Genomic DNA, 113,430 nt, shown 5'->3' with positions numbered 1-113,430 from the left:
GCGGAGAAGACCGCGCCCATCCGCCGTGCCTCGCGCATGTTCGTGGTCGGCGCGGCGCTGTCGGTGCCGATCTTCACCGTCGTGGTGCGCAAGGCTTATGGCCTCGGCGCGCAGGGGATGGCGGGCGGATCGCTTCATGCTGGGCCGTTCACCGTTGCCTGGCCGACCGGCGAGTTCGGCGGCATGGGGCTCGAAGGGGCGGTGCGGCTCGGCTACCGCAAGGAGCTGGAGGCGATCGAGGACGCCGAGACACGAGAGGCGCGTTATCAGGAGCTTGTCGCCCATTCCTACGAGCGCGGCAAAGCTGTGTCGGTGGCGCAGTTCCTGGAGATCGATGCGGTGATCGACCCGGCGGACACGCGCGCCTGGCTGCTGCGCGGGCTCGCCTCGACGCCGGCGCGCCGGTCTGGCCGCTATGTCGATACGTGGTGATGGGGGGATATGATGATCGAACTGTATCACTGCGCCGACGCGCGCAGCTTCCGCGCGCTGTGGGCGCTGGAGGAGCTTGGGCTGGAGTATAAGCTCCACCTGTTACCGTTCCCGCCGCGGGTGCGCGAGCCCTTGTACCTCGACGTCAATCCGCTCGGCACCATCCCGCTGCTGGTGGATGGCGAAACGCGGATGACGGAATCGGCCGCGATTGTTCAGTATCTCGCCACCCGTGCGGGGCCGAACGAACTGGTGGTGGCGCCCGACTCGCCCGACTATGGCGCGTGGCTGAACTGGCTGCACTTCGGCGAGGCGACGCTGACCTTCCCGCAGACGCTGGTTCTGCGGTATCGCATGCTGGAGCCGCCGGAGCGGCGCCTGCCGCAGGCGGCGGACGATTATGCACAGTGGTTTCACTCACGGCTGCGGCATGTGGAGCGGGCGCTGGGCGACCGCGAATATATGGTCGGCGGACGCTTCACGGCTGCCGACATTTCTGTCGGTTACGCCCTGCTCCTCGCCAAGAGCCTGAAGATCGACAATGGCTTTCCGCCGCAGGTGGCGGCCTATTGGGAGCGGCTGAAGGCGCGCGACGGGTTCGCGCGGGCGAAGGAGGCGCAGAAGGCGGGGGCGGCGCCGTTCTGAAGGGGCGCCGACGGCGATGAAGCGAACGGGGCGGCTAGCGGGACGCCAGCTTTCGCAGGGCGCGTTCCAGGCGATCGGGCTCCTGCGCGCCGTTGATGACGAATTCGCGGTCGATCACCATGGTGGGGACGGAGGCGATGCCTTCTGACCGCCATTCGATCTCGTCATCGGCGACCTCGGCCGCAAATTCGCCGCGGGCGAGGACCTGGAGCGCCATTTGCCTGTCCAAACCTGCGTCAGCGGCGGCATCGGCCAGCACCTGATGGTCCGAGATTGCACGCCCTTGGTCGAAATATGCACGCAGGAGCGCATGTTTGAGCGCCAATTGCCGGCCCTCGCGCCGTGCCCAATGAAGCAGGCGATGCGCGTCGAACGTATCGTAGAGCCGGTCTGGCCGGCCAGCCATCGACACGCCGGCAGCCTCCGCCGCCGCCCGCACGCCCCCGCCGCGGCTGCGCGCCTGATCGGGCGTGATGCCATATTTGCGGGCGATATTGTCGGCGGCGAGCTCGCCCTCCGGCGGCAGGCCGGGGTTTAGCTGAAGCGGATGGAAGACGAGGTCGACTGAAACCTCGTCCCCAAGGTTGGTGAGGGCGCGTTCGAGGTTGGCGAGGCCGATCAGGCACCAGGGGCAGACGACGTCGGAGACGAAGTCGATGCGGAGCGTGCGGCCGCTCATCGCGCGACGCTTTCGATCGCGTCGACGATCTCGGGGATGACCTCGACGGGCACGTTGTGGCCCATGCCGCGAACCTCGACCAGCCGCGCGCCGGGAATGCTGGCGGCGGTATCGCGACCGCCGTCGATCGGCACCAGCGAATCATCACTGCCGTGGATGACGACCGTCGGCGCGGTGATCGCTTTCAGCCGCTGGCGACGGTCCCCGTCGGCGACGATCGCGGCCAGCTGCCGCGCGAAGCCATCGGGGTAGTTCGAGCGCTGGATCGTTTCGCGGGCGCGGGCCTCCAGCACGTCGGGTGCGACGGGAAAGGCGGGGCCGGCGAGCACCTGCGACGCGCGGACGCCATGGGCGACGAGCGCCTCGAGATCGTCCGTCTTCGGGTGGTTGACGAGGACGTCCATCGCTTCCCGCGAGGCGCGCGAGAGCCTGGGGTTGCCGGTGGTGGACATGATCGAGGTGAGCGACAGGGTGCGATCGGGATAGGTGGCGGCAAAGATCTGCGCGATCATCCCGCCCATCGATCCGCCGACGATATGCGCCTTCTCGATCCCCAGCGCATCGAGCAGGCCGGCGGCGTCCGCGGCCATGTCGCCGAGCGTGTACGGCATCCGCGGGCGCAGGCGTAGCAGGCGCTGAAGCACGAGCATGCCGACGCGGGGCGGGCGGGCGTGATCGAGCTTCGTCGAGAGACCGACATCGCGATTGTCGTAGCGCACGACGTGGAAGCCGCGTTCGACCAGCGCCTCGACGAACGGGAGCGGCCAGAGCGTCAGCTGCGCGCCGAGGCCCATGATGAGGAGGATGGTGGGATCGGCGGGGTTGCCGAACGACTCATATTCCAGCTCGATGCCGTTCGCGCGCGCCTTCATGGCCTCTCCTTCAGGCGGTGATGATCGCGCCAGCCTCCACCCGAAGCGGCCATGGCGTCAAGGCAGTGCCGGGGCAGGGGCCGCCAAGGCACGCGCCGCTCTCGATATCGAACAGCGCGCCGTGCCAGCTGCACGCGATGCGATCCGCGGCGACATAATCGTCGAGCTTCTGCGCGAGCGGCAGGCCCATGTGCGGGCAGCGATCGACATAGCCGAACACCTGATCGCCGCGCCGAACCGCGAAACCGTGGAAGCGGCCGGCGCGCATCTCGATCACGAAGCTGCGCGCGGCGCCGTCCGCGATCTGATCGAGCGGGCCGAGCGCGATGCCGGCCGGCGTGGCGGTGAGACGCTCGGTCAGGGCAGCTTCGCCTTGGGGAAGTCGGCCCAGCAGGCGTCGTAATCGGGCTGGGCATGCTCCAGCGCGAACTTGGTGGGGCGATAGGGCCAGCAGCTTTCCAGCATGAAGGCCATGGTGCCGCCGATCTTGTGCGGCTTCAGATCGGCGTTGGACGCGGCGTCCCACGTCGCCTTGTCGGGCCCGTGGCCGCTCAGCAGATTGTGGAGTGACAGGCCGCCGGGGCGGAAACCTTCCGCCTTGGCGTCATAGGCGCCGGTGATGAGGCCCATCGCCTCGGACATGATGTTGCGGTGGAACCAGGGGGGGCGGAACGTGTCCTCCGCCACCATCCAGCGCGGCGGGAAGATCACGAAATCGGCGTTGGCTCGGCCCGGCACGTCGCTGGGCGAGGTCAGCACGGTGAAGATCGACGGATCGGGATGGTCGAAGCTGACGGTGTTGATGGCGTTGAAATGCGCCAGATCATAGCGCCACGGCGCGAGATTGCCGTGCCAGGCGACGACATCGAGCGGGGAGTGATGCAGCTCCGTGCGCCACAGGCTGCCGAGATACTTCTGGATCACCTCGATACGTTCGTCGCGATCCTCGAACCAGGCGTTCGGCGTTTCGAAATCGCGCGGATTGGCGAGGCCATTGGCACCGATCGGACCGAGATCGGGCAGGCGGAACATGGCGCCATGGTTTTCCAGCGCATAGCCGCGCGCGGAGCCGTCCGGTAGCAGCGCGCGGAAGCGCACGCCGCGCGGCACCAGCGCGATCTGGCCCGGAGCGATGTCGATCCGGCCAAGCTCCGTCAAGAGCGCCAGCCGGCCTTCCTGCGGCACGAACAGCAATTCGCCGTCGGCATCGACGAAGACGCGGTTCTCCATGTCGCGATCGGCGGCGTAGAGGTGGATCGCGACGCCTTCGAGATCGGCGGGGTCGCGATTGGCAAGCATCGTCGTCATGCCGTCGATGAGGTCGACGTCGGTGTCACCGGCGTCCGGATCCCAGCGCAGGCGATTGGGCGCGAGTGGTTCCTTGACGGTGCCGGGCGCGAAGCGTGCAGCGCCTTCGTAGCGCGTAAAGGGCGGATGCTCGGCGGAAGGGCGCAGGCGATACAGCCAGGAGCGACGGTTCTCGTGGCGCGGCGCGGTGAACGCGGTGCCGGAGAGCTGCTCCGCGTAGAGGCCGAAGGGCGGCTTCTGCGGCGAGTTGCGGCCGATGGGGAGGGCGCCCGACACGGCCTCGGTCGCGACGTGATTGCCGAAGCCGGGAGTGTAGGCTGGGGTGGCAGTGTCGGTCGGCATCCTCACCTCGGGCTGGTTCTGTTTCGGGTAGTCAGGGGTGGTGCATCTGGTGGCTCGCCGGCGCGTCAGACGCGGCAAAGCCGCGCCTTGTGCGCCGGCTTTGTCGCGCTGGCCGGTGGGGCTCGAGCGCCGCCGCGCTCGCATTCGGCCGATGCTTACGCATCGACCTTGATCACGCCCCGACGGATCTGATCTAACTCGATGCTTTCGAACAGCGCCTGGAAGTTGCCGTTGCCGAAGCCTTCGTTGCCCTTGCGCTGGATGATCTCGAAGAAGATCGGGCCGAACATGTTCTCGGTGAAGATCTGCAGCAGGATGCCCTCGTTATTCTCGACCGAGCCGTCGATCAGGATGCGGTTCTTACGGAGCCGCTCGAGGTCCTCGCCGTGGCCGGGCACGCGCTTGTCGACCAATTCGTAATAGGTCTCGATCGTGTCCTGCAGCTTCACGCCGCGGGCGCGCAGGCGCTCGACCGTGTCGTAGATGTCGTCCGTGGTCAGTGCGAGGTGCTGAATGCCTTCGCCCTGATATTCGCGGATGAATTCCTCGATCTGCGAATTGTCGTCCTGGCTTTCGTTCAGCGGGATGCGGATCGCCTTGTCCGGTGCGATCATCGCCTGGCTGAACAGGCCGGTCGCCTTGCCCTTGATGTCGAAATACTTCTGCTCCTCGAAGTTGAAGAGCGTGCGGTAGAACTGGCTCCACACCTGCATCTGGCCGCGGCGAACGTTGTGGGTGAGGTGATCGAGGAGGTCGAGCCCGACGTTGTTCTTTGCCTCGGCCTCGCGCCAGCCGGCGAACTCGGCCCAATTTTCATACAGGTCGATGCCGTCCTGGATGAAATAAAGGTAGGATCCGCCGATCCCCATGATGACGGTGTCGTCTTCCTCGGTCGGCTTGCCGCCGTTGGCGAGCGCCCATTCGAGCGCCTTCTTCGGATCGGCGACGCGGAACGCCATCGCGCTGGCGGAGGCGCCATGCTCGTTGCGGAACTGCTTCACCCGTCCCGCTTCGTCGCGGTTCAGCATCAGGTTGATTCGGCCCTGCTTGTAGCGGGTGATGTTCTTCGTCGGGTGACGGTGCGTCGGCACGAAGCCGAGCTGCTCGAACTGCTTCGCCATCGCCTCGGGATCGGGCGAGGTAAATTCCACGAATTCAAAGCCGTTGAGGCCCAGGGGATTGTCGGTCGACATGAGTGGATCCTCATCCAGTAACATTTGATACTATGATCGCGGGTTGAGGCATTCGTGTCAAATGCTACCACTGCGGCATGACGAACCATCTCGTGCTCGACCGGTTCCTGCCGTATCGGTTGTCGATTACGTCCAATCTCGTCAGCGACCGGATCGCGCGAATTTACGAATCGCTCTTTGGTCTGACCATTCCTGAGTGGCGGCTGATTGCAGTCATCGCGGAGGTGGAAGCGGTCACCCAGGCGGACATCGGCGAGCGCACGCGAATGGATAAGGTGACGGTCAGCCGCGCCGCGATTGCTCTGGTTGAGCGGGGACTTCTGGCCCGGGCGCCAAACCCGGGAGACAAGCGCTCTCATCACTTGTCGCTTACCCCGGCGGGGCGGGACCTCTACGCGAGTGTCGCTCCGAAGGCGCTGGAGCTGGAAAGCAAGATCTTCTCGCGGTTTACACAACAGGAACTGGATGGGTTTGTCGCCATGCTGCGGCGGATCGACGCTGCAGCATTGGAGGCCTGAATGACTGAGGACCCGCTGATTGCCGGGATCGAACTCGGCGGAACGAAGTGCGTGGTTATCCTGGCGCAGGGACCGGACGCGATCCACGAACGGGTGGAGATTCCGACGACTTCCCCCGAGGAGACACTGGCTGCGGCAGAGCGGGCGATTGATCAATGGCAAGGGTTTGCCGCCTTGGGCATTGCCAGTTTCGGACCGGTGTCGATCAACCCGAGCGCGGCAGATTACGGTTTCATCACCTCGACGCCCAAGCCGGGTTGGGCAGGCACCGACGTCGCCAAACGGTTAGGGGCACGGTACGGCGTCCCGGCCGGTTTCCACAGTGACGTCGTTGGAGCGGCGCTGGGCGAGGCGCGCTGGGGAGCTGCGGCAGGACTTGCGGACCTAGCCTATGTAACGGTCGGGACCGGGATCGGCGTGGGCTTGATCGGCCATGGGCGGCCCGTCGACGGCCTGACGCATAGTGAACTCGGCCATATACGGCCGCAGCGGTCGAACGGTGACGATTGGACGGGGGTATGCCCATTTCACGGCTCCTGTATCGAGGGGCTTGCGTCGGGACCGGCGATCGCTGCGCGAACCGGCGTGAAGGGACAGGATCTGCCGCCCGACCATCCGGCTTGGGAAGGGGTCGTGCACGCGCTTGCGCAACTTCTGCACACGATCACCCTGACCGGTGTGCCGCGACGGATCGTGATGGGTGGTGGGGTGATGGTCGGCAGCCAGTTCCTCTTTCCGCGGATCAGGCAGGCATTTCGGCGTTCCTTGAACGGCTATGTCGCAATCCCTGATATTGAGGATGTCGACACGTTCATCGTACCGCCGGCGCTCGGCCACAATGCCGGTCCGCTGGGAGCAATTGTTCTGGGGCAACAGGCACTGGAAGGCCGTTGAGGGCATGCAAGGATCGTTTTTCGAACGTTAACTGTGTTCCGTTACTTTTGGGTAAGCAGTTGAGGACGTCTTCGTACCGGTAGGTGAAAGGAACGTCGATGCGGCTGCTCATCATGGATCAAGATCCGGCGAACCATGATGCTTACCAACGCAGTTTTCGAATTCTGTCAGGTGACGTGGACCCTGAAGATTGCCTTGATGGCGAAGCACTGAGTGGCGAAGAGCCTGGGGTCGATCTTGTTAGCCTCGAATGCGTTTTTCACGTTGTAGGCGATAGCGCCGTGGAAGAAGTTCAGCGGTCGGTTGTAACGGACTCGCCCTTTGCCGTGGCGTTTGTCGGTGTATCGGCTGATCTGGATGTGAAGGAGTGGGTGGGGCGAATTCGTGAACTCGACCCATCCATCAATCTGGTACTGGTCGCCAACGATCGACGCCTTTCACCTCCAGAACTTCAAACCCTCGCCGGACCACCCGACAAGATCTTCTATCTCGTCGGCCCCACCGAGAGCGCGGAGATCGTTCAAATCACGCGGGCTTTGAGCCGACGGTGGGAGATCGACCGCGAGCTGGCGGCGGCACGAACAGCGCTCTCGCTTCAGGTCGCTGCGCTTGAACAGCATGTTGCGGAGCTTGCTACGAACGAGGGCCGCGCGCGTCATCTTGCCAGCTACGATACGCTGACCGATGCGCCCAACCGCCTTGCCTTCTTGCGCGCTCTGGGGGAGCGCGGCCGCCAGCCCGGGATGTTTGCTGTCGCCGCGCTGGACCTCGACCGGTTCAAGTTGATCAACGACTCGCTCGGCCATTTGGCCGGCGATGAAGTCATTCGCCAGACATGCCGCACCTTAAGGTCTGTCATCCCCGAGGGCGGGATGGTGGCCCGGCTAGCCGGAGACGAATTCGGCCTATTGTTCGATGCCGCTGGCGATGAGGCCGCCGCCATGGTGTGCGAACGGATGGTGGTGGCAACCGGTGCGTCGATGCGGGTTCTCGGTCACAAGGTGCAGGTGTCTGCCTCTGCCGGGGTGGTGGTGGCGCCCGAAAGCGGTGCCCGCGATCCTGTCGATCTGATGCGGCAAGCGGATCTCGCTCTCAACGATGCAAAGCGCAGCGGGCGGAACCTGGCACGGCTGTTCGAACCGCGGATGGACGAGGGCATCCGCGTCCGCCGAGCCGTGGAAAGTGGTCTGGGCCGGGCCATCGCTCGCGGTGAATTGACGATGCTGTTCCAGCCCATCGTAGCGAATGGATCATATGAGATTGTCGGGTTCGAAGCGCTGATGCGCTGGTACACGGATGAGTTCGGCCCGATTAGTCCCGGCACGTTCATTCCTATCGCGGAGGAAACCGACCTCATCCATGAACTTGGCGACTGGGCGCTGATCCAATCCCTTGAAGCGGCGAAAGGCTGGCCGGAACAATATGTTTCGGTGAACTTCTCGCCGCGGCAGTTTCGACGCCAGAACTTCGTCGGAAACATCGTGGAGAGGGTGCAGCGAGCGGGCATAGATCCGCAGCGCCTGCAGATCGAGATTACGGAGACAGCCATTTTCGATGACGCGGAGCGTGCCGCGGATACGCTCTACAAGCTGCGCCAAATGGGGTTCCGGGTCGTGCTCGACGATTTCGGAACCGGCTATTCTAGTCTGGACAACCTGCGCAAGTTTGCACTGGATGGCCTCAAGATCGAGCGCAGCTTCATCGATGGCTTGGAAAGGGAGCGCGAGTCTGCGGCAATTGTTCGCTCCATAGTTCAGCTCGGTAGAGCCCTGAGCCTCGAGGTGATTGCCGAAGGAGTGGAGACGAGGGGGCAGGTTGCGTTGCTCCGCGCGGCGGGGGCAAGCCACTTGCAAGGTTTCCTTTTCTCACATCCAATCGGGGCCAATGACGCGCAAGCGCTCGCAAACGCCGGCTTTGTTGATCGGCCGGGCGGACTGGTGGGATCGATGGCGGATGAGGTGGCCTGAGGCGGGTGGGAGGTCGTCGACGCGGCCTTTAAGTCGACCGCTCCGGGCCTTCGGCGGGCGCTATCGAAGGGAAAAGTACAGCTTAACCCCGCGCTTTGGCCTCAAGGTCAAGCGGCTTACCGGCTCTGGTATCTCGCCCGGAACGGCGCGGATCGTGAACGTCCTGAGCAGGGTGGCGAGTACGACCGCGGCCTCTTGGGTCGCGAAGCCCGCACCGACGCAGATCCGCGGACCGGCGCCGAACGGCAGCCATGCCTCACGACTCTTGGTTTTCGCATCGGGATCATCGAAGCGGGCGGGATGGAAGGCGTGGGGGCAGCGCCAGTGCTCCGGATTGCGCTGGATCAGCCATGGGGAGACAACGACCATCGCGCCCGGCGCGAGTTGCTTGTCGCGCATCTGCGTGGGGCAGCTGACCTCCCGCGGCATGAACGCCACGGGGGGATAAAGCCGAAGCGTTTCGCGGAAGACGTTCCGAATGATGGGCATCCGGCGGATCATTTCGGCCTGGATTGGCCTAGTTCCGGCGACGAACAATACCTCGTCGCGCGCGATCCGTTGCGACTCGGCCTCTTCCGCGAGGCAGTACAATGCCCAGCTGAGCGCGCTCGCCGACGTTTCGTGCCCGGCGAGGAAAATCGTCGAGACTTGCCCCATCAGATCCGTGAACGAAAATGGCGCCCCGGTCTTCGGATGCCGCGCCTCCATCAAGGATGCGAGAATGTCGGACGGTCCGAGGTCGCCGGTCGCGCGGTAGGCGTCGAGCCGCCGCTGTACGATGTGTGCGAACACGCCATGGATATCGGCGGCGGCGCGGCGCGAGCGATGGAAGAAGCCCAAGGTTGGCATTCGATAGAAGCGGAGCATCGATGCGGATTGGGCGTGCCGCTGAAAGCGATTGAAAGCGTCGTGGATCCGCCGCGCATCACCCTCGCTGAGGGGTGAGGAGAATAGCGTCCGAAAGATCACGTCGGCGGCGACGTGTGTCATGAGTGGATCGACGTCGATTGGACGGTCAAGATCCGACCGCCGGACACGTTCGACCAGCGCATCGGCGGCATCTCGCATCATCGGCAAGGTGCGACCAAGGGCGGCCTGTTGGAAGGCGGGGTTGATCATCTCCCGCTGGGTCGCCCAATCATCGCCGTTGGCCGAGAACACGCTGTTGCCGATCGCCGGGCCGAGCGTTCGAACGAGCAGGTGGTGCTTCGGAAAGCCGCGCCAGTCGTTCATGATCCGCTTCACCAGCGGCAGTTCGTTGGCGATGTACATGTGGAGACCCGGTGTCCGGATCTCGCCCATCTTCATCGTGTAGCTCTTTTCGAAGAGCACATGGATCCACGAATTCCAACCTCGGACGAACCGCCAGAACAACGAGGACTTTTTCGGATGCGGGTCGGGGAAGGGCGGAACGAAGAGGCCGTCCACATGCTCTCCGCCGATGTTTGGCAGGCTCATTGAATAGCCCGGAACTCGGCAATGGACGCGTCAATCGGCCGTGCCGCCGTCATCAGGCTCGGGAAGTCGAGCGGGGAGCGCCGATCGCCCATCCGCAGATAGTCGAAGTGGATCTCATATTTGTTCGCATATCCCCTGTGATAGGTGTGGGGATCATAGAACAGGTGAAAGCGGGGGCTGAGCAGTTCCATCCGGGGCCGGGGATCGGGTGCCACGATCGCCATCGGGTTCACCCCAAAATATGCCGCGCCGTCCGGGGGCGAACCGATGTCGATCCAGCGGAAGTCCGACTGGGCAAGGCGGCGTAGTTGATCGTGAAAACGCGTGGCGTCGCGCCGACATGCCACCAATGGGATACAATGGCCCATGGTGACCAGGGCGAAATTGGGAGGCATCGTCCCGCCGCAGCGATCAAGCAGGCGCACCATCAGCGGCACCGACAGGATCGACCCATTGCTGTGGGTGAGGAGGATGATTTCATCCCAGGGATCATCGAAGCTGGCGGAGATCTCTTTCGCGAAATTGTCTAGCCGTGCTTCTATTTCCGGGTGCGCTTCGCCCCCGCCGAGCTCGCTGTTGAAAACGAAGAACCGCAACAACCAGGGAGCATGCCATTTCTTCAGAAGCGGCGCTGAAATGGCGATGGCGGCGACCAGGCCGATGAGGAAAGCGACAGCCGTCGGCAACCAGATGGCAGCCACGCCGCCAATCAGGAGAGTGAGCAATAGCGGGAGCGCGATGGAAAGGATCGGCGGGTAGAACAGCGTGATGAGCGGGCCTTTGCCCAGCTTTTTCCCGGTTTCGAAATCGAGATGCCTGATGTTCGCGCGATAGGCACGCCACGCCCGCAGCCCAAGCGACAGAGGATTTCGGATCCAGGCCTTGCGGACGATATCGTCCCAGCGAAGGAAGCTGTATTCGGTGGAGACGCCCTGCGCTGGATTGAGGATGGACCAATCCGTGCGAAACGGCCCGGCATTGCGACGAGTGGATATTGTCGCTGGCTCTCCGGTCAGCTTGCCGTATCGGTCCAGCTGTTCCGCAGCGAGCGCGTGATAGAAGCGGACGCCGCGCGGATCGAAGCCGCCGACATAGAAGACTTTCCGCTTGAACCCCGCCATGCCCACTGCCTACACGATGGAATGGCCGAGCGGGAACGGAATTACTGCCTTTTCTTGGACCATCGCAAATACAATCGTAACATTGGCTGCCGCCGCCACGACAATCTCTACGGGATCGCGGGCGGAGGAACGGAGCGATTGCGCTGGGCCGTTGATCTTGAATTCTACCGCACGATGAAGGCGCAGGGTGATCCTATGGCCTTGCCGGCGCTTTTGGCGTGCCTGTTGTTCGGCTGGTTCTTCTGGAACTATCATTCAGGCGTCTGGCCATGGCGGGGACAGCTGCTGCGCCGGTTTGTGAAAGCCCCGCGATGAACGTGCAGGTTGGCGATATCGTATTCGGTAATGACCGGCCGTTCGTGCTGGTGAGCGGCCCATGCCAGATCGAGAGCCGTGATCACTCGCTGCGACTGGCTGAGGCGATCGCGCGGATGGCGGCGGCGGCGGGCGTGCCGTTCGTGTTCAAGTCTTCGTTCGACAAAGCCAACCGCACCTCGATCACCGGCAAAAGAGGTGTCGGAATCGACGAAGGTTTGCGGGTGTTGGCAGACGTGAAAGCCGCAGTGGGTTGCCCGGTTCTGACGGACATTCACGCGCCCGAGCAGGCGCCAGCTGCGGCTGAGGTGGCGGACATAATCCAGATCCCGGCCTTCCTCTCTCGTCAAACTGATCTGTTGATCGCTGCAGGTGAAACGGGTGCGGCCGTCAACATAAAAAAGGGGCAGTTCCTTGCACCTTGGGACATGGCAGCGGCAGCGGCTAAGGTAAGATCCACCGGCAATGAACGGATCATCCTGACCGATCGCGGCGCCAGCTTCGGCTACAACACGCTGGTCAGCGACTTTCGTTCGCTGCCGATCATGGCCGAAACCGGCTGTCCCGTGATGTTCGACGCCACCCATTCGGTTCAGGCGCCCGGCGGGAGGGGCGGATCGTCTGGTGGGGACCGGCGGTTTGCCCCGGCATTGGCGCGCGCCGCCCTGGCAGTGGGTGCAGCGGCGATATTCGCCGAAGCGCATGAAGATCCGGACCGCGCGCCCTCTGACGGGCCGGTGATGCTGCCGCTTGATTGGTTGCCGGGGTTGCTTGATGATCTGCGGCGTGTCGACGCGGTGATCAAGCGGCCTAGATAAGAGCGGTGCTCAGGGGCGCACATCCCATGCGGTGAGATTGCCACCGATAATCTCCCCATAAGCGCCCGTGCGCAGCCGGGCAGGGGAGAGCTCCAGGGCAAGTCGCGCGAATTGCGCTGCGCCGTTGCTCGTCACCAGCAGCACCGTGCCGCTGGCCTCGCTGAAGAAGGCCCGCCAGGCCGCGATACGTGCAGGTGCGTCGACGATCCAGCCGGGCGGCGGAAGCGCAGCTTCGGTCCAACGCGCCAATGTTTCGGCGCCAATCCTTGCCACGACGGCTTGCTCTATCATGCCCTCATCAGGGCCATGATCGATCTCGCGCAGCCAGGCAGCGGTTTCAGGCGGGAGGTGCGGCGCGAGGATGGCCGCAGTCTCGCGGGTGCGGCGCAGGGGCGATACGAGGCACCGGTCGATCTTCGTGTCGGCGAAATGGAGCGCGAGCGCTTCGGCCTGCGCCCTTCCGCTAGCCGCCAGGGGAAGGTCAGTCCTTGCGCCGATCCGGCTGACTGGCTCCCCTTCCGCGAAGGTGTTGCCGTGGCGAACGATGATCGCGCGCATCAATGATGCGGGTCGCCGTGCGCCGCAATGAGCGCCTCCGCTCTGACGATATCCGCGGGCGTGTCTATCCCGGAGATGTCAAAGAGGGCCGGGGAAACCTGGACGGTTTCGATCCGCAAGCCGAGTTCCAGCAGGCGTAATTGCTCAAGGCCTTCCAGCCGCTCCAGCTCGGTCGGTTCTGCCGCCTCGAACCGCTCGAGGGCATGACGCCGGTAGCCATATAGACCGATGTGGCGCCAGACCGGGCAAGGTTCCCCGGACGCACGAAGCGCGTCCTCGTTGCGGATGGCCGGAACGATCATCTTCGAGAACCACAGCGCACGGCCGTCGGCAGCGCGCGCGCAGGTGGTGCCGCTGAAAGGCTCGCGCTTTTTGTGGTCGCGCATGGCGTCGAGTGCGTCCCAGGTCAGCCGAACAACAGGCGTGGCGACGTCCCCGTCACCGGATGACAAGGCGCGGATGATGGCCGATGGGGCGCCGAGGGGCTGAAACGGTGCATCACCCTGAAGATTGATGATAATGTCGGGCAACTCTCTCGCCGCCCGTGCCGCCGCGAGGGCGCGGCCCGAGCCGGAGGCGATGGCGGGATCCGTCATGACGGCTTCGCAGCCGGCCTCCTGTGCATGGGACAAGATCCGCGGGTCGTCGGTGGCGACGACCAGATCCGCTTCGGGAACGTCGGAGAGCGCGTGGCGGGCAAAGGCGATCGTTCGGTGAAGCAGGCTGACGCCGGCAATTGGCCGCAGCGGCTTCAGCGGCAGGCGGCTCGACTCCGCGCGGGCAGGAATGACGACGAGCAGCGACATGGGCCGGGCTGCCTCAGACCACGCCGGCGCGGAGAACGTCGTGCATGTGAACGACACCGACCAGCCCCTCGCCCTCGCGAACGAACAACAGCATCACATTGCGTTCGTGCATCAGCCGCACCGCTTCGGACGCCAACTCTCCCGGCCCGATGCACAAGGGGGAACGGCTCATATACTTGCTCACCGAATCAGTAAGTGTTCGCTCAACGGTTACGGTTCGTCGCAAGTCGCCGTCGGTGAAGGCACCAACCAAGCGGCCTTGGGTGTCCACCACGGCGGTGCCGCCGAGCCGCGTCCTGGTCATTTCGATGGTGGCATCGAGCAAGGATGCGTCCGGCGTGATCCGCGGCACGTCCGCGCCCTTGGCCATCACGTCCCGCACCTTCAGCAAGCGGGCGCCGAGGCGGCCGTTCGGGTGAAGACTGTGAAAGTCATCGGCGGAGAAACCACGGCCGGCCATCAGGGTCATGGCGAGCGCGTCGCCAAACACGAGTTGGACCGTGGTCGATGTGGTGGGGCTGAGCTGGATCGGACACGCCTCGCGCACGGCCGGCAGGCGGATGTGGAAGTCGGCGGCCTTGGCGGCGGTTGATTCCGGCTGTGCGGTGATCGTGACAATCGGGATGGCGAAGCGCTTACAGTAGCTGAAGATCGTAGCCAGCTCGCTACTCTCGCCCGAATGGGAGATAACAAGCACCACATCGTCCTGCGTGATCATGCCAAGGTCGCCATGCCCCGCCTCGGCAGGATGCAGGAAAGTGGCAGGCACGCCGGTGGATGTCAGTGTCGCGGTGACCTTACGCGCGATTATCCCGCTTTTCCCCATGCCGGCGAGGATCACGCGCCCACGCGATCCGGAGATCAGCTTCACCAGACGCTCGAAATCCGAGGAAAAAGTGGGATCCCGGAAGCAGGCCTGCAGCGCAGCAATGCCATCCCCCGCGAGAGCAACCGCGCGCGCGGCGACGGACGTCGCCTCATCACGCAGCGGAAGAGGGATGATCCCGCCTGGCTGTATCGTCATCTCATCGCCTTCTCGTGGAGCGATGCGGGCTGGTCAATGCTCGCCATCTGTTTCTCCACGAGGTCTTAGTCGCCAAGGATTCCGCCGCATCAAGCAACTGAAACCATAATGATCTTAGTGGGAAGCAAAGAAGTGACGGTCAGCGTGTGACGGCGCGGACCGCGAGAATGGGCGAGAAAAGCTGGCCAAGGATCTGCGCCAGCTTGCCGGGCGCATTGGCGCGAGCGGTGGCGATGTAGATGACGTCCTTGTCGTGCATGCCGATCCGCTGCGCCAGGAAATAGCTGTCGGGTCGCATCATATTGAGCCGGTAGATCACAGGCTGACCGCCGGATGCCTCACCCGACGCTGCGGCGTAGCGGAAAAGATACACGGCGGCCGGATCGGCAAGGCGTTCGCTCGGACCGCCGGTTCGCGCCAGAGCCTCTGCCAGAGAGACGTTGTTGGCACCGAAATTAACCTGGCTCACCTTGTCGCTCGCGCCGAACACCAGATAGGTGCGCGGCCGGTTGAACAGCTCGATCCGGTCGCCGGGGAGCAGCGCGATATTCTGGGCTCCGGACGCATCCACTGCGGAAAGCCGGCTTTCCTCCGAAACGCCGCCGCGGGTCACGCGCACAACCATGTCGTCAGGCTGGTTCACGGTGCCGCCTGCGCGTGCCAGCGAGTCGAGCAGGCGCTCGCGCGGAAGGCCCAGCGTGTACCGCCCGGGCTGACGCACGTCGCCGGACACATAGAAGACGTTGTGCGCATTGTCCTTTACAGAGACCAGCGCCTGAGGCCGCTGAGAAAGCCCGCGAAGCCCGCGCTCGATCATTCGCTCGATTTCGCTCGTCGTCTTCCCAGCGGCGGCGAGCCGGCCGATGTAGGGAAGCTGGATGTCGCCGGCGCTGTCCACCTTCACCGTGCCAAGCTGGGTTCCCCTGGCGGAGGGGTTGAACGCGCCACCTTGGGCCGGGCTGTCGGTGCTTGCCCCGGTAAACAGGGTAACGCCAACCTCGAAGATGCTGATTTCAAGCAGGTCGCCTGGCCCGACGGTGTCGATCCGCCCGACCCGATCAAGCTTGGCGAGACCACCCATCGGAGGCGGCGTGAAGGCGAGGGAGGGTGCGGCTGCCGCGTCGATGTCGACGATCGTGAAGCCGGTCTGATTGTCGTGGCGCAGTGCCCGGTTGATCTGGGCCGCGGTCGGTCCAGCACTTGGCAAGGTGGAGCAGCCGGCCAGCGCACTTCCGACCAGCGCCGCCATGATCAGCCGCGATGATCCGACCAAGCCCTTCCGCATACCATTCCCCCGGAAGCGCAGCCAAAAACGGCGCGCGAGCGGCGAGTTATCGTGTCGGCCCGGCCAAGACAATCCGGCAGCCGCGGGAACGGCGGCAGTTGTCGCTGACCGACAGCTAAGCTGCCTGGCCCACTCGTGCGCCTAAGCTCTGCAGTCGATGATGGACGTCGGCCGCCTCCGCGATTGTGTCGTAAAGCGTGACGCTGCCGCCATACACCACTGCCCCGCGCTTGCAGTAACGGAACAGCGTTCCCGTATCGTGGGACACCATCACCAGGGTTCCATTTTCCCGACGCTCGTGCAGCGCTTCTTCCGCGCGCACCTTGAAGCGTTCGTCTCCGGCGCCGGTCACTTCGTCCACGAGATAACAGTCGAACTTGATGGCAAGGGACACGCCGAACGCGAGCCGTGCTGCCATGCCGGCCGAGTAGGTCCGGATCGGTTCATTTAGATAGGAGCCAAGTTGCGCGAAATCCTCGACAAAGGCGAGTAGGTCGCGTTCGTCAGCACCATATATGCGCGCCACGAACTTGGCGTTGTCGGCCCCCGTCAAATGGGGGTGAAAAGCGGTAGAATAGCCGATCGGCCAAGACACGCTCATGGTCCGCGTCACCTTGCCGGTGGTCGGCCGTTCCACGCCGGCGATCAGCTTCATCAACGTGGACTTGCCAGCGCCGTTTGCGCCACACACCCCGATGGAGTCGCCGCGCGGGATCGTCAGGTGAACGCCGCGCAGCACCTCATTGTCCACATTATGGCCTCGATAGACCTTTGAAACATTGTCGAGGACAATCATTCCCACCCCGTGCCAGTGTCGGCCGGATGTTAGAGGATGATATGCGCGCGCGACAGGTGCCAGTTTGTGTCGACGGGCGCCTGACCGCCTCAGAGGGTACCGGCGTCGCCTCCTACGCGCGGGCCATGCGAGATGCCCTTGCGGCCACAGGGCCGGCCCCTCTCATGCTCGAAGACGATCAGCGTGGGCGGTTCGGTGCGAGAGCCCCGCTGTCGGAGGTGATCGGGCGACGCGTTCGGGGAACGCTTCATCGTCGATTGCTGCTCACTCGCGATGCTCAGCGACTCTATAGCCCCGACGTCTTCCGTCTGGCGCACGCGCGTTTTGCCGGGACGGGTAAAGTGTTGATACTGGATGCGCCGGGTACTCCCGGGATCATGCATTGGACCTATCCCATCCCAGCGTGGATCAGGGGGTGGGTGAACCTTTACACGATCCATGACGCAATCCCGTTGATCACACCGGAACTGTCGAATGTAGAGCCGCTGTCGCTCGCGCGAAGGATCCGCGCTCTGGCATCAGTCACGGACCGCTTTCTCACAGTCTCCGACGCCGCTCGCGATGAAATTCTCAGGGCGCTTCAACTCCCAGCAGCGCTGGTCAGCAATTGCGGGACGGCGGTTACGGCGCTCGCTCATGGACCTGGGCAATTGCCTGACGGATTGATACCGCAGGAATATTATCTGTTCTGCGGCCTCGCCGAGCCACGCAAGAACTTGCCGCGGCTGATCGCTGCCTGGCGCAACAGTGGTACAACCCGTCCGCTGGTCCTGACCGGCCCTGATCATGATTGGGCGCAGGCGGAAGCCGGGCTCGTGCTGTTGCCCTTTCAGGCGCGGCCTGCGCTGGTGGACTTGATCCGCAACGCGCGAGCGTTGCTGTTCCCGTCTTTGGCGGAGGGCTTCGGCCTGCCAGTGGTGGAGGCCATGGCGCTTGGTACTCCCGTTCTGACCGCCAATAACGGCGCTTTGGCCGAAGTGGCGGGGCGATCTGCGCTTTTGGTAGATCCGGTTGATGAAGGCGCAATCACACAGGGTATCATTCGCCTCGACCAGGACGACAATTTGCGTTCAACCCTGATGATGCGTGGTCTCGAACGGGCGGGGGACTTCACCGCCGAACGCTTCGGAGCGCGCCTCCGCCGTCTGCACGACGAATTCACTAGCGATTCTCGCTTCGACGTTTAGTCCTTCGGCTGCATGGGGGACGAGCGTACGACCATCGCAAGCGTCGGCATCGACGGGTTCAACCTGGCGCTGCCACAGGGAACCGGGGTGGCCACCTATGGCTTTGCGCTAGCTCAAGCGGTTCGGTCCCTGGGCCTCTCTGTGGAAGGCTTGTTTTCCGTTCCGGTTGGCCGCGACGCTCGGATGCAGGAGATCCTGTTTTACGAGGCGATGGGGCGGGGGCTGCCGCCAAGGCGCGGGCCGGCGTGGCTGCGTCCAATCCTGCACCGGGCAGCGGTTGCCCGGGGGCTGCGTGTGTCGCAGATTCCGGAAAGCGGTCGGATCGAAAGCGCGGGCTTTGTTGACAGGCTGCCGCGGTTCGACCGGTTATTGAGCAGTGCTCACCTGTTCGAGCATGCCGAGCAGCACTTCCGGCGGACAAGGCGTTTCCTGGAACTGAAAGTCGCCAATCCGCCGTCCATCATGCACTGGACCTATCCGATACCAGTACGTCTTGCGGGCGCCCGGAACCTGTACACCTTGCATGACCTGATCCCTCTGAAACTGCCGTTCGCAACCCTTGACCGAAAGCGGTTCTACCACCGGCTCGTGGAGCGTTGCGTCCGGGACGCGGATCATATCGTCACCGTGTCCGAGTCCAGCCGACGCGACATCATTGAACTGCTTGGCGCACCCGAGGATCGCGTCACCAACACCTATCAGCACACTCCAATGCCGGAGGTTCTGGCCGGCGAGATGGCGGACGTGGAAGCCATCTTCGGCGTGCGACCCTGCGGCTATTTCATGTACTTTGGCGCTATCGAGCCCAAGAAGAACGTGGCAAGGCTGGCGGAAGCCTATCTGTCCACCGACACGCCGCACCCGCTGGTTCTGGTCGGGGCGCGCGGTTGGCAGAAGGATGAGGAACTTCGCCTGATTGACGCCATGAGCCGTCGTGCGGGCAGGGCCGGTGCCCGGATCATCCAGCTGGATTACTTACCGCGACGGCTACTCATGCACCTGGTGCGCAACGCCCGCGCAGTCCTGTTCCCGTCCTTGTACGAGGGGTTCGGGCTACCGGTGCTGGAGGCGATGCAACTCGGCACCCCCGTGATTACGTCGAACCGGGGATCGTTGCCCGAGGTGGCAGGAGACGCTGCGATCATCGTTGATCCCTATGATATTTCCGCTCTGACCGCGGCGATCGCGCGCGTCGACCGCGACCCGGATCTGCGTGCCACGTTGGCGCAGGCAGGGCGCGAACAGGCGGCCCGCTTCTCGCTGAACGAGCATCGGCGGCATCTCCATGCCCTTTACAGCAAGGTGCTGGCGACGCCCCCGCGATGACTGCGCGGTTGCCTCGACGCGCTACGTGGTTTCCGCTAGCGACATCTCACAATTCGGGGCAGAATCATGGCAAGCGTCAGCGAGGATTTGCGATCGCAGCCCGGCGTGATGAGAAAAGGGTTGCGTATCCAGAGCCGCGTCATCGGCGCGTTGATGATGCGCGAGCTTCATACTCGTTACGGCCGTGAGAACATCGGATATTTGTGGCTCATCCTGGAGCCGCTATTTCTCGCCACGGCAGTTGGCCTGATCCACGCGCGTAGCCCGAACCATTTCGGTGGCGACATCAAGCCTGTGCCGGCTGCATTGATTGGATACTGCAACTTCATGACGTTCCGCTCGATGGTGAGCCGAGCCGAGGGTGTGCTCGAGAACAACGTGTCGCTGTTTTACCATCGCACCATCACGCCTTTCGATGTTCTCCTGTCGCGTGGATTGCTCGAACAGGCAGGGACGCTGGTAGCTTTCTGCCTGCTCATGGGGGTGGCGATGGCCACCGGCATTGCCAATCCACCGGAGCGACCGCTGATCTACGTCGCGGGTGTCGCTGCGTTGTTCCTGCTGTCCTGGGGTACGTCCATGGTAGTGTGCGCAATTACGCATGAGCGCCGCACACTCGGCCGAGTGATACATCCGCTCATTTACGTTTTGATGCCCTTGTCCGGGGCTTTCTTCACAATGCACGCCTTGCCGAAACAGGTTCGCGACGTACTGCTCTCGATCCCGTTGGCGCATTGTTACGAGATGATGCGCTACGGCTGGTTCAAGTCTGCCAAGTCCGTTTACATTGATCTTGCGTACCTTGGTGGATGGATTTTAGGCCTGATTTTGCTGGGGCTTCTTTTGCTTTCGGTTACCCGGAAGCGTATCCACATGCCGTGACCGGCGTGGATACACAAAGCACCGTGGGTTGCACGATGAGGGGGAGTTGAGCGTGCACGGTTTCATGACGCCGGCTGATGCGGAAGTTCAGGCCGCGCCGCCCCTGAGCACGCGTGCTCGCCGCCTGTGGAAGCGGTACAAGTGGTTTGCGGTGGTGGTGGTCGCGCCGACCTTGCTTCTGGCGACCTACCTCTATGCCATGGCGTCCGATCAATATGTCTCGGAAGCGCATTTCATCGTTCGCACCCAAGGCGGCAACAATCCTGCCCCCTCGGTGGACGGGATCACAGCCGCGCTCGGCTTCGGCGGGGCCGGGGGCGGAGGAGCTGCGTCCACCGAGGCGCAGAGCGTGGCGGATTACCTGACCTCGCATGACGTCGTTGCCACTCTTCAGAAGCGGCTCAACCTGGTGGCGCTGTTTCGTCGTCGGGAGGCCGATCTCGTCAGCCGGTTGACGGTGGCCCAGCCAACACCGGAATTCCTGCTGCGCTACTATCAGCAGCAGGTCGACGTGTATTTTGACACCGACACCGGCATCACCACGCTGAAGGCGCGGGCCTTCCGTCCGGGCGACGCGTATAATTTGTCTCGCGCGCTTCTGACGCTGGGCGAGCAGCGGGTGAACGAGATGAACATCCGCGGCTTCTCCGACGCGGTCGCCCTGTCACGCCGTCAGCTCGATGAAGCCGAGCGGGCGTTGAGCGACGTGCAAACTCAGCTTACGCGGTTTCGCCAGACCGGGCGCGACGTGGACCCCGCCGGCACCGCGCAGGCACAGATCGCCCTGGTTTCCCGCCTGTCACAGGAACTGTCGGCAGCGCGCGCGCAGCTGGCAACCACCCAATCGCTGATCGGTTCGGACAGCCCGCAGGTTCAGGCACTCAAGCAGCAGATCCGGAGCCTGGAGGGGCAATTGGCGGCGCAGAACGGCCGCCTTGCAGGCGGTGCGAGCACTATCGCGGAGGGTCTGGGCGGCTATGAGCGCTTGCGCATTCAGCAGGAACTGCTCGCCAAGCGCTATGAGGCGGCGGCAGCCACCTATCAGCAGGCGCGGCAGAATGCGGTGCGGCAACAATTGTATGTCGTTCGCGTCGTCGAGCCGAACATGCCGGTGAAGTCGCTCTATCCGAAGCGTGCACTGACCCTGGTCACCGTGCTGTGCGCCCTGCTGGTGGTCTATGCGATTGGCTGGCTGATCGCGGCTGGCGTGCGCGAGCACGCGGCCTGAGGCAGGAGGGAGGATAAGCTGTGGTCGCGACATCGACCGCCCCCCTGCTTCGATCTCCGCCCTTCCCCTGGGTGGGGGAACAAGTAGCTGCGGTGTCGCGGCCCGGCCAGTCCACGCTTCGCGATCCCGATCAGCTCTTTGCCGCCATGCGTGAGAACGGCGTCGGCGGCTCCTTCTGGCTGAGCACTGCGGCCGGAGGTGCGGCCGCGGATGTACTCGAAGGCGGCATTTTGCGGTGGATAGCTCGCGAACCCGGCGAGCCCGACCGCCGAATGGAGGCGATCAGGGCAGTCGAAGCGGCTTGCTATCGCAATCCGTTCAGCGGTGCGCCGTGCGATGCACATGAAGCCGTGAAGATCCTGGCCGACTGGCGCCGCACCTTAAGCGCCAACCGCCCGATCGTTGCTGCAGCGGGCATGAGCGCCTGGAAGCGAGAGGCGATCGGGCGTTTCCTGTGGGATGGTGAAAAGCAGCCGCCGTTTCATTCGGTCGAGCGGGCGCTCAGTTCCGCCAAGGCAGGGGAAGCAATTGCCTATTGGCCGTCTCGCACACCCGCGGACTTTTCAACAAAAGCGAAGCAGGCAGGAGTGGCCGCCTGGCAGATCGAAGATGGTTTTCTGAGGTCTTCGGGGCTCGGTGCGGAGTGCCGGCCGCCATTGTCGATCATCGTGGATCGTACAGGGGGTATTCACTACGATCCGAATGGTGTGAGCGAGATCGAGACCCTGCTCGCAACCTACCACTTCGACGAGCCATTGCTGCAACGGGCGAAGGCGTTACGCGAGCGGATCGTTGCAGCGCGGCTTTGCAAATATGGCGTCGACAAAGACGCGCCGCTGCCGAACTTGCCGACTGGCCGGCGCATCGTGCTGGCGATTGGTCAGGTCGCGGACGATCTGTCAGTGCTGTGTAGTGGCGACGGAGGGATGAGCGGCTTTCTGCGGCGTGTCCGCCAATGCGAGCCGGACGCCTTCATCATCTACCGCCCTCATCCCGACGTAATGGCCGGCCTGCGAGACGGCGTGCTGCCGGGTTCAGAAGACGTGGATCTGATCGATGGTGGCGGATCCCTGCTTGCCTTGCTGGAGAAGGTGCAGGGGGTCCACGTCTTTTCCTCGCAGGCCGGATTTGAAGCATTGCTGCGCGGCGTGACGGTGACCGTTCATGGCGTTCCATTCTACGCCGGATGGGGGCTGACGCGCGATCTCGCTGAGATTCCCGCACGACGCGGGCGGCCGCTTTCAATCGGTGCGTTGGTAGCAGCAGCTTTGATCCTCGCGCCGCGATATCTTGATCCGGAGACTGGGCTGCCCTGTTCTGCCGAAGTCATCGTGGAACGTCTCGCCAAGACGAACAAGCCTGCTTACAGCGCCCTTACGGGCTTCCGGCGCGCCTATGGCGCAGCGCGGCTGGCAGCGCGACATGTTGCACGGGGGCGTTCATGACCGGGGGGGAGCAGCGCCGCTTCTTGTTCCTGCAAGGGCCGCACGGGTCCTATTTCGCACGGCTGGGCGGTGCCTTGTCAGCGCTTGGACATAGCGTGTTTCGAATCAACCTGTGCGGTGGGGATCGGCTGGACTGGCCGGGGCCTGCGGTCGATTATCGAGGTACCCTGCGCTACTGGCCCGTGTTCTTTGATGATTTCATCGTCGATCACGCGATCACGGACGTGGTGCTGTTTGGCGACTGTCGCCCTCATCACTCGAGTGCGCACGGCATGGCCAAGGTTCGTGGCCTGCGCGTCCACGTGCTTGAGGAAGGCTATATCCGCCCGGACTATGTGACCCTGGAAGAGGGTGGGGTGAACGGTCATTCGCGCATGCCGCGCGATCCACTATGGTTTCGGGCGGAGGCGTCGCGCCTGCCGCCGGAGCCGGACCATGAGCCGGTGCCATCCAGCTTCCGTCGGCGGGCCGAGGAAACCATTAGCCATCTGCTCGCCACGATGTTGCTGGCCCCCGCTTATCCATTCTATCGCACGCACCGGCCCAATCACGCGTTGGTCGAGGCCGCCGGCTGGGCCCTATGGGCAGCGAACAACAAACGCGAGCGCAGGCTCTCCCAGCGAACCTTGGCCAAGGTCCTGCCGGAGCGAGAGCAGCACCCGATCTTTCTAGCGCCGCTGCAGCTCAACTCCGATTACCAGTTGCGGGTTCACTCGCCCTTTGGCGATATGCGTGCTGCGCTGCGTTTCATCATCAAGAGCTTCGCACGGGGGGCACCTGCGAACAGCCGACTGCTGGTGAAGCGGCACCCTCTGGACAACGGCCTGACTCCGTGGCGGCGGATCACGCGCAAGCTCGCGCTGCGCTACGGAGTGGAGGACCGGATCTTCTACATTTCCGAGGGCGACGTCGCGAAGCTGCTGCCGCTTGCTGTCGGTGCGGTGATGGTAAACAGCACGGTCGGCACGCTGGCGCTGAATCATGGCGTGCCCGTCGCCGTGCTTGGCCATGCCGTCTATGATGTCGACGGCGTCGTGCACCGCGGCGCGCTGGACGACTTCTGGCCCGATCCCCCAGCGCCTGACGCCGAGTTATGGGCAGCGGTGCGCCGGGTGTTCGTCAATCGATCGCTCGTACATGGTGGGTTCCTGAGCGAAGAGGGGCTGGCGATGCTGGTCGAAAACGCGGTCCCGCGCTTGACGGCGGCGACCCCTGTCACCGCTCGCGTCGATAACGTTACGCGGATTGCGCATTGGCGCTGAAGCCCTTCCGCGCGCCGGCGCAGATGCTTTTCAGCAAGGGGCTGCCCGGTACTGGCCGGCACAGCCGGCGTGCGCACCGGCCAATCGTGTTCGACCTGTCGCGTCTGCTGAGCCGTGCCTATCACCTGACGCCGACCGGCATTGACCGCGTCGAATATGCCTATGCCGTCGAATTGCTGAGGCGAGTGCCGGAGCGGCTGCGCTTCGCCGCAGTGCATCCCGCGGGCGGCTATTACGGGCGGCTGGAGATCGGCGCGGTGCGTCAGTTTCTGGCGTTTACCCAGGCAAGATGGCAGGCGCGGGGTGAGGCGCAAGCGGAAGCGGTGCGAGCCCAGGCCATTCGGCATCTCTTCGCCCTTCGACCCCGAGCGGTGCCGGTGCCGCTCGGGCCGCGTGTGTACCTCCAGGCATCGCCGCACCACCTGGAGGACGGCAAGCTCGTGCGCAGCATCCTTCAAACCGAACGCGCACGGTTCGTGAACCTGGTTCACGACGTGATCCCGCTGACCTACCCAGAATTTGCGCGGCCGAACGGAGCGGCGCAACATGCGCGACGTATCCGTACGATCGACCGGTTTGCCGACGGCATCATCGCGAACTCACAAGCCACGCTGGATGCTCTCCAGCCACATCTAACCGCGCGACCAGGGAGATTGGCCCGCGTCGCGCATTTAGGCTGCGAGTGGAGTGATCCTGTCCCGCCCGCGCCGGATAATGCGCAGGAGAAGCCCTATTTTCTTTGTATCGGCACGATCGAGCCGCGTAAGAATCACCTGCTGCTCCTGAACCTTTGGCGACGCATGGCCGAGAGCATGGGAGATGCGGCGCCGCGTCTCATCCTGATCGGACGGCGCGGTTGGGAGAATGAAAACGTCATCGATCTGCTGGAGCGCTCGGTAGCGCTACGTGGTCATGTAATCGAGCAACCGGATGTGGACGATCGGCAGCTTACGCGTTTGCTGGGCGGCGCCCGTGCGGTGCTGCTGCCGTCCTTTGCAGAGGGCTATGGTATGCCGGTTGCGGAAGCTCTGGCCACGGGCGTTCCAGTAATCTGTAGCGATATAAGCGCGCTCCGCGAGGCGGGGGGTGAATTGCCCGACTACCTGGATCCGCTGGACGGCATGGGGTGGCTGCGAACGATCCTTGATTATGCGCAGCCAAACTCGGCAATGCGGGCAGCGCAATGCGAGCGGATGCGCGGATGGGCTCCAATGAGCTGGAACCGCCACCTGGACATCGTGCTGGACGTCGTCGACTCGGTCGCCGATCACCGGAGGCAAGAGAGCGCTTAGTTCCGGGTGAGAAGCAGCATCTGGTCGTCCACGGGCGAGGCATTCAGAACCTCCTCGCGGGTGCGGCTCTGGATACCGCCTACCAGGTCAACCTCGGCGAGATGAAAGCCGTGCCCGAGTATTTCCTCGAGGAATGAGGCAGGGTCATTGTAGCGGACAGCCGCGAATTCCAGCAGGATCGTCAGCGGCCGTTCTCGCGACAGGATGCCGCTTAGTCCTTTCCAGATCTCCTGCTCCGCTCCCTCCGCATCAATCTTGATGAAATCTGCGTTGAGTGCGCCAGGGATCTCGTCCGCGCGTTTCAGCGCGACTTCCACCATTCCTGGCCCGCGCGTGCCTTGCACGACATGGGCGTTCTTGGGCTCGTTCCGCGGAACGTCCAGCACGGCGGAACCGGTCTTATCGCCGAGCGCGACTTCGAAAACCGTGGTGCGCCTGTCAAAGCCGTTCACCGCAACTGTGCGGCGGAGCAGCTCTGCAATGGGCGGATTGGGTTCAAAGGAGAGCAGTTTGCCCTGCGGTCCGACGAGGTCGGCCATCAGCACGGAGAAGTAGCCGCAATGGGCGCCGACATCGAGCACGGTCATGCCTGGTTTGACCAAGCCGACAATGGCTTCGGTGTTCCACATCTCCCAATAGCCATCGAGCATTAGATGGCTGGCGACACCCACGTCCCGTGTGTCGACGTACATCTTGTAGCGGCCAAGAATGCGGCAGATCGCGATGTGATCGCCCAGATAGGCAGTTTGGCACAAGCCGCGGATGACCGCTTCGTGCCGCCAGCGATCGCCGGATCGTAACGCCCAAATGTCGAAGATGGCGCCCTGCGCTTCGCCCTGGCGGCGAATGTCCGCGGGGCTGGCTTGGTGATCCAGGAAGCGCATCGCTCGTCCTTAGCTCGCGGCCGGAACTTCGGAAATACGAAGTGTGCCCGTTGGCGTCACGTGATCATGTTCTCCGTCGAAGAGCGGACCACCAGACCGAACGGGACCGACCCGCCTGCTGTGTCGCCGTGGCGTAGCTGAGCAGCAATATGGCCGAAGGCGGCAATGCCTAAAACAATCCGATTTAGACCATGCTGGTCCAAGTGCGGACCGGTGTTGACGATCAGCAGGGCCAGACCGCCCGGCCGCAAACGGGCCAGCATGTCCTCAATCGTTGCGAGCGCCTGCGCGGAGCCGCACGACCCAAGCACCGTACTGCGTGCGTAGATGAAGTCGAAGCCAACGCCTTCCTCCGGCGCCCTGAAACGAGCGGCGCAGGCGGACTCAATGGTAGCGCCCGAGCCTACGGCGACGGTCTCGATGATGCATCCCGCGTCTTGCGCGACTGCGGCGACTGGGTCGGGTCCAGCGGACAGGGCGAGTCCCCGCGCACCGGCTTCAAGCCGGCCGTATTGTTCCAGGACGCGCAGGATATAGGCTGATTCCCAGCGCTCGATCACCGCTCCGCCATTGGTGAGCAGGGCGCTTAACCGATGAAAGTCTGGCTCCCGCGTTTGATCCGGCGTGAAGCCCTGAGACACTGGCCAGGCGAGCTGCGGTGAGTCGCTGCTGATCATTGCACTCGCCCGGCGCGCCTTGAGACGTCCGAACAGGCTGCGCGCCCGGGATGGGTCATCGCGTTCGCCCTGTCGTCCGGCGATGGCAACAGCGATGCCGTGAGCGTGCGCGTCACATTCGCCAAACACATATCCCGTAATGGCGTAGGTGGCCCCCGCCACCGCGTCGAAAGGTAGCTTGATGGTCCGAGGCGCTCTCGCCAAGGAGGGGAGAAGCGCGGTCACCTTCCCGCGCTCGGTCACCGCCGGCTTTCCGGCTGGGAAGTGCTGAAAGATGCGGACCGCAATCATGCCGGTATCCGCAACAAGATCATCAAAAGAGATTTCGGCCACCGCTGGCCCGGTGGGTACCGACACATAAGAGGTGTGGAAGACGTAATTCGCATCGTCGCTCTTCTCACGTCCGCCGAGCGAGCGAATGCGGCTGCGCTTGGCCGGCCAGTAGCCAAAGGGATCGAGCGTCTGGGCGGTCATGCTGGAACCGTAGGCGAGCGAATGATCCGGTGGCAATCGTCGGAGCTGCCTTGTCACCTCATAACGGCTGGGCCATGCACAAGCGATGTGGGAGCGATCATGACGCGCTGGGCACGACCAGATCCTCGAGCAAACCTACAAGCGGTCGTGCCAGCCCTTGAGCCATTGCCGGAGCAGGCGGGCTCTCATGTGGCGCCAAAGCGCGCGCGGAATCGGTCCGAGCAGCTTTCCGAGGTGGAGGAGAAGCTTCGACCGGCTGAGCGCTGGCAGAAGATCATGGCGCTAGCGGAGGCGCTTGCGAGTGAGCGCTTTGCGAAAGAGACACTCGCTGCAGGTTTGGCCTATCCAGTTGCGGCTTATGATCAGTTCCGTCGGGACGTGGCGATACGCCCACCCCCTCCGATAGAAGGGCGGCGGCCCCCGGTCACCGTGCTTGTGGATGCACGGCGGTCTGCTCCCTTTCTGTTGCGTGCGACGTTGCGAAGCTTGCAGGATCAGTCGGTGAGTGACTGGTCGGCCCGGGTGCTGGCGTCCACGGAATTGGGCGAGGGGCCCGTCGCGTCCTTTGCAGAAACGGACCCCAGGATAGAGTTCGTGAGTGGCGATGCAGTCGCGCCCGCCGGTGCCGGCCCTCTGGTGCTCCTGGATGCGGGCACGGTCCTTGATCCCGAAGCGCTGGCGTGGCTGACATTCGCGTTGATCCGCACTGGAGCAGGGGCGGTTTACGCCGACCATGATCACGGCGTGGCGGATCCGGGGTTGCGCATGCTGCGCGCGGACCCGGTGCTGTTCGGCACGTATGACGAAGCCCTGATCTCCGAAGGCATCGTTCCGCCCGTCGTCGCGCTCGCCGCGCCGGTGGTGGATATGGGATATGGTGGGGCGGAGCTTCGCAAGCGGGCTCTGCTCGATGTCGCCCGCGGCGGCAGGGTTGCCCATGTTCCCCGTTTGCTTGCGACGCAGGTGAGCTTGCCCCTGATCGCCAGGACCGGGCGCGCCGAGCCGGAAGATGCAAGGCCGGGCCGACTTTCTCCCGAGGTGCATTCCCCAGCAATCCGCCCTACGCCCACACCCCGAAGCGATCGGATCGCGGTCGTCATCCCTACCCGAGATAACGCCGGCCTGCTCGGTCGCGCGATTGATGCGCTGCGAGCAACCGCACGGCAGCCGGACCGGTTGGATATCGTCGTGGTCGACAACCGCAGCGTGAAGGCGGACACCGCGGCGTTGTTCGATCGCCTGGCGGCGGATGGTGCAGCGCGCGTCCTGCGATTCGACTCGCCCTTCAACTGGTCGTTGGCATCGAACATGGGAGCGGCGGCGAGTGACGCTCCGCTTATCGTCTTCATCAACAACGACGTCGAGATGTTGTCGACCGGCTGGGATGATCTCGTCGCCGATGGCCTGAGCCGTCCCGACGTCGGCGCAGTAGGCGCTCGGCTGCTTTACCCGGACCGGACCATTCAACACGCAGGCATTGCCTTCGGGTTCGGACCTGGCGGAACCGAACATGAGGGCAGGGGCGTTCCAGCGGCAGATCCAGGGCCTGGGCGCCGCTACGTGGTCACCCATGCCGTATGCGCACTCACCGGGGCCTTTCTCGCGGTCCGGCGTTCCGACTTCAACCAACTCGGCGGATTCGACGCGGCTCGACTGATGGTGGCGCACAGTGACGTCGACCTATGTCTGAGACTGCGCGAACTCGGGAGAGTCATCCTTTACTGCCCGGCGATCGAAGCCATCCATCACGAGGGGGCTACGCGAGGTCGCAACCAGACGCAGGCTGCGATCGCATGGGACGAAGGTGAGCGCCTGGACCTGCTCGATCGTTGGGGAGAGGCGTTGGCCGATGACCCCGGCATCAGTCCGTACTGGCGGAGAGATGACAAACCGTTCGAATTGTTGAGAGAGCCGACGATCCGCGAAATTCTGAAGCAGATCGATCGGAGCGCCAGTCGCCATCCCTGGCAGGTGCATCGTTCTGCCCCGACATGAACCCGTTTCCCCCGCCGCGACACTCGAAGGCCGCTTAACACCATAGCACATATCGATTAGCTCGTATGAGGGGGCAGTCGACGGGAACGGGGGAATAATGGTCCGCAGCTATTTCGCGCGTGCGGCGGCGGTGCTCGGACTGCCGGGCGGCCGATCGCCAGCGAACGCCAAATATCGGCTGCTGGGCGACAAGGCGCGCGACCATGGCGACTGGGCATCGGCCGCAGGGCATTATCGGTCGTACTTGGAGGCGGATCCGAACAGTTTTGCGATCTGGGTGCAGCTTGGCCACGCGTTGAAGGAGTCAGGCGACCCAGCGGGGGCAGAGGAGGCCTATCTTCAAGCACAGCTTCTGCAGCCAGACGACTCCGACCTGGCGCTGAACCTCGGGCATTTGATGAAGTCCTTGCGCAAGCTGCGCGAAGCAGAAGGATATTACGCGCGCAGTTTTCAGATCGACGGAAATCTCTCGGCGCGTACCGAGCTGGAATCGCTCGGGATAACGCCTGAACGCAATCTTGCCGCTCAGCGTGGACGGGGCGGAAGACGCATGGTGGGCAGCGTCGACCAGGTCGAGGGGCAGGTGGTGCGTGGCTGGGCCGTGGAGCCCGAGCCGGCGCGTAGGCCTGCCGAAATCGAGATTGTAACTCTGGATGGGCGAGTCATTGGCTCGGGCACGGCGACTCAGTTTCGCGCAGATGTGACGGACGCTGGTTTCACGGACGGGCCGGCCGGGTTCACCATATTCGTCGATGCGGAGGACCTCGCTGGTGAGGCAGTGCGCGCAGATGTGCGGCTGCGTTCGACGGGCGACCTCCTGGATGGCTCCCCTCTGACGATCACGTTTCCCAGCTCTGTGGAAGCGGACTTGACTCGGCACGTCACTGCCGCCCGCCACGTCGTCGCCAAGCCGCTCGTCGGTGTCGGCGGCGAACATGCGATCTTCGTGGCTTACGCCGCAACCGGAATGCTTCAGCCTTTCGTGCGCGGCTTTTTGCGGATTCTGCGCGAACAAGGTATTTCGGTGTCGCTGGTCGTCAACTGCGATCGGCCGATGGTCCTTGATGATGAACTGCTGGAGACGGTGTCCAGCGCCGTGGTCCGCGAAAACAAAGGTTATGATTTCGGCGCGTGGGCGCACATGCTGAGGCTGGAGCCGCGTCTGTATGCCGCGGAATGCCTGTACATCATCAATGACAGTATCGTAGGTCCGAGTAGCAAGGCCGGCTTTGCCGAGCTGATCGGGCGGATACGGAAGAGTTCTGTTGATCTACTTGGCCTGACAGAGTCGCTTGAGCGTGGCTGGCATCTGCAAAGCTACTTCCTGCGTGTCAGCGGGCCATTATTGGCCTCCTATGCCTTTCAATTGTTCGTGAACTCCGTTGAGGTGATCTCGGACAAGGACGCCATCATCAACCGATATGAGGTGCCGCTCGCGCAGCGCGTCTGCGAAGCCGGTTTCTCCGCCGACAGCATCTTCAAGGTCGACCAGGCTCGCAACCCGACCTTGTTTGCCTGGAAGCGGCTTCTTCAAGCCGGGTTCCCGTTCGTGAAATGCTCCCTGCTGCGGAACGGGTTTGCGCACGTTTCCACCGACGGTCTAGAGAGTGAGTTGAGGCGCGCCGGCTTTGATGGCGACATGATCGAAGCGGCTTCGGATTATTACACAGACGAGCCGCTTCCCGGTGCCGGCTATCCATTACTCGCCCGACCCGTGCCGAGTGGTGGGGGCAGCCATGTGCCCAGCAAGCCATATAAAGTCGCGTTCTATGGCCCCTGGAATTACGACAATGGCCTGGGAGCGGCGAGCAGGGGCATCATCGCTGCCATTCGCCAAGCGGGCGTGCGGCTGAACCTGCATCCGATCCGCAAAGCGTTCCACGTTCATAAGCCGCTGGTTCCGCCCCACGACGTGATCGACTTCGCCGGCCCGGCCGACGTTGCGATTGTTCATCTGAATCCTGATTCCTGGCACCTGCTGACCGACGATCAGCGAAGGGACGTCAGCCAAGCCCGGCATCGCGTTGGTTATTGGGTATGGGAGATGGAGCAGCTGCCTGCGGCATGGCACCAGGACTTTGCATCTGTTGACCGGATCTGGGCTCCCAGCAGCTACAATGCCGAGGTCTTTGCGGCGGAAGAGCAAGCGCCCGTTGATGTGATCCCCCATGTGGTGCCGGTCGCTGGTGACTTCCTCGGCGCTGTCTCATCTATTCGCACGACGTTGCAGCTTCCAGCAGATCGCCGCCTGATCCTGTACGTGTTCGACGGCGCGAGTTACCTCGTTCGAAAGAACCCGGCCGCGCTCGTCCATGCGTTTGCGGCATCCGGCCTGTCCGCACGCGGCTGGACTCTCGTTCTCAAGACCAAGCACCTTATGGATCGTCCTGGCGAGGGACGGGCACTGGCCGCTCTTGCCGAGGCGACCGACGGCGTCATCCTGCTTGATAGATCGCTGACGAGTCATGAACTGTCTGACCTGATCGCGTCGTGCGACATCTATGCTTCGCCGCATTGTTCGGAGGGCTTCGGGCTGACGGTTGCCGAGGCGATGGCGGCCGGACGGATGGTCGTGGCAACCGACTATAGCGGCACAAGGCAGTTCCTCGACGGCTCATGCGGCTTCCCCGTCCGCGCGGAAACGTGGACGCTGGATGAAGATTTCGGACATTACTCGCGCGGCGGAACTTGGGCGCGTGTGGATCAGGCCGCACTGGCGGAGGCGTTAGTAGTTGCCGCAGAACGCGTGGATGCGGGCGATCGAACCATGGGAGACGCTGCGCGCGCGCGCGTCGCCGAAACGCTTTCGATCGAAGCAGTTGGCGCTGCTATCGCGAAGAGCTTGGATGCAGTGGTTTCTGGCGCTGAGGCCGTTCGTCATCCGCTGCCCAGGATAGAGGAAGGCGTATCAGGTACGCCCCTGTCCGACCTGACCGGGCGTGGGGAGGCGGGTACGAGTGCGCTCCAGGTGCTGTCGCTGGCGGCAGGATCGCTCACCCCAGCGAGTGACGGCCTCGCCCACATCCCCAATGACCGCAATGTCTGGTTATTGATCGCTCCGGAAGATGCGAGCTTTCATCCAAGAACCGGCACTATCATCGCACGGCACGCTGCCGCCCGACCCGACGTATCTCTTTTCTATGCCGACGACGTCGCTTTTGGCGAGGCCACGCTGCAGCAGCAGGTTCGCCTGAAGCCTGCCTTCGACCGCACCCTGTTTGCCGCTCAGGATTATATCGGTGCACCGGTATTTATCCGGGGTTCGGCGCTGCACGAGGTCGGCGGGTTGCGCCCGGAGCTTGGGGATGCGGCCGTGTATGACTTGGTACTGCGGGCGGCCGAGAACGGCTTGTCGATCGGCGGCATATCAGACGTACTGATGGTGCAGGGCGGTCGGCGCAGTGCTGCGCCGGCATCCGCCCGCCGCGCCTTGCTTGAGCGGTCGCCGCTCTACGCCGGCTATTCGGTGGCCGATGGGCGCGCTCCTGAATCACTGCAGCTCTCAGCGCGTTTCGAGGGCGAGTTTCCTAATGTCACCTTGTGCATCCCGACCAAGCGTACGCCCGTAGAGGATGGCACGGGCACGTACATCGAGCGGCTGCTCCTAAGTCTTGCCGATGTGGAATGGCCGTCCGGCCGCCTGACGGTACTGGTTGGAGACGACGTTTCCGGCACCCCATCTTGGGCGCTCACCGACTGGCCCTTCACTTTGCAGAGGATCGAAACTTTGCGAGGTGAGGATGAACCTTTCAACTTTGCCGCCAAGATGAACCAGCTGTGGCAGGCTGCTGACAGCGAACTTGTCATCATGCTCAATGATGATGTCGTGGCGCTCGACCAAGGCTGGCTGAGGGCTCTCGCCGGCTTTGCGATGGACCGAGACGTGGGCGCTGTAGGACCGCGCTTGCTTTACGATGACGGCACGATCCAGCACGCCGGGATCTACGGCGGCGTCCTTGGTACCAGCGTTCACGCGTGGTTGGGAGCACGGGCGTCGAGCCCGACGTACCAAGATTGGGCGGTCACCCAGCGCGAAGTCTCCATGGTAACGGGGGCGGTGCTGGCAACTCGCCGCAGCGTTCTTGCGGCTGTCGGCGGGTTCGATGAAAGGTTCAGTCTGGAGTTCAACGACACGGATCTTTGCCTCAAGATGCGGCAGCAGGGATATCGGATCGTGTACAATCCTTCCGCTGAGCTCATTCATTCGGAAAAGAAATCTCGCGGCGTAACGGTGCCACCCGGGGAGCAGTTGGCGCTGTTCCTCGCACGCTGGAACGATTGGCTGAGGGATGATCCGGCGCTCCCTCGCCGTATGCGTCGCGATATGCTGGACCTGACGCCCTCTGTCGGCGCAGCCGATTGGTTCGTTTGAGGGCGCAATCTCGACCGTCTACCGCTACGTGGGAAGCCGCATGGCGATTCAGCATGTTGCGTTCGGGAGAGGCGCGTCGCTTCATGTCGCGAGCGAGGCAAAGCTCCCGAGCAGCTTGAGCGGCGGCGGACGGAGGCTCGGCTCCTGCCGCCTGCTCTATTTGCAATGGTTGTAGGCGTCGCTCTCTACAGGAGAGTCGTTCGTCCGGGTTGAGTCAGCTATCTGGCGCGACGTGCGAGAAAAAGGATGCTGCTCATCGTTGCTACCGCGCCGATGCCAGCCGCGGCGAACAGAACCGTATTTGCTGCTTCCATAACCCTCTCCTGAAATCGCCGGCTTTCCGGTCCTATGCTTTCCAGACTGGCTTGGTGAGCTGTCACACGCAAGAGCGGGAAGCGAACTTTATAGCTGGTATATGGCGATAGCCCGCGGCACTTGGCCGTCGCTGACATCCATTCCGATGCGTGGCGATTGCGGATGGAAAGGGTAAGTCGCGTTTGGCGCGCCCGGCTGGATTCGAACCAGCGGCCCCAAGCTTAGAAGGCTCGTGCTCTATCCAACTGAGCTACGGGCGCGCACCGGGGCGTGTTAGCGTGGATTGCGGGCAAGCGAAACCGTCGGCATGATCTTCGAATGACCGAGGGGGCAAAACCGAACCGCGTTTCGGCACGTACGCTGCGTGGGCAAAGCCTGCGATACTACGACTTTGTCATGGCGGCGTTCGTTGCAGTGCTTTTGCTCTCCAACGTGCTCGGGGCTGGCAAGGTCGCGCAGATCTGGTTGCCTGGGGTCGGATACTGGCCGTTCGGCGCGGGCATCCTGTTTTTCCCGGTCAGTTACGTGATCGGTGACGTGCTGACCGAAGTGTACGGCTATGCCCGTGCGCGGCGCGTGATCTGGGCCGGCTTCGCGGCGACCGTGTTCATGGCGTTGATGGCCTGGGTGGTCGTTGCTCTGCCCCCGGCGCCGGACTGGACCAATCAACAGGCCTATGAGGCGGTGTTCGGCCAGGTGCCGAGAATCGTTTTTGCCAGCATGTGCGCATTCTGGGCGGGCGAGTTCGTCAATTCGTATGTTCTGGCCAGGCTGAAGGTGGCGACGGGCGGGCGGCACCTGTGGATGCGGACCATCGGATCAACCGTCGCGGGGCAGGGAGTCGACAGCCTCATATTCTATCCGCTCGCGTTTCTTGGTGCGGAGGGGTGGACTACCGGCCTCGTAGTGACGGTGCTCTTTACTCAATGGGTCCTGAAAGTGTCATGGGAGGTGCTCCTGACGCCGTTCACCTATGTGGTCGTTGGATCTCTGAAGCGAGCGGAAGGCGTGGACGTCTTCGACGAGGGAACGGACTTCAACCCGTTTGGCACTCGCGTTTGATTGGCGGTCGCTCAGAGATCTTGATCGAGATGCTGAGCTCAGGGCGGGAGCGCGTTCTGGTGAGCAATCCCGTAGGCGCGCTGACCCGCGCGCGCCCTCGATCAGCTGACGAGATCTAGCAATCCCTCAAACAGGCGGCGCCCTTCGGTTCCGCCATGCGCGCCCTCGATCCGACGTTCCGGATGGGGCATCATGCCAAGCACATTGCCAGCGTCGTTCAGGATGCCCGCAATCCGCCGGGCCGAACCGTTGACCTCTTCGGCATAGCGAAACGCGACTCGGCCCTCGCCCTCTAGGCGGTCGAGCGTCTCCTGATCGGCGACGTAATTACCGTCGTGGTGAGCGACTGGGATCTTGATCGTTTCCCCGGCCGCGTAACGACTCGTGAAGGTGCTCTGAGCATTTTCCACCGTCAGAGCGACGTCCCGACACACGAAGTTGAGCCCCGAATTGCGCATGAGTGCGCCAGGGAGCAGGCCTGATTCGGTGAGGATCTGAAAGCCGTTGCACACGCCTAGGACCGGAACGCCGGCAGCCGCCTTGTCCGCCACCGCCCGCATGATGGGAGAACGGGCTGCCATGGCGCCCGAGCGCAGGTAATCGCCGTAGGAAAACCCCCCGGGGACCGCGATCAAACCCACGCCATCGGGAAGTTCCGTGTCGCCATGCCACACCATGTCCGGCTTCTTGCCGGTGACTTCCTCCAGCGCCACGGCGAGATCACGATCGCAGTTGGAGCCGGGGAAGACAACGACCGCGGATTTCATGCGCGTTCGATCCGGTAGTTCTCGATCACCGTGTTCGCCAGCAGCTGGCGGCACATGGCGTCGATCTGTGCATCGTCCGTCGAGTCAGCAACGTCGAGCTCGATGAGCTTGCCGACGCGGGCGCCTTCAACGCCGGTGAAGCCGAGGCCGGACAGGGCGTGTTCGATCGCCTTGCCCTGGGGGTCGAGGACACCGGGCTTTAGCGTTACGTAGATGCGCAGCTTCATGAGGTGCCCGCTATTCCAACCGCCCACGGATCGCAACCTCCTCGCGCGTGAGGCGGCGAAGCCGCAAGCGGATCTGCCATTATTTTCCGCGACGTTCCCGATGCTCGGCCATGTCGAGGATCGCCGTCTCGCCACCTTCGGGCAGCAGGCCAAGACGGCGTGCAACCTCTTGATATGCCTCAACTTCGCCGCCCAGATCACGGCGGAAGCGATCCTTGTCGAGCTTCTCGTTAGTGGTCATGTCCCAAAGCCGGCAGCCGTCCGGGCTAATCTCGTCAGCCAGGATGATCCGGCCGTAGTCATTGTCCCAGATGCGCCCGAACTCGAGCTTGAAGTCGACCAAGCGGATGCCGATGCCGGCGAACAAGCCTGACAGGAAGTCGTTCACCCGGATCGCCAGGTCAGCGATGTCGTGCATCTCGTCCTGACTAGCCCAGCCGAAGGCGGCGATATGTTCGTCCGAGATCATCGGGTCGCCGAGCGCGTCGTCCTTGTAGCAATACTCAAGGATTGTTCGCGGCAGCTGCGTACCTTCCTCAATGCCAAGACGCTTGCTGAGGGATCCCGCGGCCACGTTCCGCACGATCACTTCGATGGGGACTATTTCCACCTGCCGGATCAACTGCTCGCGCATGTTCAGCCGGCGAATGAAGTGAGTCGGAACGCCGATATTGCCGAGGAGCGTGAAGATATGCTCCGAAATGCGATTGTTCAGGACGCCCTTGCCGTTGATCGTACCCTTTTTCTGGGCGTTGAAAGCAGTTGCGTCGTCCTTGAAATACTGAATCAAGGTGCCGGGCTCAGGCCCCTCATAGAGGATCTTCGCCTTGCCTTCGTAGATCTGCCGGCGCCGCGCCATTGCATCACCCCTGAAATGGACAGCCCCGGCGAACGCGACGGATAGCGGCGCGGCCGGGGCGGGAATGGCGAGCCGTATAAGGGAAGGGTCGCTGCGGTGCAATCACGCGAGCATTCTTCCCGGGCACGCTCACTGTTGCGAAAGCTTCAGCGCGGTGCGGATCAGCTGTTTGGTTCGCAGCCAAGCGTCGGTGCCAGGCGTGACCAGCTCCACATGACCCGTGGCAGGTACCGTGACGAGATCCACCTGATCCCCGGCAGCCCGTGCGCGCTCAACGTAATCCGTGGCCATTCGATAAGGGATAATGCGGTCCTCTCGTCCATTGACCAGCGTTTGCGGCATGCCGAGGGGAAAGAGCCGGGGCACGGACGTATCGGCATAAGGGTCTGCGCGTCCTGACCCGACAAGCTTTTCGACCACCGCGATGCCGCAGCCATTGTCAGGGCTCCTGGCGGTTGCCTCCAGGTCGGGCAGCCCGCCAAGGCTTATCACTTCGCTGAGTGCCAGTGGATCGGTGGTGTGAAGCGGGCTGCCAGTCGGTAACCTGCGCCGAGCCGCCAACCAAAGCGCGAGGTGTCCGCCAGCCGAATGGCCAACGGCTACGACGCGGCGCGTGTCGAGCCGGAAATGTGCCGCATGTACCGCGAGTTGATCGGCAGCTTTCGCAACATCTAGGAAGGTGCCGGGATAGCCCCCGCCGGCGCGGTCTACGCCGCGATAGTCGATGTTCCAGACCGCGATGCCATCTGCTCGAAGGTCGCCTGCGATCCAGTCCATGATCTTTCGATCGGCGATCGAGGTCTGCCAACAGCCGCCATGAACCATGAGCACGACCGGATGGGCGCCGGACCCGGCCGGGACCCACACATCGACCTTCTGCATGTGATCGTCACCATAAGTGATCGTTGCGTCCGGTGTAGGGCGGGGCCGGCTGGAAAGATCATCCCAAGTCAGAGGCTTGAAGCGGGTTGTTGCGGGTTCGGCGAAGGACATGGTGGCGGAACATGGCGCCGACAGCAGGGCACAGGCAAGCAGGATCCAGCGCGAATGTTGAGAAAGTTGAGACAACCGCGAGGTTCGAGTTCCCGACAACGGACGAGCGGATCGAGGCGAGGACGCGGCTGCGGCGGCGTGGCGGTGCAAGGTCATTTTCGGGGTGTGGCATGCGGCGCGAATGTAGGACAGGGGTAAGCGGAACGGTTGTGGAACAAGGGCGCATCCTGCTAGCAGGCGGGCCATGCCGACCGACGCGACCGTGCTGCCACCCGACAATCCGCCCGTGGGCGTGCTCGATGCACCGTTCGATTCAGCGCTGTCGGAACGGTATCTCGTTTATGCGCTGTCCACGATCACCGCGCGCTCGCTGCCGGATGTTCGCGACGGTCTGAAGCCCGTTCACCGCCGTTTGCTGTGGGCAATGCGGCTGCTGCGGCTGGATCCCACGCAGGGATACAAGAAGTGCGCCCGCGTCGTTGGCGACGTGATCGGCAAGTACCATCCCCATGGCGATCAGTCGGTCTATGACGCCATGGTGCGCCTCGCGCAGGATTTCGCCCTGCGATATCCGCTGGTCGACGGGCAGGGCAATTTCGGCAACATCGATGGCGATAACGCCGCCGCCTACCGCTATACCGAAGCCCGGCTGACGCAGGTCGCCATCGACCTGATGGACGGGCTCGACGAGGATGCCGTCGGTTTCCGCCCCACCTACAATGGCGAGGAGCAGGAACCGGAGCTGTTTCCGGGCCTGTTCCCCAACCTTCTTGCCAACGGCGCTAGCGGTATCGCGGTGGGCATGGCGACAAGTATTCCGCCTCACAATGCGGCGGAGCTTCTCGACGCGGCAATCGCGCTGATCGACGATCCTGCCGCTGATCCGCTGGCGTTCGTTCAGGGGCCGGACTTCCCCACCGGCGGCCTGCTGGTTGATCCGCCGGCGATCATCCGTGAGGCCTATGCCACCGGGCGCGGCGCCTTCCGCGTCCGCTGCCGCTGGACGGTGGAGAAGGAAAAGGGCGGCGGCTGGCAGATCGTCGTCAGTGAGATTCCGTATGGCGTGCAAAAGGGCAAGCTGATCGAGCAGATCGCTGGCCTGGTGAACGACAAGAAACTGCCGATTCTGGCGGACGTTCGCGATGAATCAGACGCGGAAATTCGCCTGGTGCTGGAGCCCCGGAGTCGGACCGTCGACCCGCAGGTGCTGATGGACGGGCTTTACCGCATGTCCGATCTCGAGACGCGGGTGCCGTTGAACCTAAACGTGCTGGATGCACGTCGTACGCCCCGGGTGATGAGCCTCGCTGAGGCATTGTCGGCCTGGGTCGAGCACCAATTTATCGTGCTTCGCCGGCGCACCGAGCACCGGCTGGGCAAGATCGCGGACCGGCTGGAGCTAGTTGCGGGTTACATCACGGCCTTCCTCAACCTGGACCGCGTGATCGAGATCATCCGTACGGAGGACGAGCCCAAGGCCGTGATGATGTCGGAGTTCGCGCTGACCGACCGTCAGGCCGAGGCGATCCTCAACATGCGGCTGCGTAGCTTGCGCCGATTGGAAGAGATGGAGCTGAAGCGTGAGCAGGCGGCCCTGGAGAAGGAGCAAGCGAGCCTGCAGCTGCTGCTGGGATCGGACGCGCGGCAGCGCACGCGGATGAAGAAGGATCTCGAGAGGGTTCGCGACCGCTATGGCCCGGAGACGACACTCGGCAAGCGGCGCACGACGATCGAGGAAGCCGCGCCGGCGCGCGAGATCCCGCTGGAAGCGATGATCGAACGCGAGCCGATCACCGTGATCCTGTCCCAGCGGGGCTGGATCCGCGCGATGAAGGGGCATGTCGAGCTGGCCTCCGCCGAGACGCTAAAGTTCAAGGAAGGGGATGGACCTGCCTTCGCCTTCCATGCGCAGACGACCGACAAGCTGCTGCTCGCCGCGGAAAATGGCCGGTTCTACACACTGGCGGCGGACAAATTGCCGGGGGGGCGCGGCTTTGGTGAGCCGGTGCGTGCTACCATCGATCTTGATGGCGGGCTTGGCATCGTACGGCTGCTTCGCGCCGAACGTGACGGCAAGTTGCTGGTTGCGGCCAGCGACGGACGCGGCTTCGTCGTGCCGGTGAATGAGGTGCTGGCGGAGACCCGAAAGGGCAAGACGGTTGTAACGCCGCGCCCTGGTGCGAAGTTGGCGCTCGTTCGCCCGGTCGCTGCCGAGGACGATTATGTCGCCGCGATTGGCGACAATCGGAAGATGGTGGTATTTCCGCTGAGCGAACTGCCGGAAATGACGCGGGGGCAAGGCGCGCAGTTGCAGCGATATCGCGATGGCGGCCTTAGTGATGCAATCACCTTCCGCTATTCGGAGGGGATCAGCTGGCCCATGGGAGGTGATACGGGACGCACACGGACCGAGGCAGACGTCTCGCCATGGCGCGCGGCGCGCGGAGCAGCGGGCAGGATGCCGCCGACCGGATTTCCCCGGAACAATCGCTTCGCCTGACCGCCATTCCGAATTCAATGAAAGTTAACGAGGCACCGCTAGGTGCAGCGTGATGCCGTTTTTTGCTGCGCTGAAGATCGTTGAAGAGCCGCCCGCGCCTGCGTTCGACAGGAATGCGGCCGAGGTGGCGATGGATCTGCTGCCGATCGCCGCAGCCGTGGTGGCGCTTGGGCCGACCGGGCTTCAAATTACCCTGTCCAATGTGGCGTTCCGGCGTCTGGGGCTTGGGACGGAACCGATCCATTGCGCCCTGACCCGAGATCTCGGCGACGCACTGGTCACTTTTCTGAACGGCGACAGCCCGCGTGAGCAGCGTGGCTGGCGTACGGGTGACACCGTGGAGCAGCGCTGGTTCGACGTGACCTTCGCCCGGATCGATAACGGACATTCGCCTCGGTGCCTGGTCACGCTTGTCGACCAGACCCGAGGCATGCGGACCGAAGCAAGCCTGCGGCGGGAGATGAGCACCGATAGCCTGACGGGTTTGCCGAACCGCGCCGGCTTCGGAGATTTGCTGGAAGCGCGGATCGGGACCGGCCTGACGAACTATGCCGTGCTGGTGATTGACCTCGACCGTTTTGGCCGGGTGAATTCCTGTCTCGGCAGCATGGCGGGCGACGAGATGCTGATCACGGTCGCGCGGCGCATCAAGGGTTCGTTGCGCGGGGGCGACGTGCTGGGTCGGATCGGGGGGGACGAGTTCAGCGTGCTCCTTGAAACGGGCGGCGATCGTGCTGAGGCTAGCCGGGTCGCCCGGCGCATTCAAAAGCTGCTCTCCACCCCCGTGCGCCTCAGCGACTTCGAGATTCGAATCACTTGCGCGATCGGGATCGCCTTTGGTGCGGAAGAGACCGACGACGCCGAGGACGTGATCCGCAACGCCCAGTTTGCGGTGCGGCGGTCCAAGGAGACGGGACAGGCGGAGGCGTATGACACCCGGGCGCTGGATCGCGCGCGGGAGCGGTTCGGCATGGAAACCGCCCTGCGCCGTGCGATTGAGGCGGAGCAGTTGCAGCTTCACTATCAGCCGATCTGTGATCTCGCGACCGGCCGCATTGTCGCGTTCGAAGCGCTGGCGCGCTGGACGGCAGAGGATGGCAGCGAGATCGCACCGGCCGATTTCATACCTGTGGCAGAGGAATCCGGCCTTATCGTGCCGCTGGGTCGGTGGGTGATCGACCAGGCGCTCCGCACGCTGGCGGCTTGGGACTCACGCTCGGGAGGAAAGCTCGACGTGCAGATGGCGGTGAACGTCTCCCCGATCCAGTTGCAACGCGATCGCATCCCGCCGCTGGTGACCGGGGCGCTTGCTGCGCACGGGCTGGCTGGCAGCCGCCTGAAGCTGGAGCTGACGGAAAGCGCGTTGATTGCCGATCCCGATGGCAATGCGGAGATCCTGCGCGCGCTGAAGGCGACCGGCGCAACCATCGCCATGGACGATTTCGGCACGGGCTATTCAAATCTCGCTTATCTTCAGCAGCTGCCGATCGACACGCTGAAGATCGACCGGAGCTTCGTTACCGGCATGATGGCGGATCGTGACAAGATCGCCATTGTGCGCGCGGTGCTTAGCCTCGCCACCGCGCTGGGCATGGCGACCGTGGCCGAGGGAATCGAGACTTCGGCCGTGGCGCAGACACTTTCCGCCCTGGGCTGTACCTACGGGCAGGGGTATCACTTTTCTCGGCCACTGCCGGCCGAGCAAGCCTATGAGTTGCTAGTGGCGTCCAGTAGCTGACCGGTAACGAGATCCGCGATCTCCGCCGTCCGCATTGCGTTCGGGAAACCCTCAGCGATCCAGCGGGTCTCGATCTCCCGAAGCGCACGGGCAACCTCTGGGCCACGTGCGATGCCGCGCGCCACCAGATCGCCGCCGCCAATTGGAAGGCGAGGGGGCGACCAATGGAGAAGCTCGTCGACGGGCGCCCCGGCAAGCAGAAGGCGATCGAGAGCGATGACTGGACCGACTCGATACGCGAGCGCCCGGGCACCCTCGGTGCCAACCCCATCATGCGCCGCGATCAGCCGCTTGCGATCGGCGTTCGATAGTCGAAGCCTAGCCCCGACCGCCTCCGCGCTATCAGCCGGGATCAGGGCGGCCAGCCGGCGGATTGCGTCGGGAGGCAACCCTGCGCTCGCCTCGGCCTCCGCCAACGCTGTCAGCGCCGGCACATCGGCGATTTCGGGCAGCACCGGACGAAAGATGCCGCGCTCGACCATCAGGGAGACGACCGGCACCGCTCCCTTGGCGACCAGCAGCTTGAGCAGTTCCGCGGCGATCCGTTCGCGCGACAGGGCCATCAGGTCGTTCGCACGATCAGTGCACGCGTCCAGCCCTGCCGCATCAGGCGCGTCGCCGAAACGGGCATGGAAGCGGAAGAACCGCAGGATGCGCAAGTGATCCTCGGCGATCCGCCGGTAGGGGTCTCCGATGAACCGTACGCGGCGCCCATGAAGATCCTCTAGCCCACCGAACCAGTCGAACAGCTCGCCGGTGATCGGATCGGCGTAGAGGGCGTTCATCGTAAAGTCCCGCCGTGCTGCGTCGGCTTCCCAATCGTCGGTAAACGCCACCTGCGCGTGGCGCCCATCGGTCGTGACATCCCGTCGTAGAGTCGTGACCTCCACAACGGTGCCGGCGGATACTGCGGTGATGGTGCCGTGAGCGATGCCGGTCGGGATGGCCTTGATCCCGGCCGCCTTGAGCCTAGCGATCACCTCGGCGGGCGTGTGACGGGTGGCGATGTCGATGTCCGCGACCGGGAGTTCGAGTAGCGTGTCCCGCACCGCGCCGCCAACATAACGCGCCGCGCCCTCCGACGCGCCGAGCGCGGCGGCGAGTGCGTCCAGCCCAGGATGGGTCCGCCAGGATGCGGCTGGCAGGATCATGCGCTCCACCGCAGCCGCCGCGCAAGGTTCACGATCATCGCTGCCGTGGCACCCCAGATCCGCCGATCATCCCACATGATCTCGTAATAACGGCGTTCGCGACCTTCCCACTGCGTCCGCGCCTCGACATGATTGGCAGTGTCCAGCAGAAAATCGAGCGGCACCTCGAACACGCTCGCGACCTCCGCCTCGGACGGGCGGAACGTCAGATCCGGCGGAACAACAGCCACCACCGGGGTGACGGTATAGCCAGTTACGGTCTGATAGCGATCTGCCTCTCCCACCACGGTGACCAGCGACGGGGGAAGCGCGATCTCTTCGTCCGCCTCGCGCAATGCAGCAGTTACGGCGTCCTCGCCGGGGTCGAGGCGCCCGCCTGGGAACGCCACCTGTCCGGCATGGCGTCGAAGGGTTTCGGTTCGTTGCGTAAGGATCACGCCCGGACGGGGCCGGTCCGTCACGGGAACCAGAACCGCAGCGGGCGTCAGGGTGCCCCCAGTAGCAAGCGCCACGTCACCATGATCGCTGTCCAGGAGGATCGTCTGCTGTGCCATTCCCTCGGTCAGCGCCCGGCCCAGCCGGTCCACCAGCGAGGTCACGACGCGATCGGAAAGAAGGTGCCGGCGCTCCATACGCCTGGCGTTTCGTCCTCACCGGCCAACGCCCGCTCCGCGAGCTCATAATAGACCGAGCGAGCGATCAGCGCCTCCAGCCCACCGCGCACGTGCACGTAAGGATGCGGTCCATCCTCGTGTTCGACGAAGCGAAGCGGGTGTTCCGCGGACGCCGTCACCAGCTCGCCGGTGTTCAGGCGAAATGCCAAATTGGCCTCCCGTCCTTCGCCTTCTGCCTTCAACTCAACAGCCACGAAGGGCGCATCCTCGACATCAATGTCGAGCTTCTCGACCGGCGTGACGAGCACATAGCCACCGTCAGGTTCGCGCCGGAGAATTCGGCTGAAGGCGCGAACCATGGCCAGGCGGCCAATGGGCGACCCCTGATGGTACCAGGTGCCATCGCGGCTGATGCGCATGTCGCTATGACCGCAATGATCGGGATTCCAGCGATGGACCGGGGGCAGGCGGTCCGCCTCGGAGAGGCGCGCAATGTCGGCAATCGTCAGCGTTTCGAAGTCGGGTGCAGGCGCCATCGGCATGTCCCCGACGTAGGGAAGGGCGGCGGCTGCGTAAAGGATCAGGCGATCAATGGATGGCGAGGGCCGATCAAACCCTGTCCATCCGGGACGCCCTCACCGCGCGCGAGCAGTCGGCGGCGCTCGACCGGCCCGGGCAGTCGCCAACCTGCAGTGCTCGCCGCGCTGAAGCCGAAAAAGCGGCCATAATATTCTGGGTCGCCGATCAGCATGAGCGGCGCATCGGTTACTCGCGCCAATGCGCCGGCGACCAATTGGCGCCCAATCCCGTCCCGTTGACGTTCAGGGACAACCGCGACCGGGCCGACGAGCACCAGCGGAACACGGCGGCCGTCGTCGCCGCTGAACAGCACCGGCCACAGCTGAATCGTGCCCAACAATGCGCCGTTTTCGACCGCCGCCAAGCTAGGCCCGGTGAGAGCAGGAACACCTTCACGCAGGCGATAGGCAGTCCGACCATGCCGATCAGCACCGAATGCTCGATCCAGTAGCTCTTCGACTGCGCTGTTTTCCACCCGTTCAAGCCCGAGCAGTTCGATCACCGACGTCTCCCGCCCCGACCAATGGGGTGGGGCGCTCTACCGAGTCGCAGTTGTAACGCAAGTGGCATGGCGCCGACGTCGATGTGCGGCTAAGCGCGCGGCGTGGAAGACATGCTTGAACTCGAAGTGCACGACCTCGAAGTGCTGGTGCTGACCGGCGTTTACTCCGAGGAAACGCACCTGCCGCAGCCGCTGCGTATTTCGCTGACGGTTCTGCTCGATGCGCCCGCCCACTTTGCGCCCGACACGCCGCTGTCGGTTTCGAAGAACTACCTCGATCTGAAACATGCCGCGACGTCCGCGCTGCCGCCCGGCGTGCACTTCACGTTGATCGAAGGGGTGGCGGATTACATCGCTGAGACATTGTTCCTGCAGGATCAGCGGGTGCGTCGAGTCAAGGTGAAGATCGTCAAGCTGGCCATCGCTGAAGAAGGCGAATCGATCGGCATCACGCTGGTTCGGCATCGCCGCTGAAGCCCGATCCGTCCGGCCGGCGGCTTACGCGCCGGCAGGCGGCGTTCGTTCGCACCGGCCCAATTGCTCGAGAACGAAACGATAATCCTCCTGGGCTACGGCCGCATCTGCCGGCTCCAGGGCCTGGGTGCTGCGGGACGGCAGCTGGCGCGGGAGGCTGCAGGCGAGGCGATACCACAATAGCGTGTCGCGCTTCGGGGGACCGGCGGAGTCGTCCACGATCTCGGAAAGGGCGACTGCCCACCGTGGCTGCTCGCCGGGTCGCCGCAGGATGTTCAGCGATACCGGGCGATTGTCCCTGGTGGTCAGGAACACTTGCGTTTCCCCTTCGCCCGGAAGGGAACCCGGCACGTGAAAGGCGTTGCCGACCCCGGTCACGACCGGTGGCGCATCGGCCGCAAGTACCTCGCCCGCAATGCGGCGGGTGAGTGCGTCTAGTTCATGCGTCCACGCCTGCTGCGCCTGTGGGCCGATCAATTGCACTTGGCCAGCGCTGCCGCCGACGGTGCGCGCGAAGAGCAGCACGCGTGACTTCTTGTAACGAGGCTGCCGGCCGTCCGGACCGAGTGGCGCGTCGAGGATGTAGCCGATGCGCGGTGGAATGGCGCCCGGACCGCGGATCAGCGCCATGACATCAGCCTCAACATAATAGCGCACGAACCCGGCCGGCACGTTTGCGGCTTCCGCTCCCTTGATCCGAGTGGTGCTGGCGATGGTTGCGTCCACAACCAGCGGTGCAGCGATCACAAGATCCGCTATCTCAACATAGGAGGGCGCTGACGCGATCACTGTTGCTGGCAAATCCGCCTGTTCGGCGTTGATGCAGGCCGGAGTGATGGCGAGAAGCGCGATCGCCATCGCGGAGTTACGAATTGTACGAAAGGGCATGCCTTTCGGTTATCCGATCAGCCTCTGCTGATACAGAAATAAATCTCTTTTAGGGCGATTGTACGTTTGTTGCGTCCGACAAAGCGTTTGCGTGTCGTTAAGGCGCAAGTTAGGAGTCGCGCTGTGCAAGGGTTCCGTTTAGCCCTTGCCGAACGGACCGGCACGCCCACTCCGCCTATGCGGGGGCCGCGGCAGGCCGCCCGGCCCCTTCGGGCCATAGGGATTAGGGAGTGCTTTTGCTGAATGGCCTACTCTGACCAGAAGATGAGCGGGAGCAAGGTTGTCGCGATCGTGATCGTGGCGCTCATCCATGCTGCTCTCGGCTACGCCTTCGTCACCGGCCTCGCGTTCCAGTACGTGAAAAAGGTGTCGGAGAAGCTGAATACGTTCGACGTTGAGGAACCACCGCCCCCGCCGCCGGACGAGCCGCCACCACCGCCGCCTGACGTTCCGATGACGCCGCCGCCCGTTGTGGCGCCGCCGCCTATCGTGTCTGCGCCGTCGGCTCCGGTGACGATCGCCACTGTGCCTACGCCGCCGCCGGTTTATGTGCCGACGCCGGTTGCGCCTCCTGCGCCTCCGCCTCCTGCTCCGCCGGCCCCGCCGGTCGTCAGCAAGGCTGCGGGTGCCAAGGGCAATCCTGCGGACTGGATCACGACCGACGATTATCCGCCGAGCTCGATCCGTGCCGAGGAAGAAGGCACGACCGTGATCAAGTGGACAATCAACGCCCAGGGTAGGGTGGAGAACTGCGTCACTACCGAGTCGAGTGGCTCCAACGCCCTTGACCAGGCAGCATGCCGTGCGTTGCAGCGCCGGGCCCGGTACACGCCGGCAACGGACGCAGCGGGCAACCCGATCGCGACCACTCAGACGCGCCGCGTCGTGTGGAAGCTGCCCCGGGACTGATCCAGGCTTAACAGAATCGCGCTTTTCAGAGGGAAACTAATCGAATGATCACCACCATCCTCGCCGCGGCCGCCGGCCCGGCCGCCCACGGCGGCGACAACCCGTACGGCCTGGCAGCCGCGCTCGAGCAGGGCGGCATCATTGCCCAGAGCACCTTCGGCATCCTCGTGCTGATGTCGGTTGTCTCGTTCTACATCATGTTCACCAAGCTCTTCGAGCAGCAGAAGATCATCAACCAGGCGAAGCGCATCCGCGGCTCGTTCTGGCAGACGAACTCGCTGCGCGAAGGTTCGGCGAAGCTGGAGAAGAACTCGGCCTACAAGCAGATCGTCGACGACGGCCTGCAGGCTCAGGAGCAGCACTCGAAGCTGACCGATCCGGTCGAAGCGCATGACTGGCTGCACGGCTCGCTCGCTCGTTCGGAAGCAATGATCAACTCGAAGCTGGGCACCGGCCTCGCGTTCCTCGCGACCGTGGGTGCGACGGCGCCGTTCATCGGCCTGTTCGGTACGGTTATCGGCATCTACCGCGCGCTCATCAAGATCGGTGCAGCTGGCCAGGCGTCGATCGACGCGGTCGCTGGTCCGGTCGGTGAAGCGCTCATCATGACCGCGCTCGGTCTTGCCGTCGCCGTTCCGGCGGTGCTCGGTTACAACTGGCTGCAGCGTCGCAACAAGTCGATTGCGGAAGACCTGTCGGCCTTCTCGAACGACGTGCTCGGCTACCTCGCCTCCAACGGTGCGGTTCGTCCGACCGTTGCCGGTGCAGCGAAGCCGGCGGCAGCTAAGCCGGCTGCTGCAACCACCACGGCCGGTCAGGCCGGTGGCGTGCAGACCCGCTCGTAATGGGGAAAGCGGGGACGCCAGATGGTGGCCCCGCGACCTTTCCCGGCCGGATCACCGGCGGGAACGAAGACATAGGATAGCCTGACTTATGGCGATGAGCGTTGGTGGAGACTCCGCCGCAGAAACCCCGATGTCGGACATCAACACGACGCCTCTCGTGGACGTCATGCTGGTGCTCCTCATCATCTTCCTGATCGCGGTGCCGGTCGTGATCCAAACGGTTCCGGTGAAGCTGCCGAGCGTACGCTTCGACCCGACCACCACCAAGCCCGAGAACGTTTCCCTCTCGATCACGACCAAGCCGGACGGCGCCTGCGCTGTCTATTGGGGCATGACGCCGGTGACGCACGAGGAGCTCCTCGATCGCGCCGTGGCCAAGCTGCGCGCCGAGATCGATCGTCAGGGCGGCCCGAACGCCCCTGGCCTCGAACTGCCGGAAGCGCATGTGCGCGGTGACGTGAATGTGCCGTGGAAGTGTGTGGCAGGCGCGATTTACAACATGCAGATGGCAGGCTTCGCGCGTGTCGGCTTTATTTCCGAACCGCCGCCGGGCTCGAACACCGAGCGTCTGTAAGCAAGCCACCAGGAGTAATCGATATGGCAATGAGTGGCGGCAAGGACGATGGCGAGCCGATGATGGAGATGAACACGACGCCGTTGATCGACGTCATGCTCGTTCTCCTCATCATGTTCATCATCACCATTCCGATCCAGACCCATGCGGTGAAGGTCGACCTGCCGGTCAATGACCCGAATGCGCAGAAGTCGCCGGTTGATCCGCAGAAGAACAAGATCACGATTTCGGTGGATGGCACGACCAGCTGGAATGGCGCGCCGGTGGACGCGGTTCGCCTGCGCCAGTACCTGGACGTGGCGGCAGCCATGAACCCGGAGCCGGAGCTGCACTTCCAGCCCGACCCGCAGGTCCGCTACGATGTGGTCGACCAGACGCTTGCGGTGATCCGTCGTTCGAACGTGACGAAGCTCGGCTTCATCGGCAACGAGCAATATTACCGCGAATTCTGATCGTCAGCGATCAAACGTGTAACGGGCGGCCCGAAAGGGTCGCCCTTTTTTTGTCCTGTCTAGCTCACGTGGACAGATGAGCCCGGATCCAGAGGTTCGGCCGCGTTGGTGGATGGTTGCAACAACACCGTGCGCATGACATACCGCTGTCACAAAAGCGTAACGTCAACGTAGCGTTATTGTCATGTGGGAGATGGGTGATGCGGACCATGCTTTTTCTGGCACTGGCGGCCGGGCTTGCTACGCCGTCGTTGGCGAGTGATCGTACCGGCTTCTTGGCTATCTCTGCTGGTGATTATCAGAAGGCGGAAGAGCGGTTGGTTGTGGAGCGCCGCATCTTTCCGCGTCGACCAGAACTGATGATCAACCTTGCTACCGTTTATGCTCGGACGGGGCGCTTGGCAGAGGCCGCGAACCTTTATCGGTCGGCATTAAATACTGCGCCGGTAGAGATGGTTTTGCCGGACGGCGGTGTCGCGTCCTCGCGTACAGTTGCGCAGCGTGGACTTGATAGCCTCGGCGGGGTGTCGCTCGCACGACGGTAGTCATCCGCTAGCTGGCGCCTTCAGAGCTGCTTATCGGCTTGTGGCGGCAGGTCGCCGGACGGCCACGCTAACGTTCGCCGTCGTGCCATCGCGGTCACCGCCTGCTATGATCTCGAACGAACTCGCGGCTCCTTGAGATGGGCTGTGGTCAAGCCGTCGCGACTGCGCGGGCGCTGGAGACCAGTGAGATCGGCGGCCCCGACATCACGGACCTTTGGTTGTAGCCTTGGCGGGTCGCTGTCGGAGTGTCGCCGCCTCATCGGACCGCTGCCGTGACGGTGCGGGAAGCTACAATGTGCGTGGCGGTGTGGGTCGTGCGAAGGGCATTCACGTGAACCTTGCGTCGCTCAACCGCGGATCGTTGACGCGTTCTTTACCTTTCGGCGCTATCACCGAGCTCGTGCTTCTAGCCGAGCACTTCTCTCCCTAGTTATTGCCCTCTTGCCAGGGCTACTTGGCCGTCCGCTTGCCCGGGCGGCCTTTTTTCTTTTGGGCAATTTCTTGCATCCGTCGTCCGATGCGCCTAGCGGGCGCGCGATCATGTCCAGCGATCAGCCTTCCGCCGTCGTCCTCGTATCGGGCGGCCTCGACTCGATGATCTCGGCTGCGCTTGCGCGCGAATCCGGGCACAGGATCTTCGCGCTTTCGATCGACTACAACCAGCGGCATCAGGTTGAGCTGGCAGCGGCACGGCGGATCGCCAGCGCTTTAGGCGCGGTTCGGCACGTCATATTGCCGATCGATCTCTCCGCGTTCGGCGGGTCCGCACTGACGGCGGACATCGAAGTACCCAAGGATGGTGTCGGCGCCGGAATCCCGATCACCTATGTGCCGGCCCGAAACACGGTGTTCCTCAGCTTGGCGCTCGCCTGGGCAGAGGCTGCCGGCGCAAGATCGCTCTTCATCGGCGTCAATGCCCTTGATTATTCCGGCTATCCCGATTGCCGGCCCGAGTTCATCGCTGGCTTCGAACGGCTTGCCGAACTCGCGACCAAGGCAGGGGTGGAAGGTGAAGCCTTCCGTATCCATGCGCCGCTTCAGCACATGACCAAGGCGGATATCGTTCGGGAGGGAACACGGCTCGCCCTGGATCTGGGACTTAGTTGGTCGTGCTATGATCCGACACCCGCCGGCACACACTGTGGATTGTGTGACAGCTGCCGCCTCCGTCACAAGGGCTTTGACGATGCGGGTGTCATTGATCCGACGATCTATGCCGTAACTCCGCCGGCGCCCTGACATGAGCTACGCCGTGAAGGAGATGTTCCTCACGCTCCAGGGAGAGGGCGTGCAGGCTGGGCGGCGGGCGGTGTTCGTACGGTTCGCCGGTTGTAACCTATGGTCAGGCCGCGAACAGGATCGGGCAAGTGCGATCTGCCGCTTCTGCGATACAGACTTCGTTGGCATGGATGGGCTGGGAGGCGGGCGCTTTGCAGATGCGCAGGCCCTGTCCGACGCCGTGGTGGAGATGTGGAGCGGTGGCGAAGCCGACCGCTTCGTTGTGCTTACCGGCGGAGAGCCGATGCTTCAGGTGGATGACCCACTGATCAACGCGCTGCATTCGGCCGGATTCTTTATCGCGATTGAAAGCAACGGCACTTTGTTGGTTCATCCCGGGATCGACTGGGTATGCATCAGTCCGAAGGCCGGCAGCGAAACGGTGCAGCGCTCCGGCAACGAGTTGAAGCTGGTCTGGCCTCAGCCTGGCAGCGACGTTGCAGCCATGGAAAGCTGGCAATTCGAGCACTTCCTGATCCAGCCTTTGGACGATGCCAAGGCAGCCGACAATCAGGAGGCGGCCATGGCTCTGGTGATGGAGCGCCCGCGCTGGCGCCTTTCGCTACAGACCCACAAGCTGCTGGGCCTGCGTTGATCGGCAACGCGTGGAAGTCGCCATTGTCCTGAGTCGCGGCGACAGGCGGCCTCAGGTGCGCTTCCTGAGACCGTGGATCTTGTGCCACAGATAGAAGGCGCCACCGGCCACGAGCACGAGGCCAATGGCAAGATCCGCCTGGTGGAAGAACGCCTTCAATCGCGGATCATTGTTCCACGACTCGCCGAGTTGAGCCCCGATCCAAGCGAGCAGGTAACAAAACGGCCAGGATCCCAGGAACGTATAGACATGGAAGGGGAGCAGCTTCATTCGCGCAACACCCGCTGGAAAGGCGATGAAGGTGCGGATGATCGGTAGCATACGACCGATCAGGATCGCGGCTGCGCCCCAGCGATTGAAGAAACGGTCCGCCATGTCGAGCTCGCCCGGGCCCACCAGCACGTATCTGCCCCAACGCTCTGCCAGTGGCCGGCCGCCGCGCTTTCCGATCTCATAGGCGACGATGGAACCCAAGTTGCAGCCAAGCGCGCCCGCCGTCGCCGCGAGGAAGAGGTTCATCTCGCCCGTGGAGACGAGATAGCCAGCAAACGGCATGATGATTTCGGAGGGCAGCGGAATACACGCACTCTCGATCCCCATCAGGAGAACGATGCCCCAATAGCCGCCAGCGCGGATGACCCCGACGGTGAAGATAGCGAGGGCGGCGATGATCTTCTCGAACATGGCGACCGCTCTGACGGGACGAGGGGCGGGCGGTCAATCGTGGATCGCCCCTGCAGCGCGAGTCGGCCCGCCGTCTTGGGGGGGTCAGTTGGCATAGCAGCGGCGCCACGCTCCCGCTCAGGCCGCGGCAGCCTTTGCAAGGCGAAGATCCTCGACGAACCTGGTAAACTCGCTCGTCCGTGCAGCTTCATCCGGAAGCCGCAGGAGGTAACTGGGATGTACGGTGATCCAGGCCTCTCCGCCGTCTCCAGGTAGCCGCTGGGCCCGGCCGCGTTCCCGGCTGATCGTCATCACCTTTCCGAACAGCGATCGTGCCGCCGTGGCTCCCAGCGCCACCGTTACCTTCGGTCGGACAAGCATCTGCTCCTGCTCAATCCACCAGCGGCATGCTTCGATCTCGCCACCGTCGGGCTTCGCATGGATCCGCCGCTTGCCGCGCGGCTCGAACTTGAAGTGTTTAACCGCGTTGGTGACATAGGTTTGCGCTCGGTCGATGCCGGCCTCGCCAAGCGCGCGATCAAAGAGCTGTCCCGCCGGGCCGACGAACGGGTGGCCGGCGAGATCCTCCTGATCGCCGGGCTGCTCGCCGACGAACATGATGCTGGCGGAAACCGGACCTTCGCCGAACACGGTTTGCGTTGCGTGCTTGTAGAGGTGGCAGCGGGTGCAGCTCATCGCCTCTTCCCGCAATGCTTCCCAGGCGATCTCGCTGTTGCCGCCTGGCGCGCCGCGTGCCTTCGCGATCATCCCGCTCTCCCGTGCCTGCGCCGTCGCCAGCAATTCAGGCACCAACGCCGTTTCCGGCATGTTTTTCCAGTATTTGCGAGGCATCTCCTTCAGCATCGCGCCGACCTTCACGCGGGCGGGATTGAAGATGGACGCATAATAGGTCTTCCAGACTTCCTCTGTCGGGTCACCGTCAGGCGTGTCCGCCTTGGTCGCGCCTGGACCTTCGCGGAGCGCGGCACCATCCCAGTGCAGCGCAACTTCGGGAGTTAGGATGGACCAGCGCATGCTGGCGAAGCGATTGACGAAAAAGGCAGCATTGGCGCGAACGATATGATGCTCGGGCTCGAACCACGCGACGTAACGGCTCCCGTCATCCTCGGGCACTTCCCGAAATCGCAGGAACGCACGCATCTTGTGGATGTCGCGACGCACGTGTTTGGCGAAGCCGTCGAGGCGACGAACCAAAGGGTCAGCGTGATCTTCGATCAATCCCGGTTCCCGGCGCAGTCGCGCCAGCAGCGTATAGAGGAGCGCGAACCGCTCGGGATCGCGGTGGAGGATGGCGTTTCGAGCCAGATCAAGGAACGCGCGCGGCACCTTGAAGCCGGCATCCACCGGATCGTGAAGGGGCGGAACCGCGGCCGTGGCCGCGAACAAGTCGCCGGGTTGGCTGCCGACCTGCCACACAACGTCATCTGGAGGCACGCTGGCCCCGATCAGGCCGCGCGCTGCATCACGCCATGCCTCGAAATCGTCAGGCTGCGGGAGGGTGATGAGATGCATCGCGGACGGACGAGCGCTTAGTCGCGCTCGTCGCTGCCGGGCGGGTTGTCGCGTGCGATCTCTAGTTCCACAGGCTTCCGCTCCTCGTAGGTAGCGGCCATCTTCTTCTCGGTCGCGTCGTCCAGTTCCTGGTCCGCGGCCGGGAACATCTCTTCCTCTTCCTCATCGATGTGATGTTCGTAGCGGTGCCGTATGTGGGAGAAGTGCTCCTCCCACTCCTTCGACCCGAATGGCAGATCGATCATCTCGCCCAGAAGATCGTCCACCTCTTTGTGCTCCGACACGGAGTGGCGTGCGTCGTCCCGTAGCTCCGGGTTGGCGAGCATCACCGCGTAAAGCGACTCCTCCTCGGCGGCGGCATGACTCTGCAACTCCAAGCGGAACTGCTCGAACAGCGCGCGGCGTTTTTCCGTATCGCCGTTCAGCTCGCTCAACTGCTTCAGCATCGACCGCTGCTTGTCGTGATCCGCCTTCAACGCGCGGTAGATCTCGGGTTCGGACATGATGTGATGCTCCTCGCTCTGTCCGGGAGAACAGGCGACGTGAGCGCAGGTTGCTCTTGCGATCAGTTTTCAGGCGGGAAGCGCGGTGCCTGTAGGCGCGGGCTGCGCCCGCATGGCCGCCTCCGCCTGAGCGAGGGCACGCGCGTCGTCGACGTCCAGCCACCAAGCATCGCCAATGTCCACGGCGACCGCTCGGCCGTCAGCGCCAAGCGCCTCCACTCCGGCGGAAATTGAGCCCGATCCACCGGCCGCGATGACTTGACGGAGCGCGGCGTGGAAGCCGCCGTCCACGGCGAAGACGCCGCAGTCGAACGCATCATATTCTGCAAGATGCTTGCCGATAGCGACGATGCGGTCGCCATTCGTGCGAACGCGGGTGACATCGTCCAGGTCGACTAGCGGGTTATCGAGCCGGCGATCGACCGCCAGCGTCAGCGGCGCTGGCGGCCCAGCGATGACGCGGGCAACGATCGATGGATCGAAGAGGTGATCCGCCATCATCAGAAGGTGTCGTTCCGGACCGATCACGTCGGCGCCGGTCAGCACGGAATGGCCGTTCGGGAGGTTCCAGTCAGCAGTTGGGACGCACGTGATCGCGGGGTCGAGGCCCTGAAGATAGGCGGTTAGCCGTTGCCCTTCGTGCCCGGTCACCACGACAAAGCTGGTTGCGCCTCCGGCGCGCGCCTCAGCGATGACCCGTGCGATCATCGGCGTTCCCGCGACATTGGTAAGAGGCTTGGAGGGTGAGACTTCGCGCAGCCGGCTGCCGAAGCCGGCTGCGACGATCAATGCTTTCAAGGCAAATGCGCCCTTGCTTACTCTGCGGCGAGCCGCGAGTCCGCGTGGATGAAGTCGTCAGTCATTTGTGAAGCGACATCATCGGTGAACTGCTCAGGCGGGTGCTTGCAGAAAAATGCCGACGGACCCGTGAGCGCGCCTGCGAGCCCGCGCTCAAGGCCCAGCTTCACGCAGCGGATGGCGTCCACGACGACGGCTGCCGAATTGGGGCTGTCCTCCACCGACAGGCGAAGTTCAAGGTTCATCGGCACATCGCCGAATAGATTGCCTTCAAGGCGAAGGAAGCACAGCTTGTTGTCGTGCAGCCACGGAATGTAGTCTGACGGACCGACGTGGATGTTTTCATCCGCAAGGCGCTCGGAGAGCACGGCCTGCACCGCCTCGGTCTTCGACTCCTTCTTGCTCGACAAGCGATTGCGATCGAGCATGTTCATGAAGTCGGTGTTGCCGCCAGTGTTCAACTGATAGGTGTGATCGATCGTCACGCCGCGCTGGTTGAACAGGTTAGACAGAACGCGATGGACGATCGTCGCGCCGACCTGAGCCTTTACGTCATCGCCGATGATCGGCAGGCCGGCATCCGCGAACTTCTTTTCCCATTCCGGGCGGCTGGCGATGAACACCGGCATGCAGTTGACGACGCCCACGCGCGCCTCAAGGGCGCACTCCATGTAGAATTCCGTCGCCTCCTGGCTGCCGACCGGCAGGAAGTTCACCAGGATTTCAGCGCCCGAATCCTTCAGTGCCTGAACGATCTCCGCCTTGGTCGCGTCGCGCGTATCGTCCATTTCAAACCCACGATCGTTCGCAGCCGTCAGCATGTGGGCTGCAACGCCGTCCAGCCGCACGCCCATCTTCACGATCGTGCCGGTGTCGGGAACGTCTGCGTGGAACACCTTGGTGCAGTTGGGCTTGGCGAAAATTGCCTTGCCGAGATCAAGACCCACCTTGCGGGAGTCGACGTCGAATGCAGCCACGAACTCCAGGTCCGACACGCGGTAGCCGCCGATCTCCTCGTGGATCAGGCCGTGCGCGGTGTTGCTGGCGGCATAATGATATTTGCCTTGTACCAGGCTGGATGCGCAGTTGCCGATCCCGATAACCGCCACCTTGATCGTCGCCATTCTGTAGAACCCCAAAGTGCCAGAGATAAGCCCTGGCCATGACAATTGATTTGCAGCGTGGTGACAGATGCGAGACTTCTGTCAAGCGACCCGTGTGGATGCTAGGGGCCGAAGCAAGGGGACGCGAAACGTGACGACGATGGAAGTGCGACCAACAGTGACCGGAAAGCCGCGCGAGCTGCAAGGCTTTCTGAATCGCACCGTCTATCATCCTGCTGCCCGCCGGCTGGCCAACGCGCTGGTTCCGACGCGGGTGACGCCCAACATGGTGTCCGTATTCGGTGCCGTGATGGTGATCGCTGCGGGCGTGCTGTACGCGAAGGTTGGCACGGCAGGGGCCATTCTCACCGGGTTTGCCATTCACCTGCTATGGCACGTCGTCGATGGCGCTGACGGCGATCTGGCGCGCTTGACCGGGCGCGCCAGTGCAAATGGCGAAGTGGTGGACGGCCTGTGCGATTACGGCGGTCACGTTGCCTTGTATCTGCTGCTCGGCAGCACGTTGGACGATACGCTCGGCGGCGCGGCCTGGGTGCTTGCCGTTGCGGCAGGCGCCTCGCGAATTGCCCAGTCGGTTTTCGCCGAAAGCTCTCGCCGCAGCTACCAATGGTGGGCCTATGGGGTGCCATGGCTCCAGCACAATCGAGCGCGCCCTGCCGGCATCGGCGGCGCCTTGGGCCGGATCTATCTGGCGGCGTCGGCTGTGCTGGTAGGGGCAACCTCCCGCATCAACGCGCTGGTGGCGAGCGCCGAAGTCGATCCGACGGAGCGGCAGCGGATTGCCCGCCTGGCCCGAGAGGCGGGGCCTTCTTTCCTGTCGCTCCCCGGCATGCTCGGCGCGAACCCCCGGACCATTATTCTGGGGCTCAGCATGCTCGCGGGAAGCCCCCTCTGGTTCTTTCTCGTGGAGATCACCTTGCTAAACCTGCTGCTCGTCACGGGCATCGCGCGTCAGCATGCGCAGTGCCGCCGTTTGGTTGATCTGATTGGCCGGGGGCGCAACTGATGGCTGGGCTTTGGTTTGAAGAATTCTCGGTCGGGCAGCGCTTCGTTCATGAGATCCGCCGAACGGTGATCGAAGCGGACAACATGCTGTTCTCCGCGCTCACCTATAACCCGGCAGCGCTGCACATCGACCACGCCTATGCCGCGACCACCGAGTTCGGAAAGCCGCTGGTGAACTCCCTGTTCACGCTGGGCCTCGTGATCGGACTGAGCGTGCAGGACACCACCTTTGGAACCACGGTAGCGAACCTAGGCATGAGCGAAACCGTCTTTCCGAAGCCGGTCTTTGCTGGGGACACGATCCGGGTAGAAACGGAAGTGAAGGCGCTCCGTCCATCCTCGTCCCGACCGGGGCAGGGGATCGTCACCTTTGAACATGTCGGGCTGAACCAACACGATGATGTCGTCTGTCGTACCGTTCGTGCCGCTTTGATGATGGCGAAGCCCGCTTGACCGGGAACCAGTGATCCATGTTGCCGTTTCGTCTACGAAACGGGAGACGTACATGATTCGCTTGACGATGGCTGCTGGTCTTGGGGCCTGTGCGCTCGCGCTGGGGGCCTGCAACGAGGACAGGCTGGAAACGGGCGCCCCGGTTGCCGGTGGCGCCACCGCCGTGGCAGCTTTGCGCACGTCGGCTGGGGCGGAGGTCGGCAGGGCTACGGCCACAGAGGTGTCCGGCGGATTGCGGGTCACAGTGGACGTGCGGGATCTGCCTGCTGGTACTCACGGCGCACATATCCACACGACCGGCCGCTGTGATGCGCCTGGTTTCGAGACCGCGGGCGGGCACTGGAACCCGACAAACATGAAGCATGGTTCCATGAACCCCCAGGGCCCGCATCAAGGAGACATCCCGAACCTGATCATCGATTCCGGTGGGCGCGGCACCGTGGCTGCAACTGTTCCGGGCGCAACCATGGCTGGGCTGCTCGACACAGACGGCGCCGCCTTCGTCATCCATGCAGGACAAGACGATTTGAAGACCGATCCTTCGGGTAACAGCGGCGGCCGTATCGCCTGCGGCGTGTTCCAAGCATCCTGAAACAAGAAAGGGGCTGCGCCTTTCCGCCAGCCCCTTCATCATGCCCTTGCGTGTTCCGGGCTAGTTCATGGAAACGTCGTTTGATCAGTCCTTGCGGTTAAGGCTGACGCCGTAGAGCTCCATCCGGTGATCGACGAGGCGGAAGCCAAGCCGCTCGGCGATTTGCTTTTGCAGAAGTTCCAGCTCCGGATCCACGAATTCGATAACCTTGCCCGTTTCAACATCGATCAGGTGATCGTGATGAGCCTCGGGAGACGGTTCGTAGCGGGCGCGGCCATCGCCGAAATCGTGGCGGTCAAGAATGCCGGCCTCTTCGAACAGGCGGACCGTGCGATAGACGGTCGCAATCGAAATGCCGGGATCGATCGCGGACGCGCGCTCGTACACCTTTTCCACGTCGGGATGGTCGTCGGCCTCGGAAAGGACGCGGGCAATAACCCGGCGCTGTTCGGTGATGCGCAGGCCCTTTTCCTGGCAGAGCGCTTCAAGGTCGATCTTGCGTGGCATGCCAACCGTGTAGTCCCGCGAGCCAGTTGCGAAAAGCGTAAACGACTCGCAACAACGTCAGCTCAGCGCGACCGAATAGCTGTGAGCATCATAGACCTCCCCGGCTTTGCCCCGGTAATAGCCGCGGCGCTCGCCACATTTCGCGAAGCCGTTGGAACGGTACAGGTCGACAGCAGCATTGCCCGCCCGGACCTCAAGATGGACTCGAATCGCGCCACGCTCCCGAGCGTCCGTCAGGATGCTGCGAACTAGCGCCGATCCGACACCCCGCCGGCGGTAGGCTGGGGCAGTGGCGAGCAGCAGCAGTTCCGCCTCATCGACGATGGCGCGAGACAGGGCAAAGCCGGCCACGTGGCCATCCACCCGCGCCAAGGTCAGCCACACCCCGGGCATTCCCAAGATCCCAAGCAGCTGGCTGCGGTTCCAGGCTTCTCCAAACCTCGGGTCGAAAGCGCTTTCCATGACCTGTTCGACGGCCGAGATGTCGGCGGCTGTGCCCTTCGCCAATTCAACGATGCGCAGCCGCGTGCTCATGATGGAAGCTTCGCGTCGGGTGCACGCCCGTAGAGCGGACGTGGCGGCAAGTTCGCAAGGTCAACCGGGAGAAGATGCGCCTTTGATGCGTCGGGAAGCGCTTCTCGAGCGGCAAGAGTAGGATCCAATTGGGTCAGCCAGCGCACGCCGTTTCCAACAGCCAACCGGCCGCCGAGGGCCGCAAGTGCCGCATCCGGCCGGAGTGAGGCCAGAGCTTCGGTGGGCACCAGGGGCGAGGCGGTGAACCCTTGCATGAAGACCTCACCGTGCCCGCCTTCAAGCACGACCGCAAGCGGGGCATTTCCACCATCTGCGAAGGCCGCTGCCGCGATCAGGGAAAGGGAGGAGTAGCCACGCACCGGTACGTTCCAGCCGAGCCCTAGCCCCCGCGCTGCGGCGATGCCGACGCGAATGCCCGTGAAGCTGCCCGGCCCCACATCAACCATGATTTCGTCCGCTCGGCCGCCGCCTGGAAGGTCCGCGATCATCGGGACCAGACGTTCGGCGTGACCGCGCCCCACGACATTATGGATGGCCGCGTGCACTCGGCCGTCGTCCAGCAGGGCAACGGAACAGGCGGCGGTGGCGGTGTCGATAACAAGGGTGCGCGGCATCGCGTCCCTTTGCCATCAGCGCGATGCGGCTCAACCCTTAAATCAGCCGGCGATCATCCGATGCGGTTGAACTTTTCGAATGCCGGACGCGGGCTGCGCTCGAAAATGGTGGAAGGATCGCCATAGCCGAGGGTTGAAATGAAGTTGGTACGCACGCCGGGCTGATCTGCAAAGAACGCCTTGTCGACTTGTCCTGCGTCGAACCCGCTCATCGGTCCGGTGTCGAGGCCGAGCGCGCGTGCCGCTAGGATAAAATAGCCGCCTTGAAGCGAGGAGTTGCGGAACGCTGAAGCCTCCCGAAGTTCGGCATTCCCGTCAAACCAGCTTTTCGCATCCGTATGCGGGAACAGTTCCGGCAGATACTCGTGGAAATTCACGTCCATGCCGATCACGACGGAAACGGGCGCCTTGCGGATTTTGTCGGCATTGCTGTCGCTCGCGCAGGCAGCCAGCTTCTCCTTGGCTTCCTGGCTGACGCACCAGACGAGGCGGGCCGGGAGCTGGTTCGCGCTGGTCGGGCCCATTTTCATGAGATCCCAGATCGCCCGCAACTGATCCTCGCCCACCGGCTGATCCGTGAAGCCGTTATACGTTCGCCCGGAGCGGAACAGCTGGTCCAGCGCAACATCGTCAAGCGGCGTCGCCATCGTGAGATCCCTTTTGTTGGTTGTTGTGGCGCAACCCCAAGCGGTTGCGCTTTCGACAGGCGCGCCGGTTGTGGACCGGCACGTCGCCTAGGTGGATCAGACCGCCCGAACTTCGGTGACTTCCGGCACGTAGTAGCGCAACAACTGTTCAATGCCGTTCTTCAGTGTTGCCGTGGACGAGGGGCACCCGGAGCAGGCGCCCTGCATCCGCAAGTAGACCTTACCCTTGTCAAAGCCGCGATAAACGATGTCACCGCCATCATTCGCCACTGCCGGGCGAACCCGGGTGTCGATCAATTCCTTGATCTGCGCAACGATCTCCGCATCCGCAGGGTCGTCGGCGAATTCCTCTTCCGCAGGCGGGACTGAAAAGCCGGCAGACGCCATCCGGAACAGCGGCATCTGCGCCGTGAAATGATCCATCAAGATGGCCAGCACGTCAGGCTTCACGTCTCGCCAGTCGCTTCCCGGCGCGATGGTCACCGAGATGAAATCGCGGCCAAAGAATACGCCGCTGACATCGCCAAGATCGAAGAGGGCAGTGGCGAGCGGTGAAGCCTCTGCCTCTTCCGGGGTCGCGAAGTCGCGTGTGCCCGCGTCCATGACGATGCGGCCCGGCAGGAACTTAAGCGTAGCCGGGTTCGGCGTAGGTTCGGTCTCGATCAGCATGCCATCCATGTGGCGTGAGCTGCCGGGCCGATCAAGCGCGGGGGTGGAAAGGAAAGGTTTCCGGTCGCGCAGCCCTCCTCTGTTCGATAGCGAGGGTACATGGAGCCCGAACGGATCTCGCCAGACGTGGCACGCCGCATCGCTCTGGCCGCGCAAGGCTTTGGCGTGCGCCGGCCGCCGCACGTAACATCCGCGCACCTGCGACGAACGCTGGATCGGCTCGCCCTGCACCAGATCGATAGTGTCAACGTGCTTGCGCGCGCTCACTATCTGCCCGCCTTCTCTCGCCTGGGAAGCTATGGCCTGGAGCAGTTCGACCGAGCCGCATGGGGGCCTCGATCGCACCGGCGCATGTTCGAATATTGGGCCCATGAAGCCTCGTTGCTGCCGCTTGATCTTCATCCTTTGCTGCGCTGGCGCATGGAACGGGCGGACCGCGGCGTTCTGCGCTCTGCCGGCATGAGGCGCTTTGCCACTGAGCGCAGGGGGGAGGCGATGGCGTTGCTGGACCGGATTCGCTGCGACGGCGCGCTGGCCGCTTCGGACGTGGAGAGCAGCCGCACCGGTTGGTGGGAGTGGAGCGGGGCCAAGACGGCACTGGAATGGCTGTTCTATGCCGGTCATGTCACCACGGCGAGCCGCAGGCGTGGCTTCGAACGTGTCTATGATGTGCCCGAAAGAGTTCTGCCGAGCGAGATCCTCGAGCAACCAACGCCTGATGAGGCGACCGCGCAGGCCAGCTTGGTGGAGCGAGCAGCAAGGGCGCTTGGGATAGCGACCGCGATTGAACTGCGCGATTACTTCCGATTGGCACCAGCAGATGCGGCTGCAGCGATCGCCCGCCTGATCGCAGAAGACGTGCTTCGGCCCGTGTCAGTGGACGGATGGCCGACGGCCTATATTCACCGGGACGTCAAGAGGCCGCGCCGGATCGAGGCACATGCTTTGCTGGCGCCCTTTGATCCGCTGATCTGGGAGCGGGCCCGTACTGAACGGTTGTTCGGTTTCAGATATCGGATCGAGATCTATGTGCCGGCAGACAAGCGTCGGTACGGCTATTACGTGCTGCCGTTTCTGCTGAACGAGCGCATCGTGGCCCGCGTGGACTTAAAGGCCGACCGGGAACGTGGCCGGTTGGTGGTCCGCTCCTGCCATTTGGAGCCTGGTGCTCCCGGTGAGACCAGCGCGCGGCTGGAGCTTGAGCTTGAGACCATGGCCGGGTGGCTCGGCCTGGGGGTCGTGGAGCGGTAGGGTAGGGGGCGTCACCCCTCCAGCTGCTTTACCGCGGAATTCCACGCTGCGATGTTTTGACGCGCCTCCTGCACGAAAGGTGATCGGCGAACCACGCCGAGGAACAGGTCCGCGATCCACTTGCCCGGATTGCGCAGGGGGCGTTCGAACTGGATTAGCAGTACCACCCGGGTACCGTCGGTCTCGTTCCAGACCTCGTGATCATAGGTGTCATCAAAGACGAGCGTTTCGCCTTCGCACCAACGAACGACTCGACGATCCACACGCATGCGCACGTCGCCATTTCGCGGAACGATTAAGCCGAGGTGGCAGGTGATCAGTCCCTTGGACACGCCGCGATGCGACGGAATGTGGGTGCCTGGCGCCAGGATGGAGAAGAAGGCGCTGTTCAGGCCGGGGATCTGCTTCACCAGCGCGCTTGTGACCGGGCAGCGCATCGCATTCTCATCAATGCGATAGCCATAGCCCCACAGGAAGAACGATCGCCACATGCCCATCTGTGCAATGGAGCGATGGTCAGGGGAGATCGTCGCGAGACTGGGTGATGCATCGCCCTCGAGCGCCACGTCCATCGCTTCGGATCGGATTGCCTGCCAATGGTCCCGCAGCAGCTGCGTCCACGGGAACGTGCGCACGTCTAGCACCGGGTCGTTGGGAACGAGCGAGGACGAGGCGATCAGGCGATCGAATGCCCCGCGCAGACGCTTGCCAATCCGGATGATCAAGGGACGGTTTGGATCTGCCTTCATCTGCGAAGGCGCGGCGTTCGGGATGGGGCACACGCTGAGCGGCGGCCGGTCGCCGATCACGTTCGCAGCCATCGCGCCGACCGGGCGGCCATAATCCTGCCGCACCTCGTTCCTGGTCTGGGTGATGGTCTCCACGTGGCCTGTCCGTTTTCTTCTTCGCGCGCTGACAACTGTCGCCGGCGCAGCAGATCGGGCGAAAATCTAGGCGCGATTCGGGTCCAAAACATGGCGGCAGGGCGGTAATCGAAAGATCGTCTCCGGGTGTGGCGGCACTGCGCCGGGCAGGCTAGAAGCGGCACCATGATCCGCTTCTCGCGCGCATTGTCTGCGCCGTTCGCCGCTCTCCCGCTTCTCGCCATTGTCGCCGTGCCGGCCATCGGCCAGCAGTCTTCGCGAAAGCCCGCCACAACCAATGCCGCCCGCGCGCCGCAGGCGCCGACGGCACCCGGCACCATCGTCGATCCGGCCACGATCAAGGTTGATAACGCGCCCTGGCTATTCAAGGGCTCGGACATCCCGCCCGATCCGGCGTGGAATTTTGGCGCGCTCCCGAATGGTCTGCGCTATGCCGTTCGCAAGAATGGCGTGCCGCCGGGCCAGGTGGCCGTCCGGGTGCGGATCGATGCCGGTTCGCTCAACGAAACAGATGAAGAGCGCGGTTACGCGCACCTCATCGAGCATTTGTCCTTCCGAGGCTCCAAATACGTTCCGGATGGAGAAGCGAAGCGGGTGTGGCAGCGGTTCGGGGCAACATTCGGCTCCGATTCCAATGCACAAACGACGCCGACGCAGACGGTTTATAAGCTGGATCTCCCCGCGGCGACGGAAGCGAACCTTGACGAGAGCCTGAAAATCTTCGCCGGCATGATGTCCGAACCGGGCATCAACGCGCAGGGGCTTGCCGCTGAGCGCCCCGCAGTGCTTGCCGAGCAGCGCGAGGCGCCTGGCCCGCAGGTGCGGCTCTCAGATGCCCGCAATGGCTTGTTTTTTGCGGGGCAACCGCTGGCCGACCGCTCCCCGATCGGTAACGTAAAAACGCTGGAATCTGCGACCCCAGACAGCGTGCTTGCCTTCCACCGGCGCTGGTATCGTCCCGGCCGCACGGTGGTGATCATTTCCGGCGACATCGATCCCGCGACCGCGGCCCGGCTTGTCGTCAAGAATTTCGGGGGGTGGAAAGGCACCGGTCCAGATCCGGCAGACCCGGATTTCGGAAAGCCCGATCCCAAGGGCACGCCAACGGCCGCGATCAACGAGCCGTCCATTCCGCCGCTCGTCATCACGGCCGTTCTTCGCCCTTGGATCTATCGCGACGATACCGTCATCTTCAATCAGAAGCGGCTGGTTGATCTGGTCGCCATGCGCGTGATCAATCGCCGGCTGGAAGATCGGGCGCGTCAGGGCGGTAGCTTCCTTCAGGCCGGCGTGAGCCTTGAGGATGTCGCTCGTTCAGCCAACGGCACGTTCGTTAGCATCTTGCCGATTGGAGACGATTGGGAAGCGGCGTTGAAGGACGTGCGTGCCGTGATCGCTGATGCGATGGCATCCGCGCCCAGCCAGGCGGAGGTCGATCGCGAAACCGCCGAGTTCGAAGGCGCGATGCGCAACGATGTCGAAACGGCGCGGGTCGAGGCTGGCGCCAAGCAGGCGGACGACATGGTTCAGGCGCTCGACATTCGTGAAACGGTGGCGGGGCCGCAGGAATCCTACAACATCTTCCTCGAGGCCAAGAAGAAGGGAATGTTCTCTGCTGCGGCCGTGCTGGAGTCCACGCGCCGGGTCTTCAAGGGAGATGCGGAGCGAGCGCTGGTGAACACCCGCGCCGCGGATGCCGGCGCCGCGGCCAAGCTGGCGGCCGCGCTAACCGCGGACGTCTCCAAGCTCGCCGGTCGCCGCGCGCGTGAATCGAAGGTCGACTTCAAGGATCTGCCGAAGCTGGGTACCCCCGGTAAGGTTGCTTCCCGAGAAGCGATCGCCGATCCTGGGATCGAGAAGGTCACCTTCTCCAATGGCGTCCGCATGCTGATGTATGCGAACTCGTCCGAGACGGGCCGCGTGTATCTGCGCGTGCGCTTCGGCCGCGGTTATGGTGCCCTTCCGGCTGATCGGCCCACCGCCGCATGGGCCGCTGAAAGCGCCCTTGTGCAAAGCGGGATCGGCAAATGGAACCAGGGCGATCTGGATGTCCTGACAACAGGCCGGCGCATGGGTCTCGGCTTTGACATCACCGATGACGCGTTCGTTCTGAATGCCATAACCACGCCCGGCGATTATGCCGACAATCTGGCGCTGATGGCGGCAAAGCTGGCAGCGCCGCGCTGGGATGCCGCACCGGTACTGCGAGCAAAGGCCGGCGCGCTGGCTGGATATGCCGGTTTCGATTCTTCTCCCGACGGCGTCCTTTCCCGCGATCTCGAGCGCAAGCTACGCGCGGGTGATCCTCGCTGGGGGCCGCCGACCCGCGAGGAGATAGAGGCACTGACGCCGCAGGCGTTCCGCAGCCTGTGGGAGCCGCTGCTTGCGACGGGGCCGATCGAAGTCGACGTGTTCGGGGATGTAAAGGCGGACGAAGCGATCGCGGCGGTCGCCCGCACCTTCGGAGCGCTCAAGCCGCGCACCGAAGCGCCGGTGGTGGCGCCCGATGCGGCTTTCCCGGCGCACAATAGCCGACCCGAGGTGCTGAGCCACGAAGGTGCGGAGACGCAGGCGGCTGCGGTGATCGCATGGCCGACCGGCGGCGGCACTGATGGGATCGCGGAAAGCCGCCGGCTGGACATCCTGGCGGCAATCTTCGGTGACCGCCTGTTTGATCGCCTGCGTTCGGTCGCCGGCGCCAGTTACAGCCCAAGCGCCGTGAGCCAGTGGCCGCTCGGGCTGAAAAGCGGCGGCCGGGTGCTTGCCGTTGGCCAGGTCGCGCCTGAGAACGTCGAATTGTTCTTCAAGCTGAGCCGAGAAATCGCTGCGGAGCTGGTGTCGACGCCGGTCACCGAAGATGAGCTCCGCCGAGCGATCGGGCCAATGATGCAGTATCTGGCGCGCGCCTCGTCGGGCAACCAGTTCTGGCTGCTTCAGGTAAGCGGCGGGGCCTATGATCCCAATCGGCTGAACGGCGCCAGGACGCTCGTGAGCGACTATATGTCGATCACGCCGCAGATACTGCAGGCGACAGCTGCCAAGTATCTGCGCCCAGAGAAAGATTGGACTCTCACGGTTCTGCCGAAGAGCGCCGCCAAGTAAGAGTTCTGCGTCGCAGCTGCAGCTGCCGGTCAGCGCCGGCTGCGGCGCAAACTGTCGAGAAAACGCGGCGACAGGACAGTCTGTCGACTATTCCCCGGGTGGGGGCTTAAGGATTCTGTATGTTGCCGCGATGGACTGGCGGGCTCCTGCGTCCGGAGCTGGGCGCGTCGCGATCCGACCTGGGTAGGCGGCAGACTGTGCAGCAGCAGAGCGCGGCGCCGCACGCGTTCGATCAAGCCCTGTAGAGAGCCTCCAAGCGCTCGCCGTACACCTTGCGCAGAACGTGACGACGGATCTTCAGACTCGGCGTCAGCTGTTCGTTCTCGATTGTGAAAGGCTCATCGGCGAGCATGAAGCGCCTCACGCGTTCCGTGACCGACAAATCCTTGTTCGTGCGCTCAACAGCTTTGCCGATCTCTGACCGATAGGTCGCGTTGTCTGCCAGCGCGGTCGGCTCGTTTCTCACGCCGTTTGCCACGCAGAACTCCCGTGTCCAATCAGGATCGGGTACGATCACTGCCACCATATGCGGCTTGCGATCACCAGCGATCATCGCTTGCATGATTTCAGGCTGCAGCGTCAGCATGCCTTCAACCTTCTGCGGAGCGACGTTGTCGCCCTTGTCGTTGATGATCAGATCCTTCTTGCGATCTGTTATCTTGATGCGTCCGGCATCGTCGATCACGCCGATGTCGCCGGTATGTAGCCATCCGTCCTGCAGCACCCGCGCGGTTTCGGCAGGATTGCGCCAATAACCGTGCATCACGAGTTCGCCGCGCACCAGGATCTCGCCATCCTCGGCCAGGCGGACCTCCGTTCGCGGCAGTGGTGGCCCCACACTATCGACCGTCACGCCCACCTTCGGGCGGTTGCAGGAAATGACCGGCCCGGCTTCGGTCTGGCCATAGCCTTGAAGAAAGGTGATGCCCAGCGACTGAAAGAAGATGCCCACTTCGGGAGTGAGCGGCGCCCCGCCGGACACCAGGGCTTTCATGCGACCGCCGAACTTTTTGGCGATCTTCGGCTTGAACACGGCATCGACCATCAGCGCCTTGGGTCGGTCACTGAAGCGCAATGTACCCGCGTCTCGCTTTGCGCCGATGTCGAGGGCGGCGCCGAGCAGCCGCTGGGAAAGCCCGCCCTGTTTTTCGATCGCCTTGCTGATCCGCACCCGCAACACCTCGAACAGACGCGGCACGACGAACATGATGGTGGGCCGCACCTCCTCCATGTTGGCAGCGAGCTTCTCCAGCCCCTCGGCGTAGTAGATCTGCCCACCCATGGCGATGGGCAGCATCTGCCCGCCGGTATGCTCATAAGCATGGCTAAGTGGCAGGAATGAGAGAAATACCTCGTCGCCCCAGCCCATGTCCTCCGAGATGACATCGGCGCAGCCAGCGGCATTGTGGAGGATGGCCCCATGATGCTGCATCACGCCGCGCGGTGCGCCCCCGGTACCCGACGTATAGATGATGCAGGCAGTGTCTTCTCGCGCGAAGCTTGCACCCGCAGCGATCACGGCCGCTGGCGTATCATGTTCCTCGATCAGCCCAGCCCATCTGCAACTGCGCACACCAGAGGGGCGCGGCCGGAGCTGGTCGAAAGCGATCACTGCCTCGATATGGGTGGTGCGCAGCACCGCCTTTAGCAGCGTATCGGCGAGTTTCTGCGTCGACACGATCACCGCGCGTGCGCCGGAATTCTCGATGATATGGGCGTGATCGCGTTCGGTGTTGGTGATGTACGTCGGCACTGTAATGCAGCCAGCAGCCATGATTGCGAGATCGCTGATGCACCATTCCGGGCGGTTCTCGCTTACCAGCATTACCCGGTCACCGGGGTTCAGACCCAAGGATTTGAGGGCGGTTGCGAGGCTCGCTACTTGGCGCGCCGCCTCGGCCCAGCTGGTCGCGCGCCAGGCACCATCCCGTTTCGCCCACAGGAAGGGTGCGTCACCCTTTTCCTCCGCGCGGGTGAAGAACATCGTCACCAGGTTCGGGAAGTGCTCGAGATAGCGTGCCGCCATGATCCTCTCCGTCGCTCGCTGTGCGCTGGGCGGCTTACTGGTTGAGCGCGGTGCCGACACTGCGCGGGTCGGGTGCTCCGACCCAGCCGGATGCGGTCTTCTCGGCTGCGTTGGCCTTCAACCCCAACTTTCCAACGGATACCTTGTGACCCAGCGCCTCCAGCGCGGGCTTCATGGCGGGCAAGATGGTGCCCTGCTCCAGCACCAGACCGTCCTTGTTGAAGTAGATCAGGCCAAGGCCAAGCGCTTCGCGAGCTGGCAATTTCCAGTCGAGATGAGCGATGATTGCCTTGGTCACTTGCATCAGGATCGTCTTTCCGCCGGCCGCGCCAACGGTGAAGATCGGCGCGCCGCTCGAATCGTAAACGATGGTGGGTGCCATGGACGAAAGCGGCCGTTTTCCGCCCTGCACCCGGTTTGCCACCGGTGCGCCAATCTTTTCAGGTGCAAGGCTGAAGTCCGTGAGCTCGTTGTTGAGCGCAAAGCCGTTGGCGATCAGCTGGCTACCGAACGGACCTTCGATGGTTGAGGTCATGGTGGCGATATCGCCCTTGGCGTCGATCGCAACGAAGTGGGTAGTGCCGGGCACTTCCTGCTGAGGCGCGTAGGTGCGTGGCTTCGCTCCCGGAGGCGTACCCGGCTCATAGGTGCCGAGTGCGCGTGTTTCGGAGATCAGCCCAGAGCGCTGGGCGATATAGCCTTTGTCGATCAGCCCGGCGACCGGCACGTCAACGAAATCCGCGTCACCAAGATACATCTCCCGGTCGGCGTAGGCGAGTTGCATCGCCTCCCCGATAAGGTGCCAGGCGACCGGTGAATCCTTGCCCAGCTTGGCGAGATCAAACCGCTCGAGCATTCCGAGCATTTGAAGCACGGTAGTCGCGCCGGAGGAGGGCGGGGCCATTCCGCAGATCTTGTAGCTGCGATACGTGCCGCACACCGGCGCACGTTCCTTCGCCTGGTACGCGGCAAGATCCGCGATGGTCATGTCGCTCGGCGCGATCCTGGTTGCCGTTACTGCGTTGATCAGCGCCTTTGCGTTCTGGCCCTTGTAGAAGGCGTCCGGCCCCTCGGCAGCAATCTTGCGCAGCAGCTTGCCAAGGGCGGGGTTGGTGACGGTGTCTCCTTCGACCAGCGGTTTGCCGTTCCTAGTGTAAAGGGCTGCCGCCTCCGGGAAGCGCCCGCTTGCCGAGCCAGTTCCGGTAGAAGTGCCACCTTCCGGACCGGCGACGGCTGTGCTGCCGCCGCCCCACAAAGGGGCGAGGTTGGCGCTCGCGGCTGCGAGCGGGCGCGTTACCTTATAGCCGCCCTCGGCCAGCCGAATGGCAGGGGTGAACAACGCCTTCCAACGCAGCTTACCCCACTTCTTGTTGGCGAGAGCCGCCAGACGGATGTTGCCTGGAACGCCGACGGATTTGCCGCCCGGGAATGCCTGAATATAGGGCAGGGGATTGCCATCAGCGCCAAGGAACCGCTGCGGCGTCGCGGCCGCCGGCGCCTTTTCACGCCCGTCGATCGTTTCCAGCGGGCCATTCGCGGACTGGTGCAGCATGAACCCGCCGCCGCCGATGCCGCTCGACTGCGGCTCCACCACGGTAAGGGCAAGCATCATCGCAACCGCCGCGTCAGCCGCCGATCCGCCAGCACGCAGGATTTCGAGACCCGCCTCGGTCGCGCGAGGATCGGCGGAGGTCACCATTCCCTGCGCCGCCGCCGAATGCGGGGTGAGGGCGGAGACGGGAGCGAGCAGAGCGGTGAGCGCCAACAGGTTCTTCATGGCGGGCGACCCTATCGGCCGCTTTGGCGACGTCAACCGGCGCCGACAGCCTCGGTTATCGAGCCATAGCCATCGCGCCGAAGGAGTGTGGCGAGATCCTTCAGGATGCGGATCGGCAGGCCGGGGCCGGCGTAGACCATCGCGCTGTAGAGTTGCACGAGGCTCGCACCGGCGCGGATGCGGGCATAGGCCTCCGCCCCGCTGCCTATGCCGCCGACCGCGATCAGCGGAATGGCGCCGCCGGTTGCGGTGCGGAATTCCGCGAGCTTCTGGCGGGCGAGCGATGCCAGCGGTGCGCCCGACAGGCCGCCTGCTTCGCCGGCGTTCGGCGAGGTGAGCGGGGGGCGCGAGATCGTTGTGTTGCCGATGATGAGAGCGTCCAGCCGATGGTCGATAATCGCGGCGGCGATGTCGTCGATCGCGGCATGATCGAGATCGGGCGCGACCTTCAGGAACAGCGGGCGCGTGCCCGCTGCGGCGCGGGTGGCGGCGAGGAGGTCGCGCAGCGCGCTGCCATGCTGGAGATCGCGCAGGCCGGGGGTGTTGGGCGAGCTGACGTTGATCGTGACATAATCCGCCGCCTGCGCTGCGGCCGAGACACCGGCGACATAATCGGCGATGCGATCGGCGGCGTCCTTGTTGGCACCGACGTTGAGGCCGAGCACGCCGCTGCGCCTTGTCGGAAGCCGCTTCAGCGCGGCGTCGAGCCCGCCATTGTTGAACCCCATGCGATTGATCACCGCCTCATCCTCGACGAGGCGGAAGAGACGCGGCCTGGGATTGCCGGGCTGGGGCAGGGGGGTCAGCGTGCCGACCTCGACCGAGCCGAAGCCGAGCGCGTGGAGCCCGGTCACCGCCTCGCCATCCTTGTCGACCCCGGCCGCGAGGCCCAGCGGATTGGCGAAGTCCAGCCCCGCCACGCGGGTTGCCAGCCTGCTATCGGATATGGATCGGCCTCCGGGCGCACCCATGCGGCCCCACAAGGCGAGGCCCCTGATCGTCAGGCGATGGGCGCGTTCGGCGTCGAGGGCGAACAAGGCGGGGCGGATCGGAAAACTCATGGCGGAGCGGTGCCCCCGAACCACCCGCGAGATCAAGGGCGGGAAGGCCCTTCGCGCGTGCAAAATCGCTGGTTGATTTCCCCGTTCCCCGAGCCCATTTGGCAATCAGATAAATTTAGTCCGATTTGAGAACCGCTCGCAATATGCGCCTGTCCAGCCTTGCCGATTATGCCGTCGTCATGATGACGGCCGCGGCGCGTCATTGCGGCGGGTTGGCTCGTGTCAATGCGACCAGCCTGGCGCAGGAGACAGGCGTGCCGCTGCCGACCGCGCAGAAGCTGGTGAGCCGGCTGTCCTCCGCCGGACTGATCGAAAGCACGCGCGGCACCGGCGGCGGTTTCCGCCTGTCCCGCCCGCCGGCGACGATCACGCTGGCCGATATCATCGAGGCGGTGGAGGGGCCGATCGCGCTCACCACCTGCGTCGATACGGCGCAGCATGATTGCGCGCTCGACGGCAGCTGCCGCGTGAAGCCGCATTGGGCGGTCGTCAACAATGCGGTGCGCGGCGCGCTTGCCGGCATCACGCTGACGCAACTTGCCGCCACCACGCCGCTCGTCCCCGCCGAGGGGCGCGCCATGACCGAAATGAAAGTGGACGCCTGACATGGCCACCAAGAACGCCGAGGCGCTCGCCGCGGTATCCAAGAAGTACGAATGGGGCTTCGCCACCGAGGTGGAGCAGGACTTCGCGCCCAAGGGGCTGAACGAGGACACCGTTCGCTACATTTCCGCCAAGAAGGGCGAGCCCGAATGGATGCTCGACTGGCGGCTGAAGGCATTCCGCAAATGGCTGACGATGGAATCGCCGGACTGGGCGAAGCTCAACATTCCGCCGATCGACTATCAGGACGCCTATTATTACGCGGAGCCCAAGCAGAAGAAGACGATCGCGTCTTTGGACGAGCTCGATCCGGAAATCCGCCGCACCTATGAAAAGCTGGGCATCCCCATCGCCGAGCAGGAAGTGCTCGCCGGCGTCGAGGGCGCGCGCAAGGTCGCGGTCGATGCAGTGTTCGATAGCGTCAGCGTGGCGACTACGTTCCGTGAGGAGCTGAAGGCGGCGGGCGTCATCTTCCTGTCGATCTCCGAAGCGATCCGCGAATATCCCGAGCTGGTGAAGAAGTGGCTCGGCAAGGTCGTGCCCCAGCACGACAATTACTTTGCGACGCTCAACAGCGCGGTCTTTTCCGACGGCACCTTCGTGTACATCCCGGAGGGCGTGCGCTGCCCGATGGAGCTTTCGACCTATTTCCGCATCAATGCGGAGAATACGGGCCAGTTCGAGCGCACGCTGATCGTCGCCGACAAGGGTGCGTACGTCTCGTACCTCGAGGGCTGCACTGCCCCGATGCGCGACGAGAACCAGCTCCACGCCGCGGTGGTCGAGCTGGTCGCGCTGGATGATGCCGAGATCAAATATTCGACCGTGCAGAACTGGTATCCGGGCGACGAGAACGGCCTTGGCGGCATCTACAATTTCGTCACCAAGCGCGCGCTGTGTCAGGGCAAGAACAGCAAGGTCAGCTGGACCCAGGTCGAGACCGGAAGCGCGGTCACCTGGAAGTATCCGAGCTGTGTGCTGCTGGGCGATGGCAGCGTCGGTGAGTTCTACTCGGTCGCGGTGACCAACAATCGCCAGCAGGCGGACACCGGCACCAAGATGATTCACCTCGGCAAGAACACCCGCTCGACGATCGTGTCGAAGGGGATCAGCGCCGGCCGTTCGGACAACACCTATCGCGGGCTGGTGCGTGTCGCGCCGACCGCGGAGGGCGTGCGCAACTTCACCCAGTGCGACAGCCTGCTGCTGGGCGACCAGTGCGGCGCGCATACCGTGCCCTATATCGAGGTGCGCAACCCGTCGGCACAGATCGAGCATGAGGCGACGACGTCGAAGATCAGCGAGGACCAATTGTTCTACGCCATGTCGCGCGGGCTCGATCAGGAAGCCGCCGTGGCGCTGATCGTCAACGGCTTCGCCCGCGAGGTGCTGCAGCAGTTGCCGATGGAATTTGCCGTCGAGGCGCAGAAGCTGCTCGGCATCAGCCTTGAGGGTTCGGTCGGATGACCGGCGCTTCCGTCACTCACCTTTTCGGGTCGGCCGCTCCGACCGCCTTCATTTCGGAATGACCATGCTCAGAATCGAAAACCTTCACGCCGAGATCGACGGCAAGCCGATCCTCAAGGGCCTCAGCCTCTCCGTGAATGCGGGCGAGGTGCATGCGATCATGGGGCCGAACGGCGCGGGCAAGTCGACGCTCGGCTATGTGCTCGGCGGTCGGCCGGGCTATGAAGTGACCGAAGGCAGCGTCACCTTTGATGGTGTCGACCTGCTCGAGCTCGAACCGCATGAGCGCGCCGCGGCGGGGCTGTTCCTCGGCTTCCAGTATCCGGTCGAGATCCCCGGCGTGTCCAACGTCCAGTTCCTCCGTGAGAGCCTGAACGCCCAGCGCGCTGGCCGTGGCGAGAAGCCGTTGTCAGGCGGCGAGTTCCTGAAGCTAGCGCGGGCGCAGGCCGATGCGCTTGGCCTTGACCAGGAGATGCTGAAGCGCCCGGTCAACGTCGGTTTTTCGGGCGGCGAGAAGAAGCGCAACGAGATGGTGCAGATGGGCATCATCGATCCCAAGTTCGCGATCCTCGACGAGACCGACAGCGGCCTCGACATCGACGCGCTGCGCATCGTCGGCGACGGCATCAACCGCATCATGCGCAAGCCCGAAAAGGCCGTGCTGCTGATCACCCACTATCAGCGCCTGCTGGATTACGTGAAGCCGGACTTCGTCCATGTCCTCGCCGATGGCCGCATCACGCGGTCGGGCGGCGCGGAGCTCGCGCATCAGCTCGAGCGTGAGGGCTATGCGGAGGTCGCGGCGTGAGCGACGCCGTGCTTGATCTGCCCTCCAGCCGCGAGGAAGCCTGGCGCTGGGCCGACCTCGGCGGGCTGGTGGCGGCGGCGGCGCTCGCGCCGATCGCGGTGCCCGAAGCTGATTTCCTCGACCTGCCGGGTGCGAAGCTGCTGTTCGTGGATGGCGTGCTCGATGAGGGGCGTAGCGACCTTCACCGGGTGACGATCGGCGAGCTTGCGGCGGACGATCATCCGCTTGGGCGCCGCGCCGGTGGCACCGGCTGGTCGCTTCGTCTCGATGCCGAGGCAGCCGCGCATCCGGTGCAGATCGTTCATGTCGCCACCGGGCGGCAGAACCATGTGCCGGCCGAGATCATCCTCGCCGACGACGCCGTGTCCGACGTGGTGGAGACCTTCGTCGGCGCGGGCTGGCAGAACCGTTTTACCCGCACGCGGCTGGGCAAGGGCGCGCGACTGATGCGCTCGGTTCGGTTGCTGCAGCCGGCCGGCTTCGTGTCGCTGCGCGAGGCGGCGGAGATCGGTGAGGCGGCGAGCCTCGTCACCGTCTTCCTCGGCGCTGGCGGGCAGGGCAGCCGGATCGACGCGCAGCTCACCATGGCGGGCGATGGTGCCTTTGCCGAATATGGCGGCGCGCTGCTGACGTCGGCCGATCAGAAGCAGGAATGTGCGGTGCGCGTGAACCATGCGCACCCGAACGGCTCCTCGCGCCAGGTGTGGCGCGCGGTCGCGGCGGATCGCTCGCAGGTCAGCCTGGCGGCGGCGGTCGAGGTCGCGCGTCATGCGCAGAAGACCGACGGCGAGCAGAGCCTGCGCGGCCTGCTGCTCGATCGCACCGCGACGGTGAACCTGAAGCCAGAGCTGGAGATCTTTGCCGACGACGTGAAGTGCGCGCATGGCGCAACGGTCGGCGAGCTTGACGCACGTGCGCTATTCTACATGCAGAGCCGCGGCATTCCGCGCGCGCGCGCTGAGGCGATCCTGACGCGGGCGTTCGTCGCGGACGCACTGGAGCGGATCGGCGACGAAGCCGTCCGCGCGGCGTTCGAGGCGGATGCCGACGCGTGGCTGGAGGCGGCGCTCCAGTGACCCAGGCGGACACCATCCTCGACGCTGCCCGCCCGCTCGACGTGCTGGCCGACTTTCCGGCGATCCCGGCGGGCTGGGCCTATCTCGACACCGCGGCGACGGCGCAGAAGCCACGGCCGGTGATCGATGCGATCACGCGCGGTTATGACACGACCTATGCCACCGTTCACCGCGGCGTGTACCAGCGGTCGGCGGACATGACGCTGGCCTATGAGGCGGCGCGGCGGCGCGTGGCGCGCTTCATCGGCGGTGCGGAAGAGGAAGTGGTGTTCGTTCGCGGTGCGACCGAGGCAATCAACCTGGTCGCGCAATGCTGGGCGGGAACGCAGCTGAAGGCGGGCGATCGCATCCTGTTGTCCGCGCTGGAGCATCATTCCAACATCGTGCCGTGGCAGATGGTGGCCGAACGGGTGGGCGCGGCGATCGACGTCGTGCCGCTGACCGCGGATCACCGCATCGACCTGGATGCGATGGCGGCGATGCTGACGCCCGCGCACAAGCTGGTCGCACTGGCGCATGTGTCGAACGTGCTTGGCTCGGTGCTCGACGCCAAGCGCGCGGCGGCGCTGGCGCACGGTGTCGGCGCGAAGATCCTGATCGACGGCTGCCAGGCAGTGCCGCGGCTGCCGGTCGACGTCGTTGACCTGAATTGCGATTTCTACGTCTTCTCCGCGCACAAGCTGTACGGGCCGACCGGCCTTGGCGTGTTGTGGGGCCGGGCGGAGCTGCTTGACGCGATGCCGCCTTACCAGGGGGGCGGGTCGATGATCGATCGCGTGACCTTTGCCAGGACGACCTATGCCCCGCCGCCGACGCGGTTCGAGGCGGGGACGCCGCATATCGTCGGGGTGCTGGGGCTTCATGCCGCGATCGATTACGTAGAGGGGATCGGTCTCGATCGCATCCATGCGCATGAGACTGCGCTGGTCCGGCAGACGCGCGCGGCGCTGTCGGCGATCAACTCGGTGCGCCTGTTCGGGCCGGAGGACAGCGCCGGGATCGTCTCCTTCGCGATTGAGGGGGTGCATCCGCATGACATCGGCACCATCTTGGACGAGGCGAAGGTCGCGATCCGCGCCGGCCATCATTGCGCGCAGCCGCTGATGGAGACGCTGGGCGTCGAGGCGACCGCCCGCGCCAGCTTCGGCGTCTATAACGGTCCGGCCGACGTCGAGGCGCTGGCCAAGGGCATTGAACGAGTGAGTCGGATTTTTGGGTAGGGATTTTCGGATGAGCGAGCCGATCCGGATCGAGGAAGTGGAAGCCGAGACGAAGCCGCCCCGCGCGCGCGTTGAGGATGCGGTGGAAACGCCGGGGGAGACGGGGGGTCGCCAGCGCGACTATCTCGACGGTTTCCTGGCGCAAAAGCCGCAGGGTGACGCGGCCCATGAGCCGGGCGGCGCATTGTATGAGGCGATCATCGATGCGCTGAAGGAGATCTACGATCCCGAGATCCCGGTGAACATCTATGAGCTGGGCCTCATCTACAATGTCGAGGTGACGGATGGCGGCCATGCGGTGGTCACCATGACGCTGACGACGCCGCATTGCCCGGTCGCCGAATCGATGCCCGCCGAGGTCGAGCTGCGCGTCGGATCGGTGCCGGGCGTGTCGATCGTGGATGTGAACCTCGTCTGGGATCCGCCGTGGGACCCGGCCAAGATGTCCGACGAGGCCCGGCTCGAACTGGGGATGTTGTGATGGCGACTGCTGTTCGTGAGCGCCCCGCGGCGCTGATCCTGACCGACACCGCCAAGGCGCGGATCGCATCGCTGATGGCGAAGGCGCCGGACGGGGCGATCGGCGTGAAGCTGTCGACGCCGCGGCGCGGGTGTTCGGGGCTGGCCTATTCGGTTGATTATGTGACCGAGGCCAAGCCGTTCGACGAGAAGATCGAGACGGACGGCGGAACGCTGTACGTCGATGGCGGATCGATCCTGTACCTGATCGGATCGACGATGGATTGGGTAGAGGACGATTTCACCGCCGGCTTCGTGTTCAACAACCCCAATGCCAAGGGCGCCTGCGGCTGCGGCGAGAGCTTCACCGTCTGATTTGAGACAAGCTGCACTGCAGCATCCCGCGTGACTCCTGCGCCGCTGGCGCTAATCTCGCGGGTCGATGACCGACGCCCATTCTGCGCCCACTGTCGACCGCTCGCCGCTGGCGAACCGCATCGTCGACACCCTCATCCACCGCATCGGCAAGGACGAACGCGCTGCGCGTAAGCACGACTGGCTTGCGGCCACGATCCTGACGCTGCGCGACGAGATTATCGACAAGTGGATGGAGTCGACTCGGGCGGCGCATGCCGCAGGAGCGAAGCGGGTTTATTACCTCAGCCTCGAATTCCTGATTGGTCGCCTGTTGCGCGACGCGCTGTCCAACCTCGGCAGAAATGCTGAGGTCGGGGCTGCGCTTGCCTCCTTGGGTGTAGATCTGGTCGAAATCGAGGAGATCGAGCCTGATGCCGCACTCGGCAACGGCGGGCTTGGACGCCTGGCGGCCTGTTTCATGGAAAGCATGGCCACCCTGGAATTGCCCGCCTACGGCTATGGCATTCGATATGTGAACGGCATGTTCCGCCAGCGCATCGACGATGGCTGGCAGGTCGAACTGCCTGAGACATGGCTTGCGCACGGCAATCCGTGGGAGTTTGAGCGCCGCGAAAGTGCGTATTTCATTGGCTTTGGCGGCGAAGTCACCGGCAATGAGGCCGGCCATGTGCACTGGAAGCCGGCGGAGGCGGTGGAGGCGGTAGCCTATGACACGCCAGTGGTGGGCTGGCGGGGCAAGCGCGTGAATACGCTTCGCCTGTGGAGTGCCCGCGCGTTCGATCCGATCCGGCTGGAGGCGTTCAACGCCGGCGATCATATCGGCGCCCTGGCAGGTCAGGCACGTGCCGAGAGCCTCGTCCGGGTGTTGTATCCCTCGGACTCCAGTCCGGCAGGCCAGGAACTGCGACTGCGGCAGGAGTATTTCTTCTCGTCGGCGTCCATTCAGGACATCGTTCGCCGGCACGTCCAGTATTTTGGCGATGTGCGTACGCTGCCGGACAAAGCGGCGATCCAGTTGAACGACACCCATCCTGCCGTCTCGGTGGCGGAGTTGATGCGCCTCCTGGTGGATCACCATGACCTGCCGTTTGACGAAGCCTGGGACATTACACGCCGCACGTTCGGCTACACCAACCACACGCTCCTGCCGGAAGCGCTCGAAAGCTGGCCGCTGCCCTTGTTCGAACGGCTGCTGCCGCGCCACATGCAACTGGTCTATGCAATCAATGCCCGTGTCCTGCGCGAAGCGCGGAAGGCCGAAGGGACGAGCGACCATTCGGTGGCAGCGATCAGCCTGATCGACGAGAATGGCGAGCGCCGTGTGCGGATGGCGAACCTTGCCTTTGTGGGAAGCCACAGCGTCAACGGCGTCGCGGCGCTTCACACCGAGCTGATGAAGCAGACCGTGTTTTCGGACCTTCACCGGCTGTATCCCAATCGCATCAACAACAAGACCAATGGCATCACGCCGCGCCGCTGGCTGATGGAATGCAACCCTGCGCTAACTGCGCTGGTTCGCGAGGCGATCGGCCCGGCCTTCTGCGACGATGCGGCGGAGCTGCGCGCGCTTGAATCTTTTGCCGAGGACGCTTCGTTTCGGGAGCGTTTTGCTGCGGTAAAGCGTTCAAACAAGGTGGGACTGTCGAACTTCATCAAGGAGAGCACGGGGTTGCGGCTGGACCCCGACGCGCTGTTCGACGTGCAGATCAAGCGTATTCATGAATATAAGCGCCAGCTGCTCAACATCATCGAGACAGTGGCCCTGTATGACCAGATCCGCAGCCATCCGGAAAAGGACTGGACCCCGCGAGTAAAGCTTTTCGCCGGCAAGGCCGCGTCGAGCTATCACAATGCCAAGTTGATCATCAAACTCGCCAATGACGTGGCGAAGAGGATCAACAGCGATCCGTCGGTGGGAGGCCTTTTGAAGGTCGCGTTCATCCCGAACTACAATGTCAGCCTAGCGGAACGGATCATTCCTGCGGCTGACCTATCGGAGCAGATCTCGACTGCCGGCATGGAGGCATCCGGCACCGGCAACATGAAGTTTGCGCTAAACGGTGCGCTAACCATTGGCACGCTCGACGGCGCCAATATCGAGATCAAGGATCACGTCGGTTACGACAACATCGTGATCTTCGGCCTGACCGCGGAGGAAGTGGCGGCAAAGCGTGCCGATGGCTATCAACCGCGCGAGACGATCGAGGGAAGTCGCGAACTGTCTCAGGCGGTGAATGCCATCGCCTCCGGCGTGTTTTCGCCCGATGATCCCGGACGTTATCGTGATCTGATGAACGGTCTGTATGACCACGACTGGTTCATGGTGGCCGCAGACTTTGACAGCTACGCCTCAGCGCAGCGGTCGGTGGACGATCGTTGGGCCGATCAGGCCGGTTGGCAGGGCTCGGCTGTCCGGAATGTCGCTCGGGTGGGATGGTTTTCATCCGATCGCACGATCACGGAATATGCTCGCGAGATCTGGGGTGTCATGTGAAGCCCCCGCCCGGCGCCATCGAAGCCTTGCTGGCGGGCCGTCATAACGACCCTTTTGCTCTGCTTGGCACCCATGCCGGCCCAAAAGGAACGTTTGCGCGCGCGCTGGTTCCGGGCGCGGAAACATTGGAGGCACACAGCCTTTCCGGCGAGTTGCTGGGCACGTTGGACCGCGTCGACGCTCGGGGGCTATTCGAAGGGCTGATCGACGGAGATCCGCAGCCGTTGCGTTACCATGCCAGGGCGGGCCAGGCGGAATGGTCGGTCACTGATCCTTATACCTTCGGTCCGGTCCTTGGCCCGGTCGATGATCTGCTGATGGCAGAGGGCACGCACTTTCGATTGCATGACAAGCTTGGTGCGCACCTGATCGATCACGAAGGCGCATCCGGCGTTCACTTCGCGGTCTGGGCGCCCAATGCAGAACGCGTTTCCGTCGTCGGAGATTTCAACGATTGGGACGGCAAGCGCCATTTGATGCGCCGCCGTACGGACGTCGGTGTGTGGGAAATCTTCATCCCCGATCTCGGCGCCGGCAGACACTATAAGTTCGAGATCATTGGGCCGCAGGGGCAGCTACAGCCACTAAAGGCGGATCCTTATGCCTTCGCTTCGGAGTTGCGCCCGCACACGGCCTCGGTGACGGCGGCGCCTCTCAATCACGAATGGGGCGATGGCGAACATCGCGCGCATTGGGCGAAGGTTGATCCTCGCCGGGTCCCGATCAGCATCTATGAGGTGCATGCGGGATCGTGGGAGCGCGATGAGGCAGGTTGGTTTCTCACTTGGGACGCGCTGGCGGATCGATTGATCCCTTATGTCGCGGAAATGGGGTTCACCCATATCGAGTTCCTGCCCATCTCCGAGCATCCCTATGATCCGTCCTGGGGATATCAGACGACGGGCCTTTATGCCCCCTCAGCCCGCTTTGGCGATATCGAAGGCTTCGCGCGTTTCGTGGACGGCGCGCACCGGGCCGGGATCGGCGTGCTGCTGGATTGGGTGCCGGCGCACTTCCCCACCGATGCCCATGGGCTCGCCCGCTTTGACGGCACCGCATTGTACGAGCACGACGATCCACGACTGGGCTATCACCCCGACTGGAACACGGCGATCTACAATTTCGGCCGTCGGGAAGTGTCAGCCTTCCTGGTCAACAACGCGCTGTTCTGGGCCGAGCGCTACCATGTCGATGGCTTGCGGGTCGATGCGGTCGCGTCGATGCTGTATCGCGATTACAGCCGAAAGGCGGGCGAGTGGATCCCGAACCCGGAAGGCGGACGCGAGAACTGGGAAGCCGCATCGTTCCTGCAATCCATGAACCGGGCAGTTTATGGTGCGCATCCCGGCTTCTTCACCGTGGCGGAGGAATCGACTGCTTGGCCCGGGGTGACTCATCCTGCCCACGACGGCGGGTTGGGCTTCGGCTTCAAGTGGAACATGGGCTTCATGCACGACACGCTGAAGTACATGGCCCGGGAGCCGGTGCACCGGCCGCACCATCACAACGACATCACATTCGGCCTCGTATATGCATTCAGCGAGAATTACGTTCTGCCGCTCAGCCATGATGAAGTGGTGCACGGAAAGGGTTCGCTGCTCGCCAAGATGAGCGGTGATGACTGGCAGCAGTTCGCCAATCTGCGCGCCTTTTATGCCCTGATGTGGGGTTATCCCGGCAAGAAGCTGTTGTTCATGGGGCAGGAATTCGCGCAGCGACGCGAATGGAGCGAGGACCGGGCACTCGATTGGGAATTGTGCCATTCAACCGCGCACGAGGGCGTGCGGAAGCTCGTCCGCGACCTGAATCGCCTTTATCGTGAGAAGCCGGCGCTCCATGCCCGTGACTGCGAGCCTGAAGGGTTCGAGTGGCTGGTTGCCGACGATGCCGAGAATTCAGTGTTCGTCTGGCTTCGCAAAGCGCCGGGTGCACGGCCGATCGCGGTCGTCTGCAATATGACGCCGGTTGCCAGGGCGCCGTACCGCCTCCCACTGCCGCACGCCGGCCTGTGGCGAGAGATCCTGAATTCCGACGCTCATGACTATTGGGGGTCCGGGCTCGGCAATCTTGGAGGAGTGGTGGCAGCGGACGGCTTCGCCATGGTGACATTGCCGCCCTTGGCCACGATCATGTTCGAATTCGAGGAACAGCAGATCGCCGGTTGATCACGGTTGCTGCAACAGGGGGCTTTGTCCTCCACAGATAACACGTCGGGAGGGCGGCCTCCCCAAAGCCCTCTCGCGCCGAGGGGAGAAGGAAACGAGGATGGAACACCGGAAGGGACAGCCGCTTGCGCGAGACGCCATGGCCTATGTGCTGGCTGGCGGGCGAGGCAGCCGCCTGGCGGAGCTGACCGATACGCGCGCAAAGCCGGCGGTGTATTTCGGGGGCAAGAGCCGCATCATCGATTTCGCGCTGTCGAATGCGATCAACTCCGGCATCCGCCGCATTGGGGTTGCGACGCAGTACAAGGCCCATTCATTGATCCGCCATTTGCAGCGCGGATGGAATTTCCTGCGGCCGGAGCGCAACGAGAGCTTTGACATTCTGCCGGCGTCCCAGCGCGTCAGCGAATTCCAATGGTATGAAGGCACTGCCGACGCCGTTTTCCAGAACATCGACATCATCGAAAGCTACGATCCGGAATATATGGTGATCCTGGCTGGTGATCACATCTACAAGATGGATTACGAGCTGATGCTGCAGCAGCATTGCGAGCAGGAAGCCGATGTTACCGTGGCGTGCATGGAAGTGCCGCGAATGGAGGCGGTGGCCTTCGGCGTCATGCATGTCGACGAGACCGGCCGGATCATTGAATTCGTGGAGAAGCCGGCTGACCCCCCGGCGATGCCCGGCAAACCCGATGTCGCACTCGCCTCCATGGGCATCTACGTCTTCAAGACGTCCTTGCTGATCGACCAGCTGAGGCGAGATGCCGAAACCCCCGGATCGAACCGCGATTTCGGGCGCGACATCGTCCCATGGCTGGTGAAGAACGGCAAGGCCGTCGCCCATCAGTTCAGCACCTCGTGCGTTCGCTCCTCCAACGAAGCCTCGGCTTATTGGCGCGACGTCGGCACGGTGGACGCTTATTGGAAAGCGAACATCGACCTTACCGATGTTGTCCCGGCGCTCGACCTTTACGATCGATCCTGGCCGATCTCGACCTATTCGGAGCTGACACCTCCAGCCAAGTTCGTCCACGATATCGACGGCCGCCGTGGATCCGCCGTTGCGAGCCTGGTGTCAGGGGATTGCATCGTCTCCGGGTCTTCGATCTATCGTTCGCTGCTCTTCACCGGGGTGCGCACGCACAGCTTTGCCATGCTCGATGAGGCCGTGGTGCTGCCCTATGTGAAAGTCGGGCGGGGCGCTCGTCTCAGGAAGGTAGTGATCGATCGCGGGGTTCAGATCCCCGACGGTCTCGTAGTCGGAGACGATCCAGCCCTCGATGCGCGCCGCTTCCGCCGGACGGAAGAGGGGATCTGCCTTATAACGAAGCCGATGATCGATCGGCTTGTATGAGCGTGTCCGCGACGCGCTACGTGCGCTGGAAGGCCGGAACGAACGGGCACGGAGCGGCGGCGCGGCTGAGTAGCCACCCGGCGCGCGCTGTTGACGAGCCGGCCATATGCCTCGCATGCGGGGGGAGGGGATGAAGGTCCTCTCCGTTGCGTCCGAAGCATATCCGCTCGTCAAGACCGGCGGCTTGGCGGATGTTGTGGGCGCGCTTCCTCAGGCACTGACGACCCATGGCATCGCAACCACGACGCTGCTCCCCGGGGTTCCGGCGGTTCTGAACGCGACAGCCGGGCGTGCGGTCCATAGTTGGCGTGATCTGCTGGGCGGTGGCCCGGCCCGCTTGCTTTGCGGAGAGATCGGCGGCCATCCGCTGCTCGCACTGGATGCGCCTGCATTCTTCGAACGCGACGGCGGACTTTATGGTGATCGGAGCGGCGCAGATTGGCCCGACAACTGGCGCCGCTTTGCCGCCCTGGCGCGCGCAGCGGCCGATATTGCCAGTGGCAACGTGAAGGGATTGTCGTTCGACATCCTTCACGCTCATGACTGGCAGGCGGCCCTGGCCCCGGCCTATCTTCGCTATGGCGCGTCGCCGACCAAATCGGTGGTGACGATCCACAACATCGCTTTCCAAGGGCGGTTCGGGCGAGAGATCTTTGCCGATCTGGGCCTGCCCCAAGAGGCCTGGTCGATCGATGGCGTCGAATATTATGGCGGCGTGGGGTACCTGAAGGCGGGCCTTCAGGCTGCAGATGCGGTGACGACGGTCAGCCCGACCTATGCTCAGGAAATCCTGCGCCCGGAGTTTGGCATGGGGCTGGAAGGCCTGATCGCGCAGCGGGCGAAAAGCGTTTCGGGAATCGTGAACGGAATAGACCGGGCGATCTGGAGCCCGGAACATGATGTCGCATTGCCGGCTCGCTACTCCTCCAGGACGTTGGCGCGGCGGGCCACAAACAAACGGGCGGTAGAGCACGAGTTTTCGCTTGAGCCCGGCGACGGGCCGATCTTCACGGTGGTAAGCCGCCTGACCTGGCAGAAGGGCATGGACGTGCTCGCCGAGTGCGTTGACGAGCTGGTGCAGATGGGCGGAAGGCTCGCGATGCTCGGTTCAGGCGACGCAGGCTTGGAAGAGGCGTTCGTCCGAGCGGCCGAGCGTTATCCCGGGCGGATCGGGGTCAGGATCGGTTATGACGAGCCGCTCTCCCACCTTCTGCAAGGCGGGGCAGATGCCATCGTCATCCCGTCGCGGTTCGAGCCATGTGGCCTGACCCAGCTATATGGGCTTGCTTATGGTTGCGTGCCCATTGTCGCACGCACCGGTGGCCTCGCAGACACGATCATTGATGCCAATATTGCCGCCGTCGATGCGCAAGTCGCCACTGGCGTTCAGTTCGGGGAGGTGTCGCGCGACGGACTCTTGCATGCCCTCCGGCGTGCCTGCGAGCTTTATGCCGATCGTGCGCGTTGGCTCTGCCTTCAGCGCTGCGGCATGAAAGCCGATTTTTCATGGGGGAGGAGCGGGGCTGCTTATGCTGCGCTCTATCGGGGATTGATCAACACATGATCGAGACAGTGACGACCACGCCCTTTGCTGACCAGAAGCCCGGCACGTCGGGCCTGCGCAAGAAGGTGAAGGTTTTCCAACAGCCACATTATGCCGAAAACTTCATCCAATCGGTGTTCGATGTGGTGGAGAACAAGAACGGGGCTACCCTGGTCGTGGGAGGGGACGGCCGCTTCCTGAACCGCGAGGTGATCGGCAAGGCGATCCGCATGGCCGCGGCGAACGGCTTTGCGCGCGTGGTGGTGGGGCAGGGCGGCATCCTGTCCACGCCGGCCGCCTCCAATATGATCCGCCAGTTGGGCGCGATCGGCGGGCTGGTGCTGTCGGCAAGCCACAATCCAGGCGGGCCCGACGAGGACTTCGGGATCAAGTACAATGCCGCAAATGGCGGGCCAGCGCCGGAGAAGGTGACGGACGCGATCTACGCGCGGACGCGTTCGATCGGCCAATATCGTATTGCCCCAGATGAGGGGATCGACCTGGATCGGCTGGGCACCCAGCAGCTTGCGGGAATGACGGTAGAGATTGTCGATCCGGTCGCTGCCTACGCAGATCTGATGGAGAAGTTGTTCGATTTCACCGCCATCCGTGGTGCTGGCCTCACGATGGCGTTCGACGCCATGAATGCGGTGACCGGCCCGTACGCAAAGGAGATCCTGGAGCGACGGCTTGGGTTCTGCGCCGGCACGGTTCGTAACGGTACGCCTCTGGAGGATTTCGGAGGTCATCATCCCGACCCGAACCTAGTTCACGCGCGTGAACTCTACGACCTGATGATGTCGCCCGACGCACCGGATTTTGGCGCGGCGTCGGATGGCGACGGCGATCGCAACCTGATCATCGGACGCGGGATATTCATTACACCGTCCGATAGCTTGGCGATGCTGGCCGCCAATGCTCATCTCGCTCCGGCCTATGCCGGGGGCCTGAAAGGCATCGCTCGCTCAATGCCGACCAGCGCGGCGGCGGACCGGGTGGCTGCGGCGCTGGGGATCCGGGCGTATGAAACGCCTACGGGCTGGAAATTCTTTGGTAATTTGCTCGATGCCGGCGAGGTGACGATCTGCGGTGAAGAGAGCGCCGGCACCGGATCCGATCACGTCCGGGAAAAGGATGGCCTTTGGGCGGTGCTGCTATGGCTCAACATCCTTGCCGCAACCGGCAAAACGGTGATGCAGATCGCACAGGAGCATTGGGCCCAATACGGCCGCAACTTCTACGCACGCCATGATTATGAGGGTGTCGAGAGTGCGGCGGCGGATGCGCTCATGTCCGAATTGCGCGGCAAGCTGGGTGAGCTGCCGGGGCAGGTCTTCGGCACGTTGACCGTCGAGGCGGCGGATGACTTTGCCTATCATGACCCGACCGATGACTCCGTCAGCAGCAATCAGGGCATCCGTGTGCTTTTCGCCGGAGGCAGCAGAGTAGTGTTCCGGCTCTCCGGGACGGGGACTTCGGGCGCTACCCTACGGGTTTATCTCGAACGATATGAACCGGTCGGCGGCCGTCTGGATGCGAGCACCACGGAGATGCTCGCCGAGATTGTCGCGGCGGCAGACGCGATCGCCGGCATTGTTCGGCATACCGGCCGCCGTCAGCCTGACGTGATTACCTGAGCCCAGTCGATCATGGCTTGGACCTCGACGAGCGCTGGTCGTCCGGTTGCGCACGCGTGGGGCAGCATGTTTGATGTCGTTCATGCGTCTTGACGTGCTATCCAAAGCGGACCCTTCTCCGATGTTCGAGCACCGATTTCAGGTTCGGTCGCCCCGCGCCACTCACGTCTGGCTCTGCCTCTTTGACGGTGAGGTGGAAAGTCGCCGGTTGATGTCGCGGAACGGTGATGAGTGGTTCTGTGAAGCGCGGGTTCGTGAAGGTGCCCGCTATGGGTTCCGCGCCGCTGGGTCTCACCCATTCGACCCGTCGAAGCTGCTGCTGGATCCGAACGCGACGCACCTCGACGCGCCATTCACTTATGATCCCAGGTTGAGCGAGCCGGGGTTTGATACGGCAGCCCTCGTTCCGAAGGCTGTTCTGACGAGGTCACTACCTCCGCTGCCGGCGCGAGAGCCCGTCTTCAAGGCCGGCGGCCTCATCTATGAGGTGAACGTTCGCGCGTTCACCATGCGGCATCCGGACATTCCGAGCGAGATGCGCGGCACCGTCGCTGCGCTAGCTCATCGGTCGATCTTGGACCACCTGACCCGCATCGGTGTTGATGCCGTTGAGTTGATGCCGATCGTTGCCTGGATCGATGAGCGCCATCTGCCGCCGCTGGGCCTCAGTAATGCGTGGGGCTATAATCCGGTTGTGCCGATGGCACTTGATCCGCGCCTGTGTCCCGGCGGGATGGAGGAATTGCGGGCCACAGTGGAAGCGCTGCGGCAGGCCGGTATTGGCACGATCCTGGATCTGGTGTTCAATCACACCGGGGAAAGCGACTTGGCGGGTCCAACGCTCTCGCTTCGAGGGCTGGATGACGACGTCTATGCGCGTTCCGAGACCGGCGTTCTCATCAATGATGCTGGAACCGGCAATACGCTGGACTTCGGGAACCCCTGGGTTCGAGCTATGACGCTCCGAACTTTACGGCATTTCGTCAGTCAGGCGGGTGTGGACGGCTTCCGGTTCGATCTCGCGCCGATCGTGGCGCGTTCACCCGGCTTTGATCCCCAAGCCCCGATCTTTTCTGAGCTGCGTGCCGATCCACTTCTGGCCGATCGCATCATGATTGCCGAGCCGTGGGACGTTGGCCCCGGTGGGTACCAGCTCGGCGCATTCCCGTCAGACTGGCTCGAATGGAATGATCGCTTCCGAGACGATGTGCGCCGGTTCTGGCGCGGGGATGGCGCCGCCGGAGCGATTGCCACCCGCCTGGCCGGATCCACAGACGTTTTCGGCGAGGAGCGAACGCGCAGCGTGAACTTTGTCGCCGCGCATGACGGCTTCACGCTCGCGGACGCGGTCTCGTACCGGTCCCGGCACAATCACGCCAATGGCGAGCAAAACCGCGACGGTCATGCGGATGAAGTGAGCTGGAACGCCGGGAATGAGGGACGCGGCGCGCCTGAAGACGTGCGCGCGTTGCTGGCCAGTCTTTTTGCCGCTCGCGGTACGATCATGCTGACCGCGGGCGATGAGTTCGGACGCACCCAGGCGGGCAACAATAATGCCTACGCGCAGGACAACGAGATCAGCTGGCTAGATTGGGATAGGCGGGATCATGCGCTGGAAGCCTATGTGGCGTCTCTGGCTGCTTGGCGGCGCGCCCATCCGGCGATCGGCGCCCCGGAGATCCGCCACGACCTTCATTGGTCGACCCTCGATGGCGGCGCGATGATGGCGGAAGACTGGGAACGCGCCCATGGCTTTGTCATGCAGATACCGGGCGGTGCGGAGGTCCGGATTGATCGGGTCAACCGGAGCGTTGACCTGTCGCCCTCGCCCCGGGAGTGATCCCGGAGCGAGGGCCGAGATCATGCCTGGGGCACTACCAGATACTTCTCCCCGGTCGCTCGCTTTCCGTAAGCGGCGATGGTCGCAGGATCGAGCATCTCGGCCAAGGCAATACGCTTGGTGTACTTGCTGGCGAACGTCGTCTTCAGCTCACGCGCGACGCGATCGCGAAGCTCCTTTGCTGCGCCCGCGCCAATGTCCTCGAGGAAGTAGGTCAGCAGCCAGCCGCCCATGCGCCAGCGCATGCCGAACCCGCGATTGAATTCGGTCGGGGCAGGGGACAGGCCGCCATAGAGATAGACCTGCTTCATCTGACGTGACCCGTACGGCCCGTCCGCGCGCTGCGTGCGGAGTGCAGCCTGTTCCATGGCGGTCAGGATCTGCCCGGCCAGCTTCCCGCCGCCGACCGCGTCAAAGGCGAGGAAGGCGTTGGTCGCAGCGATGGCGTCAATCAGCTTGGGAAGGAAATCGTCCGCCGTCATGTCAACGACGTGCTGCGCGCCAAGGTCACGCAACAGCTGCGCCTGCGCCTCGCTGCGGACGATGTTGACGAGCGGAACGCCGTCTGCCGCGCAAAGCTTGACGAGCATCTGGCCAAGGTTTGACGCAGCGGCGGTGTGCACCAGGCCCTGGTATCCCTCACGCTTCATCGTGCCCACCATGCCAAGTGCGGTGAGCGGATTAACGTAGGACGATGCTGCCTCTTCCGCGCTGGTGCCTTCCGGAACGATCATGCAATCGGCGGCGCGTACCTTGCGATATTGCGCGTAGAAGCCACCGCCGGCGAGCGCGACGGTCTTGCCCAGAAGCGCTTGCGCGGAAGGGGAGGCGCCAGCAGCGACCACCTGACCTGCGCCTTCGTTGCCGACAGGAACGTCAACTCCCGCGCGGGGGGAGAGTGCACGCTGAACCGCGGGGTTGAGCGGTGCGCTGGCAGAGTTGCCCTCCCGCGTGAACTCCGTTCCGTCGGTTAGCGCCAGGAGGACGGCAAGATCGGAGGGGTTGATCGGCGTTGCCTCAACGCGAACAAGAACGTCCTCATCGTTCAGCGTCGGTACCGGCACGTCCTGCAACGAGAGCCTTACCTGCCCCTCGGCGGTCACGGTCGACACAAGGCGACGGTATGTTTCAGGCAAGTCAGTCATGGCAGCTCCTCTTGAAGGCTATGGTTATGCCGTAGCCATCTCGCCCGCGCCGACCAATGTCGAGAGATTTAGCGCTGCCATGCCTCTCGACACCGGTGGTTCGGGCGCCGGCGCGCCGTCAGTTCGGTTCGGAGCAAGCCTCAGGCGAGCTTCAAACCCTTCATGCTCCCTTCCTCGCGCCACTCCTTGATGATGTTGAAGAAGGCATTGGGCCCCTTGCCATAGCTGGAGAAGCTGGCCGCCTTGGGACTCAGCTGTCCCTCGCCATTGTAATAGCCGGGCGTGCATTCCTCGAGGAACTTGCGCCGGTCCAGCACGGCCGACAGGACTTCTTGTGTCCAGGCCTCCTCCGCTTCTTCGCTCGGCTCCACGCGAGACTTCTGCGACCGCATCGCCTCCCCGATGATGTGCGCGGCATGTCCGGCCTGCTCGAGAAGGGCGTGGGGGTAATTGGCGGTGAAGCCTGATTGAACAACCGAGAAGATGAACATGTTTGGGAAGCCGTTGACGGTCATGCCGTGCAGCGTGCGGCCGCCGTCAGCCCACTTTTCTTCGAGTGTCCGTCCGCCCAGGCCGCGCACGTCGTAACCCGCACGGCGAGCATAGCTGGTGCCGACTTCAAAGCCGGTGCCGAAGATCAGGCAGTCGAGCTTGTATTCCTTGCCCGCGACGACCACGCCATCGCGCGTGATCTGCTGGACGCCTTTGCCCTGCGTATCGACGAGCTTCACGTTCGGCCTGTTGAAGGTCGCCAGATAATCATCGTGGAAGCACGGCCGCTTGCAGAACTGGTTGTACCAGGGCTTGAGAGCGTCGGCGGTCGCTTTGTCATTCACCACCTGATCCACGCGCGAGCGGATCGATTCCATTTTTTGGAAGTCGGCGAGCTGCACCAATTCGTCTGGGTTCTCGGCACCGGCCTTTACGGCCTTCATGCGGGCGATCATGCCAAGGTTGCGGATGATGTCGGTCCATCCGTCGTTTACGAGGTCTTCCTCAGCCCAGCCGCCCGACACCAGCGTGTTGAAATTCTCCATCCGGTGGCGGTGCCAACCGGGAGTGAGGGACTGAGCCCATTGCCGGTCCGTTGGACGATCGCCGCGCACGTCGATCGATGAGGGCGTACGCTGGAAGACGAAGAGCTCCTTGGCGCTTGCCCCAAGATGAGGAACGCATTGGACCGCCGTGGCCCCTGTGCCGATGATCCCGACGACCTTGTCGCCAAGCCTGTCCAGACCACCGTTCTGATCACCGCCGGTGTAGGCATAGTCCCAGCGGCTCGTATGGAAGGTGTGGCCCTGAAACTCCTCGATGCCCGGAATGCCCGGGAGCTTGGGGCGGTGCAGGGGGCCATTTGCCATTACGACGAAGCGAGCGCGGATCGCATCACCGCGGTTGGTGAACACCGTCCACCGACGTTGCTCTTCGTCCCAAGCCATGTCGGTGACTTCGGTCTGGAACAGGACGTCCCGGTACAGGTCGAACCGTTCCGCAATGCGACGTGAATAGGCGCGGATCTCGGGGCCCTGGCTGTACTTGCGCTCGGGCATGAAGCCCGTTTCTTCGAGCAGCGGAAGGTAGACGTAACTTTCGATGTCGCAGGCTGCGCCAGGATAGCGGTTCCAATACCAGGTTCCGCCGAACTCGCCGCCCTTTTCGATGATGCGAATATCGTTGACACCGGCCTCGCGCAGCTTGGCACCGGCGAGCAGACCACCAAACCCGCCGCCGATCACCACGACGTCCTTTTCGTCGCTCAGGGGCGCGCGTTCGATCGGCTGCTCTATGTAGGGATCCTCGAGATAGTGGGCGAACTTGCCCGTCATCTCGACATATTGCTCGTTCGCGTCGGCGCGCAGTCGCTTGTCCCGCTCGGAAAGATACTTGGCTTTCAGCGCCTTGGGATCAAAATTGAACTGGCTGTCGGGCGCGCTGTGCAGAGCCTGCGACTCGAGTGTCATTCGCCTCTCCTCGTTCTATTTTCTTAGAACGCATTATGACTTAGTGCCGGAGGGAGAGGTAGCCCCGATTTTTGTGCGACGGCGCCTGTCGTGAGCTATCGCTCCAGCCGGCCGTCACCAATCGCCGACGCTTCGAAAAGGAAGAGCGTGTCGGGATCCGGTGCCGGGATCAAGCCGCCGATTTCCTCAGGCGCCAGTTCACGCAAGAGATGCTGGATGATCGCCCGCCGTGCGCGTTTCTTGTGGTCGGCACGAACGCAGATCCACGGCGCAACCGGCGTGCTCGTACGGGTCAACATCGTGTCGCGAGCGGCGGTGTAGGCATCCCACTTTTGCTGCGCCACGGCATCCAGCGGCGAAATCTTCAGGGCCTTCAACGGATCACTTCGGCGGGATTCCAGCCGGGCAGCCTGTTCATCGCGCGAGATGTCGAGCCACAGCTTGATGACCTTGATCCCGTCGGCAAGCAGCATCGCTTCAAAACCGGGAACATCCTCAAGGAAGCGCGCCTGCGCTTCAGGCGAGGAGAAGCCGTTCACCACCTCGACACCGGCACGATTGTACCAACTGCGATTGAAGATCACGAGTTCGCCCGCAGCAGGCAGGTGCGCGACGTACCGCTGGAAAAACCACTGTGACCGTTCGTGCTCCGTTGGTTTTGGCAGCGCGACAACCCTCGTCTGCCGGACCGCGAGATGGCGAGTGATGGCGCGGATGGCGCCATCCTTGCCCGCCGTATCGCGGCCCTCGAAAATCACGACGGCCCGTGCGCCCGCCGTCGCGGCCCAGCCTTGGTAGCGGACCAGCGCAACCTGGAGGTCGTGATCCTCCTTTTCGTGATCCGCCCCCACGGTTCAGACTAGCTCGACAGCAATCGCCGTGGCCTCACCCCCGCCGATGCACAGGCTTGCCACGCCGCGCTTCTTGTCGCGGTGCTTGAGCGCGGCAATCAACGTGGTGATGATGCGCGCGCCGGAAGCGCCGATCGGGTGGCCGAGCGCGGTGGCGCCGCCGTGAACGTTGATCTTCTCGTGTGGAATGCCGAGGTCGCGCATCGCGAACATCGCAACGCAAGCGAACGCCTCGTTGATCTCGAACAGGTCGACGTCATCGATCGCCCAACCGGCCTTTTTCAGCAGCTTCTCGATCGCACCCACCGGCGCCGTGGTGAAGGCGGCTGGTTCCTGCGCATGGGCCGAGTGGGCGACGATACGTGCCACCGGCTTCTGGCCCTTCGCCTCGGCGACGCTCGCCTTTGTCAGCACCAGCGCAGCGGCACCGTCCGAAATCGACGAGCTGGTCGCAGCCGTGATGGTCCCATCCTTCGCAAACGCTGGCTTCAGCGACGGGATCTTGTCCGGCATTCCGCGGCCAGGCTGCTCGTCGGTGTCCACCACCACTTCGCCCTTGCGCGTGGCCACGGTGACAGGAACGATTTCCTCAGCAAACGCGCCGGACTTGATCGCCTCCTGAGCGCGGCGCAGCGATTCGATCGAATAATCGTCCTGTGCCTGACGGGTGAGTTGATACTCATTGGCGGTGTCCTGGGCGAACGTGCCCATGGCGCGGCCCTGCTCGTACGCATCTTCGAGCCCGTCCAGGAACATGTGGTCGTAAGCAGTGTCATGACCAATCCGCGCGCCCGAACGATGCTTCTTGAGGATGTACGGCGCGTTGGTCATGCTCTCCATGCCGCCTGCCACGATCAGGTCGGCAGATCCCGCCGCGATCGCTTCCGCACCCATGATCACGGTCTGCATGCCGGAACCGCAAACCTTGTTCACGGTGGTGGCTTCAACGGACTTCGGCAACCCGGCCTTGATCGCCGCCTGACGCGCGGGAGCCTGGCCCAAGCCGGCCGGCAGGACGCAGCCCATGTAAATGCGCTCGATCTCAGCCCCATCAACCCCGGCGCGCTCGACTGCCGCCCTTACCGCCGTCGCGCCAAGATCGGTTGCGGAGACGTCGGCAAGCGCGCCCTGCATGCCGCCCATCGGCGTACGGGCGTAGGAAAGGATAACAACGGGGTCGGTGGCCATTTCGATGCTGCTCCGCGGGAAATCGTGTTGGCCCCGATCTAGTCACGAACAATCGCGAATACAAAGGCCCCTGATCGGCGTTGGGCGACGATGGACACACTCATCGACGTGCTCAAATGGTCCGCTTCAATCAGCGGAATGATCGCAGCCTTCATGGTATCCCTAGACCTCGGCCGACGCGTTACGGGCTGGGGCTTCGTGCTGTTCGTGGGATCGTCGATCTGCTGGATCAGCGGCGCCACCCTGACCGATGACTGGGCGCTCGGCACGCAGAATGCGGTGCTGTTCGGGATCAATCTGTTCGGCGTCTATCGCTATCTGATACGTAAAAAGGGTGTCTGATCTTTTCTGGCCGCTCGCGCTCTCCGTTCTCGGCGCCATTTTCGGCAGTTTTCTCGCGACGGTGGCGGTGCGGTGGCCCGCTGGTCGGTCGTCGCTCACCGGCCGCTCTACTTGCGACGGATGCGGCCAGCCGGTGGCGGCGCGTGACCTGATCCCGATCGCGAGCGCAGTCCTCCTCAAAGGACGGGCACGCTGTTGCTCGGCGCCGATCGACCCAACCCATGCGCGGGTCGAGATTGCCTGCGCAGCGGCGGGCTTGCTGGCGGGCGCGGTGGCCAGCGGCTTCACGGGATTGATCGTCGCGATATTCGGCTGGCTACTCGTGCTCGTCGCCGCGCTCGATGCCACCGAGTTGTGGATCCCGGACCCTCTCGTCGGAACACTCGCCGCCGCTGGCCTTCTCGCCAGTTCGATGCTGCCGCCCGCCCTGACAGACCGTCTCATCGGCGGCGTGGCGGGCTTCGCCTCACTCTGGCTGATCGGCTTCGCCTATCGTCGTGTGAGGGGGCGGGAAGGGCTTGGCGGCGCGGACCCGAAGCTGTTCGGCGCGATCGGCCTCTGGCTTGGATGGCGGCTGCTTCCGGCCGTGCTGTTGATTGCTGCGATGATCGGCCTTGGCGTGGTTGCCGTGCGTCTCCTTCGCGGAGTCAGCGTAGAACGGGACGATGCGGTGCCCTTTGGCGCGTATCTTGCCGTGGCGGCTTACCCGGCGTTGCTCCTCATGATACATCTCGGCTTATGATGGCGTTGCTCCTCGCGCTCGCGGCTGCCGACCTGCCAACGACGCCGCCGTCGATCGACGGCCTGCCGCTTGGGGGCTTGCCGCCGCAGTCGCTTCCGGCTCGCGGATGCGCCGCTTATCTCTTCAGCACCGGCAAGACCCGCACGCTTGTCGCGATGGCGAGCGCCGAAGCCGGTGCGCTGAGAATAGCAGTCAATGGTGTGCCGGCTGATCTTGCCAGAAGCACGCAGATCGGGAGCGCCGGCTACGGCTTTGCGGCGACCACCACCTACCAGGGCGCGGGCATGTCTGCGACACTCGACCTAGCTGTCCAGAACCGGCGTGACCTGACGCAGGGCGCCGTTATCGACCAAGGATCCCTGCGCCTGGATCGTCCTGGCGACGACACCATCATTCTGCCGCTTGCAGGCCTGATCGGTTGCGCTACCCAGACACCATAACAAGGGGGAGAGGACGTGATGAAGGAGATATTGGCCGCCCAGCGTGAGAGCTTCATGGCCGCGCTGCCGGAGCCACTTTCGATCCGCAAGGACCGCCTGAAGCGAGCTTCGGCAATGATCCGTGACCATGCGGACCGTTTTTGCGACGCGCTCAGCGAGGATTTCGGGCATCGCAGCCGTGAGCAGTCGATGATCACCGACATCGGTGGCTCCATTGGCCCCATCAACCACGCGCTGAAGAACTTGGATAAATGGTCCAAGCCGGAGAAGCGTGGCGTTCAGTTCCCGTTGGGGCTCCTCGGGGCGAAGGCGTGGGTGGAGTATCAGCCGAAGGGGGTAATCGGCGTGATCGCGCCGTGGAACTTCCCCGTGAACCTCGTCATGTCGCCGCTCGCCGGCGTGTTCGCCGCCGGAAACCGAGCGATGGTGAAGACGAGCGAATATACGCCAGTCACGGCGGCATTGTTCGAGGAAATCGTCGGTCGTTACTTTGATCCAACTGAGCTGGCGTTCGTGTCAGGCGGTGCGGATGTGGGCCAGGCATTTGCGGAGCTGCCCTTCGATCACCTGCTGTTCACGGGAGCAACGGGGATCGGCCGTCACATCCTGCACGCCGCTGCTGACAACCTGACGCCCGTCACCCTCGAACTGGGGGGCAAATCACCCGTGATTGTGGGCAAGGGTGCGGACGTGACGCAGGTCGCCGAGCGGGTCGCAGTCGGCAAGATGCTGAACGCCGGGCAGATCTGTCTCGCCCCCGATTACGTGCTGGTTCCGTCCGACCAGGAAAATGCGGTTGTTGATGGCCTGAAGTCTGCGGCAAGCGCCATGTACCCGACGTTGCTCTCCAATCCCGACTACACAAGCGTCGTGAACGATCGCCATTATCAGCGGCTGAACGACTGGATTGAGGATGCGCGGGCGAAGGGTGCTCAGGTCGAGGTGGTTAACCCCGCCAACGAGGATTTTGGCAGCACCAACAGCCGCAAGATGCCGCTCCATATTGTGCGGAATGTGACGGACGACATGACGCTGATGCAGGAGGAAATCTTCGGCCCGGTCCTGCCTGTGCGTCGGTACGACGGGATCGACAGCGCCATTGCCGAGGTGAACCGGCGCGATCGCCCGCTTGGCCTATATTATTTCGGCAAGGATGAGCAGGAGCGCCGGCGCGTGCTGGACCGCACGATTTCCGGCGGCGTGACGCTGGATGACGTGATTTTCCATGTGTCGATGGAAGACCTGCCATTCGGCGGCGTGGGGCCTTCAGGCATGGGTTCCTACCACGGCCTGGACGGTTTTCGTACCTTCAGCCACGCCAAGGCTGTCTTCCAGCAGTCGAAGCTCGATGTAGCGAAGATTGCCGGGCTGAAGCCGCCATATGGTGCCGCGACTCGCAAAGCAGTCGCACGTCAGATCGGGGGATGATGGAACTCGGCGCGGGATGCCCGCGCCGAACCCCGGCTTTTGTCAGTGCGCGGAAATCTCTTCCTTAAGGCGCAGCTTCTGCTTCTTGAGGTCCGCAATCAACATGGTGTCCGGCATCGGCCGATGCCGTTCGTCGTCGATGCGCTGATCGAGCAGGGCATGCTTGGCCTCCAGAGCCGAACGATGCGCAGTCTGCATATCAGGAACCTCCTTGCTTGCTTGACGGAACTCAGGAGTAAATCACTGACGGGCCGAAAAGTCGCGGGCGAAAAGGGTTAACGGTCGACCGGCTGACCGCAATGCGGGACGTCTCGCGCGTGTAACGATAAAGGTGCTGGACGGTGGAGTCTCTGCTAGGGAGCCGAGCAAGGGAGGCCAGGTGGTGGACGATACGCACTTAATCGCGAGGCTGGGGGCGCTCCGGACCGAGCATCGCGATCTGGACGCGGCCATCACGGCGCTTTCCAGCCAAGGACCCCAGGATCAATTGCAGCTTGCGCGATTGAAGAAGCGCAAGCTTCTCCTGCGCGATGAAATTGCGTTGATCGAAGACCAGCTGATCCCGGACATCATCGCCTGAGTATCGCTTTGGGACGAAGGCGACGAAGTCACTGCGACTAGATCCTGTGCCATTGGCCAGGAGGCAGGATAACAGTGGCAGATGCAGGCAAGCATCCAGGATTCGCCCGTTCAAAGGCGCTTGATCAATTCACTCTATGTGGAAGCGATGGTGCTGGCCGACGACGCTCGCAGTTATTTTGACGATGGTGGGCGCGAAGAGCGGGACAGCCTGTCGCCAATGGCGCGGGTAACCTTCAGCTGCGAGTCGCTGAAGGTCACCACCCGACTGATGCACGTGATCGCCTGGCTACTGACGCAACGCGCAATGTTCGCCGGAGAGCTTAGGTCCGGCGATGCGATGCATCCGTCGCGACGGCTTGGAGAGGCGCCGCAGACGGACCCGACCGTGGCGGCCGAACTGCCGATGCGGGCGCAGCGACTTGTCGGCGCCAGCGTTGAGCTGCACCGCCGGGTGGCACGGCTTGATGAGGCTCAGGCGGTCGGACCGGCAGGCGAAAGCCCGGCACGTCAGATGCTTCAACGGCTTGCCCTGTCGTTCTAATCGGGACGACTAGTGACGGAGACGGCTTGCCGTTCCCACACGGGTAGGCTGCTTGTTGCTCGGCCCATGGTGCGGATGAAGCGACTAGAGCATTACCGAGCCGGACGCGGCCGCTGGCGCAACAGTCCGCAGACGGCGGTGACGGACGTCAGGCAGTTTCCAAAGCCTCGGTTGCCTCAAGCCAGCGCGCTTCGGCTGCCTCGATCTGCTCTACCAGAGTGGCACGCCGCTTCATCAGCTCGGTCATGGTCAATCCTGCAAGCGACTTCTCGGCACCTGCAGGATCGAACATGGCGCGGTCCACGGCCGAACGCTCGGTGCCGAGTTTCGCAATCTCTGCCTCTGCCTCCTTAGCCGCCTTGCGCCAGGCCTTGTCACTCTCGCGCTTTTCCGCCGCAGCCTTCCGGTCTTCCTTGCGCGCCTTGCCTTCGCTCTTCGGTTCCTTGGCAAGGACAAAGGCGACATAATCGTCGAGGCTTCCGTCGAACTCGCGTGCCGTGCCAGCGTCGACGAGCACCAGGCGGTCCGCGGTCAACTCGACCATATGGCGGTCGTGGCTGACGATGAGGACGGCACCCTTGTAATCGTTAAGCGCTTGGACAAGCGCCTCACGCGCATCCACATCCAGGTGGTTCGTAGGTTCGTCGAGGATCAGCAGGTGAGGTGCCTCGCGCGTGATCAGGGCGAGGGCGAGACGGGCGCGCTCTCCACCCGACATCTTGCCTACCTTGGAGGTGGCACGGTCGCCGGAAAAGCCGAACCGGCCGAGCTGGGCGCGCACTGCCGCCGGCGTGGCGTTGGGCATAACGCGCGTCATATGGGCGAGCGGCGTATCGTCGGCGTCTAGTTCCTCAACCTGATACTGAGTGAAATAGCCGACCCGCATCCTGTTGCTGGCCGCGAGCGTGCCATCCATCGGTGCGAGCTGCGCGGCCACCAGGCGGGCGAGCGTCGTCTTGCCGTTGCCATTGCGCCCGAGCAGCGCGATCCGATCGTCGGGATCCATGCGCAGATTGAGACGCCTCAGGATCGGTGTTTCGCCATAGCCGACGCTCGCGTGATCCAGCGTGATCAGCGGTGGCCGAAGCGGCTCGGGATCGGGGAAGGCGAAGGACAGGGTCGGATCGTTCGCAAGCTCGGCGATCGGCTGCATGCGTGCCAGCATCTTTGCGCGGCTCTGAGCCTGCTTGGCCGTCGATGCGCGAGCGGAGTTGCGGGCGATATAGTCCTGCAGCTTGGCCCGCTGCGCATCCTGATTGGCTCTGGCCGCCGCGATCTGAGCCATCCGCTCAGCACGTTGCCGTTCGAAGGCATCATAACCGCCGACATAAAGCGTCGTCTTGCCGCCCTGGAGGTGCAGGATGTGGTCGACCACGTTGTTCAGGAAATCGCGTTCGTGGCTGACCACGACGATGGTTGCGCGATAGGATCGCAGGAAATCCTCAAGCCACATCACCGCTTCGAGATCGAGGTGGTTCGAAGGCTCGTCCAACAACAGCAGGTCAGGCTGCGAGAACAGCAGCGCAGCTAGCGCGACCCGCATCTTCCAGCCGCCCGAAAAGCTATCCAGTGGCTGGTTCTGAGCCTCTTCGTCAAAACCCAGTCCAAGCAGGATCTGCGAGGCCCGAGCCGGTGCCGTATAGGCGTCGATTGCGATCAGCCGTTCGTAGATATCGCCCAGCTTTTCGGGATCGGCTTCAGTCTCGCTTTGCTCCATCAGCCGCGCGCGTTCGAGGTCGGCCGCAAGTACGGTCTCGAACGGCGTAGCGTCACCGGCGGGCGCCTCCTGTGCGATATATCCGATGCGCGCGCCTCGCGGCATGTCGATCGAGCCACCGTCGGGCTCAAGCTGGCCAGCGATGACCTTGACCATCGTCGACTTGCCAGCGCCGTTGCGGCCAATCAGCCCGACGCGGCTTCCCGGCGGCAGAGAAGCCGAGGCGCCGTCCAGGATCGCACGCCCGCCCAGGCGTACGGTGATGCCGTTGATCGTAAGCATGGCGCCGCCCCTAGCAGGTCTCGGGCGTTCCGGTAACACCCCACCGCGACGGCAATTTACCAGGCCGCATCAAGGGACCTGATCGCCGCTCCGGCCCGAACCGAAGCGGCGCATCCGGCTAAAGCCTAGTGAACGAAGCGAGCGACAACATCGCGATAGCTGCGGCTCACCTTCACCTGCGCCCCGGAATCCAAGACCAGGAAACACTCGCCGTTCGTATGCGGCTTCACCTGGCGCACCTGATCCAGGTTGACGATGGTCGAGCGATGGACGCGCTGAAACCGCCGCGGGTCGAGCCGCTTTTCCAAGTCCTTCATCGTCTCGCGCAGGATCAACGTGTTATCGGCGGTCTTGATGCACATGTAATCACCGGCCGCTTCGACGATTTCGATCGTGTCGACGTCGACGCGGAAGATCTGACCGCGATCCTTGACGTTGATCAGCTTCTCGAACCGGCTGGCGGTCGGGCCATCGCCGCCATCGACGATCTCGGCTGCCGCCTCTGGTGCGTGTTCGGCCAGTGCCTCTTTCAGCTTTTCGGCTTCGTTCACGCTCGATTTTTCGGCGAGCCGCTGGCGCACACGGTCCAGCGTGTCCGCGAGCCGGGCCTCTTCCACTGGCTTCATCAGATAGTCGACCGCCTGCGCTTCAAAGGCGCGCAGCGCGTGATCGGAATAAGCGGTGACGAAGACGAAGAGCGGCGGTTCCACTTCCATGAGGCCTTGGACCACCGAAAATCCGTCAAACCCTGGCATTTGGATGTCGAGGAAGACCAGGTCGGGCTTGTGTGTCTTGATCGCGCTGATCGCCTCGCGCCCGTTCTGGCACTTGGCGATGATCTCGACATCGTCGTGCACCTGCAATCGGAGCTCTAAGCCCTGTATTGCGAGTGGCTCGTCGTCGACGAGAATGGTGCGGATGGTCATGGTCTGGTCGATCTCCGATACGAATGCCGCCCGTCCGTTCTTATTGGACTGGCAGTCATCAAACTTCGCTACCCCCCGATTGCACCCCTGTTATTCCACCTGGAACGGTATCTCGATCTCTACGCCGAAGCCGCCTGTCGGCATGGCGCGGAGCTCAAAACGATGATCCGTTCCGAACGATTGCTGTAGCCGCTCCCTGATATTGGCAATCCCCACCCCGGTGGAAAGGCTTGGCTTGTTCTTTGTTGGCTGCAAGCCCGGCCCGGTGTCCGATACGCCGATCCGCACTCTATCGCCGTTGAGCCGCGCGGTTACGCAGATTTCGGCGCCTTCCTCCTTGGGGGTCACCGCATATTTGATCGCATTTTCGACCAGAGGTTGCAGCAGCAGCGAGGGCAACCGCGCCCGCTCCGCAGCCGGATCAATCTCAAATTTCGGCCGTAACCGATCCTCGAAACGCATCTTCTCGATTTCGAGATAGAGCTTCAGCGTTTCAACCTCCTGCGCCAGCGTCACGTGCGCCGTTGGCTCGTTCACCAGCGTGTACCGCAGAAAACTCGAAAGCCGGCTGAGCATCGCATTGGCTCGCTCGGTCTGCTTCAGCAGGACCAACGTCGAGATCGAGTTAAGCGTGTTGAACAGAAAGTGCGGATTGAGCTGGTAGCGCAACATGGCCAGTTGCGCCGACGAGGCTTGTGTTTCCAGATGCTGAAGCTGATCGATCTGCTCTTCAACGATCAGGTAGAAGTTGATCCCGAAATATAGCGCGGACCAGCCGGCAAGCACGGTGAAGTTAAGAAACAGAGCGCCGATCAACAGCTTCACGTCAACGCCGGGCGCGGACAGTTTGATGAAGCTGAACGAAAATGTGTCGAGCAATGCGTAGACGAAGGTGGCGGCGCCAAGCGTCAGAACCGTCAGAACGATCGCCGTGATCCGCGGAAGTCCACGGTAGAAGCCGTAAAGCACGGATAGCAGCAGCGTGATGCAATAGCCGACGATCGTTTCCACAATCGTGCTGATCACCCCCTGAAGAGTGAAGCCGTTTGAGATCGACGAAACTGTTCTAAGGACCAGATATCCGGTCCAGCCAGCGGCCTGCAGGACCCAGAATGCGCGCGCCTTGTCTTCGAAAAATGGTCGTACGGCCAGGTTGCTCGGCCGGATCGGGGCCGTCGTGGAAGCAGGGCCGGGGAGGGTGGTCGCCATCCCGGATCCTGTACACGTCCGTTTGCCGACGCGCAAAAACGAAGGGCCACCGTTCACCCGAGGGAAACGGTGGCCCGAAGTCAGATCAGATCAGCGCGATCAGAACGTGAAGCGCGCGCCGATGCGGATCGAGTAGAGCGACTGACGCGAGTAGACCGTGTCCGTCGGTGTCGCGGCTGGTGCGCTGTAGCGATACTGCGCACAGGCCTGGCTCGTGTTCGCCGTTGCCGCAGCTCCGGGCGCGGTGCCGGTCGCCACTGGAGCCTGCAGGCACGACACGCGGACCGCAGGGATGGTGTACGGGAACTGATACTCGCGCACCTGACCCCAGTTCTTGTTGATGAGGTTGGTCAGGTTTTCGATATCCATGAACAGCTCGACCCGGCTGTCGCCGACAAAGGTCGGGATTTCCTGCCCGATATGGAGGTCGAACCGAGTGAACCACTTCGAGTTGAAGGCGTTGCGCGGCGCGATCTTGCCACGGTACTTACCGAGCTTGGTCGAATTGATCAGGTTGTCGAGATAATCACGAGTAGCCGTGGTGTCGTACGAAACCAGCGCGTCCGTGGTCGAGGTCGGCACATAGAGCAGGTAACGTGAGCCGTTGCCGGCCGTCCCGAACACACCCGAACGGGCGTTCGAAAGTTCCTGCATCGTGTAGCTGAACGGACGACCGATGCGCGTTTCACCGAACAGGGTGAAGTTCGTCTTGTAGTCACCGAAGAACGCGCGGTTGAAGCTCAGGTTGTACTTGATGTTGTGGCGAACTTCGTCGTTGGAGATGCCGTAAGCTGCACCATTGGCATCGAAGAAGGCGCCGTTGCCGTAGTTCGACGATGCCGTCGAGGAAGTGGCAGGAGCCTGATCCTTGATGTCCTGATAGCTATAGCTGACCGCCGCACGGAGACCGAAGTCAAACTCCTTGGCGATACGCGCAACGGCCACGAGGCTGCGCCCCTTGGTGGTGTTGGTCAGGAAAAGATCCTGGTTCGTATCGGAGAAGTTCGTGGCCGACGCATACCGAACGCGGCCGTCCGGCGTACGAAGTGCCGTCGGGATCACGCGAAGGTCGGTGAAGAACACCTGGTTGCGAACGTCGGACCAGAGGAAATCGGCACCGAAGTTCCAGCCACTGCCGAAGGTACCGCCCCAATCCGGATCATAGTCGAACGACAGGGTGCCGCGCCACTGCGACGGGACCTTGAAGTTCGGATCCAGCGCGTTGGTCGGCGACTGCGTGCTCACGGTCGCATTGTTCAGCACGGCGTTCGCCTGCCCAGGGATAACCGCGCCGTTGACCCCGGTGAGGATCGCCTGGCCCGTGGTTACCGCATCGGCGCCATTCAGCCCAGGAACGGTGTAGCCGCCCCCGTTCAGCTGACGCACGTCGATTGCGTTGGTCAGGAAGCCCGTGTTGGAGAAGCTGTTCGACACATACACGTCCGGCGAGCCGCCCGAGAAGATGCCGATGCCGCCGCGGATCGAGAGTTCGCGGGTGGGCTTGAAGTCCACGCCGACGCGCGGCTGGAACACACCGCGACCCGAGATGTACGAGGTGTTCGGGAAACCGTAGCGGCTCAGGAACGACGAGTTCAGCTCCGGCCGGCTGTCGCCGCCGTAGAGATCATAACGCGCGCCATAGGCGAGCGTCAGGATGTCGCTGATCCGCCACGTGTCCTGGATACCAAAGGTGTAGGACTGGTAGCGGAACTTCGCGGCGCCGTTTGCCGGATCCAGGCTCGGCACAGCGTTGCCGTAGCGGAAGCGCTGCGCGTTGCCAGCTTCGAAGTCGGCGATCGAGTCGAAGTAGTAGTCGCCCGCGGTGCGCTGCACGAACAGGTTGAAGATGTCCGTGTCCTGGAACTCGGCGAAGATCCGCAGGTCGTGATTGTTGCGGGTCAAGCGTGCCTGCACCAGGCCGCCGTACGTACGGCTGGTCAGCTCGTTGGACTGACGCGAGACGTCCGGGCCGAAGGAAACATTGCCGAACCCCGACTGGCAAGTGCCTGCCAAATCGTTGCTCGCGGCAGCGCCAGTGCTGCGATCGCTGGTCGGCGCGGTGCAGACCTGCATCTGAGCGAAGCCGCGACCCAGGATCGGATCCTGACCGCGCTTATAATCCTTGTAGAAGCCGCGAACCTCGGTCGAGAACTCGTCGGTCCAGTCGCTGTTTAGCTGGAACACACCGGTGTGCAGGCGGTTCGAGCCGACGTAGCCGTTAGACTCCAGACCCAGGCCCGGCGTGCCGGTCAGGAAGGTGTTCTGGTTCATCTGGATCGAGTCTTTGGTGTACAGGTACGTCACCGAAGCGCGCTGCGTGTCCGACAGGTTGGCGTCGATACGCGCCACCAGTCGATCGTCACGATCCTTTGCGTCGTTCAGAACGCCGCCCGTCTCATAGCCATAACGCGACTGGGCGATGCTGCGGATCCGATCGACCTGGGCGTCGGTAATGTTCGGCACCACCGCGCCAGCGTTGTTGCCCAGCGTGCCTTCGGCGATCGGCGTATTGGCGCGGATGCGCTCACCAGCGACCATGAAGAACAGCTTGTCCTTGATGATCGGGCCGGACAGCTGCGCGCCGTAGTTCTCGTACTTGAAATCCGGGATGTTCACGCGGCCGGTGGGAACACCCGGGCCTGCCTTGGTTTCCTTGCCGGTGAGCCCAGCGTCAGAATAGGCGTAGAATCCGGTGCCGTGGAAGCTGTTCGTGCCGGACTTCAGAATCGCGTTGATCGCGCCGCCCTGGAAGTTGCCTTCACGCACGTCATACGGCGCCACCTTGGTCTGGAACTGCCCGATCGCGTCGAAGGGGATCGGCGAGCGGCGGGTGGGGAGGCCATCGGGGTTGAGGCCGAAGTTGTCCGTGACAGGCACGCCGTCGACCGAGAAACGGTTGAAACGTGCGTTCTGGCCCGCGAAGCTGACAGCGCGGCCGCCCGAGGGCGTGTCATCAAGACGGGCGAACGGGTCACGGCGCATCAGGTCGCGCACGTCGCGGTTCACCGACGCGACACTTGCGATGTCGGCAGCCGACAGAACGGTTGCCGGGCCCTGGCTGACCGTACGGGCATTTGCGACGCGCGACGCGGTGATGACGATGTCGCCGCCCGCCGCCTCGGTGTTCTCAGCCTGCAATTCGATCGGCAGGTCATATGCCTGCGCAACGACCGTGAAGATGTCGGTGACAGTGACCTGCGGGTAACCGGATGCGGCCACCGTGACGGAGAAGGGGCCGCCGACACGAAGGCCAGAGGCGTTGAACGAACCATTCGCATCGGTCGTCACCGTGCTGGTGGTGCCAGACGGAACGTTGACGATTGTCACCGTCGCACCTGCAACCGTCGCACCTGCAGCAGTCACCGTGCCGCGGATAACCGAGGTGGTTTCCTGTGCCATCGCACCCGTTGGCGCGACGAGCGCAACAACAGCTGCACCCAGAAACAGGTTGTGTCGCATTAATCAAATTCCCCTTGGAGCTCATGCTCTGGCACGCGGTGCCTGAACCGCTGCCGCGCCCGTGCCCGCCCAATATTTCTGTTCGGTTACGCGGGCGAGCAGAATCCAAAGGGAACCAACTTTGATTTTGCTGCGTTGCAAAAAGGCGACAGGTGCGCCCGGGCCTATTCTGCGGCCGATACGATCGCCTGCCAGCCTGCTTCGTCAACCACGCGGATGCCCAGTTCTGCGGCCTTCTTCGCCTTTGAACCAGCGCCGGGACCAGCCACGACCAGATCGGTTTTCGCCGATACTGAACCGGAAACCTTAGCCCCGAGCGTCTCGGCCTGCGCCTTTGCCTCGTCACGGCTCATCGTCTCCAACGTGCCGGTAAAGACGACGGTCTTTCCGGAAATCTCTGAAGCGCGAGTCTCATGTACCACGTCGGCTGGCATAAGCTGGCCGAGCAGGTCGGCCACTGCCGAGTCGTTCCGGTCTTCCGCGAAGAAGTCGATCAGCGCCAAGGCGACTTCCGGGCCAACCTGCTTAGTGTCGACGATCGCGGCCAATTCCTTGGCGGTGCGGGCAAGCAGCTTGTCATCGCTCTCTCCCACCGCCCGAAGCATGCCGTCACGTTTTTGGATTCCAGCCTCCACCATGCCACGGAAGGCGTTCCAGCTGCGCCAGCGCCGGGCCAGATCGCGAGCCGTCACTTCACCAATATGCCGGATCCCCAGCGCGAACAGGAAGCGGTCGAGCGGCGGCTGGCGTTTGGCGTTGATCGCGGCGATCAGATTTCGCGCGGACACTTCCGCCCACCGCTCCCGGGCGAGAAGCTGTTCCTCGGTCAGGCGGAAGATGTCAGCGGGGGTCGCGATCAGTTTGTCGGCGAAGAAGCTTTCGATATTGGTGATGCCAAGCCCTTCGATGTCCAGAGCATGGCGGGAGGCAAAGTGACGCAGGCGTTCAACCTGTTGCGCAGGACACACCAGGCCACCCGAGCAGCGCCAGTCGACCTCGCCTGGCTCTCGCACAGCCTCTGAGCCGCATTCGGGGCAGTGGGTGGGGAAGTGCCAAGCGGGACGACTCTCCCCCGCGGTAAGATTTTCGACGATCTGCGGGATCACATCACCTGCGCGCTGCACAACGATGCGGTCGCCCGGACGAACGCCCAGCCGCGCGACCTCGTCCGCATTGTGCAAGGTGGCATTACGCACCACCACGCCGCCGACAGTGACGGGTTCCAGCTTCGCGACGGGGGTCAGCTTCCCCGTGCGACCAACCTGTATGTCGATGTCGTTGAGAGTGGTCTGGGCCCGTTCGGCGGGGAATTTATGTGCAATCGCCCAGCGCGGTGCGCGGGCGACGAAGCCGAGTCGTTCCTGCCAGTCGAGGCGATCAATCTTGTAGACCACCCCATCGATGTCGAACGGCAGGTCGGCACGTTTTCGTTCAATGGCACGGTACTGCGCCAGGGCCTCGGCAGCGGTGGCAACGGTCGCGAAATCGTCAGCAACGGGGAAGCCCCATTGCCGGACGGCGGCAACTACCGAGGACTGCGTTTGACCGGGAAGGGCACTGGCTTCTCCCCAACCGTGGGCAAGGAAGCGCAGCGGCCGGCGCGCCGTCACGGCTGCATCCTTCTGCCGCAGCGAGCCAGCCGCGGCATTGCGCGGGTTTGCAAACTGGCGCGCTTCCTTGCCGTTCTCTGCCGCTTCCTGGGCGAGCCGCTGGTTCAGCGCCGCAAAGTCGGCCTTGGCCATATACACCTCGCCTCGAACCTCGAAGATGTCGGGTGCGTCCTCGGGCAGCGTGATCGGGATGTCAGCGATGGTGCGGACATTGGCAGTGACGTCCTCGCCCGTGGTGCCGTCTCCGCGCGTCAGCGCTTGCACCAGGCGTCGACCTTCATAGCGCAGCGAGCAGGAAAGGCCGTCGATCTTCGGTTCGGCAGTGAGTGCGACCTCCTCATCCTCGGGCAGGCGCAGGAAGCGTCGGATTCGAGCGACGAAGTCTTCGACCTCCTCGTCGGAGAAGGCATTGTCAAGGCTGGTCATCGGTCGCGCGTGTTGCACCTTTGCCAGATGCCCCGCGGGTGCAGCGCCGACCTGGCGAGAAGGGGAGTCCGGTCTGACGAGGTGCGGGAAGGCAGCTTCGAGCGCATTGTTCCGCCGGACCAACGCATCATAGTCCGCATCTGAAATCTCTGGCGCGTCGTTCGTATGGTAGAGGCGATTGTGGCGCGCGATTTCGCCCGCCAGATGCTCAAGCTCGGCAGCGGCGGCTTTTTCGGTCGTGGGGAGCCCAGTCATAGTCGCTGGTTAGGCGAGCCTCGGCCCGCCGCCAAGCAGATGCTAAAAGGGCCGGAGCATCGCTCCGGCCCTTTTCATTTCAAGTCTTCGCCGGGACCTCAGTGGGTGCCGGGCATTGTCGGATCAACGTCGTGCACGGCTTCGCTCTCATGCACTTCAACCAGGCCGCGGCCGAGGTGCGAGGCACGATAGCCGTAGCCGTAGTAGATCGCGAGGCCGAGGATGCCCCAGAGCGGCAGGACCAGCATCGCGTCCAACGGCAGGTTGAAGAACAGGAAGATGCAGCCTGCGATCGTCAGCGGCCCGACAATCCACAAGCCCGGCGTGCGGAAGCTGCGCTGACGATTCGCCTCGGTGCGGCGCAGGATCATGACCGCAATGGCGACCATCATGAACGCATAGAGCGTACCCGCATTGGCGATATCCGCGAGCTTGCCCACCGGCAGGAAGGCGGCGGCGAAGGCCACGGCCGCGCCGGTGATCGCCGTAACGATGTACGGAGTCTTCCACTTCGGGTGCACCGCGGACAGGCGCTCCGGCAGCAGACCGTCACGGCTCATCACGAAGAAGATGCGGGTCTGGCCGAACATCAGGATCAGGATGACCGACGGGAGCGCGAGGAAGGCAGCGATGCCCAGCATGTTGCCGACACCCGACCAGCCGATCTGACGCAGCACATGGGCAAGCGCCTCGTTCGAGCAGACGAGCGGTAGGTCGTTGGCGGCGTAAGTGGCGCACTGACGAGCGAGCTCTTCCGAGCCGGCCGGGAAGGGCACGCCATTCGGGCCCATGATCGGCTGACCACCAACGGTGCCGATCGCACCCGCGGCCACCAGGATGTAGAAGACGGTGCAGAACAGCAGCGAGCCAACGAGGCCGATAGGAACATTGCGCTGCGGGTTCTTGGTTTCCTCAGCCGCGGTCGAGACCGCGTCGAAGCCGACATAGGCGAAGAAGATCGTCGCCGCGGCGCCGACCGCACCGACGCCGGTGCCGAAGCCGCCAAAGACGCCGGCGGGAAGGAACGGGTTGAAGCGATCAGTGTCGAACGCGTCAGACGGGATGGTGAGCGCGATGAAGGCGGTAAGCGCCGTCACCTTGATCGCCACCAGCACCGCATTGACCCGCGCGCTTTCGGTGGTGCCGACCATGAGCAGCCAAGTGATCAGAAGGGAAATGACCACCGCAGGCAGATTGATAAAGCCGCCTTCGACGCCGCCTAGAGCAAGCGGTGCGCCGGACAGCCAGGCTGGCAGGTGTATGCCGAGGAATTCATTCAGGATCGTGCCGGTGAAATAGCCGGACCAACCCACCGACACCGCGCTGGCGGCAACGGCATATTCGAGGATCAGGGCCCAACCGACCGTCCACCCGATCATCTCGCCCATGGTGGCGTAACTGTAGGTGTAGGCGGATCCCGCAACCGGGATCATGGCAGCGATTTCGGCATAACACAGCGCGGCGACAATGCAGATCGCGCCGGCGATCGCGAAGGCGAGCATCAGGCCCGGACCGGCCTTCTGTGCCCCTGCGGAGGTCAGCACGAAAATGCCGGTGCCGATGACGCAGCCGATGCCGAACAATGTGAGCTGGAACCAGCCCAAGGTACGATGAAGCGATTTCTTCTCGGCAGTCGCCAAGATGGCATCGAGCGGTTTTACTCGGCCAAAGATCATGCGGCCCTTTCCCCCAGGAGGCGCGGCCTTTGCGGCCGCCCATTTCTTGAATCGCGCGAAACTAGCGGGAGATCGGCCGCGCGCAATCCCTCACGGCATCGCCCTGCAAGATTGCGTCTTCTCCGTTACTTGCGACTATCGTTTTCGACCAGCATAGGCCCCAAAGGACGCCCGGCGAGAATGTGGACATGCAAGTGCGGGACTTCCTGGTGGCTATGCGGCCCGGCGTTGGCGAGTAGCCGGTATCCCGGTTCGACGAGGCCGGCTTCGCGTGCGACAAGCCCGACCGCTCGCACGAAGCCGGCAATTTCGGCGTCGCTGGCCTTCGCGGAGAAGTCATCCCAGCTGACGTAGGCGCCCTTCGGGATCACGAGGATATGCGTCGGCGACCAGGGCGCAATATCATGGAATGCCAGCGCGAATTCATCCTCATATACTCGGCGCGACGGGATCTCTCCGCGCAGAATGCGAGCAAAGATGTTCTGATCGTCATAGGGGGCGGTGGCATCAACGGGCATGTGCTCAGCCTTATTCGGGGCGGAAGGAAAGCGGACGCCCGGCCTTTTCATCGTGGCCGGATTGCCCCTCGCGCCGTGCGAGTTCCCGCCGGACATCGTCCAAGCTGAGGCCGGCATCGGCGAGAAGAATCAAGAGGTGGAAAATGAGGTCAGCAGCCTCCGGAACGATGTCCTGATCCTCGCCGGAGCAGGCCGCAATCACGGTTTCGACGGCTTCCTCGCCGACCTTTTGAGCGATTTTGTGCCGCCCCTGGAAGAAAAGGCTGGCGGTATAGGACCGCACCGCCGGGCTATCCTTGCGGGCGCGTATCGTCGTTTCTAGACGCTCGAGAATGTCGTCGGCCATGGCCGCGAGGTGCCGCGCACGCGCGCTCAGGTCAACCTTTGCCGCCGCGATTGCGCAACGCTCTCCGCGTCAGCCAGACCGCCGTGGCGGCGATCAGGAATAAAGCGACGTCAGAAAGCTCGGGGCCAGTCCGCGGGGTGGAGACCGCTGCAACAGTCGTAGTGGCCGCAAGGGAGGGCATCGGCATTGTCGACAATTGCTCTTCCGTGTTGCGAGACTAGCCCCGCGCCGATCCGAAAGCAGGGTGGGTCAGCTACCCACCGCTATATGCGATCGCACAGGTACACCGGCGTGAGCTAGCGCTGCATGTGCCTCAGCGATCGTTGCCTGTCCGAAATGGAAGATCGATGCCGCCAAAACAGCGGAGGCATGACCTTCAGTGATCCCGCGAACCAGATCGTCGATTTTCCCGACGCCGCCGGATGCGACGACGGGAACCGTTGTTCGATCAGCCACAGCCCTGACTAGTTCAAGATCGTAGCCGTCGCGGGTTCCGTCGCGGTCCATCGAAGTGAGCAAGATCTCGCCGGCACCTAGCCCAGCCAGGCGCAAGGCATGCTCCACCGCATTGATGCCGGTAGGGCGGCGACCACCGTGAGTGAAAACTTCCCACCCATTGTCCGTGCGCCTCGCGTCGACGCTTGCGACACAACATTGGCTGCCGAATCGCTCGGCGATTTCGGCAACCACCTCCGGCCGCGACACGGCGGCAGAGTTCACGGCGACTTTATCAGCCCCCGCAAGCAAGAGCGCGCGTGCATCATCCGCGCTCCGCACACCGCCGCCAACGGTCAGCGGCATGAAGCAAACGGCTGCCGTCCGTTTCACGACATCCAAGATGGTGTCGCGGCCCTCATGGCTGGCGGTGATGTCGAGGAAGCACAGTTCGTCAGCGCCGGCAGCATCATAGGCCCGCGCTTGCTCAACCGGATCACCTGCGTCCACGAGATCAACAAAATTGACGCCCTTCACGACGCGGCCATTCGCCACATCGAGGCAGGGAATAACTCGGGCTCGTACGGTCATTGGCCGCTCCGCGCCGTCGGCTGCGAGCAATTCCGAGGTCGGTCAGGCCCGTTGCGGCTGGCTCTTGTGGCGAGCGAGCGCATCACGCTGCGGCCGCCACGCTGAGAGCGGCGCGAAGATCAAGTCGCCCGTCGTAGAGGGCGCGTCCGGTGATCACACCTTCAACACCATCGCGGGCATGAAGGGCCAGAACGTGGATCTCGTCAATTCCCTTGACCCCGCCGCTGGCGATCACCGGGATCGATACAGCGCGTGCGAGATCCAGTGTCGCCTCGACGTTGCAGCCCTTCAGCAGACCGTCTCGACCAACATCGGTGAACAGGACAGCAGCCACGCCGGCGTCTTCGAAGCGGCGGGCAAGATCAACCGCGCTGGTGGTGGAGATTTCTGCCCACCCCTTGGTCGCAACCATGCCGTCGCGGGCGTCCACCGCAACCACGATGCCGCCCGGGAAGGCAGATGCCATCTCTCGTACAAAGCTGGGGTTCTCCAGCGCTGCGGTGCCGATCACCACCCGCGCCACCCCCGCGTCAAACCAGGCCTCCACGCTCTTCGGCGTACGAATGCCGCCGCCAAGCTGCACATGTCCCGGGAAGCGCGCGACGATGGAGCGAACCGCCTCTCCGTTCCTGCTTTCGCCAGCAAAGGCACCATCCAGGTCCACCACATGCAGGTGCCCGGCACCCGCATCAGCAAACAGCATCGCCTGCGCCGCGGGATCGTCACCATAGACGGTGGCGCGGTCCATATCGCCTTCTGCAAGGCGGACTACCTGACCGGCCTTCAGGTCAATCGCGGGAAATACAATCAGGCTCATGGACGCCACTTCAAGAAACGGGCGAGAAGATCGAGGCCGTAGCGCTGGCTCTTCTCGGGATGGAACTGCACGCCGACGATGTTGTCACGGCCGATCGCAGCCGTAACCTGGCCAGCATGGGAGGTCTGGGCGATCACGCCTTCGCCTTCATAAGCGAAGCTGTGAAGGAAATATGCTTCGCCGGCCGGTACCAGCGGGTGATCTCCGCGTGGCGACACATCGTTCCAGCCCATGTGCGGCACCTTGGCGTCCGTGCCGGCGGGATCCAGGCGCCGTACGCCGCCGGCAAACCAGCCGAGGCCGCGATGATGCCCGAGCTCCTCGCCGTGCTCTGCCAGCAGCTGCATGCCGACACAGATGCCGAGGAACGGTACGCCATCGTCGAGCACTCGCTGGCGCAAGGATGCTTCCAAGCCGTCAATGGAGCGCAGGTTCGCCGCGCACGCGCCAAAAGCGCCGACGCCGGGAAGCACCACGCGGTCGGCCTGGCGGATCAGCTCGGGATCGGCCGTGATGGTGACGTCAGCGGCACCGGCGGCGCGAAGAGCGTTCTCAACGGAGTGCAGGTTGCCGGACTGGATATCTACCAATGCGAGCATCAGTTGGCCCCAGCCCCAGCGGACATGCTGCTACCAATTCCAGAATTCACAGCACACCCTTGGTCGATGGAATGGCATCGGCCTTGCGGGGATCGATTTCGATCGCCTTTCGCAAGGCTCGCGCCAAGCCCTTGAACGCACTTTCGGCGATGTGATGATTGTTCTCGCCGTGCAGCGTCTCGACGTGCAGGGTGATCCCTGCCGCCTGAGCGAAGCTGTGGAACCAGTGTTTGAACAGCTCGGTGTCCATCTCGCCCAGCCGCTTCTGGCTGAAATCCGTTTTCCATACGAGCCAGGGACGACCCGAGATGTCGAGCGCAACGCGGGTCAGCGTCTCGTCCATCGGCGACAACGCGTCGCCGTACCGCCGAATGCCGCGCTTGTCGCCCAGGGCACGTGCAATTGCCTCACCAATAGCGATCCCGGTGTCCTCCACCGTATGGTGCTGATCGATGTGCAGATCGCCCTTGGTCTCGACGTCGAGATCGATCAGCGAATGCCGGGACAGCTGTTCCAGCATGTGGTCGAAAAAGCCGACGCCTGTGGAAACGCGATAATTGCCGGTGCCGTCCAGATTGACGGTAACCGCAATCTTGGTTTCGCTAGTGTCGCGGCGGATCGTGGCGGTG

General features: G+C 63.5%; 105 protein-coding genes and 1 tRNA gene (2 of these 106 running past the window's edge). 51 read left to right on the top strand and 55 right to left on the bottom strand.

Annotated elements, in window-relative coordinates; genetic code table 11:
• Nucleotides 1-432, top strand: the end of a protein-coding gene (locus tag LQ954_RS07835) for an acetyl-CoA carboxylase family protein (protein ID WP_231022567.1). It extends 2,712 nt beyond the left edge of the window; the window shows 432 of its 3,144 coding nt (coding positions 2,713-3,144); its start codon lies beyond the left edge, outside the window; it ends in the stop codon at nt 430-432.
• Between the two features lie 9 nt (nt 433-441).
• A complete protein-coding gene (locus LQ954_RS07830; protein ID WP_231022566.1) occupies nt 442-1,077 on the top strand; it encodes a glutathione S-transferase family protein in 636 nt (211 codons plus the stop codon).
• A 34-nt stretch (nt 1,078-1,111) separates the two neighbouring features.
• On the opposite strand, the gene LQ954_RS07825 is transcribed toward LQ954_RS07830, so the two are convergent.
• The 5 genes from LQ954_RS07825 to hppD form a co-directional block, all read right to left on the bottom strand.
• Complete coding sequence (locus LQ954_RS07825; protein WP_231022565.1) at nt 1,112-1,756, bottom strand: DsbA family oxidoreductase; 645 nt, start codon at nt 1,754-1,756, stop codon at nt 1,112-1,114.
• On the bottom strand, nt 1,753-2,628 hold the full coding sequence (locus tag LQ954_RS07820) for an alpha/beta fold hydrolase (RefSeq protein ID WP_231022564.1): 876 nt from the start codon (nt 2,626-2,628) through the stop codon (nt 1,753-1,755). Before LQ954_RS07820 ends, LQ954_RS07825 begins: the two co-directional genes overlap by 4 nt.
• Before the next feature lie 10 nt (nt 2,629-2,638).
• Nucleotides 2,639-2,989, bottom strand: coding sequence for a Rieske (2Fe-2S) protein (locus LQ954_RS07815; RefSeq protein WP_231022745.1), 351 nt, complete (start codon nt 2,987-2,989; stop codon nt 2,639-2,641).
• Nucleotides 2,986-4,278, bottom strand: coding sequence for a homogentisate 1,2-dioxygenase (hmgA, locus tag LQ954_RS07810; RefSeq protein ID WP_231022563.1), 1,293 nt, complete (start codon nt 4,276-4,278; stop codon nt 2,986-2,988). Before hmgA ends, LQ954_RS07815 begins: the two co-directional genes overlap by 4 nt.
• Nucleotides 4,279-4,433: 155 nt before the next feature.
• Nucleotides 4,434-5,471, bottom strand: a complete 1,038-nt coding sequence (gene hppD, locus LQ954_RS07805) for a 4-hydroxyphenylpyruvate dioxygenase (RefSeq protein WP_231022562.1) — start codon at nt 5,469-5,471, stop codon at nt 4,434-4,436.
• Between the two features lie 77 nt (nt 5,472-5,548).
• Between hppD and LQ954_RS07800 the strand changes: the two genes are divergently transcribed.
• The 3 genes from LQ954_RS07800 (at nt 5,549) to LQ954_RS07790 (ending at nt 8,850) form a co-directional block, all read left to right on the top strand.
• Nucleotides 5,549-5,989 (top strand): MarR family winged helix-turn-helix transcriptional regulator, encoded by a 441-nt coding sequence (locus LQ954_RS07800; protein ID WP_231022561.1) that lies wholly within the window; start codon nt 5,549-5,551, stop codon nt 5,987-5,989.
• Entirely contained in the window at nt 5,990-6,883 is an 894-nt protein-coding gene (locus tag LQ954_RS07795; RefSeq protein ID WP_231022560.1) for an ROK family protein, read from the top strand.
• A 98-nt stretch (nt 6,884-6,981) separates the two neighbouring features.
• Nucleotides 6,982-8,850 carry a putative bifunctional diguanylate cyclase/phosphodiesterase gene (locus tag LQ954_RS07790; RefSeq protein WP_231022559.1) on the top strand — a complete coding sequence of 623 codons (1,869 nt, stop codon included), beginning with the start codon at nt 6,982-6,984 and terminating at the stop codon, nt 8,848-8,850.
• 60 nt (nt 8,851-8,910) lie between these two features.
• Here LQ954_RS07790 and LQ954_RS07785 read toward each other — a convergent pair whose 3' ends face one another.
• Both LQ954_RS07785 and LQ954_RS07780 read right to left on the bottom strand, forming a co-directional pair.
• On the bottom strand, nt 8,911-10,308 hold the full coding sequence (locus LQ954_RS07785; protein WP_231022558.1) for a cytochrome P450: 1,398 nt from the start codon (nt 10,306-10,308) through the stop codon (nt 8,911-8,913).
• Nucleotides 10,305-11,429: a hypothetical protein gene (locus LQ954_RS07780; RefSeq protein ID WP_231022557.1), complete on the bottom strand. Its 1,125-nt coding sequence runs from the start codon at nt 11,427-11,429 to the stop codon at nt 10,305-10,307. The genes LQ954_RS07785 and LQ954_RS07780 overlap by 4 nt, the downstream gene beginning before the upstream one ends.
• 21 nt (nt 11,430-11,450) lie before the next feature.
• Between LQ954_RS07780 and LQ954_RS07775 the strand changes: the two genes are divergently transcribed.
• Together LQ954_RS07775 and kdsA are read left to right on the top strand one after the other, a co-directional pair.
• The gene (locus tag LQ954_RS07775) at nt 11,451-11,744 is read left to right on the top strand and encodes a hypothetical protein (protein ID WP_227770020.1); all 294 of its coding nucleotides are present in this window, start codon (nt 11,451-11,453) and stop codon (nt 11,742-11,744) included.
• Complete coding sequence (gene kdsA / locus LQ954_RS07770) at nt 11,741-12,562, top strand: 3-deoxy-8-phosphooctulonate synthase (protein WP_231022556.1); 822 nt, start codon at nt 11,741-11,743, stop codon at nt 12,560-12,562. Before LQ954_RS07775 ends, kdsA begins: the two co-directional genes overlap by 4 nt.
• Nucleotides 12,563-12,571: 9 nt before the next feature.
• Here kdsA and LQ954_RS07765 read toward each other — a convergent pair whose 3' ends face one another.
• From LQ954_RS07765 to LQ954_RS07745, 5 genes are all read right to left on the bottom strand, one after another.
• On the bottom strand, nt 12,572-13,120 hold the full coding sequence (locus LQ954_RS07765; RefSeq protein ID WP_231022555.1) for a histidine phosphatase family protein: 549 nt from the start codon (nt 13,118-13,120) through the stop codon (nt 12,572-12,574).
• Nucleotides 13,120-13,926, bottom strand: coding sequence for a 3-deoxy-manno-octulosonate cytidylyltransferase (gene kdsB / locus LQ954_RS07760; protein ID WP_231022554.1), 807 nt, complete (start codon nt 13,924-13,926; stop codon nt 13,120-13,122). The genes LQ954_RS07765 and kdsB overlap by 1 nt, the downstream gene beginning before the upstream one ends.
• A gap of 13 nt (nt 13,927-13,939) precedes the next feature.
• The gene (locus LQ954_RS07755) at nt 13,940-14,950 is read right to left on the bottom strand and encodes a KpsF/GutQ family sugar-phosphate isomerase (RefSeq protein WP_231022553.1); all 1,011 of its coding nucleotides are present in this window, start codon (nt 14,948-14,950) and stop codon (nt 13,940-13,942) included.
• Nucleotides 14,951-15,089: 139 nt separating this feature from the next.
• A complete protein-coding gene (locus tag LQ954_RS07750; protein ID WP_231022552.1) occupies nt 15,090-16,199 on the bottom strand; it encodes a polysaccharide biosynthesis/export family protein in 1,110 nt (369 codons plus the stop codon).
• Between the two features lie 151 nt (nt 16,200-16,350).
• Nucleotides 16,351-17,031 (bottom strand): ABC transporter ATP-binding protein, encoded by a 681-nt coding sequence (locus LQ954_RS07745; protein WP_227770026.1) that lies wholly within the window; start codon nt 17,029-17,031, stop codon nt 16,351-16,353.
• A gap of 164 nt (nt 17,032-17,195) precedes the next feature.
• On the opposite strand from LQ954_RS07745, the gene LQ954_RS07740 reads away from it, so the two are divergent.
• From LQ954_RS07740 to LQ954_RS07710, 7 genes are all read left to right on the top strand, one after another.
• On the top strand, nt 17,196-18,218 hold the full coding sequence (locus LQ954_RS07740) for a glycosyltransferase family 4 protein (RefSeq protein WP_231022551.1): 1,023 nt from the start codon (nt 17,196-17,198) through the stop codon (nt 18,216-18,218).
• Between the two features lie 12 nt (nt 18,219-18,230).
• The gene (locus LQ954_RS07735; protein ID WP_231022550.1) at nt 18,231-19,544 is read left to right on the top strand and encodes a glycosyltransferase family 4 protein; all 1,314 of its coding nucleotides are present in this window, start codon (nt 18,231-18,233) and stop codon (nt 19,542-19,544) included.
• A 66-nt stretch (nt 19,545-19,610) separates the two neighbouring features.
• The gene (locus tag LQ954_RS07730; RefSeq protein ID WP_227770029.1) at nt 19,611-20,426 is read left to right on the top strand and encodes an ABC transporter permease; all 816 of its coding nucleotides are present in this window, start codon (nt 19,611-19,613) and stop codon (nt 20,424-20,426) included.
• Nucleotides 20,427-20,478: 52 nt separating this feature from the next.
• Nucleotides 20,479-21,654: a lipopolysaccharide biosynthesis protein gene (locus tag LQ954_RS07725; RefSeq protein ID WP_231022549.1), complete on the top strand. Its 1,176-nt coding sequence runs from the start codon at nt 20,479-20,481 to the stop codon at nt 21,652-21,654.
• Between the two features lie 92 nt (nt 21,655-21,746).
• Nucleotides 21,747-23,099, top strand: coding sequence for a capsular polysaccharide export protein, LipB/KpsS family (locus LQ954_RS07720; RefSeq protein WP_231022548.1), 1,353 nt, complete (start codon nt 21,747-21,749; stop codon nt 23,097-23,099).
• Nucleotides 23,096-24,361, top strand: a complete 1,266-nt coding sequence (locus tag LQ954_RS07715) for a capsule biosynthesis protein (RefSeq protein WP_231022547.1) — start codon at nt 23,096-23,098, stop codon at nt 24,359-24,361. The genes LQ954_RS07720 and LQ954_RS07715 overlap by 4 nt, the downstream gene beginning before the upstream one ends.
• Nucleotides 24,352-25,653 (top strand): glycosyltransferase family 4 protein, encoded by a 1,302-nt coding sequence (locus LQ954_RS07710; protein WP_443026605.1) that lies wholly within the window; start codon nt 24,352-24,354, stop codon nt 25,651-25,653. Before LQ954_RS07715 ends, LQ954_RS07710 begins: the two co-directional genes overlap by 10 nt.
• Here LQ954_RS07710 and LQ954_RS07705 read toward each other — a convergent pair.
• Entirely contained in the window at nt 25,650-26,537 is an 888-nt protein-coding gene (locus LQ954_RS07705; protein ID WP_227770033.1) for an FkbM family methyltransferase, read from the bottom strand. The genes LQ954_RS07710 and LQ954_RS07705 overlap by 4 nt on opposite strands.
• A 56-nt stretch (nt 26,538-26,593) precedes the next feature.
• Complete coding sequence (locus LQ954_RS07700; RefSeq protein ID WP_231022546.1) at nt 26,594-27,688, bottom strand: hypothetical protein; 1,095 nt, start codon at nt 27,686-27,688, stop codon at nt 26,594-26,596.
• Nucleotides 27,689-28,189: 501 nt separating this feature from the next.
• On the opposite strand from LQ954_RS07700, the gene LQ954_RS07695 reads away from it, so the two are divergent.
• Nucleotides 28,190-29,683, top strand: coding sequence for a glycosyltransferase (locus LQ954_RS07695; RefSeq protein ID WP_231022545.1), 1,494 nt, complete (start codon nt 28,190-28,192; stop codon nt 29,681-29,683).
• 97 nt (nt 29,684-29,780) lie between these two features.
• Nucleotides 29,781-34,055 carry a rhamnan synthesis F family protein gene (locus LQ954_RS07690; RefSeq protein ID WP_231022544.1) on the top strand — a complete coding sequence of 1,425 codons (4,275 nt, stop codon included), beginning with the start codon at nt 29,781-29,783 and terminating at the stop codon, nt 34,053-34,055.
• A 498-nt stretch (nt 34,056-34,553) separates the two neighbouring features.
• Here LQ954_RS07690 and LQ954_RS07685 read toward each other — a convergent pair.
• Nucleotides 34,554-34,630: transfer RNA gene (locus tag LQ954_RS07685), tRNA-Arg, on the bottom strand.
• Between the two features lie 58 nt (nt 34,631-34,688).
• Here LQ954_RS07685 and LQ954_RS07680 point away from each other — a divergent pair.
• On the top strand, nt 34,689-35,432 hold the full coding sequence (locus LQ954_RS07680) for a queuosine precursor transporter (RefSeq protein ID WP_231022543.1): 744 nt from the start codon (nt 34,689-34,691) through the stop codon (nt 35,430-35,432).
• Between the two features lie 101 nt (nt 35,433-35,533).
• Here LQ954_RS07680 and purQ read toward each other — a convergent pair whose 3' ends face one another.
• From purQ to LQ954_RS07660, 4 genes are all read right to left on the bottom strand, one after another.
• Nucleotides 35,534-36,199 carry a phosphoribosylformylglycinamidine synthase subunit PurQ gene (purQ, locus tag LQ954_RS07675; RefSeq protein ID WP_231022542.1) on the bottom strand — a complete coding sequence of 222 codons (666 nt, stop codon included), beginning with the start codon at nt 36,197-36,199 and terminating at the stop codon, nt 35,534-35,536.
• A complete protein-coding gene (gene purS, locus LQ954_RS07670) occupies nt 36,196-36,426 on the bottom strand; it encodes a phosphoribosylformylglycinamidine synthase subunit PurS (protein WP_227770039.1) in 231 nt (76 codons plus the stop codon). The genes purQ and purS overlap by 4 nt, the downstream gene beginning before the upstream one ends.
• Before the next feature lie 79 nt (nt 36,427-36,505).
• Entirely contained in the window at nt 36,506-37,285 is a 780-nt protein-coding gene (purC, locus tag LQ954_RS07665) for a phosphoribosylaminoimidazolesuccinocarboxamide synthase (protein ID WP_066778739.1), read from the bottom strand.
• Nucleotides 37,286-37,414: 129 nt separating this feature from the next.
• A complete protein-coding gene (locus tag LQ954_RS07660) occupies nt 37,415-38,278 on the bottom strand; it encodes an alpha/beta hydrolase family protein (RefSeq protein ID WP_231022541.1) in 864 nt (287 codons plus the stop codon).
• 244 nt (nt 38,279-38,522) lie between these two features.
• Between LQ954_RS07660 and parC the strand changes: the two genes are divergently transcribed.
• Both parC and LQ954_RS07650 read left to right on the top strand, forming a co-directional pair.
• The gene (parC, locus tag LQ954_RS07655) at nt 38,523-40,778 is read left to right on the top strand and encodes a DNA topoisomerase IV subunit A (RefSeq protein WP_231022540.1); all 2,256 of its coding nucleotides are present in this window, start codon (nt 38,523-38,525) and stop codon (nt 40,776-40,778) included.
• A gap of 52 nt (nt 40,779-40,830) precedes the next feature.
• Nucleotides 40,831-42,516, top strand: a complete 1,686-nt coding sequence (locus LQ954_RS07650) for a putative bifunctional diguanylate cyclase/phosphodiesterase (RefSeq protein WP_227770042.1) — start codon at nt 40,831-40,833, stop codon at nt 42,514-42,516.
• On the opposite strand, the gene LQ954_RS07645 is transcribed toward LQ954_RS07650, so the two are convergent.
• From LQ954_RS07645 to LQ954_RS07630, 4 genes are read right to left on the bottom strand one after another with little or no spacing between them, the layout of a single operon-like run.
• Nucleotides 42,486-43,667, bottom strand: coding sequence for a CCA tRNA nucleotidyltransferase (locus LQ954_RS07645; RefSeq protein WP_269142139.1), 1,182 nt, complete (start codon nt 43,665-43,667; stop codon nt 42,486-42,488). The genes LQ954_RS07650 and LQ954_RS07645 overlap by 31 nt on opposite strands.
• On the bottom strand, nt 43,664-44,299 hold the full coding sequence (locus tag LQ954_RS07640; RefSeq protein ID WP_227770044.1) for a CoA pyrophosphatase: 636 nt from the start codon (nt 44,297-44,299) through the stop codon (nt 43,664-43,666). Before LQ954_RS07640 ends, LQ954_RS07645 begins: the two co-directional genes overlap by 4 nt.
• Nucleotides 44,263-44,823 carry a DUF1285 domain-containing protein gene (locus LQ954_RS07635; RefSeq protein ID WP_231022537.1) on the bottom strand — a complete coding sequence of 187 codons (561 nt, stop codon included), beginning with the start codon at nt 44,821-44,823 and terminating at the stop codon, nt 44,263-44,265. Before LQ954_RS07635 ends, LQ954_RS07640 begins: the two co-directional genes overlap by 37 nt.
• A 38-nt stretch (nt 44,824-44,861) precedes the next feature.
• Nucleotides 44,862-45,362: a GNAT family N-acetyltransferase gene (locus LQ954_RS07630; RefSeq protein WP_231022536.1), complete on the bottom strand. Its 501-nt coding sequence runs from the start codon at nt 45,360-45,362 to the stop codon at nt 44,862-44,864.
• Nucleotides 45,363-45,464: 102 nt separating this feature from the next.
• Between LQ954_RS07630 and LQ954_RS07625 the strand changes: the two genes are divergently transcribed.
• Nucleotides 45,465-45,836, top strand: a complete 372-nt coding sequence (locus tag LQ954_RS07625) for a dihydroneopterin aldolase (RefSeq protein ID WP_231022535.1) — start codon at nt 45,465-45,467, stop codon at nt 45,834-45,836.
• 24 nt (nt 45,837-45,860) lie between these two features.
• Here the strand turns inward: LQ954_RS07625 and LQ954_RS07620 are convergent, their stop codons facing one another.
• Nucleotides 45,861-46,724, bottom strand: coding sequence for a hypothetical protein (locus LQ954_RS07620; RefSeq protein WP_231022534.1), 864 nt, complete (start codon nt 46,722-46,724; stop codon nt 45,861-45,863).
• Between the two features lie 243 nt (nt 46,725-46,967).
• On the opposite strand from LQ954_RS07620, the gene LQ954_RS07615 reads away from it, so the two are divergent.
• The 7 genes from LQ954_RS07615 to queE all read left to right on the top strand — a co-directional run bounded on the left by LQ954_RS07615 (nt 46,968) and on the right by queE (nt 51,922).
• Complete coding sequence (locus tag LQ954_RS07615; protein WP_227770049.1) at nt 46,968-47,633, top strand: energy transducer TonB; 666 nt, start codon at nt 46,968-46,970, stop codon at nt 47,631-47,633.
• Between the two features lie 44 nt (nt 47,634-47,677).
• Nucleotides 47,678-48,478 (top strand): MotA/TolQ/ExbB proton channel family protein, encoded by an 801-nt coding sequence (locus LQ954_RS07610; protein WP_227770050.1) that lies wholly within the window; start codon nt 47,678-47,680, stop codon nt 48,476-48,478.
• A gap of 88 nt (nt 48,479-48,566) precedes the next feature.
• Nucleotides 48,567-49,052 (top strand): ExbD/TolR family protein, encoded by a 486-nt coding sequence (locus LQ954_RS07605; RefSeq protein WP_227770051.1) that lies wholly within the window; start codon nt 48,567-48,569, stop codon nt 49,050-49,052.
• Nucleotides 49,053-49,075: 23 nt separating this feature from the next.
• Nucleotides 49,076-49,504: an ExbD/TolR family protein gene (locus tag LQ954_RS07600; RefSeq protein ID WP_231022533.1), complete on the top strand. Its 429-nt coding sequence runs from the start codon at nt 49,076-49,078 to the stop codon at nt 49,502-49,504.
• A 200-nt stretch (nt 49,505-49,704) separates the two neighbouring features.
• The gene (locus LQ954_RS07595) at nt 49,705-50,049 is read left to right on the top strand and encodes a tetratricopeptide repeat protein (RefSeq protein WP_227770053.1); all 345 of its coding nucleotides are present in this window, start codon (nt 49,705-49,707) and stop codon (nt 50,047-50,049) included.
• Between the two features lie 540 nt (nt 50,050-50,589).
• Nucleotides 50,590-51,288, top strand: a complete 699-nt coding sequence (gene queC, locus LQ954_RS07590) for a 7-cyano-7-deazaguanine synthase QueC (protein ID WP_231022532.1) — start codon at nt 50,590-50,592, stop codon at nt 51,286-51,288.
• Nucleotide 51,289: 1 nt separating this feature from the next.
• Complete coding sequence (gene queE, locus LQ954_RS07585; protein ID WP_231022531.1) at nt 51,290-51,922, top strand: 7-carboxy-7-deazaguanine synthase; 633 nt, start codon at nt 51,290-51,292, stop codon at nt 51,920-51,922.
• A gap of 51 nt (nt 51,923-51,973) precedes the next feature.
• Here the strand turns inward: queE and LQ954_RS07580 are convergent, their stop codons facing one another.
• The 5 genes from LQ954_RS07580 to LQ954_RS07560 form a co-directional block, all read right to left on the bottom strand.
• Nucleotides 51,974-52,606: a DedA family protein gene (locus LQ954_RS07580; protein ID WP_231022530.1), complete on the bottom strand. Its 633-nt coding sequence runs from the start codon at nt 52,604-52,606 to the stop codon at nt 51,974-51,976.
• Nucleotides 52,607-52,723: 117 nt separating this feature from the next.
• Complete coding sequence (locus tag LQ954_RS07575) at nt 52,724-54,118, bottom strand: UdgX family uracil-DNA binding protein (protein WP_231022529.1); 1,395 nt, start codon at nt 54,116-54,118, stop codon at nt 52,724-52,726.
• A 17-nt stretch (nt 54,119-54,135) separates the two neighbouring features.
• Nucleotides 54,136-54,621, bottom strand: a complete 486-nt coding sequence (locus tag LQ954_RS07570; RefSeq protein WP_227770058.1) for a hemerythrin domain-containing protein — start codon at nt 54,619-54,621, stop codon at nt 54,136-54,138.
• A gap of 69 nt (nt 54,622-54,690) precedes the next feature.
• The gene (locus LQ954_RS07565; RefSeq protein ID WP_227770059.1) at nt 54,691-55,419 is read right to left on the bottom strand and encodes a phosphocholine cytidylyltransferase family protein; all 729 of its coding nucleotides are present in this window, start codon (nt 55,417-55,419) and stop codon (nt 54,691-54,693) included.
• A gap of 17 nt (nt 55,420-55,436) precedes the next feature.
• Nucleotides 55,437-56,543: an inositol-3-phosphate synthase gene (locus tag LQ954_RS07560; RefSeq protein WP_227770060.1), complete on the bottom strand. Its 1,107-nt coding sequence runs from the start codon at nt 56,541-56,543 to the stop codon at nt 55,437-55,439.
• A 139-nt stretch (nt 56,544-56,682) separates the two neighbouring features.
• Here LQ954_RS07560 and LQ954_RS07555 point away from each other — a divergent pair, with 139 nt between their 5' ends.
• From LQ954_RS07555 to LQ954_RS07545, 3 genes are read left to right on the top strand one after another with little or no spacing between them, the layout of a single operon-like run.
• Complete coding sequence (locus tag LQ954_RS07555) at nt 56,683-57,549, top strand: CDP-alcohol phosphatidyltransferase family protein (RefSeq protein WP_227771025.1); 867 nt, start codon at nt 56,683-56,685, stop codon at nt 57,547-57,549.
• On the top strand, nt 57,549-58,001 hold the full coding sequence (locus tag LQ954_RS07550) for a MaoC family dehydratase (protein ID WP_227770061.1): 453 nt from the start codon (nt 57,549-57,551) through the stop codon (nt 57,999-58,001). The genes LQ954_RS07555 and LQ954_RS07550 overlap by 1 nt, the downstream gene beginning before the upstream one ends.
• A gap of 52 nt (nt 58,002-58,053) precedes the next feature.
• Nucleotides 58,054-58,593 (top strand): superoxide dismutase family protein, encoded by a 540-nt coding sequence (locus LQ954_RS07545; RefSeq protein WP_227770062.1) that lies wholly within the window; start codon nt 58,054-58,056, stop codon nt 58,591-58,593.
• Nucleotides 58,594-58,677: 84 nt separating this feature from the next.
• On the opposite strand, the gene LQ954_RS07540 is transcribed toward LQ954_RS07545, so the two are convergent.
• From LQ954_RS07540 to LQ954_RS07520, 5 genes are all read right to left on the bottom strand, one after another.
• Nucleotides 58,678-59,100, bottom strand: a complete 423-nt coding sequence (locus tag LQ954_RS07540) for a Fur family transcriptional regulator (protein ID WP_046411805.1) — start codon at nt 59,098-59,100, stop codon at nt 58,678-58,680.
• 57 nt (nt 59,101-59,157) lie between these two features.
• Entirely contained in the window at nt 59,158-59,634 is a 477-nt protein-coding gene (locus tag LQ954_RS07535; protein WP_231022528.1) for a GNAT family N-acetyltransferase, read from the bottom strand.
• Nucleotides 59,631-60,248 carry a tRNA (adenosine(37)-N6)-threonylcarbamoyltransferase complex dimerization subunit type 1 TsaB gene (gene tsaB, locus LQ954_RS07530; protein WP_231022527.1) on the bottom strand — a complete coding sequence of 206 codons (618 nt, stop codon included), beginning with the start codon at nt 60,246-60,248 and terminating at the stop codon, nt 59,631-59,633. Before tsaB ends, LQ954_RS07535 begins: the two co-directional genes overlap by 4 nt.
• Nucleotides 60,249-60,301: 53 nt before the next feature.
• Entirely contained in the window at nt 60,302-60,895 is a 594-nt protein-coding gene (locus LQ954_RS07525) for a malonic semialdehyde reductase (protein WP_231022526.1), read from the bottom strand.
• A 96-nt stretch (nt 60,896-60,991) separates the two neighbouring features.
• Complete coding sequence (locus LQ954_RS07520) at nt 60,992-61,564, bottom strand: NifU family protein (protein ID WP_227771026.1); 573 nt, start codon at nt 61,562-61,564, stop codon at nt 60,992-60,994.
• A 99-nt stretch (nt 61,565-61,663) separates the two neighbouring features.
• On the opposite strand from LQ954_RS07520, the gene LQ954_RS07515 reads away from it, so the two are divergent.
• On the top strand, nt 61,664-62,815 hold the full coding sequence (locus tag LQ954_RS07515) for a winged helix-turn-helix domain-containing protein (RefSeq protein ID WP_231022525.1): 1,152 nt from the start codon (nt 61,664-61,666) through the stop codon (nt 62,813-62,815).
• Nucleotides 62,816-62,826: 11 nt separating this feature from the next.
• Here LQ954_RS07515 and LQ954_RS07510 read toward each other — a convergent pair whose 3' ends face one another.
• A complete protein-coding gene (locus tag LQ954_RS07510; RefSeq protein WP_231022524.1) occupies nt 62,827-63,699 on the bottom strand; it encodes an aspartyl/asparaginyl beta-hydroxylase domain-containing protein in 873 nt (290 codons plus the stop codon).
• Between the two features lie 165 nt (nt 63,700-63,864).
• Here LQ954_RS07510 and LQ954_RS07505 point away from each other — a divergent pair, with 165 nt between their 5' ends.
• A complete protein-coding gene (locus LQ954_RS07505) occupies nt 63,865-66,801 on the top strand; it encodes a M16 family metallopeptidase (RefSeq protein ID WP_231022523.1) in 2,937 nt (978 codons plus the stop codon).
• A 232-nt stretch (nt 66,802-67,033) separates the two neighbouring features.
• On the opposite strand, the gene LQ954_RS07500 is transcribed toward LQ954_RS07505, so the two are convergent.
• Genes LQ954_RS07500 through LQ954_RS07490 form a run of 3 tightly spaced genes read right to left on the bottom strand, consistent with a single transcriptional unit; the run spans nt 67,034 to nt 71,665 of the window.
• Complete coding sequence (locus LQ954_RS07500; protein WP_231022522.1) at nt 67,034-68,827, bottom strand: AMP-dependent synthetase/ligase; 1,794 nt, start codon at nt 68,825-68,827, stop codon at nt 67,034-67,036.
• A 34-nt stretch (nt 68,828-68,861) separates the two neighbouring features.
• On the bottom strand, nt 68,862-70,604 hold the full coding sequence (locus LQ954_RS07495; protein ID WP_231022521.1) for a gamma-glutamyltransferase family protein: 1,743 nt from the start codon (nt 70,602-70,604) through the stop codon (nt 68,862-68,864).
• A 32-nt stretch (nt 70,605-70,636) separates the two neighbouring features.
• Nucleotides 70,637-71,665 (bottom strand): quinone-dependent dihydroorotate dehydrogenase, encoded by a 1,029-nt coding sequence (locus LQ954_RS07490; RefSeq protein WP_231022520.1) that lies wholly within the window; start codon nt 71,663-71,665, stop codon nt 70,637-70,639.
• A gap of 143 nt (nt 71,666-71,808) precedes the next feature.
• On the opposite strand from LQ954_RS07490, the gene LQ954_RS07485 reads away from it, so the two are divergent.
• From LQ954_RS07485 to LQ954_RS07425, 13 genes are all read left to right on the top strand, one after another.
• Complete coding sequence (locus tag LQ954_RS07485; protein ID WP_227770072.1) at nt 71,809-72,270, top strand: SUF system Fe-S cluster assembly regulator; 462 nt, start codon at nt 71,809-71,811, stop codon at nt 72,268-72,270.
• 1 nt (nt 72,271) lies between these two features.
• The gene (sufB, locus tag LQ954_RS07480) at nt 72,272-73,735 is read left to right on the top strand and encodes a Fe-S cluster assembly protein SufB (protein WP_231022519.1); all 1,464 of its coding nucleotides are present in this window, start codon (nt 72,272-72,274) and stop codon (nt 73,733-73,735) included.
• Between the two features lie 64 nt (nt 73,736-73,799).
• The gene (sufC, locus tag LQ954_RS07475; RefSeq protein ID WP_231022743.1) at nt 73,800-74,543 is read left to right on the top strand and encodes a Fe-S cluster assembly ATPase SufC; all 744 of its coding nucleotides are present in this window, start codon (nt 73,800-73,802) and stop codon (nt 74,541-74,543) included.
• Nucleotides 74,540-75,619, top strand: coding sequence for a SufD family Fe-S cluster assembly protein (locus tag LQ954_RS07470; protein ID WP_231022518.1), 1,080 nt, complete (start codon nt 74,540-74,542; stop codon nt 75,617-75,619). Before sufC ends, LQ954_RS07470 begins: the two co-directional genes overlap by 4 nt.
• Nucleotides 75,616-76,839, top strand: a complete 1,224-nt coding sequence (locus LQ954_RS07465) for a cysteine desulfurase (RefSeq protein WP_231022517.1) — start codon at nt 75,616-75,618, stop codon at nt 76,837-76,839. The genes LQ954_RS07470 and LQ954_RS07465 overlap by 4 nt, the downstream gene beginning before the upstream one ends.
• Before the next feature lie 10 nt (nt 76,840-76,849).
• A complete protein-coding gene (locus LQ954_RS07460; RefSeq protein ID WP_227770077.1) occupies nt 76,850-77,320 on the top strand; it encodes an SUF system Fe-S cluster assembly protein in 471 nt (156 codons plus the stop codon).
• Nucleotides 77,320-77,673 carry a HesB/IscA family protein gene (locus LQ954_RS07455; protein ID WP_227770078.1) on the top strand — a complete coding sequence of 118 codons (354 nt, stop codon included), beginning with the start codon at nt 77,320-77,322 and terminating at the stop codon, nt 77,671-77,673. The genes LQ954_RS07460 and LQ954_RS07455 overlap by 1 nt, the downstream gene beginning before the upstream one ends.
• A 67-nt stretch (nt 77,674-77,740) precedes the next feature.
• Nucleotides 77,741-80,170, top strand: coding sequence for a glycogen/starch/alpha-glucan phosphorylase (locus tag LQ954_RS07450; protein ID WP_231022516.1), 2,430 nt, complete (start codon nt 77,741-77,743; stop codon nt 80,168-80,170).
• A complete protein-coding gene (gene glgB / locus LQ954_RS07445) occupies nt 80,167-82,335 on the top strand; it encodes a 1,4-alpha-glucan branching protein GlgB (RefSeq protein ID WP_231022515.1) in 2,169 nt (722 codons plus the stop codon). The genes LQ954_RS07450 and glgB overlap by 4 nt, the downstream gene beginning before the upstream one ends.
• Before the next feature lie 100 nt (nt 82,336-82,435).
• Complete coding sequence (gene glgC / locus LQ954_RS07440) at nt 82,436-83,695, top strand: glucose-1-phosphate adenylyltransferase (RefSeq protein ID WP_227770081.1); 1,260 nt, start codon at nt 82,436-82,438, stop codon at nt 83,693-83,695.
• A gap of 130 nt (nt 83,696-83,825) precedes the next feature.
• A complete protein-coding gene (gene glgA / locus LQ954_RS07435; protein WP_231022514.1) occupies nt 83,826-85,259 on the top strand; it encodes a glycogen synthase GlgA in 1,434 nt (477 codons plus the stop codon).
• Complete coding sequence (locus LQ954_RS07430) at nt 85,256-86,875, top strand: alpha-D-glucose phosphate-specific phosphoglucomutase (RefSeq protein WP_231022513.1); 1,620 nt, start codon at nt 85,256-85,258, stop codon at nt 86,873-86,875. Before glgA ends, LQ954_RS07430 begins: the two co-directional genes overlap by 4 nt.
• Before the next feature lie 121 nt (nt 86,876-86,996).
• Complete coding sequence (locus LQ954_RS07425; RefSeq protein ID WP_231022512.1) at nt 86,997-88,715, top strand: glycogen debranching protein; 1,719 nt, start codon at nt 86,997-86,999, stop codon at nt 88,713-88,715.
• A gap of 20 nt (nt 88,716-88,735) precedes the next feature.
• Here the strand turns inward: LQ954_RS07425 and LQ954_RS07420 are convergent, their stop codons facing one another.
• From LQ954_RS07420 to LQ954_RS07405, 4 genes are all read right to left on the bottom strand, one after another.
• Nucleotides 88,736-89,860: a zinc-binding dehydrogenase gene (locus tag LQ954_RS07420; protein ID WP_227770085.1), complete on the bottom strand. Its 1,125-nt coding sequence runs from the start codon at nt 89,858-89,860 to the stop codon at nt 88,736-88,738.
• 140 nt (nt 89,861-90,000) lie between these two features.
• A complete protein-coding gene (locus LQ954_RS07415; protein ID WP_231022511.1) occupies nt 90,001-91,821 on the bottom strand; it encodes a flavin-containing monooxygenase in 1,821 nt (606 codons plus the stop codon).
• A 95-nt stretch (nt 91,822-91,916) separates the two neighbouring features.
• Complete coding sequence (gene ppk2, locus LQ954_RS07410; RefSeq protein ID WP_227770087.1) at nt 91,917-92,672, bottom strand: polyphosphate kinase 2; 756 nt, start codon at nt 92,670-92,672, stop codon at nt 91,917-91,919.
• Between the two features lie 3 nt (nt 92,673-92,675).
• Nucleotides 92,676-93,860: an acetyl-CoA C-acyltransferase gene (locus LQ954_RS07405; protein ID WP_231022510.1), complete on the bottom strand. Its 1,185-nt coding sequence runs from the start codon at nt 93,858-93,860 to the stop codon at nt 92,676-92,678.
• A 90-nt stretch (nt 93,861-93,950) separates the two neighbouring features.
• On the opposite strand from LQ954_RS07405, the gene LQ954_RS07400 reads away from it, so the two are divergent.
• Genes LQ954_RS07400 through LQ954_RS07385 form a run of 4 tightly spaced genes read left to right on the top strand, consistent with a single transcriptional unit; the run spans nt 93,951 to nt 96,812 of the window.
• Nucleotides 93,951-94,202: a hypothetical protein gene (locus LQ954_RS07400; protein WP_227770089.1), complete on the top strand. Its 252-nt coding sequence runs from the start codon at nt 93,951-93,953 to the stop codon at nt 94,200-94,202.
• On the top strand, nt 94,195-94,944 hold the full coding sequence (locus LQ954_RS07395; RefSeq protein ID WP_227770090.1) for a prepilin peptidase: 750 nt from the start codon (nt 94,195-94,197) through the stop codon (nt 94,942-94,944). The genes LQ954_RS07400 and LQ954_RS07395 overlap by 8 nt, the downstream gene beginning before the upstream one ends.
• The gene (locus LQ954_RS07390; RefSeq protein ID WP_227770091.1) at nt 94,941-95,384 is read left to right on the top strand and encodes a hypothetical protein; all 444 of its coding nucleotides are present in this window, start codon (nt 94,941-94,943) and stop codon (nt 95,382-95,384) included. The genes LQ954_RS07395 and LQ954_RS07390 overlap by 4 nt, the downstream gene beginning before the upstream one ends.
• Nucleotides 95,385-95,402: 18 nt before the next feature.
• On the top strand, nt 95,403-96,812 hold the full coding sequence (locus tag LQ954_RS07385; RefSeq protein ID WP_231022509.1) for a coniferyl aldehyde dehydrogenase: 1,410 nt from the start codon (nt 95,403-95,405) through the stop codon (nt 96,810-96,812).
• Nucleotides 96,813-96,854: 42 nt separating this feature from the next.
• Here the strand turns inward: LQ954_RS07385 and LQ954_RS07380 are convergent, their stop codons facing one another.
• The gene (locus LQ954_RS07380) at nt 96,855-97,010 is read right to left on the bottom strand and encodes a YdcH family protein (protein WP_227770093.1); all 156 of its coding nucleotides are present in this window, start codon (nt 97,008-97,010) and stop codon (nt 96,855-96,857) included.
• Nucleotides 97,011-97,194: 184 nt separating this feature from the next.
• Between LQ954_RS07380 and LQ954_RS07375 the strand changes: the two genes are divergently transcribed.
• A complete protein-coding gene (locus LQ954_RS07375; protein ID WP_227770094.1) occupies nt 97,195-97,392 on the top strand; it encodes a YdcH family protein in 198 nt (65 codons plus the stop codon).
• 120 nt (nt 97,393-97,512) lie between these two features.
• Nucleotides 97,513-97,935 carry a DUF1465 family protein gene (locus LQ954_RS07370; RefSeq protein WP_443026604.1) on the top strand — a complete coding sequence of 141 codons (423 nt, stop codon included), beginning with the start codon at nt 97,513-97,515 and terminating at the stop codon, nt 97,933-97,935.
• Between the two features lie 148 nt (nt 97,936-98,083).
• Here the strand turns inward: LQ954_RS07370 and LQ954_RS07365 are convergent, their stop codons facing one another.
• From LQ954_RS07365 to hisB, 12 genes are all read right to left on the bottom strand, one after another.
• Nucleotides 98,084-99,934, bottom strand: a complete 1,851-nt coding sequence (locus LQ954_RS07365) for an ABC-F family ATP-binding cassette domain-containing protein (protein WP_227770096.1) — start codon at nt 99,932-99,934, stop codon at nt 98,084-98,086.
• Between the two features lie 125 nt (nt 99,935-100,059).
• Entirely contained in the window at nt 100,060-100,860 is an 801-nt protein-coding gene (locus LQ954_RS07360; protein WP_227770097.1) for a LytR/AlgR family response regulator transcription factor, read from the bottom strand.
• Between the two features lie 90 nt (nt 100,861-100,950).
• Complete coding sequence (locus LQ954_RS07355) at nt 100,951-102,069, bottom strand: sensor histidine kinase (RefSeq protein WP_227770098.1); 1,119 nt, start codon at nt 102,067-102,069, stop codon at nt 100,951-100,953.
• A 99-nt stretch (nt 102,070-102,168) separates the two neighbouring features.
• On the bottom strand, nt 102,169-105,528 hold the full coding sequence (locus tag LQ954_RS07350) for a TonB-dependent receptor (protein ID WP_231022508.1): 3,360 nt from the start codon (nt 105,526-105,528) through the stop codon (nt 102,169-102,171).
• A gap of 164 nt (nt 105,529-105,692) precedes the next feature.
• Nucleotides 105,693-107,819 carry an NAD-dependent DNA ligase LigA gene (gene ligA, locus LQ954_RS07345; protein WP_231022507.1) on the bottom strand — a complete coding sequence of 709 codons (2,127 nt, stop codon included), beginning with the start codon at nt 107,817-107,819 and terminating at the stop codon, nt 105,693-105,695.
• Nucleotides 107,820-107,917: 98 nt separating this feature from the next.
• Complete coding sequence (locus LQ954_RS07340) at nt 107,918-109,495, bottom strand: amino acid permease (RefSeq protein ID WP_227770101.1); 1,578 nt, start codon at nt 109,493-109,495, stop codon at nt 107,918-107,920.
• A 125-nt stretch (nt 109,496-109,620) separates the two neighbouring features.
• Entirely contained in the window at nt 109,621-110,013 is a 393-nt protein-coding gene (locus LQ954_RS07335; RefSeq protein WP_227770102.1) for a histidine triad nucleotide-binding protein, read from the bottom strand.
• Nucleotides 110,014-110,023: 10 nt separating this feature from the next.
• Complete coding sequence (locus LQ954_RS07330; RefSeq protein ID WP_227770103.1) at nt 110,024-110,359, bottom strand: phosphoribosyl-ATP diphosphatase; 336 nt, start codon at nt 110,357-110,359, stop codon at nt 110,024-110,026.
• A gap of 249 nt (nt 110,360-110,608) precedes the next feature.
• A complete protein-coding gene (gene hisF, locus LQ954_RS07325) occupies nt 110,609-111,385 on the bottom strand; it encodes an imidazole glycerol phosphate synthase subunit HisF (protein WP_231022506.1) in 777 nt (258 codons plus the stop codon).
• A gap of 82 nt (nt 111,386-111,467) precedes the next feature.
• Nucleotides 111,468-112,202: a 1-(5-phosphoribosyl)-5-[(5-phosphoribosylamino)methylideneamino]imidazole-4-carboxamide isomerase gene (hisA, locus tag LQ954_RS07320; RefSeq protein ID WP_231022505.1), complete on the bottom strand. Its 735-nt coding sequence runs from the start codon at nt 112,200-112,202 to the stop codon at nt 111,468-111,470.
• Nucleotides 112,199-112,804, bottom strand: coding sequence for an imidazole glycerol phosphate synthase subunit HisH (gene hisH / locus LQ954_RS07315; RefSeq protein WP_231022742.1), 606 nt, complete (start codon nt 112,802-112,804; stop codon nt 112,199-112,201). The genes hisA and hisH overlap by 4 nt, the downstream gene beginning before the upstream one ends.
• Nucleotides 112,805-112,847: 43 nt before the next feature.
• A protein-coding gene (gene hisB, locus LQ954_RS07310) for an imidazoleglycerol-phosphate dehydratase HisB (RefSeq protein WP_227771028.1) crosses the window boundary here: on the bottom strand, nt 112,848-113,430 show its 3' portion. 5 nt of this gene lie beyond the right edge of the window; only the last 583 of its 588 coding nucleotides appear in the window; the start codon falls outside the window, past its right edge — the gene reads right to left on this strand; the stop codon is at nt 112,848-112,850.

The sequence above is a fragment of the Sphingomonas sp. IC-11 genome (genome assembly GCF_021043365.1).
Lineage (GTDB): Bacteria > Pseudomonadota > Alphaproteobacteria > Sphingomonadales > Sphingomonadaceae > Sphingomonas.
Note: the sequence above shows the minus strand (reverse complement) of the source record. Positions and strands in the feature narration are given on the sequence as shown.

What these genes read in the sequence shown, in the direction of transcription:
- LQ954_RS07830 (WP_231022566.1), top strand. Translation starts at nt 442, where the DNA reads ATGATGATCGAACTGTATCACTGCGCCGACGCGCGCAGCTTCCGCGCG.
- LQ954_RS07825 (WP_231022565.1), bottom strand. Translation starts at nt 1,756, where the DNA reads ATGAGCGGCCGCACGCTCCGCATCGACTTCGTCTCCGACGTCGTCTGC.
- LQ954_RS07820 (WP_231022564.1), bottom strand. Translation starts at nt 2,628, where the DNA reads ATGAAGGCGCGCGCGAACGGCATCGAGCTGGAATATGAGTCGTTCGGC.
- hmgA (WP_231022563.1), bottom strand. Translation starts at nt 4,278, where the DNA reads ATGCCGACCGACACTGCCACCCCAGCCTACACTCCCGGCTTCGGCAAT.
- hppD (WP_231022562.1), bottom strand. Translation starts at nt 5,471, where the DNA reads ATGTCGACCGACAATCCCCTGGGCCTCAACGGCTTTGAATTCGTGGAA.
- LQ954_RS07800 (WP_231022561.1), top strand. Translation starts at nt 5,549, where the DNA reads ATGACGAACCATCTCGTGCTCGACCGGTTCCTGCCGTATCGGTTGTCG.
- LQ954_RS07795 (WP_231022560.1), top strand. Translation starts at nt 5,990, where the DNA reads ATGACTGAGGACCCGCTGATTGCCGGGATCGAACTCGGCGGAACGAAG.
- LQ954_RS07790 (WP_231022559.1), top strand. Translation starts at nt 6,982, where the DNA reads ATGCGGCTGCTCATCATGGATCAAGATCCGGCGAACCATGATGCTTAC.
- LQ954_RS07785 (WP_231022558.1), bottom strand. Translation starts at nt 10,308, where the DNA reads ATGAGCCTGCCAAACATCGGCGGAGAGCATGTGGACGGCCTCTTCGTT.
- LQ954_RS07780 (WP_231022557.1), bottom strand. Translation starts at nt 11,429, where the DNA reads ATGGCGGGGTTCAAGCGGAAAGTCTTCTATGTCGGCGGCTTCGATCCG.
- LQ954_RS07775 (WP_227770020.1), top strand. Translation starts at nt 11,451, where the DNA reads ATGGCCGAGCGGGAACGGAATTACTGCCTTTTCTTGGACCATCGCAAA.
- kdsA (WP_231022556.1), top strand. Translation starts at nt 11,741, where the DNA reads ATGAACGTGCAGGTTGGCGATATCGTATTCGGTAATGACCGGCCGTTC.
- LQ954_RS07765 (WP_231022555.1), bottom strand. Translation starts at nt 13,120, where the DNA reads ATGCGCGCGATCATCGTTCGCCACGGCAACACCTTCGCGGAAGGGGAG.
- kdsB (WP_231022554.1), bottom strand. Translation starts at nt 13,926, where the DNA reads ATGTCGCTGCTCGTCGTCATTCCTGCCCGCGCGGAGTCGAGCCGCCTG.
- LQ954_RS07755 (WP_231022553.1), bottom strand. Translation starts at nt 14,950, where the DNA reads ATGACGATACAGCCAGGCGGGATCATCCCTCTTCCGCTGCGTGATGAG.
- LQ954_RS07750 (WP_231022552.1), bottom strand. Translation starts at nt 16,199, where the DNA reads ATGGCGGCGCTGGTCGGAAGTGCGCTGGCCGGCTGCTCCACCTTGCCA.
- LQ954_RS07745 (WP_227770026.1), bottom strand. Translation starts at nt 17,031, where the DNA reads ATGATTGTCCTCGACAATGTTTCAAAGGTCTATCGAGGCCATAATGTG.
- LQ954_RS07740 (WP_231022551.1), top strand. Translation starts at nt 17,196, where the DNA reads ATGCTCGAAGACGATCAGCGTGGGCGGTTCGGTGCGAGAGCCCCGCTG.
- LQ954_RS07735 (WP_231022550.1), top strand. Translation starts at nt 18,231, where the DNA reads ATGGGGGACGAGCGTACGACCATCGCAAGCGTCGGCATCGACGGGTTC.
- LQ954_RS07730 (WP_227770029.1), top strand. Translation starts at nt 19,611, where the DNA reads ATGGCAAGCGTCAGCGAGGATTTGCGATCGCAGCCCGGCGTGATGAGA.
- LQ954_RS07715 (WP_231022547.1), top strand. Translation starts at nt 23,096, where the DNA reads ATGACCGGGGGGGAGCAGCGCCGCTTCTTGTTCCTGCAAGGGCCGCAC.
- LQ954_RS07705 (WP_227770033.1), bottom strand. Translation starts at nt 26,537, where the DNA reads ATGCGCTTCCTGGATCACCAAGCCAGCCCCGCGGACATTCGCCGCCAG.
- LQ954_RS07700 (WP_231022546.1), bottom strand. Translation starts at nt 27,688, where the DNA reads ATGACCGCCCAGACGCTCGATCCCTTTGGCTACTGGCCGGCCAAGCGC.
- LQ954_RS07690 (WP_231022544.1), top strand. Translation starts at nt 29,781, where the DNA reads ATGGTCCGCAGCTATTTCGCGCGTGCGGCGGCGGTGCTCGGACTGCCG.
- LQ954_RS07680 (WP_231022543.1), top strand. Translation starts at nt 34,689, where the DNA reads ATGACCGAGGGGGCAAAACCGAACCGCGTTTCGGCACGTACGCTGCGT.
- purQ (WP_231022542.1), bottom strand. Translation starts at nt 36,199, where the DNA reads ATGAAATCCGCGGTCGTTGTCTTCCCCGGCTCCAACTGCGATCGTGAT.
- purS (WP_227770039.1), bottom strand. Translation starts at nt 36,426, where the DNA reads ATGAAGCTGCGCATCTACGTAACGCTAAAGCCCGGTGTCCTCGACCCC.
- purC (WP_066778739.1), bottom strand. Translation starts at nt 37,285, where the DNA reads ATGGCGCGGCGCCGGCAGATCTACGAAGGCAAGGCGAAGATCCTCTAT.
- LQ954_RS07660 (WP_231022541.1), bottom strand. Translation starts at nt 38,278, where the DNA reads ATGTCCTTCGCCGAACCCGCAACAACCCGCTTCAAGCCTCTGACTTGG.
- parC (WP_231022540.1), top strand. Translation starts at nt 38,523, where the DNA reads ATGCCGACCGACGCGACCGTGCTGCCACCCGACAATCCGCCCGTGGGC.
- LQ954_RS07650 (WP_227770042.1), top strand. Translation starts at nt 40,831, where the DNA reads ATGCCGTTTTTTGCTGCGCTGAAGATCGTTGAAGAGCCGCCCGCGCCT.
- LQ954_RS07645 (WP_269142139.1), bottom strand. Translation starts at nt 43,667, where the DNA reads ATGATCCTGCCAGCCGCATCCTGGCGGACCCATCCTGGGCTGGACGCA.
- LQ954_RS07640 (WP_227770044.1), bottom strand. Translation starts at nt 44,299, where the DNA reads ATGGAGCGCCGGCACCTTCTTTCCGATCGCGTCGTGACCTCGCTGGTG.
- LQ954_RS07635 (WP_231022537.1), bottom strand. Translation starts at nt 44,823, where the DNA reads ATGCCGATGGCGCCTGCACCCGACTTCGAAACGCTGACGATTGCCGAC.
- LQ954_RS07620 (WP_231022534.1), bottom strand. Translation starts at nt 46,724, where the DNA reads ATGCCCTTTCGTACAATTCGTAACTCCGCGATGGCGATCGCGCTTCTC.
- LQ954_RS07615 (WP_227770049.1), top strand. Translation starts at nt 46,968, where the DNA reads ATGGCCTACTCTGACCAGAAGATGAGCGGGAGCAAGGTTGTCGCGATC.
- LQ954_RS07610 (WP_227770050.1), top strand. Translation starts at nt 47,678, where the DNA reads ATGATCACCACCATCCTCGCCGCGGCCGCCGGCCCGGCCGCCCACGGC.
- LQ954_RS07605 (WP_227770051.1), top strand. Translation starts at nt 48,567, where the DNA reads ATGGCGATGAGCGTTGGTGGAGACTCCGCCGCAGAAACCCCGATGTCG.
- LQ954_RS07600 (WP_231022533.1), top strand. Translation starts at nt 49,076, where the DNA reads ATGGCAATGAGTGGCGGCAAGGACGATGGCGAGCCGATGATGGAGATG.
- LQ954_RS07595 (WP_227770053.1), top strand. Translation starts at nt 49,705, where the DNA reads ATGCGGACCATGCTTTTTCTGGCACTGGCGGCCGGGCTTGCTACGCCG.
- queC (WP_231022532.1), top strand. Translation starts at nt 50,590, where the DNA reads ATGTCCAGCGATCAGCCTTCCGCCGTCGTCCTCGTATCGGGCGGCCTC.
- queE (WP_231022531.1), top strand. Translation starts at nt 51,290, where the DNA reads ATGAGCTACGCCGTGAAGGAGATGTTCCTCACGCTCCAGGGAGAGGGC.
- LQ954_RS07580 (WP_231022530.1), bottom strand. Translation starts at nt 52,606, where the DNA reads ATGTTCGAGAAGATCATCGCCGCCCTCGCTATCTTCACCGTCGGGGTC.
- LQ954_RS07575 (WP_231022529.1), bottom strand. Translation starts at nt 54,118, where the DNA reads ATGCATCTCATCACCCTCCCGCAGCCTGACGATTTCGAGGCATGGCGT.
- LQ954_RS07570 (WP_227770058.1), bottom strand. Translation starts at nt 54,621, where the DNA reads ATGTCCGAACCCGAGATCTACCGCGCGTTGAAGGCGGATCACGACAAG.
- LQ954_RS07560 (WP_227770060.1), bottom strand. Translation starts at nt 56,543, where the DNA reads ATGGCGACGATCAAGGTGGCGGTTATCGGGATCGGCAACTGCGCATCC.
- LQ954_RS07555 (WP_227771025.1), top strand. Translation starts at nt 56,683, where the DNA reads ATGGAAGTGCGACCAACAGTGACCGGAAAGCCGCGCGAGCTGCAAGGC.
- LQ954_RS07550 (WP_227770061.1), top strand. Translation starts at nt 57,549, where the DNA reads ATGGCTGGGCTTTGGTTTGAAGAATTCTCGGTCGGGCAGCGCTTCGTT.
- LQ954_RS07545 (WP_227770062.1), top strand. Translation starts at nt 58,054, where the DNA reads ATGATTCGCTTGACGATGGCTGCTGGTCTTGGGGCCTGTGCGCTCGCG.
- LQ954_RS07540 (WP_046411805.1), bottom strand. Translation starts at nt 59,100, where the DNA reads ATGCCACGCAAGATCGACCTTGAAGCGCTCTGCCAGGAAAAGGGCCTG.
- LQ954_RS07535 (WP_231022528.1), bottom strand. Translation starts at nt 59,634, where the DNA reads ATGAGCACGCGGCTGCGCATCGTTGAATTGGCGAAGGGCACAGCCGCC.
- tsaB (WP_231022527.1), bottom strand. Translation starts at nt 60,248, where the DNA reads ATGCCGCGCACCCTTGTTATCGACACCGCCACCGCCGCCTGTTCCGTT.
- LQ954_RS07525 (WP_231022526.1), bottom strand. Translation starts at nt 60,895, where the DNA reads ATGGCGACGCCGCTTGACGATGTTGCGCTGGACCAGCTGTTCCGCTCC.
- LQ954_RS07520 (WP_227771026.1), bottom strand. Translation starts at nt 61,564, where the DNA reads ATGCTGATCGAGACCGAACCTACGCCGAACCCGGCTACGCTTAAGTTC.
- LQ954_RS07515 (WP_231022525.1), top strand. Translation starts at nt 61,664, where the DNA reads ATGGAGCCCGAACGGATCTCGCCAGACGTGGCACGCCGCATCGCTCTG.
- LQ954_RS07505 (WP_231022523.1), top strand. Translation starts at nt 63,865, where the DNA reads ATGATCCGCTTCTCGCGCGCATTGTCTGCGCCGTTCGCCGCTCTCCCG.
- LQ954_RS07500 (WP_231022522.1), bottom strand. Translation starts at nt 68,827, where the DNA reads ATGGCGGCACGCTATCTCGAGCACTTCCCGAACCTGGTGACGATGTTC.
- LQ954_RS07495 (WP_231022521.1), bottom strand. Translation starts at nt 70,604, where the DNA reads ATGAAGAACCTGTTGGCGCTCACCGCTCTGCTCGCTCCCGTCTCCGCC.
- LQ954_RS07490 (WP_231022520.1), bottom strand. Translation starts at nt 71,665, where the DNA reads ATGAGTTTTCCGATCCGCCCCGCCTTGTTCGCCCTCGACGCCGAACGC.
- LQ954_RS07485 (WP_227770072.1), top strand. Translation starts at nt 71,809, where the DNA reads ATGCGCCTGTCCAGCCTTGCCGATTATGCCGTCGTCATGATGACGGCC.
- sufB (WP_231022519.1), top strand. Translation starts at nt 72,272, where the DNA reads ATGGCCACCAAGAACGCCGAGGCGCTCGCCGCGGTATCCAAGAAGTAC.
- sufC (WP_231022743.1), top strand. Translation starts at nt 73,800, where the DNA reads ATGCTCAGAATCGAAAACCTTCACGCCGAGATCGACGGCAAGCCGATC.
- LQ954_RS07460 (WP_227770077.1), top strand. Translation starts at nt 76,850, where the DNA reads ATGAGCGAGCCGATCCGGATCGAGGAAGTGGAAGCCGAGACGAAGCCG.
- LQ954_RS07455 (WP_227770078.1), top strand. Translation starts at nt 77,320, where the DNA reads ATGGCGACTGCTGTTCGTGAGCGCCCCGCGGCGCTGATCCTGACCGAC.
- LQ954_RS07450 (WP_231022516.1), top strand. Translation starts at nt 77,741, where the DNA reads ATGACCGACGCCCATTCTGCGCCCACTGTCGACCGCTCGCCGCTGGCG.
- glgC (WP_227770081.1), top strand. Translation starts at nt 82,436, where the DNA reads ATGGAACACCGGAAGGGACAGCCGCTTGCGCGAGACGCCATGGCCTAT.
- glgA (WP_231022514.1), top strand. Translation starts at nt 83,826, where the DNA reads ATGAAGGTCCTCTCCGTTGCGTCCGAAGCATATCCGCTCGTCAAGACC.
- LQ954_RS07430 (WP_231022513.1), top strand. Translation starts at nt 85,256, where the DNA reads ATGATCGAGACAGTGACGACCACGCCCTTTGCTGACCAGAAGCCCGGC.
- LQ954_RS07425 (WP_231022512.1), top strand. Translation starts at nt 86,997, where the DNA reads ATGTTCGAGCACCGATTTCAGGTTCGGTCGCCCCGCGCCACTCACGTC.
- LQ954_RS07420 (WP_227770085.1), bottom strand. Translation starts at nt 89,860, where the DNA reads ATGACTGACTTGCCTGAAACATACCGTCGCCTTGTGTCGACCGTGACC.
- LQ954_RS07415 (WP_231022511.1), bottom strand. Translation starts at nt 91,821, where the DNA reads ATGACACTCGAGTCGCAGGCTCTGCACAGCGCGCCCGACAGCCAGTTC.
- LQ954_RS07405 (WP_231022510.1), bottom strand. Translation starts at nt 93,860, where the DNA reads ATGGCCACCGACCCCGTTGTTATCCTTTCCTACGCCCGTACGCCGATG.
- LQ954_RS07400 (WP_227770089.1), top strand. Translation starts at nt 93,951, where the DNA reads ATGGACACACTCATCGACGTGCTCAAATGGTCCGCTTCAATCAGCGGA.
- LQ954_RS07390 (WP_227770091.1), top strand. Translation starts at nt 94,941, where the DNA reads ATGATGGCGTTGCTCCTCGCGCTCGCGGCTGCCGACCTGCCAACGACG.
- LQ954_RS07385 (WP_231022509.1), top strand. Translation starts at nt 95,403, where the DNA reads ATGAAGGAGATATTGGCCGCCCAGCGTGAGAGCTTCATGGCCGCGCTG.
- LQ954_RS07380 (WP_227770093.1), bottom strand. Translation starts at nt 97,010, where the DNA reads ATGCAGACTGCGCATCGTTCGGCTCTGGAGGCCAAGCATGCCCTGCTC.
- LQ954_RS07365 (WP_227770096.1), bottom strand. Translation starts at nt 99,934, where the DNA reads ATGCTTACGATCAACGGCATCACCGTACGCCTGGGCGGGCGTGCGATC.
- LQ954_RS07360 (WP_227770097.1), bottom strand. Translation starts at nt 100,860, where the DNA reads ATGACCATCCGCACCATTCTCGTCGACGACGAGCCACTCGCAATACAG.
- LQ954_RS07355 (WP_227770098.1), bottom strand. Translation starts at nt 102,069, where the DNA reads ATGGCGACCACCCTCCCCGGCCCTGCTTCCACGACGGCCCCGATCCGG.
- LQ954_RS07350 (WP_231022508.1), bottom strand. Translation starts at nt 105,528, where the DNA reads ATGCGACACAACCTGTTTCTGGGTGCAGCTGTTGTTGCGCTCGTCGCG.
- ligA (WP_231022507.1), bottom strand. Translation starts at nt 107,819, where the DNA reads ATGACTGGGCTCCCCACGACCGAAAAAGCCGCCGCTGCCGAGCTTGAG.
- LQ954_RS07340 (WP_227770101.1), bottom strand. Translation starts at nt 109,495, where the DNA reads ATGATCTTTGGCCGAGTAAAACCGCTCGATGCCATCTTGGCGACTGCC.
- LQ954_RS07335 (WP_227770102.1), bottom strand. Translation starts at nt 110,013, where the DNA reads ATGCCCGTTGATGCCACCGCCCCCTATGACGATCAGAACATCTTTGCT.
- LQ954_RS07330 (WP_227770103.1), bottom strand. Translation starts at nt 110,359, where the DNA reads ATGGCCGACGACATTCTCGAGCGTCTAGAAACGACGATACGCGCCCGC.
- hisF (WP_231022506.1), bottom strand. Translation starts at nt 111,385, where the DNA reads ATGACCGTACGAGCCCGAGTTATTCCCTGCCTCGATGTGGCGAATGGC.
- hisA (WP_231022505.1), bottom strand. Translation starts at nt 112,202, where the DNA reads ATGAGCCTGATTGTATTTCCCGCGATTGACCTGAAGGCCGGTCAGGTA.